This is a genomic window from Pseudomonas sp. 43mfcvi1.1 (genome assembly GCF_900115935.1).
Classification (GTDB): domain Bacteria; phylum Pseudomonadota; class Gammaproteobacteria; order Pseudomonadales; family Pseudomonadaceae; genus Aquipseudomonas; species Aquipseudomonas bijieensis.
The window spans coordinates 115,344-230,186 of record NZ_UETT01000002.1 but is presented as its reverse complement, the minus strand read 5'-3'; the positions used below and the strand labels follow the sequence as shown (position 1 = coordinate 230,186).

Here is a 114,843-nt window from a genome sequence, read left to right as displayed (position 1 = left end):
TGGCGGCATCAGCGACGGCGTCACGCAAATCGCCAGCGCTGCCGAACAGCTTTCGGCCGTCACCGAGCAGACCAGCGCCGGGGTCAACAGCCAGAAAGTGGAAACCGACCAGGTCGCCACCGCCATGCACGAAATGACCGCCACGGTGCAGGAAGTGGCGCGCAATGCCGAGGAAGCCTCCGAAGCGGCCGTCGCCGCTGACCAGCAGGCTCGCGATGGCGAAAAAGTGGTCGGCGAAGCCATTGCCCAGATCGAACGCCTGTCCAAGGAAGTCGGCAACTCTACCGAAGCGATGGGCCATCTCAAGCGCGAGAGCGACAAGATTGGCAGTGTGCTGGACGTGATCAAGTCGGTCGCCCAGCAAACCAACCTGCTGGCCCTCAACGCCGCCATCGAGGCCGCCCGCGCCGGCGAGGCCGGACGTGGTTTTGCGGTGGTGGCCGACGAGGTGCGTAGCCTGGCCCAGCGTACCCAGAAGTCCACTGAAGAGATCGAGGAACTGATCCTCGGCCTGCAATCGGGCACTGAACAGGTCGCGACCACCCTGGACAACAGCCGCAACCTGACCGATAGCAGCGTCGAATTGACCCGCCGCGCCGGTGGCTCGCTGGAAAACATCACCCGTACCGTCTCGGCAATCCAGTCGATGAACCAACAGATCGCTGCCGCCGCCGAGCAGCAGAGTGCCGTGGCCGAAGAGATCAACCGCAGCGTCGTGAACGTTCGCGATGTGTCCGAACAAACAGCTTCTTCCAGCGAAGAAACCGCCGCCTCCAGTGCCGAACTGGCACGGCTGGGGGTTCATTTGCAGACGCTGGTTGGACGCTTCAAGGTCTGACCCAAAAGAGCTGGCATAAGCCTGTGGCCAGGGCTTGCTCCCTCGCCACAGGAGTGCATTACGTATTTTCTACAGATCCTGCCAAAACCGCCGATACAACCCTGATAAAACCAATCAGCGCTACAAGGGAGTATCAGCATGTTCCGGTGGCTTGCCCAGGGTCTGGGAAACGTAGGCGTTAATCGCAAACTCGGCGCAGGCTTCGGCCTGGTGCTGTTCCTCACCTTGATGATTGCATTCACCGGCTGGTCCGGCCTGGGCAATGTCATCAGTCGGGGCGACAAACTGGGCTTCATTGCCAGTCTCAACGACTTGAGCAAAGACTTGAACCTGGCCAGCATCGACTACAACACCACGCGAGGCGAGAAAGGACCGCAAGCGGTCAACGACCTGCTGGGCAAGCTCGAAGAGGGCCTGAAGACTGCTCGGCTATTGATCGAACAACCGGCCGACGTCGCGCTGATCGATGCGCAACTGGCCGCCGTCGCCGAATACAAGGGCGCCTTCGCCCAGATGACCCGCGCCACCGTCAGCCGCGAAGATGCCCGCAGCAAACTCGGCGCCAGCGCCGACAACGCCGTGGCCCGCGTCGCCGAAGTTGAAAAATTGATGCTGCAAGCCGGCGACGTCACCCCGTTCAACAGCGTGGTCACCCTGAGCAAGGCCATCCAGCAAGCCCGCTACCAGGTTCGTGGCTACACCTACAGCGGCAAGAGCGAAGCCCAGCAACCGGCCCTCGATGCCATCGACACCGTCCTCAAACTGCTCGCGCGCCTGCCAGACCAATTGCCCCAGGAACACGCCGCCGACCTGCAGCAGGCCAGCGACTCGTTCAATCTCTATCGTGCGGCGGTAGCCCAGTTCCGCGACTCGCAAATCGACAACGCTGCGGCCCTCCAGCGCATGACCGAGCAAGGTCAAATACTGATCGACGCCAGCCAGAAGCTGACTGTGTCCCAGACAGCCGTGCGTGACCGCGACGCCGCCCAAGCCAAGACGGTCCTGATCGTAGCGGCCGCCCTGGCGCTGCTGTTTGGCGTGATCGCCGCCCTGTTCATCACCCGGCAGATCGTCGGACCGCTCGGCCAGACCTTGAAGGTTGCCGAACGCGTGGCCGCCGGTGACCTGACCCACAACCTCACCTCCGAACGCCGCGACGAACTGGGCCAGCTGCAACGCGCCATGCAAAGCATGACCGTGGGCCTGCGGCAGTTGATCGGTGGCATCAGCGAAGGCGTTACCCAGATCGCCAGCGCCGCCGAACAGCTCTCGGCCGTGACCGAACAGACCAGCGCCGGGGTCAACAGCCAAAAAGTGGAAACCGATCAGGTCGCCACCGCCATGCACGAAATGACCGCCACCGTGCAAGAAGTCGCACGCAACGCCGAGGAAGCTTCCGAGGCCGCCGTCGCTGCCGACCAGCAGGCCCGCGAGGGTGACAAAGTGGTTGGCGAGGCCATTGCCCAGATCGAACGCCTGGCTAAGGAAGTCGGCAACTCCACCGCCGCCATGGGCGACTTGAAGCGTGAAAGCGACAAGATCGGCAGCGTCCTGGACGTGATCAAGTCCGTGGCCCAGCAAACCAACCTGCTAGCCCTCAACGCCGCCATCGAGGCCGCCCGCGCCGGTGAAGCGGGACGTGGTTTTGCGGTGGTGGCCGATGAAGTCCGCAGCCTGGCCCAGCGTACCCAGAAGTCCACCGAAGAAATCGCAGAACTGATTGTCGGCCTGCAAAGCGGCACCGAACAAGTCGCGACCATCATGGACAACAGCCGCAGCCTGACCGACAGCAGCGTCGAACTGACCCGCCGCGCCGGGGGTTCGTTGGAGAACATTACTCGTACGGTTTCGGCGATCCAATCGATGAACCAGCAGATCGCGGCGGCGGCGGAGCAGCAGAGTGCGGTGGCTGAGGAGATCAACCGTAGCGTGCTGAATGTGCGTGATGTGTCGGAGCAGACAGCGTCGTCCAGTGAGAAGACTGCCGCTTCGAGTGCTGAGCTGGCGCGCTTGGGGGTTCATTTGCAGACGTTGGTGGGGCGGTTCAGGGTCTAGCAGGCCTACGCAAAACCTGTGGCGAGGGAGCTTGCTCCCGCTTGAGTGCGCAGCGCTCACAATATTGCAGGGAGCAGCGGCTGCGCCATCTTGAGTTGGTGGTCTGTGGGTATAGGTATTCTTGGGTGTATATCCGTTATTTAGGTAACGGCTACTTAGGGTTCCGCCCTTACGGCGGCTCACTTTTGAAAAGCCCGGAAGCCGGCCCAGTCAAAAGTAAGCAAAACGCTCCTGCCCCACCACTCGGCACCTCGCCTAGGCTCGGTGTGCCCTCACTCCGGCATTGCTCCGTGGGCCGCCGCGAAGGGCCATCCATGGCCCAGCGCGGCTAACCCGGCATCCATGCCGGGTTGCCCACTGCGCAATGCCTGCGTTCGGCCAGCGTGGTTAACGGGGCGCCCGAGATCAACGTCCACCGCGAGGCGGCCTGATAGCCGACCTAGCTCTTGGTAAAACCGCGTTCCTCCTGTGGGAGCGGGCTTGTTCGCAAAGACCATGTCACAGCCAATGAAGATATCGAATGTGTTGGCCTCTCACCGTTGATCTTCAGCGGGCACAACATTCATGTACACCGCAAAGCCATTGTGGGAGCGAGCCTGCTCGCGAAGGCGGTGCTACAGTGGATGAAGATGTCGGATGTGGTGGCCTCATCGCGAGCAGGCTCGCTCCCACAGGGGAGTGCGGTCACCCAGAACCAGGTCGGCTCTCAGGCCGCCTCGCGGTGGACGTTGATCTCGGCGCCCCGTTAACCACGATGGCCGAACGCAGGCATTGTGGAGTGGGCATCCCGGCATGGATGCCGGGATAGCCGCGCTGGGCCATGGATGGCCCTTCGCGGCGGGCCCACGGAGCAATGCCGGAGTGAGGGCATGCCGAGCCTAAGCGAGGCACCGAGTGGTGGGGCAGGAGCGTTTTGCTTACTTTTGACTGGGCCGGCTTCCGGGCTTCTCAAAAGTGAGCCGCTGTAAGAGCGGAACCGTCAGCAGCCGTTACCTAAATAACGGATATACACACAAAAATCCCCCTCCCACAATCCGTCATCCCAAGGCTACGGCGCCTTGCGCCATTGCCTACAACTACGCCAGAATCCGCCGGCTTGTACGCCTTAGGCCTGGGCTTTAACGTTTGCAGGTCGCTGTCAGTTCAGCGATCGGGTTTAGCAGCCTGAACAATCCTAGACGTACGCTCTCCACATGCGTGAGCAGGCTTCAGCGCCTGCACATCTATGTCATGGCGGTTGTGCGTGGGAGACCTTCGGGTCTGCCGGGTTCTAGGGTCCCGGTCTGCTAACCCGCGTACAGTCGCCACCCTTCTCGTTTAGCAGCGATATCTGGCGGCTCCATTACCCTAGGAGCGTCAACCATGTACAAGGTCACACCCAACCCACCAGAACCCGAAACCGATCCCAAGAAACTCCAGGAAGCCACCGATCGCGCGCTCGATTACTACCTGAACCCCAAGCAGCCCAAACCAGAAAACGAACAACCATCGGGCCAGCTTTTCACCGTCCTGGACCACATCGACACCGAAACCCTACTGGCCAACCTCAGCGAAACCCTGGCCTCAGCCGATGCCATGACCAACGACCTCGCATTCGACCTGGAAGGTTCACGACGCCATATTGCTCTGGGCATCCAACAACTGATCGAACTGAGCGGCCTGTTGGCAAACCGAGTGCTGGACAGAATCAATGCACAACCCTGACCTCGCCACGGCGAACTAAAACAGCCCCCAACAAAAAGCCCCGCTTCCTTTCAGAAGCGGGGCTTTTTGCGTATCAAGCCACTTGCGATTGTACGCTCACCGGCTGTAGCGGCAGCAGCGGTGCATGGGGATCGGCCTTGACCGATTCACGCCAGGCCGCCAGCCACTCGGGATGCGCCTCGCTCCAAACCTGCTCGTGCAGGCGGGACAAGGCCACCGGGTCGCTCAGCAGTGCCAGTCGCTCAGCGTTGCTGAGACCGGCAGGACCGGCCTTCAAGGCGTGACGAACACGTTCGACCCGCAGCCATTCAATCGGCTCGGCCTGACCATGCCGCGAGGTCGCCAGCGCATACGCCAAGGCATTCTGTTGTGGATCGACCACTGCCCGGATGAAGCCGTCGTTCAGCGCGTGCCAACGGTTTTCATGGGTGTACTGGTCCGTCGACAGCAGTTCCTGCGGCGGTGCGTATTCCTCAGGGATCAGGAACAGGCTCTCATCACGGGACTTCAAGCCCAGGCCCACGCGACTGGAGATCACCGACACCGGGATCGACAGCATCAGCGAACCGACGATCGGCACCAGCCACCACAGGAAGCTCGGGTTCAGCCAGATAACCAGCAAGGCCCAGAAGAAGCCCAGCAGGGTCTGCGGACCGTGGCGCTTGACCGCTTCGCTCCAGGGCGTGGAGTCGTCGTCACGTTGTGGCGAGTTCCAGGTCGCGGCCCAGCCCAGGAACGCGGCGAGCACGAAGCGGGTGTGGAAAATCATCCGCACCGGCGCCAGCAACATGGAGAACAACATCTCCAGCAGCATCGACAGCGTCACCTTGAACTTGCCACCGAACTCCTTCGCACCCTTGGCCCAGATCAGCACGATGCTCAGCAGCTTGGGCAGGAACAGCAGCACGATGGTCGTCGAGAACAAGGCGATGGCCTTGTCCGGATGCCATTGCGGCCACAGCGGATAAAGCTGGCGTGGTTCGAGGAAGTATTGCGGTTCCATCAGGGTGTTCACCGCCAGCAGCGCAGTGGAGAGCACCAGGAAGAAGAACCACAGCGGCGCCGACAGGTAGGACATCACGCCCGTCAGGAACACCGCACGGTGCACCGGGTGCATGCCCTTGACCAGGAACAGCCTGAAGTTCATCAGGTTGCCGTGGCACCAGCGACGGTCACGCTTGAGTTCGTCCAGCAGGTTCGGCGGCAGCTCTTCGTAGCTACCCGGCAGGTCATAGGCAATCCACACGCCCCAGCCGGCACGGCGCATCAGCGCGGCTTCGACGAAGTCGTGGGACAGGATCGCACCGGCGAACGCGCCTTTACCGGGCAACGGCGCCAGGGCGCAGTGCTCGATGAACGGTTTCATGCGGATGATCGCGTTGTGGCCCCAGTAGTGGGATTCGCCCAACTGCCAGAAGTGCAGGCCGGCGGTGAACAGCGGACCGTACACCCGGGTGGCGAACTGCTGCATGCGCGCATACAGCGTGTCCATGCCCGAGGCACGTGGCGCTGTCTGGATGATGCCAGCGTCCGGCGTGGCTTCCATCAGGCGCACTAGGCTGGTCAGGCACGTGCCGCTCATGACGCTGTCGGCGTCGAGTACGACCATGTACTTGTAGTCGCTGCCCCAACGACGGCAGAAGTCGTCGAGGTTGCCACTCTTGCGCTTCACGCGACGGCGACGGCGGCGATAGAAGATCTTGCCGAAGCCGCCGGCTTCACGGCAGACGTCCAGCCAGGCCTGTTGTTCGGCGACGCAGATGTCGGTTTCGTTACTGTCGCTGAGGACGAAGAAGTCGAAGCGATCCAGGTCACCAGTGGCGGCCACCGACTCGAACGTCGCGCGCAAACCGGCAAATACCCGTGGCACGTCTTCGTTGCAGATCGGCATTACCAGCGCGGTGCGGGCGTCCTTGGGAATCGGCTCATTGCCGGCGCTGGCACCAGAGATCCGGTACTTGTCGTGGCCGGTGAGCAATTCGAGGAAGCCCATCAGCGCCGTCCAGAAACCTGCCGACACCCAGCAGAACAGGATCCCGAACAGAATCAGGATGCTGGTTTGCAGCGCATAAGGCAGCACTTGCGTGGCGGTCTGCGATAGCGGTTGGTGCAGGACTTCGTCCAGGTCCACCAGCGACCAGCCCTGGTACGGCATGATGCCTTTCATGTACCAGCCGGCGACGATGGTCTGGCCGAGCATCAATATCAGCAGGATGTAGCGACGGGTCGAACCCACGGTGCGCCAGCGTGCATGAGGCAGCACGCGCTCATCCTTGGGCGGCTTCGGCGGGTTGGTACGACCGGTCAGGCGCCGCCAGGCGCGCACCAGGATATTGGTGCGCCACGGCTCCGGCACGACCTTGGTCCGACGGATCGGCGGCGTCGCCTTGAGGCACACCCGACCACTGGCGTCGAGCCCGAGCATTTCGGCTTCTTCGAGCTCTTCGGCGGTGCTCAGGGTCAGTCGGCGGCCTACCGAGGCTTGCGCCGCCTCGGCGGGCGCGTCGAAGGTCGAAGACGACAGGCGTTCATGCAATTCGCTGAAGGACTTGCAGCCCGCCAGTTCGGCGCGCTGCTCGTCGGTCATGGGCAAATGGGCCAGGTACTCGCTGAGTGTCTCTGGCTGTACTGGAGTATTACTCATCGGCTGGCAACTGATAGCTCCAGGTCTCGGTCAGGACTTGTTCAGTCGGTTCCGGTTCCTGCGGGGTTGGGGTCGGTTCAACAGCAGCATCCGCCGCCTTGACGGCTTTGGCTTCGTCTTTCGCTTTTTCTATCGCGAGTTCTTTTTCGGTCTGCTGGCGGGCGACTTTGTCGGCCTTGGCCAGGGTCGTGGTCACGGAGTGCGAAGCGGCCGGGGCTTCGACAGGCGTCAATGGACGCACCAGCGCCGCACGCATTTCGGTGGCCTGTTTCGAGTCCTTGATCTTCAACCGCAAGGTCAGGCGCCAGCCCTTGGTTTCCGGGTTGTAGCGCACGCTATTCTCGACGATCTCGCCGTTTTCGCCGACGCTCACCTGGCTACGCACATCGGCGTCTTCCGGCAAGGCTTGCAAGGACGGGCCTTCGAAATCCACCAGGTAGGCCACGCTGCCATCCGGCTGACGGATCAGGTTGGATTGCTTCACGTCACCGGTGGAACGCAGGGTCTGCTTGACCCAGGCACTGTCCGGCGAGTGCAGGCTGGCTTCGTCGAGGGTCCAGTGCAGGCGGTAGCTGAAGTCCAGCGGCTGGCCTGGCTCAGGCAGTTTTTCCGGGCTCCAGAAGGCAACGATATTGTCGTTGGTTTCGTCGGCGGTCGGAATCTCTACCAGGTCGACGGTGCCCTTGCCCCAATCGCCTTTCGGTTCGATCCAGGCACTTGGGCGCTTGTCGTAGCGGTCGTCCAGGTCTTCGTAGTGGCTGAAGTCACGACCCCGTTGCAGCAGACCGAAACCGCGCGGGTTTTCCACCGAGAAGTTGCTCACGGCCAAGTGCTTGGGATTGTTCAGCGGGCGCCAGATCCACTCGCCATTGCCGGCATGGATCGACAGGCCGCTGGAATCATGCAGCTCGCGACGATAGTTCAGCACTTTGGACGGCTGGTTGGCGCCGAACAGATACATGCTGGTCAACGGGGCCACACCCAGCTTGGTCACGCGGTCACGTAGGAACATGCGCGATTTCACATCGACCACGGTGTCAGTGCCCGGACGCACGGTCAGGCGATAGGCACCGGTAGCCCGTGGCGAATCCAGCAGGGCGAAAATCACCAAGTGCTTGTCGGTCGGTTTCGGACGTTGGATCCAGAATTCGCGAAAGCGCGGGAACTCCTCGCCCGATGGCAGCGCGGTGTCGATGGCCATGCCACGTGCGGACAGACCGTAGGTCTGGCCTTTGCCGATGACGCGGAAATAACTCGCGCCCAGCATGGTCATGATCTCGTCCTGCTTGTCAGCCTTGTTGATCGGGTACAACACGCGGAAACCCGCGTAACCCAGCTGCTCAGTGGCCTTCGGATCGAATGTCACATCGGCGAAGTCGAAGCGCGACGGGTCGTACTTGATCTCCTCGACGGTCGTCGCGGTGATTTCGTTGATCTTCACCGGCGTGTCGAAATGCATGCCCTGGTGATAGAAGGAAAGCCTGAACGGCGTCTTCTGGTCGGCCCATTCGGCTTTTTCGGTGCGGAAACGGATTTTTTGATAGTCAGCGAATTTCATCTCGCGGAATTCGTTCGGCAGATTGCTGCGCGGGGCTTCGAATTTTTGCCCGGCCAGTTCTTGAGCCTTCGCCGATACATCATCCAGGCTGAATGCCCACAGTTGGCCCGCGCCAAACAGGCACAACAGGGCCGAGCCCGCTACCAGAGCGTTTCTAAACCGTTTGGCAGTCATTTTTGGTGCATTACAGGGACTAACAATCACGAGCAACCCTCGCCGAAAACAGATCAAAAAACCAACGGCCAGATAAAGTATCCACACGGTATCGGCATTGAAAAACCGATCCTGCAGACCACTCTTGCCAAGTTGGCGAGCATTGTTCCGACTCCGGTGGGAGAAAATGATTCCCCAAACGGACCAGGACAAGTCTCTACCTAAGTCAAATGGACCAGCGAACGCTGGTCCCCCGTAGCGCGCGATTATCTAGTAGCCCGCGTGACAACGCATCAGGGATAGCAAAGTATTTATCGAGAAAACTCCCCGTTTAGCCTCGAAACAGATCCGAAAAGATGTTTCAAACGCTTTCAGGCCTGTAACAGGAAGGTTACCGGGCCATCATTGACCAAATGCACTTGCATGTCGGCGCCGAATCTACCTGATGCCACAGTGCCATGCACCTGTTTCGCCCGGGTTAGCAAATAGTTGAACAACTCTTCTCCCAGGGCCGGAGGCGCGGCGGTCGAAAAACTCGGGCGCAAACCGCTTTTGGTGTCTGCCGCCAAGGTGAACTGCGACACCAGCAGCAACCCGCCACCGACATCCGCCAGGGACAGGTTCATCTTGCCGTCGGCGTCGCTGAACACTCGGTAGTTAAGCAGCTTATGCAGGAGCTTGTCGGCGCTGGCCCGGGTATCCCCGGGCTCGACGGCCACCAACACCAGCAAACCCTGGTCCACCGCTCCGACGATCTCGCCTGATACTTCGACCCGTGCGCCGCGAACTCGTTGCAACAGCCCCTTCATGCTTCTTCAGGCGGCAGGTCAAGCAAGCGCCGGGCCATTTGCGCCGCGGCGCGCACCAGGGCGTCGGTGATCCCTGGCTCCGAAGCGGCGTGGCCAGCGTCGCGAATCACCTGCAGTTCGCTGTTGGGCCAGTTCTGGTGCAGCTCCCAGGCATTGTCCAACGGGCAGATGACGTCGTAGCGGCCATGCACGATGACGCCCGGCAAATGGGCGATCTTGCCCATGTCGCGAATCAACTGGTTAGGCTCGAGGAAGGCATTGTTGGTGAAGTAGTGGCATTCGATCCGGGCGATCGACAGAGCCCGCTGCGGCTCGGAGAAGCGATCGACCACCAGCGGATTCGGACGCAGGGTCGCGGTGCGGCCCTCCCAGGTGGACCAGGCCTTGGCCGCGTGCATCTGGGCGATCTGGTCGTTGCCGGTCAGGCGCTTGTGGAAGGCGCTGAGCAGGTCGTCGCGCTCGTCCAATGGGATCGGTGCAATGTAATCCTGCCAGTAGTCGGGAAACAGGCGACTGGCGCCAGCCTGATAGAACCACTCGATTTCCTGCGGACGGCAGAGAAAGATCCCACGCAGGATCAGGCCATGCACCCGCTCCGGGTGGGTCTGGGCATAGGCCAGGGCCAGGGTCGAGCCCCAGGAGCCGCCAAACAGCACCCATTTTTCGATGCCCAGGTGCTTGCGGATACGCTCCAGGTCTTCGACCAGATCCCAGGTGGTGTTGTTCTCTAGGCTCGCGTGGGGGGTGGACCGACCGCAGCCGCGCTGGTCGAAGGTGACGATGCGGTACAGGTTCGGATCGAAGTAGCGGCGGCTCTGTGCATCGCAGCCAGCACCCGGGCCGCCGTGAATGAACACCACGGGCAGGCCTTCCGGGGAACCGCTTTCATCGACGTAGAGCGTGTGGGTGTCATCGACAGCCAGATCGTGCCGGGCATGGGGTTTGATCTGCGGGTACAAAGTCTGCATTGAGCGCTCCGTAAGGGGTCGAGTCATCCCTGTGGGGACTTCTATTTAGTCTGCCGTCCGGCATCATAAACCCGAATTACCTTAATGAGCATGCCCCCTGCGCAGTCAAAGCGTGTCAGCCAGGTACGCCAGCAGCGTGCGATACATCTGATCGACCTCCGGCACCAGACTCCGACCGCGCAGGCAACCATGGACCAACCCTTCGCCGACATACAACACGGCATCCACCCCTGCGGCGTTCAGCCGCTCGCTGTAAAGGACGCCATCGTCACGCAGCGGGTCCCACTGCGCCACGACGATCAACGCCGGCGGCAGCCCGCTCAGGTCATCGGCGAGCAATGGCATGGCGCCGGGCGACGGTGCGAGGCCGCCCAGGTAAAGCGCGTGATAGCTGTCCAGGTCGCGGCTGCTCAACAGCGGCGCATTGGCATGTTCGCGGCGCGACGGCAGAGGCGCCGGACCAGCGAGCGCCGGGTAGATCAACACCTGGGAACGGGGCAACGGTTGCCCGGCATCGCGCAAGGCCAGGCATAACGCAGCGGCGAGATTGCCTCCGGCACTGTCACCGGCCACCAGTCGGCGACGCGGGTCGATGGCAAAGGGGGCGGCTGCCAGATGGCGCCACACGGCGAGGCAATCGTCCAAGCCTGCCGGAAACGGATGCTCTGGCGCCAGCCGATAATCCACGGCCACCACCAACGCGCCCAGGGCGGCAGCCAGTTCCATACAGATGAAGTCATGGGAGTCCAGGTCTCCCACCACCCAACCACCGCCGTGCAAATAGAGGATGCACGGCCAGCCTGCGGGCGGCGCTGCACGCCGTGGGTGATAAGCACGTACGCCCACACCGGCCCACTCGAAATCCTCGATGGCCAGCGTTGGCGGATATGGCGGGGTGAACGCCCGGCACATCTGGCTGTAGGCCTGGCGCGAACCGGCGAGGCTGTCGTCCGGGCTGGAGAAGCTCAGGGTTTTGTCGATGAAGGCGGACATCTGTTCAGAGAGTGGATATGAGGCCATGAAGAACACCACCTATTGAAATGTGGGAGCAAGGCTTGCCCGCGATGGCAGCGGTACATCCAATAGTTATGTCGACTGATACATCGCTATCGCGGGCAAGCCTTGCTCCCACAGATGAATCACCCCGCCACAGCCAGGTAGGTCAATTCTTGAGACTGGCCTGCACCGCCGCCACGCCATCCTTGCCATCGAAGCTGGTGACACCGGCCAGCCAGCGCTGAAGATCCTCGGGATGGTCACGCAGCCATTGCCGGGCGACGTCCTGGGGTGTCTTGCGCTCCATGATCGGCACCATCAACTGGCTTTCCTGGGCGGCGGTGAAGGTCAGGTTCTCCAGCAGGTGATTCACATTCGGGCAGCGTTGGGCGTAGTCCGGCGCAGTCACGGTGGAGACGGTCGCCGCGCCCTCGTTCGGGCCGTAGACGTCCTCACTGCCGGTCAGGTAGGTGATGTTCATGTTGATGTTCATCGGGTGCGGGGTCCAGCCGACGAAGACCACGAACTCCTTGCGATTCACCGCCCGTTGCACCGCGGCCAGCATGCCCGCCTCGCCGGATTCGATCAGCTTGAAGTCCTTGAGGCCGAAGTGGTTGGTTTCGATCATGGTCTTGATGGTGGTGTTGGCTCCACTGCCCGGCTCGATGCCGTAGATCTTGCCACCCAACTGATCCTTGAACCGGGCGATGTCGGCAAAGGTCTTGAGCCCCGCCGCCGCCACATAGTCGGGCACGGCCAGGGTGGCTTGGGCATCGGCCAGGCTCGGTTTGTCCAACACCTTCACCTGGTTGGCCGCCAGGAACGGGGCGATGTTCTTGTCCATCGCCGGTTTCCAGTAGCCCAGGAAGATATCGAGGCGCTTGTCGCGGATGCCGGCGAAGATGATCTGTTGCACCGCGCTGGTCTGCTTGCTTTCGTAGCCCAGGCCCGTGAGCAGTACATCGGCCATGCCGCTGGTGGCGATCACGTCGGTCCAGTTGACCACGCCCATGCGCACGGCCTGGCACGACGCCGGCTCGGCGGCCATGGCCCCGCCGCTCAGGATGGCGGTACCGCAGAGGATCGACAGACAGCGTTTGAACAGTCTTTTCATCGGGAAGGTCTCGTGCGGCAGCGATTATTGTAGGTCGGTGTCTTGGTGCACCGTGACCGGAACATTACGCAGCGTCGAGGGGCTGAAGATGAACTGTGGCGACGCGGTTTTGCACGGTGGCGACCGTTCCCCTCCGAGGTTCAAGGACAACACAACCCTGTGGCGAGGGGATCTGTGGGAGCAAGGCTTGCCCGCGATGAAGACACCGCGGTTCCCCTGAAACCGAGGCGCCTGTATCGCGAGCAAGCTTTGCTCCCACAGATGACTCCCCTCGCCACAGAGGAATCGCGCAGGTGTTTATTTTTTGTAAGCCTGCTGCCCCCACGCCAGCAAACCTTCCAGCAATTGCTTGAGCACCACCTGGGTCGGTTCCGCCAAGTCCGCGCGGTAGTTGAACGGTTCGAACTCTTCCATGTAGGTGCTCTGGCACAGCTCCAGTTGCACCGCGTGGATGTCTTCGGTCGGGTTGCCATAGTACCGGGTGATGTGTCCGCCCTTGAATCGCCCGTTGAGCACATGAGTGAATTGATCGTGGCGGGCACAGATGGCTTCGAGCTGGCTGGCCAGGGTCGGGTCGCAACTGACGCCGTTGAACGTGCCAAGGTTGAAATCCGGCAGTTTGCCGTCGAACAGGTGCGGGATCACCGAGCGGATCGAATGGGCATCGAACAGCAAGGCATAGCCGAATTCGGCCTTGAGCCGCGCCAGTTCCTGCCGCAGCGCCTGGTGATAAGGCATCCAGACCTGTTGCAGATAAGTCGCCCGCTCCTCGGCCGACGGCTCCAAGCCTTCGCGAAACAATGGCACGCCATCGAACAACGTCGCCGGGTACAAACCGGTGGTGGCGCCAACGTACATCGGCTTGTCATCGGAGGGTCGGTTCAGGTCGATGACGAACCGCGAGTACTCCGCGGCCAGGGTGCTGGCGCCCAGCTCGGCGGCAAATTCGTAGAGCCTTGGGATGTGCCAGTCGGTATCCGGCAGGCTTTGCGCCTCGGGGATCAACCCGGCCTGTACCGCCGGGGTCAGGCGCAGGCCGGCGTGGGGCATGCTGATCAACAGCGGCACGCGCCCTTGCTTGAAATTCAGGACCTTCTCCACAACCGTTCTCCTCAATCGATTTCAACGCCGTGACGCACGACGCGCTTTTCCAGATCGCCACCAAGCCAGTACGCCAGGTCGGCCGGGCGGTCGATATGCCAGGCGACAAAATCCGCCGCCTTGCCGGCTTCCAGCGAACCGTGGGTGTCCGCCATGCCCAAGGCCTGGGCGGCATGAATGGTCACCCCGGCCAGGGCTTCTTCCGGGGTCATGCGAAAACAGGTGCAGGCCATGTTCAACATCAAGCGCAGCGACAGCGCCGGCGAGGTGCCGGGGTTGAGGTCGCTGGCCACGGCGATCTTCACGCCGTGCTTGCGCAGGGCGTCCATGGGCGGCAGCTGGGTTTCGCGCAGGAAATAAAACGCCCCCGGCAGCAGCACCGCCACCGTGCCGGCCTCGGCCATGGCCTTGGCATCGTCTTCGGTCATGAACTCCAGGTGATCGGCCGACAGCGCCTGGTAACGCGCCGCCAGGCTTGAACCGTGCAGGGACGACAATTGCTCGGCGTGCAGCTTCACTGGCAGCCCCAGTTGCTGCGCTGCGATAAACACCCGCTCGACTTGCGCTGGGGAAAACGCCAGGTATTCGCAGAAGGCATCCACCGCATCCACCAAGCCTTCGGCTGCCAGGGCCGGCAGCATCTCGGTGCAGATGTGCTCGATGTAATCATCGGCGCGATCTTTGTATTCCGGTGGCAAGGCGTGGGCCGCCAGACAGGTGCTGCGCACGCTGACCGGCAGTTCGGCACCGAGACGGCGGATGACCCGCAAGATCTTGCGTTCGCTGGCCAGGTCCAGGCCGTAGCCGGATTTGATTTCCACCGTGGTCACGCCGTCGCGCATCAAGCTTTGCAGGCGCTTGGCGGCACTGGCGAACAACTCTTCTTCGCTGGCGGCGCGAGTGGCGCGCACGGTGCTGGCGATGCCACCGCCGGCCGCCGCGATTTCGGCGTAGCTGACACCTTGCAGGCGCTGTTCGAATTCACCACTGCGGTTGCCACCAAACACTGTGTGGGTGTGGCAGTCGATCAGCCCCGGGGTGACCCAGGCGCCCTTGAGATCGTTGACCGCCGGGTAGTCACCCGTCGGCAATTCGGCACGCGGGCCGATCCATTGGATGTGCCCGCCCTGGGTGACGATGGCGGCGTCTTCGATGATCGAGTAGACGCCCTGGGCCATGGTCGCGGCGTGGCAGTTTTGCCAGAGGGTTTTCATCCCGAGTTTCCTCGTCTCATTCAAAATCGATTCGCAAGCAGGCTCGCTCCCACAAGGATTGCGCTGAACCTTGTGGGAGCGAGCCTGCTCGCGATGAGGCCCTTACAGGCTCGGCAGCAATTGCGCCGTGACCAGTTCATTCAGGCAACGACTGGCCAACAACTCGCTCGCCGCGTTGATGTCCGGCGCAAAGAACCGGTCCTTCTCATAAAACGGCACTTCTGCGCGCAACAGGCTGCGAGCCTGTTCCAGCTTCGCCGAGGTCTTCAAACCACCGCGCAGGTCCAACCCCTGGCAAGCCGCCAGCCATTCCACCGCGAGAATCCCGCGAGTGTTCTCGGCCATTTCCCACAGGCGCTTGCCAGCGGCCGGGGCCATGGAGACGTGGTCTTCCTGGTTGGCCGAGGTCGGCAGGCTGTCTACCGAATGAGGATGGGACAGCGCCTTGTTTTCACTGGCCAGGGCGGCAGCGGTGACCTGGGCGATCATGAAGCCCGAGTTCACCCCACCATTGGCCACCAGGAACGGCGGCAGTTGCGACATGTGCTTGTCCATCATCAACGAAATACGCCGCTCGCTCAGGGAGCCGATTTCGGCGATCGCCAAGGCCATGTTGTCGGCAGCCATCGCCACCGGTTCGGCGTGGAAGTTGCCACCGGAAATCACGTCACCCTCGGCGGCGAACACCAGCGGGTTGTCCGACACCGCGTTGGCCTCGATCACCAGCACTTCGGCGGCCTGGCGGAACTGGGTCAGGCAGGCGCCCATCACTTGCGGCTGACAGCGCAGGGAGTAGGGGTCCTGGACCTTGTCGCAGTTCTGGTGCGAATCGGAGACTTCGCTACGTTCGCCCAACAGGTCGCGGTAGGCAGCGGCGGCATCGATCTGGCCTTTCTGGCCGCGGGCGGCATGGATGCGCGCGTCGAATGGCGACCGCGAGCCGAGTACCGCTTCCACCGTCAAGCTACCCAGGGCCAGGGCACCGGCGAACAGGTCTTCGCCTTCGAACAGGCCACGCAGGGCAAACGCGGTGGACACCTGAGTGCCGTTGAGCAGCGCCAGGCCTTCTTTCGCCGCCAGGGTCAGCGGCGCAAGGCCGGCCACTTTCAGCGCTTCGACAGCCGGCAGCCATTCGCCCTTGTAGCGGGCCTTACCCTCGCCCAGCAACACCAGGGACATGTGGGCCAGTGGTGCCAGGTCGCCGGAAGCGCCGACCGAGCCTTTCAGCGGAATGTGCGGATAGACCTCGGCATTGATCAGCGCAATCAGCGCATCGATCACCTGCCGGCGGATCCCGGAAAAGCCCCGGCTGAGGCTGTTGACCTTGAGCACCATGACCAGCCGAACCAATGCATCGCTGATCGGCTCGCCCACCCCGGCGGCATGGGACAGCACCAGGGAGCGCTGCAGGTTTTCCAGGTCTTCGCTGGCGATGCGGGTCGAGGCCAGCAAGCCGAAACCGGTGTTGATGCCGTAGGCGGTGCGGTTCTCGGCCAGGATCTGTTCAACGCAGGCGACACTGGCTTCGATCTGCGCCGACGCGCTGGCGTCGAGGCTCAGGGTCACGGGTTGCTGATAGATGTCACGCAATTGAGCCAGGCTCAATTGGCCGGGAATCAGGTTTAAGGCAGTCATGTATTGCTCCTTTTGAGAGTTTTGTTTTCACCCGCCAGTCGCTCCGGAATGTTCCGTTATCCGTCACCCTCGCCTTTTGGGCGATGGGTGCCTTGGCACGCTGGCGGTTTTTGATCAGTTCAAATTCGGTAAAGCGTTGTGCAGCACGGCTGGATCTTTAAGCAGCGCGGCGGCGCTGGCGATGTCCGGCGCCAGCCAGCGGTCCTGGTCGTAGGCCGGGACATGCTCGCGCAGCAGTTTCCACGCAACGTCGGTGCCGGCACCGAAGCGTTGCGTCTTGAGAAATTCAAAGGCCTGGGCCGCCAGCAGGTATTCGATGGCGAGGATCTGCGTGCAGTTTTCCAACGCCCGATGCAGCTTCAGGGCGGCGTTGGTGCCCATGCTCAAGTGATCCTCTTGCAGCCCTGAAGTGACGAAGTTGTCGAGCACCGCCGGTTGCGCCAGTTGCTTGTTCTCGGCGCACAGCGACGCGGCGACGTATTGCACGATCATCATCCCCGAATTCACCCCGGGGTTGGCCACCAGGAATGCCGGCAGGCCGCTGACATGGGGGTTGATCAAACGGTCGAGGCGGCGCTCGGCGATGGAGCCGATTTCGGCCATGGCAATCGCCAGCAGATCCGCCGCCAACGCCACCGACTGGCCGTGGGGGTTGGCCTGGGACATGACGCGGAAGTTTTCCGGCGTGCCCAGCAGCAGCGGGTTATCGGTGGTGGCGTTGAGTTCGGTTTCGATCTGTTTACGGGCATGCTCCAACTGATCGCGAGCGGCTCCGTGCACTTGGGGAATCGAGCGGATACTCAAGGCGTCCTGGGTGCGAATGCCCAGGCTCGCGGCGATGACTTCGCTGCCGTCGAGCAAGGCCCGCAAGTTGCCCCCGACTTGCTGCATGCCCGGATGCGGCTTGAGGGCGATGATCTCGGCATCGAACGCTGCGATCTGCCCGCGCTGGGCCTCGAAGCTCATGGCACCGATCACATCGGCCCATTGCAGCAGGCGCGTCGCATCGGCGAGAGCCAGGCAGCTCAGACCGGTCATGCACGGTGTGCCGTTGACCAGGCACAAACCGTCCTTGGCCCCCAGTTGCACCGGTTGCAGGCCTTCGGCAGCCAGGGCCTGTTGCGCCGGGACTGTTTGCCCGCGATAGCTGACATTGCCCACGCCCAGCAGCGCGATGCTGATGTGGGCCATGTGGGTCAGGTAGCCCACCGAACCTTGGGAGGGCACTTGCGGTGTGATGCCACGATTGAGCAACGCCAGCAGCGCTTCGACCACCCGACGATGAATGCCGGACTTGCCCTGGCTGTAGTTGAGGATGGCGGCGCAGAGAATCGCCCGGGTCTGCTCATCGGAAAGCGGCGCGCCGACACCACAGGCATGGCTGAGCAGGGTGTTGCGTGACAGTTGGCTGAGTTGTTCGTCCTTGAGCGAGACATTGCACAAGGCTCCCAGGCCGGTGTTGACGCCGTAGGCACGCTCACCGCTTTCGACGATGCGCTGGACAATGGCCTGGGCATTGTCGATCCGTGCCCAGGCCTGGGCCGACAGCTCGAGCACAGCGCCGAAGCGGGCGACGGCGACCACGTCCTGCCAGCGCAACGGAGCGCCGGTGATTACGATTTTTTCAGCCTGGGACATCTTCAACCTCGTGCGCATATAAGTTGCCAAAAAATTTGTGGCGAGGGGCGGACATCTGTGGGAGCAAGGCTTGCCCGCGATAAAAACAACGCGGTCTCTCTGGAACCGAGGCGCCTGTATCGCGAGCAAGCTTTGCTCCCACAGATAAATCCCCTCGCCACAACTGCGTCCTACCTCAAACCACCGCCGCACGCCGCTGCACGAACCGATCGACATACTCATCCGCCGGCGAGTGCAGGATCTCCCGGGGCGTGCCGACCTGAATCAGCTTGCCGTCCTTGAGGATCGCGATGCGGTTGCCGATGCGCACGGCCTCGTCGAGGTCGTGGGTGATGAACACGATGGTCTTGTGCAGGGTCTTTTGCAGCTCCAGCAACTGGTCCTGCATTTCCGCGCGGATCAGCGGGTCGAGGGCGCTGAAGGCTTCGTCCATCAGGATGATGTCGGTGTCCGCCGCCAAGGCACGGGCCAGGCCCACGCGCTGGCGCATGCCGCCTGAGAGCTGGTGCGGGTACTTGTTCTCATAGCCCTTCAGGCCCACGGTGTTGATCCAGTGCAGCGCTCGCTCAGCGCACACCTGCTTGCTCTCGCCGCGCACTTTCAAGCCGTAGGCGACGTTGTCCAGCACGCTCTTGTGGGGCAGCAGGCCGAAGCTCTGGAACACCATACTGATCTTGTGCCGGCGAAACTCGCGCAGGGCGTCCATGTCCAGTTGCAGGATGTCTTCACCGTCTACCAGGATCGCCCCACTGGTAGGATCGATCAGCCGGTTGAAGTGCCGCACCAACGTGGACTTGCCGGAGCCGGACAGGCCCATGATCACGAAGATCTCACCGGTGCCGATACTCAGCGATAAGTCGTTCACGCCGACCACGCAACCGGTTTCGGCCAGTACCTGGTCCTTGGTCTTGTTCTGGCGGATCAGCTCCAGGGCTTCCTTGGAGCGATTGCCGAAAATCTTGAAGACGTTCTTGACTTCGATCTTGCTGATGGCTGCGTTGCTCATTTGCTCACCTCGTGCCGAGGACGACCATAGGCCTGGGTAATGCGGTCGATGACCACGGCGAGAATCACGATGGCCAGCCCCGCTTCGAGGCCGCGTCCGACGTTGAGGGTCTGGATGCCCACCAGCACGTCTTCACCCAGGCCTCGGGCGCCGATCATCGAAGCGATGACGACCATCGACAGGGCCATCATGGTGGTCTGGTTGATCCCGGCCATGATGCTCGGCAGGGCCAGGGGCAGTTGCACGCCGAACAGCTGTTGCCAGCGATTGGCGCCAAACGCGTTGATGGCTTCCATCACTTCGCCGTCCACTTGGCGAATGCCCAGGTCGGTCAGGCGAATCAATGGCGGCGCGGCATAGATCACCGTGGCGAAAATCGCCGGGACCTTGCCCAGGCCGAACAGCATCAACACCGGAATCAGGTACACGAAGCTCGGCATGGTCTGCATGATGTCCAGCAGCGGCATCAGCACCGAACGCAGGCGATTGCTGCGCGCCGAGAGGATGCCCAGCGGGATGCCGATCAACACCGAGATCAGCGTCGCCACCAGCATCAGGGCGAGGGTCTGCATCAGTTTGTCCCACAGGCCCACCGCCCCCACCAGGAACAACAGGCCGACGATGACCGCCGTGGCCACGACCTTGCGGGTGGCGTGCCAGGCAACGCCGCCGACGATGGCCAGCATCAGCCACCAGGGCGCCATGCGCAGCAGGCCTTCGAGGTTGACGATGGCCCACAGCAGGGTGTCGGAGATGTGCCGGAACACATCGCCATAGTTGGTCACCAGGGAGTCAACCCAACCGTTGACCCAGTCGGCGATGGAGAAGGTAAAGCTTTCGGGAAACATAAGAGACTCTCGATCAAGTGGATGCGGTGAACGTCCCGGCCAGCCCTACGACTGGCCGGGGGTATTCGACCTACAGAGCCGCGTCGATTTTCTTGGCAGCGTCTTCGCTTACCCAGGCGTGCCAGACTTCAGGATGTTCCTTCAGGAAGATCTTCGCCAGTTTTGGCGACTCGATCCGCTCCTTGGCCATGCGTCCGAGGTTCTGGTTCAGGATGTCGATGGGCAGGTTGACCTTTTCCAGCACGGCCACCAGTTCCGGTGCTTCGTCATGGAAGGTCTTGGACAGGCCGACCTTGATGCTCACGCTCTTATCCACGCCCGGTTTTTCTTCCAGTTTCACCAGATCCACCTGGCCCATCAGCGGCGTTGGCGACCAGTAGTAGAACAGGATCGGTTCGCCACGCTTGTAGCTCGACAGCACGGCCGCATCCAGGGCCGGGCCAGTGCCGGGGCGGAAGTTGGTGTAGGTTTTTTCCAGGCCATAGCTTTTCAGCATTTCGCTGTTGTCCAGCTCACAGGTCCAGCCGGCCGGGCAGTTGTAGAAACGGCCCTTGGACGGTTCTTCCGGATCCTTGAACACGGCGGCGTACTGCCCCAGGTCGGCGATGTTCTTCAGGCCTGGCGCCTTGGCTTCGAGCTTGCGCTTGGCATCGCCTTCCACCACGTAGCGCGGCACGTACCAACCTTCGATGGCGCCTACGACCGGGGCACCGACACCGACCACTTTGCCGGCCTTCTCGGCCTTGTTCCAGACTTCGCTGCGGCCGACCCACTCTTCGGCAAACACCTGGATGTCGTTGCTGCTCAGGGCGTTTTCCATGGTGATGGAGTTGCCTGGCAGGCTGTCGGTCTTGCAGTCGTAGCCTTTTTCCAGCACCACTTGCAGGACGTCGGTCAGCAGCATGCCACTTTCCCAGTTCAGGCCGGCGAACTTCACCGGTTTGCCCGACTCGCACCAACCCGCCGCTTGCGTGGCGCCGGCACTGGCCAGCAGGCCCATGGAAAGCAATGTGGTCAGCAGGGTCTTGTTCGATTTCATTGTGTGACGCTCCTAATCAGTGAATTGGCTTACGGCAGTCAAGAGGCATCCAGCCCTGTCAACGTCCCATCAGACCGCTTGAACGCGGCCCGCCCTGCTCGGTTGTGCGTCAACCGTGTCCTGCTCGACCGGCAGGATCAATTGATCGGGTACAGCGCTGTGCCACTTCTTGGCGGCGAGGTAATACAGCACCGCCGGGACCACCAGACCGATGATCCAGGAAATATCCACACCCCCCATCGCTCCCACCAGCGGACCGGTATAGAACTTGGTGGCAATGAACGGCAATTGAATCAGTACACCTACCGCATAGATGCTGATACCGAGGGCGTTCCAGCGACCGTAGCGACCGTTCGGGTCAGCCAGTGCCGGCACGTCATAGCGCTCGCGAGTGATGCAGTAGTAGTCCACCAGGTTGATCGCGCTCCACGGCGTAAAGAACGCCAGCAAGAACAGGATGAAGGACTTGAACGCACCGAGGAACGAGTGCTGGCCGAGCAGCGCGATCAGGGTCGCGGCGCCGACGATGACCAGCACGAAGACCAGGCGTTGCAAGCGTGTGACGTGCAGGTGGCCACGAAAACCGCTGATGATGGTGGCAATGCACATGAAGCTGCCGTAGGAGTTCAGCGTGGAGATGGTGACCTTGCCGAACGCGATGCTGAAGTACAGCAGCGCAGCGGTGGCGCCGGTCCCGCCCAGGCCAACGATGTAGGCCACTTCGTGACCTGCGAACTGCCCGTTGGCCGAGGCGGCGGCAAATACGCCGAGGATCATCGCCACCTGTGCGCCGATGACTGAACCGGCGCCTGCGGCAAAAAAGGTTTTCACCGAGGACGTCTTGCTCGGCAGGTAACGCGAATAGTCCGCCACGTAGGGGCCGAAGGCGATCTGCCAGGATGCCGCAAGCGACACCGCCAGCAGGAAGCTGCTCCAGCTGAAATGGCGGATTTGCAGGAGTGCGCCAACGTCTGTCTGGCTCATCAGGCGAGCGAACAGGTAAACAAAGGCAATCACGCCAAGGATGCTGGCGACACGGCCAATGAAGTGAATCACCCGATAACCGAGCACCGTGACCAGCACGATGACACTGGCGAAAATGAGGATGCCGACACTGTCGCTGACGCCGAACAACTGGCCCAGCGCCTGGCCGGAAAGCACGGTTCCGGTTGCGGTGAAACCCAGGTACATCAGGCACACCAGCACGATCGGGATGGCCGCGCCGTAGACACCGAACTGCACCCGGCTGGAGATCATCTGCGGCAGGCCAAGCTTGGGTCCTTGTGCGGCATGCAACGCCATCACGCCACCGCCGAGCAGTTGGCCGATCAGCAAACCGATCAACGACCAGAACACGTCACCGCCCAGCACCACCGCCAATGCGCCGGTGACAATGGCAGTGATTTGCAGGTTAGCCCCCATCCAGAGAGTGAACTGGCTCAACAACCGACCGTGCCGCTCCGCTTCCGGGATGTAGTCGATCGAACGTTTCTCGATCAACGGCTTGCTGCTTGCGCGTGTGCTACTGACAGCCATGGTTCAACCTCTGGTGGATTGTTCTGGAATTCATTGGCGCTGCAATTTCCATGTGGGAGCGAGCCTGCTCGCGATTGCGATCTATCAGCCGACACCTGAATTGAATGTGCTGACGTCATCGCGAGCAGGCTCGCTCCTACAGGGGAATTTGCATTATTTGCCGGTGATCATCGGCAGGTTCAGCCCCTGTTCTTTCGCGCAGTCGATAGCGATCTGGTAACCGGCATCGGCATGGCGCATCACCCCGGTACCCGGGTCGTTATGCAGCACACGAGCAATGCGCTCGGCCGCTTCGTCGGTACCGTCGCAGACGATCACCATGCCCGAATGCTGGGAGAAGCCCATGCCGACGCCGCCACCGTGGTGCAGCGAAACCCAGGTCGCGCCGCTGGCGGTGTTGAGCAAGGCGTTGAGCAGCGGCCAGTCGGAGACCGCGTCGGAACCGTCCTGCATGGATTCGGTTTCACGGTTGGGGCTGGCCACGGAACCGGAGTCCAGGTGGTCGCGACCAATCACGATAGGGGCCGACAATTCGCCGCTGCGCACCATTTCGTTGAAGGCCAGGCCCAACTTGGCGCGCTGGCCCAGGCCAACCCAGCAGATACGTGCCGGCAAGCCCTGGAAGCTGATGCGCTCGCGGGCCATGTCCAGCCAGTTGTGCAGGTGGGCATCGTCGGGGATCAGTTCCTTGACCTTGGCGTCGGTCTTGTAGATGTCCTGCGGGTCACCCGACAGCGCGGCCCAACGGAACGGGCCGATGCCACGGCAGAACAGCGGACGGATGTAGGCCGGGACGAAGCCTGGGAAATCGAAGGCATTTTCGACGCCTTCTTCCTGGGCCATCTGGCGGATGTTGTTGCCGTAGTCGAAGGTCGGCACGCCCATTTTCTGGAAGGCCAGCATGGCTTTGACGTGGACGGCCATCGATTGCTTGGCGGCCTTCACCACGGCGGCGGGTTCGGTCTTGGCGCGGGCGCGGTATTCGTCCCAGGTCCACCCGGCCGGCAGGTAGCCGTTGAGTGGGTCGTGGGCGCTGGTCTGGTCGGTGACCATGTCCGGGCGCACGCCACGACGGACCATTTCCGGCAGGATTTCAGCGGCGTTCCCACACAGCGCGATGGAAATCGCCTTGCCTTCGGCGGTGTACTTCTCGATACGGGCCAGGGCGTCGTCGAGGTCTTTGGCCTGCTCGTCGACGTAACGGGTCTTGAGGCGGAAATCGATGCTGACCTGCTGGCATTCGATGTTCAGCGAGCACGCACCGGCCAGGGTCGCGGCCAATGGTTGTGCGCCGCCCATGCCGCCCAGGCCGGCGGTGAGGACCCAGCGGCCCTTGAGGTTGGAGTCGTAGTGCTGGCGACCGGCCTCGACGAAGGTTTCGTAGGTGCCCTGGACGATGCCCTGGCTGCCGATGTAGATCCAGCTGCCGGCAGTCATCTGGCCGTACATGGCCAGGCCCTTGGCGTCGAGTTCGTTGAAGTGTTCCCAACTGGCCCAGTGCGGCACCAGGTTGGAGTTGGCGATCAGGACGCGAGGCGCATTGCTGTGGGTCTTGAACACGCCCACCGGCTTGCCGGATTGCACCAGCAGGGTTTCGTCGTCGTTCAGGTTGGTCAGGCTTTCGACGATCTTGTCGTAGCACTCCCAGTTGCGCGCCGCGCGGCCGATGCCACCGTAGACCACCAGTTCCTTGGGGTTCTCGGCCACTTCCGGGTCGAGGTTGTTCATCAACATACGCAGCGGCGCTTCAGTCAGCCAGCTCTTGGCGGTCAGCGTGTTACCGCGAGGCGCGCGGATTTCAACGTCACGGTATTTTTCGGGTTTGCGGGTAGCGTCGGTCACAGCAAAAACTCCTCAGCGATCAATCCAGACCAGCCCGGGCAGTGGGCAGCGATTTCTACGAACGTTGCGTTGAATATTCGATGACTCATACGCATACGTCTTTACTTGTATGTACAAGCATATGCAATCAAGCGGCCAACTTGTTGGAGGCGGTGTTCAGGAACGGTCGGGGAATTGGCTGAAAGCCTTGTGACTTAAGGGCTGCTGAGCTGCATGAAATTTTTTAAGAGGGTTTTCGAGGGGAAAATCGGCGAGGCACAAAAGCGTGGTATTGCGCCACGCTGGGGCATTCGGTAACAAGTTGGTGCGTACAGAAACAGCAGGCTGGTACCTTGTGGCGAGGGGATTTATCTGTGGGAGCAAGGCTTGCCCGCGACGCAGGCGACTCGATTTTCTGGCAGACCGCATCGCCTGCATCGCGGGCAAGCCTTGCTCCCACAGGGTACTCAAGAAGCTGAAATTAGTGGGCCGTCAACTCGATCACGCAGCACTGGCCGTGGCTGGAGATGTCCAGCAGCCCGGTGTTACCGCTCAATTGCAGGCAGTCGTAGAGGCCCAGGTTGATGGCGGACTCGCCAATCTTGATCGCCAATCCCGGGGCCGCGCTGAACACCAGCACCGTCCCTGCCTCGCTGAAAAACCGCTGTTGCCCCCCCATCCACTGCAACCGCGCGCGGTAACGCTGCGGTGCATAGATCAGGTTGAAGTCACGGATCGGTCCACCCAGCAACGTGCAAAAGACATGACTTTCGCCGCTGAACGCAAAGGGGTCCAGCGGATGCAATGGCCGCGTAACCTGGCCATCGACGTTCAGTGTCATGCCGTCACCCTGCAAGACGCTGATGATCCGCTCGTAACCGGTGAATGTAGAAAAACCGCCCGACTCAGCGATATCGGCAATCGACAGACGCCAACCAAAACCCTCCAGGCCGGTTCCGGCATCGCGAGTGATTTCCTCGGTGCTGCCGCCGCCGTTTTTCCATGGCATGCGTGGATAATCCGCAGCGCGTAAAACCTTCAAGTCACTCATTTATGAAACCGTCCTTCCAGACTATGACGCGAGCCCGGGTGGATCAGGCGTGCGGCGGTCACCGGCTGGCGTCCGGACCAGGTACGACGGCGGATCAACAGGCACGGCTCGCCCCTTTCGATCTGCAGCAGCTTGCATTCGCTCGGCTCGGCCAGGATCGCCTCGACCACATGCTCGCCCTCGGTCAGCGGTGCGACCTGGTTCAGATAGGCGTAGGGCGTTTGTACGGTGAAATCCTGCTTGAGGTAGTCCGGCGCCACCAATGCGTTGACGAAACGGTCCTCGATTTGCACGGGAATGTCGTTCTCGAAATGCACGATCAGCGAATGGAAGACCTTCTGGCCTTCACGCATGTCCAGGGCCAGCGCACGCTCGGAACCGGCCGCCTCTTCTTCGAGGGTGATGACCTTGCAGGTGTGGCGATGACCACGGGAGGCGATTTCGTCGGCGATGTTATGCACTTCGAACAGCGCGGACTGGCTCTTGGGCTCGGCCACGAACGTGCCGACGCCCTGCATGCGCACCAACAGGCCATCAGCGGTCATTTCCCGCAGGGCACGGTTGATGGTCATGCGGCTGAAACCCAACTGGCTGACCAGTTCGCTTTCCGACGGCACACGGTAGTGCGGCGGCCAGTTTCCACTGTCGATCTGCTGGGTGATCATCTGTTTGACGCGGGCGTACAAGGGCGCCGGACTGTCACCCATGTTTGCGGCCAGCGGCGGTTTGGCAGGCGGAGTCGGCACGGCGGTTCCCTGTTCTGCGGATAAGGTTGCTAGCTTGCCGGAGTTTACCGGCCAGGCAAACGTCTGTATATGTATATACAAATTACGCACAATGAGGTTGAACCATGTCCGCCTTCTTTGCCGAACGCGCGCTGCTGCCTAATGGATGGGCCAATGATGTACGTCTTGAGGTCGACGCCGAGGGCGTGCTGACCCATATCCAGGCCGGCTCCCATGCAGACGGTGCCGAACGGCTGGGTGGTCCGCTGTTGCCGGGCATGCCGAACCTGCACTCCCACGCCTTCCAACGGGCCATGGCCGGGCTGGCGGAAGTGGCCGGCAATCCCAACGACAGTTTCTGGACCTGGCGCGACTTGATGTATCGCCTCGTCGGAAAAATCAGCCCCGATCAACTCGGCATCATCGCCCGCCAGCTGTACATCGAAATGCTCAAGGCCGGCTACACCTCGGTCGCCGAATTCCACTATGTGCACCACGACACCGACGGCACGCCCTACGCCGACCCGGCGGAGCTGGCCTTGCGCGTCAGCCACGCCGCCAGCGCCGCCGGCATAGGCCTGACGCTGCTGCCGGTGCTCTACAGTCATTCCGGTTTTGGTGGCCAGGCGCCCAATGATGGGCAGCGTCGGTTCATCAACAGCAGCGAAAACTACCTGAAGCTTCAGTCACGCTTGCAGCCGGTCCTGGCCGGACAACCGTCCCAGACCCTGGGTTTGTGCTTCCACTCGTTGCGCGCCGTGACACCCGGGCAGATCCAGGATGTGCTGGCCGCCAGCGACCGTGAGTGCCCGGTGCATATCCACATAGCCGAGCAGCAGAAGGAAGTCGACGACTGCCTGAGCTGGAGCGGCGCCCGCCCGCTGCAATGGCTGTACGAAAACACCGAAGTCGACCAACGCTGGTGCCTGGTCCACGCCACCCATGCCAACGCCGAGGAAGTCAGCCTCATGGCCAAGAGTCGGGCGATTGCCGGCCTGTGCCTGACCACCGAAGCCAACCTGGGGGACGGGATTTTCCCCGCCGTGGATTTCCTCGCCCAGGGTGGGCGCCTGGGTATCGGTTCCGACAGTCATGTGTCGTTGAGCGTGGTGGAAGAACTGCGCTGGCTGGAATACGGCCAGCGCCTGCGGGACCAACGGCGTAACCGTTTGTATCGCGCGGATCAGCCGATGGTCGGCCGCACGCTGTTTGACGCGGCGCTGGAAGGCGGTGCCCAGGCCCTGGGGCAACCGGTGGGCGCCCTGGCAATCGGCAAGCGCGCCGACTGGCTGGTGCTCGATGGCAACGACCCGTACCTGGCCACGGCCCAGGGCGACGGGATCCTCAATCGCTGGCTGTTTGCCGGCGGGGATCGTCAGGTGCGCGATGTGATGGTCGGCGGCCAATGGGTCGTGCGCGATGGGCGTCATGCCGGCGAAGAGGAAAGCGCCCGGGCGTTTACCCAGGTGCTGCGCGAACTGCTGGGCTAACGCGGATAAAAATGTGGGAGCGGGCTTGCTCGCGAATGCGGTGTGACAGCCGACATCTATGTGTCTGATACACCGTATTCGCGAGCAAGCCCGCTCCCACATTGTGGTCCCAGGCGTCGATCAATCCGAAGTCTTGGCCATCTGCCGATCCGACGCTCGCCAGATCAACCGTGTCGTGTCGTAGCCCTGCTGGCGCGCGATGCTCAGCAGTTCCTCGCGCACGACGCTATTGACGGTCGGCGTACGGGACAGCAGCCACATGTAGCGACGGCTCGGGTCGCCAACGATAGCGGTCTTATAGTCATCGCTGACGTACAACACCCAGTATTGCCCTTTCGCCACGCCCGGCACGATCCGCGAAAACCAGTTGTCGAATTCGACCCAGAGCTTGTCGGTCTTGCCCGGCACCTGGGGCGTGGCAGTGCCCCTGGCTTCTTCCCACTGCCAGTCCGAGGTCAGGCAGCGATTGAGCACACCCATGTTGCCGTCTGGCTTGAGGGTGTAGTGAGCTTCCGATTGCGCGCAATTGCGCTGGAAATACATGGGCAGGCGGGCCAACTCATACCAGGTCCCTTGGTAACGCTTGAGATTGACGCTGTTGACCGTCTTGGGTGCCAACGGATCTTCGCCAGAAGTGGCACAGCCAGCCAAAACCAGGCCAGCCAAAAGCACAAAAACTAACCGCATCATTATTTTTCTCCCGTGGGCCCATGGCCCCGGTTTACTTCAGGCCTTGGCCGGAAAACATCAACACTTTGTCACCGGCGTACTGCACGCTGATAAAGCTTTTCTGGTCGCCCCAGGTGCAGCTGGACATGCCGAGCGCGCCTGAACAATCGGTCGGTTTCCCCAGCAACGTTTCGACTTCGGACTTGGGCATGCCAGCCGACAGTTTCGAGTAGTTTTCCTGGTTGACCTTGCTGCATGCGGTCAACACGACGCACATAAACAGCAGGGCGATAGATCGCAGCGACATGGTGTAACTCCTGAAGCGGAAGGGAGGTGGCAGGGTGCCAACCTGATCCTTAGAAGAGAAAACCCCTATCTGGTTCCCTGACGCCCCCAGTATTTATTGGCTGTACAGAGGTGTTTCATCGGTGAATCAATCGATTTGTGACAGCGTCGTACCTTTCGTCGGGATTGGGCCCTTGACGCCTGATGGGCCGGGCTTTTGCGCCGATAAAAAGTAACGGCGCAAAATCCTGCGTTATGGCAAATTGACAGCCCGTCCTGACTCATCCCCCCGCGGTAGTGTTATTAATGACCAGAAACATGAAATTCAGCCATAAAATCCTGTTGGCTGCCGCCCTTGTGGTGGCCATTGCTTTCGCCTGTTTCATCCTGTTCAACGACTATCGTCAACGCCAGAGCCTGCACGCCAGCACCGAGACTTCCATGCAGGAACTCGGCAGCCTGACCAGCCGTAACATCCAGACGTGGGTCGAAGGTCGCATCCAGTTGCTGCAATCGCTGGCCCAGCAGATCGCCGTGGACGGCAGCGGCGCCGACAGCCTCAAGCGCGCCGTGGGCTTGCCGGCCTACACCAGCAACTTCCAGCTCAGCTATTTTGGCGGCACCGACGGTGTGATGTTCTCGGTACCGGCCGGCAATCGCGCCGCCGATTACGACCCCCGTGCCCGTGGCTGGTACAAGGCCGCCAACAGCGCACAACAAACCATCGTCACCGAACCCTATATCGCCGCTTCGTCGGGCAAGCTGGTGATCACCGTCGCCACTCCGGTGCAGCACCAGAACCAGATGATCGGCGTGGCCGGTGCGGACATCGACCTGTCCAGCATCAGCGCCATCATCAACTCGCTGAACTTCGGCGGCCACGGCCACGCGTTCATCGTCAGCGCCGACGGCAAGATCCTGATCCACCCCGACAGCAAGCGCGTGCTCAAGACCCTGGCCGAGGCCTACCCCAACGGCGCGCCGCAAATCAGCCCCGGCGTGAAAGAAGTCGACCTCGACGGCAAGACCCAGTTCATCTCCTTCACCCACGTCAACGGCGTGCCGGGCGCCGACTGGTACGTGGCGCTGGTGCTCGACAAGGACACCGCGCTGGCGATGCTCAGCGAGTTCCGTACTTCGGCACTGATCGCCATGGTCATTGCCGTGGTGTTCATCATCGCCCTGCTTGGCATGTTGATCCGCGTGCTGATGCAACCGCTGCTGACCATGGGCCGCGCGATGCATGACATCGCCGAGGGCGAAGGCGACCTGACCCGGCGCCTGATCATCCACGGCCACGATGAATTCGGCGCCCTGGGGACTTCGTTCAACCGCTTTGTCGAGCGTATCCATACCTCGATCCGCGAAGTGGCCTCGGCCACCGGCCAAGTCAACGAAGTCGCCCTGCGTGTGGTCAGTGCGTCCAACTCGTCGATGTTCAACTCCGACCAGCAGGCTTCGCGCACCAGCAGCGTCGCCGCGGCCATCAACCAACTCGGTGCCGCCGCCCAGGAGATCGCCCAGAACGCCGCCCTCGCCTCGCAGCACTCCAGCGATGCCCGCAGCCTGGCCGAAGACGGCCAGCAAGTGGTGGATAAAACCATCGCCGCCATGCAGCAGTTGTCAGCCAAGATCAGCGATTCGTGCGGCAACATCGAAACCCTGAACAGCAACACGGTGAACATCGGCCAGATCCTGGAGGTGATCACCAGCATTTCCCAGCAGACCAACCTGCTCGCCCTGAACGCCGCCATCGAAGCCGCCCGGGCTGGTGAAGCCGGACGCGGCTTCGCGGTGGTCGCCGATGAAGTGCGCAACCTGGCCCACCGGACCCAGGACTCGGCGCAGCAAGTGCAGAAGATGATCGAGGAACTGCAAGTCGGCGCCCGGGAAGCGGTGCTGACCATGACCGACAGCCAGCGCCAGAGCGAAAGCAGCGTCGGCATCGCCAACCAGGCCGGCGAACGCCTGGGCAGCGTGACCCAGCGCATCGGTGAAATCGACGGCATGAACCAGTCCGTGGCCACCGCCACCGAAGAACAGACCGCCGTGGTGGAGTCGATCAATGTCGACATCACCGAGATCAACACCTTGAACCAGGAAGGCGTGGAAAACCTGCAGGCTACCTTGCGCGCCTGTGCCGACCTTGAACAGCAGGCGGCGCGGTTGAAGCAGTTGGTGGGGAGTTTCCGGATCTAACGCTCTCAAGGGCCCCATCGCGAGCAGGCTCGCTCCCACAGTTGACCGAGTTCCTTCAGGGAAACACGATCGACTGTGGGAGCGGCTTGCTCGCGAAAGCGGCATCAGCCTTACAGAAAAAATCAGAACCTGGACCCAGGCCTGTTCAAGAACTCGATTTCATCAGCCGTAGACTCGCGCCCCAACACCGCATTGCGATGAGGAAAGCGTCCAAACCGGGCAATGATCTTCTGATGCCGTTCGGCATAATCCAGGTTGTCTTCAAACACCGCCCGCTGCGCCTCAGGCTGCTCCCGCACCAGATCGATAAACCGTGACACGGCTTCGTTCTGCACTGCGAGGTTTTCGCAGTGTTCCAGTACCAAGTAGATGAACACGCGCTGGATCGGCTTGAGTTGCCGGTCAAAACCCGCCGCCAGGCCCTGGGCCACCAGCGCTTGGGCACGCAGGTCACCGGAAAAAGCCTTGGGAGTGTCGCGAAAGATCATTCGCGGGAGCTGATCGAGTAGCAGCACCAGGGCCAGCCAACCTTCCGGGCGTTGCGCCCAGTCGGTCAATCCACCGGCCAGTGCCTGCTCGACCAGATCGCCGAAGCGCTCACGCGCCTGGCGATCATGACCTTTGCCAAACCACAGCTTGCCCTTGTCAGCCGATATTTCGTCTGGCGTGTCGGCTGAGCCAAACCACCAATCGAGCAACGACTGCCAGGGCTCGGCCATGCCTTATTCCTTGTGGTAGGCCGTGACGCGGGCGACTTCTTCCTTCGAACCGAGGAACACCGCCACACGCTCGTGCAGGCCTTCAGGCTGGATGTCGAGGATACGCTGGTGACCGTCGGTGGAAGCGCCACCCGCCTGCTCCACCAGGAACGACATCGGGTTGGCTTCGTACATCAGGCGCAGCTTGCCCGGCTTGGACGGCTCACGGCTGTCGCGCGGGTACATGAACAGACCGCCACGGGTCAGGATCCGGTGCACATCGGCAACCATCGCGGCAACCCAACGCATGTTGTAGTTCTTCTTCAGCGGGCCTTCCTCGCCTGCCAGCAACTCTTCAACGTAGCGTTTTACCGGAGCTTCCCAGTGACGCTGGTTGGACATGTTGATGGCGAATTCCTGGGTGGTTTCAGGAATGGTGATGTCTTCGTGGGTCAGGACGAAGCTGCCCATCTCGCGGTCCAGGGTGAAACCCTTGACGCCGTCGCCCAGGGTCAGCACCAGCATGGTCTGCGGGCCGTAGATGGCATAACCGGCGGCGACCTGCTGGGTGCCTGGTTGCAGGAAGGCCTTTTCATTCAGGGCTTCGTTCTGGCTCAGGTATTCGTTCGGGCAACGCAGTACCGAGAAGATGGTGCCGACCGGGGCGTTGATGTCGATGTTCGACGAACCGTCCAGTGGGTCGAACACCAGCAGGTAGGCACCCTTGGGGTATTTGCCCGGGATCTGGTAGGCATTGTCCATTTCCTCGGACGCCATGCCGGCCAGGTGACCGCCCCATTCGTTGGCTTCGAGCAGGATTTCGTTGGACAGCACGTCGAGCTTCTTCTGCACTTCGCCCTGTACGTTTTCAGTGCCCATGCTGCCCAGGACACCACCCAGCGCGCCTTTGGAAACGGCGTGGCTGATCTCCTTGCACGCACGCGCCACCACTTCGATCAAAAAGCGCAGATCGGCAGGGGTGTTGTTGCTGCGGGTCTGCTCAATCAAATAGCGACTCAAGGTAACGCGGGACATGGACGGCTCCGAAGAATAGGGGGCGGAAAAACCAGCGCAGTTTAGCGCGAGTCGGGACTTAATTCCTCCTATGAGACGGGATATGGAGGATTGAGTTCACGGGCTGGCGCCTCGCTTGGGTATTTCTGTTGATTGAGAGGACGCTATCGCGAGCAGGCTCGCTCCCACATTTGATCTTCTGCGGACACAATTTTGTATACGACATAAATCCAGTGTGGGAGCGCAGCACCTCAGTTTTTGACCGGCGGCTTGCGCAGCAGGCTGAACGCCATCGCCGCCAAGAACAGCACGCTGATCAACAGCACTGCCCACAAGCCGATTTTCTTCCAGTTGGTCTCGACCGTTGCAGGCGCGGTTGCCGTGGCCGCAGCCGGGGTCGACGTGGCCACGCCGTTCACCGTCGCCGTACCCAGCGTCGCCAGGCGCGACGGCTTGTAGTCAGGCACAAGGGTGGTCAATGGCAGGCTGGCCGCTTTGACTGTCGCACTGCCCAGCGCCAGGCTATAAGGCCCCTCGCCGCGCGCCAGGAACACCACCTGGGTCGGGCGTACGGCAAAGCGCAGGGCCGGAGCTTCGGTTCCCAGGCCGCCGCCGCGCTCGTCCACGGTCAGTTTCAATTGCTGCACGGTCTGACCAGACAGTTGCAATTGGTTTTGCAGCACATCCTGGCCATTCTGGGTCAGGCGATAGAGCAAGCCACTGCCCAGCGATTGCCACGGATGGCTGCTTTCTCGACGCCCGGCCAGGGTCACCGGCGCCAGGCTGTTGGCCTGGCTCAGCTCGACCTGCACCTGCTCGATGTTCAGCCCCATGGGCAACTGCCAGGTGTACTCACCGGCCTTCGCGGTGCTGCCGGCCAACGGCTGCGACCACACCAGTGGCAACGGCAAACTTTCGCGGCTGGCGCTTTGCAGTTGGGCCGAGGTCAGCACCGGCGCGGAGGATGGCGAATCCCACAGCAACCGCAGGTAACGCGCCGGCTGCCCCGGCAAGCTCACTTCATGTTGTTCGACCCGCTCATCGGCAAAGGTCAGGCGTGCCACCTGGCCTTCGCCCCACGACTGCCAATGCTGCAAGTCGTCACTGGCTTCGATGGTGAACCGCTGGAAACCGTCCCGCTCACTGGTCCAGTCGAGGATCAGTTGCTGCAATGGCGCCTTGATCGCGCTGGCATCCAACAGCCAACCACGCAGTTCCTCCTCCCCCGCTTCGAGGCGGCTGGAGGGTTGGACTTCCACCAGGGTGCCGTTGGCGTTCGATTGCACCCGCACACTGGGCGCACGCTCGTTGTCATCGGCGGCGTTGTACAGCGGGAACCATTTCACGTCGGTGAGGGTACGGTTTTCCCGGCTCTGGGCCGACTCGCGCAGCAACGCGTAGGCCTGGGCCTGGCCGGCCGCATTGAAGACCCGCAGGTCGCTCAGGTCGGTCTGCCGCGCTTGCAACTGAACGTCCAGTGGCAACGGCAGGCGATACCACGGCCCTTCGCCGCTCAAGGCCAAGGGCACCTGATGGGCGAAATCCGCCGGTTGCTCCTGGGCCGTAGCCGACAATGCCACCCACAACCCAACCACACCCAGTCCGATGCGACTCAACTTGCGACTCAAGACGACACTCCCTCACTGACAGGCATCGGCGGCTCGGCCGGCGAGGCCGTTTCCGGGCGCTTGGGCGGCAGCGGCGCGAAATAGCCCACCACCAGCAACAACACGCCCACGCCGATAAACGACACGATCCGCGCCAGACCGCCACGGTTACTCAACTCGACAAAGAACAACTTGGCCACGACCACGGCGATCAACGCCGCGCCGATCAGCCACACCTCTCGACGGTGACGCAGGTGCCCACCGATCATCAGGCCCAGGGCGATCAAGGTCCAGACGATGGACAGCCCGGCTTGCACGAACATGGATTCAAGCAGCGCATCGAGCTCGAACGGCACGCCCATCCACTGGTGGGCACTGCGCATCACCAAGGCAGTGAAGAACGCGAACAGCGACACACCAGCGATCAACTGGGCGATGTGTCCGACGCGGTTCCAACGATTCGTCGATTGCGCCACGGCGTTGCGGGCCCACACATAGACACCGAACAAGGCGAACAGCAGGCCCAGCTCCAAGGGATTGAGCAACGGCACGTAAGGCAGTGGCTCTGCGGTTCCATCGCTGAAGGTGTTGGTCAGCCAGAACCAACCGAGCATCAACAGCGCCATGGGCGCCGCCGCATAGACCCGGTATTCGCGCGACTGGGCCGAGATCGGCCATGGCCAGGCACGCGGCGCGGCCATCAACACCAGGTACAGGCTCGGCAGGATCGCCCAACCCAGCCAGCGCCAAGCGTTGTACTGCTCGGACAGCAACAGCAGGCCGTAACGCAACTCCAGCATCAACACCGCCATCAGCAACCAGCAACCGAGCACATGGGCCGTGCTGCGCGCCCGGGCCGGCAGCATCGCCGCCAGGCGCTTGAGAGAGAAAAAGTGCACGGCAAATACCGCCAGCCAGGCCAACCAGCCGAAATCCGCGGCAGGGTGATAGTAGCCGTGCCCCGTCGCCACCAGCACGCAACCCGCCGCCGGAATCAACAAGGTGCACAGCAGCCCCAGCGCCGGCCATTTCAAACGCAGCGCCAAGACGGTCCACACCGCCACACTGATCGCCGCGACCAGCAGCAACAAGCTACCTTGCAGGTTCGCCGGGGCGAAGCGCAGCACTTCGCTGACCCACGCCAGCGCCCACCAACCGGCACCCCAGATCAGCAGCAACTCGGACAGACGCTGCAAGCCCAAGGCTTGCAACTCCTGCGCCGCGTGGGCCCGTTGCAGTCGCCACGCCCCCACCAGCGCTGCCAGCCCCAACACCAGCGGCGTCCAGAAGCCGCTGTGGGCCAAGGGCCGCAGATCCTCGGCGCTGAGCGGCCCCAACAGCGTCGGCCCTGCCGTCAGAAACGCCGCACCGCCCAGCAGTTGCAGCAGCAGGCCGAAGACAAAGCTCACGCGTTGTTTCAGGTACAGGCTCAGCCAGATGATCAACAGGCCGCTGGCCGCCCACACGCCACTCGCCGTTTGCCATGGCAGCACGAACAGCACCGCTAGATTGATCAGCACCAGTCCTGCCAGCAACACCACTGAGAGGCCGCGCAGCAACCGGACATCGTTGCGCACCATATCGTCGCGTGCCGCCAGCAACATGCCGCCAATCAACGCCAGGCCGATCAGCGAGGCGCTGAGCAAACCGCTCCAGCCCGCGCTGAACACCGCCGCCGAATCACCTTCGGCGCCTTGCAAGCGCACCAGGAACAACGCGCCACCGAGCAATTGCACCGCAAATGCAGTGAACAGGAAGCTGCGCGATTGCAGGCGCAGGCCGACAAACAGCGTCGCCAATCCGGCCAGGGCCCAAGCGATGGCGGTGCCGTGAGTGAGGAAGAACAGCGGTGCCAGCAGATAGAGGAAACTCAGCCCCAGCACCGCCAGCACTGGCAGGCCCCGGCGCTCCCAGGCTGCACAGTGTTCAGGCGCAGCCTTGAGCAGTTGGTAGAACGTGAACAGCAAGGCGCCGCCGAGCATCAATGCCCCCAGTGGTGAACCATCGAGCAGGCTGCCGTCGCCGTTGCGCAACTCGCTGACAAACGCCAGTGCCGAGCCCAATTGCAGCAACAAGGCAAACGCTCGGGCCAAGGGTCGTTGCTGGCGCAGGCCCAGCCAGAAAATCCCTGCGCCCTCCACGGCCCAGGCCGCCGAGGTCCAACGCGCGTCAAGCCCCAAGGGAATCGCCAGGCTGGCAAAAATCACTCCCAGGGCCAGGCAGGTTTCGGCCAGCAGCAAGGCGCGCCCGCCCATCAGCACGCGGGCCAGGCCCATGTAGATCATGCCCAGGGCCAGAGCGCTGAACGCGGCGGCGAATTCCAAATGCTGCACCAAGGCGAACTGCAAACCGAAACCCACCAGCGGCGGTGCGAACAACATCGTGCCGTCGACGTAATCACCCTTGCGCGCCGACCAGCGCAGCAATGCGTCGCGGCTGCCGTCCTCTGGGGCATCGCTCATTTCCAACAGTTTGCGACGGGTGAACAGCAAGCCGATCGCCAGGTAAATGAGGAAGAACAGAATCAGGAACGGCTCGGTGCTCCAGAGCAGTTCCGGCGTGTAAGAACGCAGGCCCCAGGCGAATCCAATGCCGAAGGTGCCGACGAAGCCGATCAGGTTCAGCAGGCGCCAGGCCTTGAACCAGGCTATCGCGAGGATGCCGGCATTAAGCAGGATGAAATAGCTGAACAGGGCAACGTGGTTACCGCTGCCGGTAGACGTCAGGATCGGTGCGGCAAACCCGCCCAGCGCCGCAGCCGCAGCCAGGCCCAGGGCGTTCTGGGTAATTGCCAGGATCGCCGAGAACACGGTAACTGCCACCAGCAACCCCAAGGCCGCCTTGGAATCGAGCAACGGATGCAGGCGCATGGCGGCGAACACCGTCAGGTACAGCACGGCGATCCCGGTGCCCTGGAGCATCAACGCATAACTACTGTTGCGTTGACGCAACCACCAGCCCAGGCCCAGCAGGCCCAACGCGCTGGCCGCGACGCCGGCGTAACGCAGTTCGATCGGCACCACCATGCCTTCGGTGGCGTAGCGCAACAGGAACGCCAGGCCGAGGAACAGCAGCACCACGCCGACCCGCAGCACCGTGTTGCCGCCGAACAGCCAGTTGCGCGCGCCGATAATGGCGCGGTCGAACAAGTTAGGACCACGCGGCGCCGTCGGTTGCGCAACCATCGGTTCCAGAGGCAGAGGGGCAAAGTCGCGCTGGGCACGCCGACTGGAGGTCTCTGGCGCGGGCTTCCAAACGTCATCGGGCAACGGCTGGCTGGCCTGGGTGGCCATCGAGGGAACGGGCTCGAGGTCTGGCGGCAATTCCCAGATGAGCTCTGGCTCGGTGCGCGTCTCGGGTTTCGCGGTCTGGGGTACGACAACCTCGGGTGCTGGGGCCGGATCACTCGATTCGGCCACCTTGCCGCGTTCGAGAACCGCCAGACGGGCTTGCAGCGTGAGCAAGCTCTGCTGGGCCTCTTGCAACAAGACCTGTTGCTTGGTCGCCTGGAGACCCAGGCGGCCCAGTCGAAACGATTGGGCAATGCCAAGCCCCACCAGCGCGCCTATCAGCGCATCGGCGAACGACTCGTCCACCACCCAGCCGAGTGCCAGGCCCAACAGCGTCAAGATCCATTGCATGGTCGATATCCCTAAGCGGCCCGTTGCGGGCGTAACCGGGGTGATGCGGTGCCTGGATCAGTCTAGTGGAAAGCCCCAAACCCTGTGGGAGCGAGCCTGCTCGCGATAGCGGTCTTCACATCCAACATTGATGTTGGTTGACAGACCGCTATCGCGAGCAGGCTCGCTCCCACATTGGACACTTTTGACTGAGCGACAACACCGCAGCCCGGCGAAACTGGCGCTTAGTATATCGACGAAGCCCAACCGCCGTTGGGCTTCGCTCACATTTCTTACAGCAAATGCTATTCCAGGGCTTTCCAGATGTCGGTGGCGTACTCACGGATGGTCCGATCCGAGGAGAACCAGCCCATGCGCGCAGTGTTGAGCACCGCCGAACGCCACCATTGCTTGGAATCATGCCAACGTTCTTCGACCTTGGCCTGGGCGTCCCAGTAGGCGTCGAAATCGGCGCAGACCAGGAAACGGTCGTAATTGATCAATGAGTCCACCAGCCCGGCGTAGCGCATCGGATCATCCGGCGAGAACACCCCGCCGCGAATCGCCTGCAACACATCATTGAGCCGATGGGAGGCGGCGATGTCCGGCTCGGCGCTGAATTCACCATTGCGCTTGCGGGCTTCCACCTGCTCAGCCGTCAAGCCGAAGATGAACATGTGCTCACCACCGACGCGCTCATGCATTTCCACGTTGGCGCCGTCCATGGTGCCGATAGTCAACGCACCGTTGAGACCGAACTTCATGTTGCTGGTGCCCGACGCTTCGAAACCGGCGGTGGAGATCTGCTCCGACAAATCCGCCGCAGGAATGATGCTCTCGGCCAGGCTGACGTTGTAGTTGGGCAGGAACACCACTTTGAGCAAGCCACGCACGGTTGGGTCATTGTTGACCACTCGGGCGATGTCGTTGGTCAGCTTGATGATCAGCTTGGCCTGGTGGTAACTGGCGGCGGCCTTGCCGGCGAAGATTTTCACTCGCGGCACCCAGTCCACTTCCGGTTCGGCGCGGATCGCCTGGTACAGCGCCACGGTGTGCATCAGGTTGAGCAACTGGCGTTTGTACTCGTGGATCCGCTTGACCTGCACGTCGAACATCGCCGCCGGGTTCACGGCAATCCCCAACCGCTCGTGGATCAGGTAAGCCAGGGCTTTCTTGCTATGCAGACGCTGCTCGGCGAACTGTTTACGAAACGCCGGTTTATCGGCAAACGGCTCCAGTTCGATCAGACGCTGCTCGGGGTTGTCCAGCACGCTCGGGCCGAGGGCATCGACCATCATCGAGGTCAGTTCGGCGTTGGCCTGGAACAACCAGCGGCGGAAGGTGATGCCGTTGGTCTTGTTGTTGATCCGATCCGGATAGAGCTTGTGCAGCTCGGAGAACACCGTGCTGCGCATCAGTTGGGTATGCAGGCCGGACACGCCGTTGACGCTGTGGGAACCGAGGAACGCCAGGTTGCCCATGCGCACCCGGCGACCGTTGTCTTCTTCGATCAGCGACACCGAGCGCAGCACATCGAAATCGTGCACGCCCTTGGCCCGCAGCGAATCGATGTGCTGGGCATTGATCAGATAAATGATCTGCATGTGCCGGGGCAGCATGCGCTCCATCAGCCCTACCGGCCAGGTTTCCAGGGCTTCGGGCAGCAGCGTGTGGTTCGTGTAGGACAGCGTGTCCTGGGTGATCTGCCAGGCAGCGTCCCAGGCTACGTCGTAGACGTCCACCAGTTGCCGCATCAGTTCGGCCACGGCGATCGACGGGTGGGTGTCGTTGAGCTGGATCGCCGCGTGATCGCCCAGGGTCAGCACCGAGGTGTGCATGTTGCGATGGCGGCGCAGCAAGTCCTGCAGCGAGGCGGCAACGAAGAAGTACTCCTGGCGCAGGCGCAGCTCCTGGCCGGCCTCGGTGCTGTCGGCCGGGTACAGCACACGGGAAATACTTTCCGCCCGGGCCACCTCCGCTACCGCGCCCAGATGGTCGCCGGCGTTGAAGCGCTCCAGGTGCAGGTCTTCCACCGCCCGGGCGCGCCACAGGCGCAAGGTATTGACGCTGGCACCGCGCCAGCCCACCACTGGCGTGTCATAGGCAATGGCCCGCACGGTTTCCGCCGGGGACCAGACTTGCCGGGTCTTGCCGGCGTCGTCGGTGACGGTCTCTACACTGCCGCCAAAGCCGATCGGGTAGACCACCTCTGGCCGCTCGAACTCCCACGGGTTACCGAAATCCAGCCAATGCTCGGTCTGCTCCTGCTGCCAGCCATCGACGATCGCCTGGCGGAACAAGCCGTGCTCATAACGAATGCCGTAGCCGTGGCCGGCGATGCCCAGGGTCGACATGCTTTCCATGAAACACGCCGCCAGACGGCCAAGGCCGCCGTTGCCCAGTGCCGCATCCGGTTCGAGCAGGCGAATGCGCTCCAGGTCCACGCCCAGCTCAGTCAGGGCCTCACGCGCAGTGTCCAGCAGGCCGAGGTTGCTCAGGCTGTCGTAGAGCAAGCGGCCAATGAGGAATTCCAGGGAGAGGTAATAGACGCGCTTCTGGCCCTTGCGATAGATCTGCCGCGTATGGTCCATCCAGTGTTCGACCATATGGTCGCGGGCAGCAAGGGCAATGGCTTCGAACCAGTCGTGATCAAACGCATGATCCGGGTCCTTGCCGACGGCATAAGTGAGCTTGGTCAAAACGGCGTCGCGAAATGCAGCGACTTCAGCTTCGCGAACAAGTGGTTCTTGAGTCATTGATGAGACCTCGAACGAGCATGGAATTGTCTGAGCCTAGTCGGTCTGACAGACGGCACAGGCTCTGGTTCGGTGGTTTTTCCCTGTGACGGAGAATCGTCGCCAGGGAATTGCCGGATGAGCGAATGAATGCAGGGGCCGTGCCGGTCCGGGAGCGGTTTGGCCGGGATGAAAAAAAACTGGCGGATGGTCGTTCAAAATTTCACCAGTCCCGGTATGATCGCGCGCCCTGATGCATGCTGGTAAACCGTGATGATGAAGCCCAACCTGATCGCCGCCGCGGAGATCGACCGACTCGATACCTGGGCCAAGTACTCCGCCCCGATGTGCGGTTCCTGCGTGTCGAGCTGCTGCACGCTGCCGGTGGAGGTCAAGATCAAGGACCTGATCCGCATCGGCATCGTCGATGAGTTCGAACTGGGCGACCCGCCGAAAAACATCGCCAAGCGCCTGCAAAAGGAAGGGATCGTCGAGCGCTACAACCAGAAGTCGGAAATCTTCACGCTCCAGCGCATGAGCAACAACGATTGCCTTTATCTGGACCGCAAGAGCCGCTTGTGCACCATTTATGAAAAGCGCCCGGACACTTGCCGCAACCATCCGCGGGTCGGGCCACGGCCGGGCTATTGTGCCTACAAGCCCAAGGAAGTGGAGCGCGAGCGTAATCCGCGGACGTTGGACAAGTTCTGATCCATAGAAGGTTCAGCGGTGCCTGGACCACTGTCATCGCGAGCAGGCTCGCTCCCACACTGGATTTGTATCGGACACAAAAAAGCGGTGGTCGCTGCAGATCAACTGTGGGAGCGAGCCTGCTCGCGATGAGGCCTCAACAGGCGCCACATCACTTCCAGGCATAAAAAAACGCCCCCGATCTCGCGACCGGGGGCGTTTTTCATTCAGCCTGGGCTAAATCAGTTCTTGGCTTTCTTGGCAGCGCGGGTACGCTCGCTTTCATCCAGGATCTTCTTACGCAGGCGGATCGACTTCGGCGTCACTTCACACAATTCATCGTCCTGGATGAATTCCAGGGCCTGTTCCAGGGTGAAGCGAACAGGTGGAACCAGGGCGATGGTTTCGTCTTTGCCCGAAGCACGCATGTTGTCGAGCTTCTTGCCCTTGGTAGGGTTAACGCCCAGGTCGTTGTCACGGCTGTTCAGACCAACGATCTGGCCGCCGTAGATTTCCTGGCCGTGCTCGACGAACAGCTTGCCACGCGCCTGGAGGGTTTCCAGGGAGTAGGTCAGCGCCTTGCCGGTTTCAACCGAAACCAGAACGCCGTTCTGACGGCCAGACATGTCGCCAGACTTCATCACGTCGTAACGGTCGAAGATCGAGGTCAGGATGCCAGCACCGTTGGTCAGGGTCAGGAATTGGTTACGGAAACCGATCAGACCGCGAGCAGGGATGTTGTATTCCAGACGTACACGGCCTTTGCCATCCGGCACCATGTTGGTCAGGTCGCCCTTACGCAGGCCCATCTCTTCCATCACCTTGCCCTGGGATTCTTCCGGCAGGTCGATGGTGACGTTTTCGAACGGTTCGTGCTTCACGCCGTCAACCAGACGGATGATCACTTCCGGACGGCCTACAGCCATTTCGAAGCCTTCGCGACGCATGGTTTCGATCAGAACCGAGAGGTGCAGTTCGCCACGGCCGGAGACCTTGAACTTATCGGCCGAGTCGCCTTCTTCAACGCGCAGTGCAACGTTGTAGAGCAGTTCTTTGTCCAGGCGTTCCTTGATGTTACGGGACGTCACGAACTTGCCTTCTTTACCGCAAAATGGCGAGTCGTTGACCTGGAAGGTCATGGAAACGGTCGGCTCGTCGACGGTCAACGGCTTCATCGCTTCAACGGTGTCCGGGTGGCACAGGGTGTCGGAGATGAACAGCGAGTCCATGCCGCTGATGCAGACGATGTCGCCGGCAGCCGCTTCTTCAACGTCTACACGGTGCAGACCGTGGTGACCCATCAGCTTCAGGATACGACCATTGCGGCGCTTGCCGTCGGCACCGATAGCCACGACCGGGGTGTTCGGCTTGACGCGACCACGAGCGATACGGCCAACACCGATAACACCCAGGAAGCTGTTGTAGTCCAGTGCCGAGATTTGCATCTGGAACGGACCGTCACGGTCGACTTTCGGTGCGGGTACGTTGTCGACGATCGACTGGTACAGCGGGGTCATGTCTTCAGCCATTTCGGTATGGTCCAGACCGGCAATACCGTTCAGGGCCGAGGCGTAGACGACTTTGAAGTCCAGCTGTTCTTCGGTGGCGCCCAGGTTGTCGAACAGGTCGAAGATCTGGTCCAGGACCCAGTCCGGACGCGCGCCTGGACGGTCAACCTTGTTGATGCACACGATCGGACGCAGGCCGGCTTCGAAAGCCTTTTTGGTCACGAAACGGGTTTGCGGCATAGGGCCGTCCTGGGCGTCGACCAGCAGCAGCACGGAGTCGACCATCGACATCACGCGCTCTACTTCACCACCGAAGTCGGCGTGGCCCGGGGTGTCCACGATGTTGATGTGGTAGCCATTCCAGTTGATGGCGGTGTTTTTCGCCAGGATGGTAATACCGCGCTCTTTTTCCTGGTCGTTGGAGTCCATCACGCGCTCGTCGTTGAGCTCGTTGCGCTCCAGGGTGCCGGATTGACGCAAGAGTTTGTCTACCAGGGTGGTCTTACCATGGTCAACGTGAGCAATGATGGCGATGTTGCGTAGATTTTCGATCACTTGTGTATCTCGATCAGAGGATTCGGTGTGCTGACAGGTCGTGGCAGCGATTTACGTTGAGTCCGACAAAGCCGTTACAGCCTGTCGGCGGCGTCGGGGGGCCGGTGACGCAGGCCACAGGCAAACAGCCCCGGGCACTTAGCTCGGTCGATAAACGCGCACATTGGCATGCCCCTCACTGAGCAAATGGTGGGCATGCAGGCGACTCATCACGCCTTTGTCGCAATACAACAGGTACTGGCGAGTAGGGTCCAGTTCCTTGAAACGCGCGTTCACTGCATAGAACGGCATCGTTTTTACCTCGATGCCGGCGACACTCAGCGGGTCGTCTTCAGCGTCGTCCGGATGACGGATGTCGATGATGATCTGACCGGCCAGCGCTTCGCCGACTTCTTCAATCTGTATGTCCTGGCCCAATTCGTCGATGACGCGATCGATCGGTACCAGCCTGGCGTTTTCGAGCGCCCGCTCGAGTATCGCCATGTCGAATTCTTTCTCTTCGTGCTCGACCCGCCCGCGCTTGGCCGCCGTCTTCGGGTTGACCGAGATGACGCCGCAGTACTCCGGCATGTGTCGGGCAAACTCGGCGGTGCCAATGGCATTGGCCTGGTCGATGATGTCCTGCTTGTGGCTGGCAATCAGCGGCCGCAGGACCAGCTTCTCGGTCACGCAGTCGATCACCGACAGGTTCGGCAACGTCTGGCTCGACACCTGGGAGATCGCCTCGCCGGTCACCAGCGCGTCGATGTGCAGGCGGTCGGCAATTCGTGAAGCGGCGCGCAACATCATACGCTTCAAAATGACGCCCATATGACTGTTATCGACTTTGCCGAGAATCTCGCCCAGGACTTCCTCGAACGGCACACTCACAAATAACACGCGTTGGGAGCTGCCGTACTTCTTCCAGATGAAGTGCGCCACTTCCATCACGCCCAGTTCATGGGCGCGCCCGCCGAGGTTGAAGAAGCAGAAATGGCTCATCAGGCCGCGACGCATGATCTGGTAGGCCGCCACCGTGGAGTCGAAACCACCGGACATCAGCACCAGGGTCTGCTCCAGCGAGCCCAGCGGATAACCGCCGATGCTGTTGTGCTGGCTGTGGATCACGAACAGCCGCTGGTCGCGAATTTCAATGCGCACTTCGATCTGTGGGTCTTTCAACGAAATACCGGCCGCACCGCACTGTCGGCGCAACTGGCTGCCGACGTACTTTTCCACATCCATCGAACTGAATGGGTGCTTGCCGGCACGCTTGCAACGCACCGAAAAGATCTTGCCGGCCAGGGCATCACCATAATGAAGCATGCACTTGGCAAGGATGTCGTCGAAATCCCCCAGCGGGTACTCATCGACTTGCAGGAAATGCGCGATGCCCGGCATGCAGCTCAGGCGCTCGGTCATTTCCTTCAGGACCTTGGGTTCGCTGACACGGGTTTCCAGCTCGAGGTTGTCCCACACGCCGTTCACCACCACGGCCGGGTCCAGGTCTCGGAGCACGGCGCGGATGTTCTTGGCCAACTGGCGGATGAAACGCATCCGTACCGGGCGGCTCTTGATGGTGATCTCGGGGAAGACTTTTACGATTAGTTTCATGAAAACAGCGCGCGAACGGCCAGCCGAAAAAGGGGGGCGCGGATTATAGCGGAAATTGCTCAAGGTTTAACCAGTTAATGTGCAGATCGTTTTGCATGCACCAAAACAGGTCATTATCGATTGACGACGCCACATTGCAGTGCGTTATTGTCTGACAATCCGCGATTAAGGCCCTCAAAAGCGTGGATTTGGTGCAAAAAACCCATGCTGGGGCACTGGCATGCAATTTGCTCCCTTGTGAGGCAGGTTGCCTTGGCAGAGTATTCGCGCCGGCATCACCCATATCTAAGGGCACTCCACTACCCGCCCGAAGCCACCCGGAGGACATATGTCGAAGTCGGTTCAACTCATCAAAGATCATGACGTCAAGTGGATTGATCTGCGCTTCACTGACACCAAAGGTACTCAACATCACGTGACCATGCCGGCCCGTGATGCGCTGGACGACGAATTCTTTGAAATCGGGAAAATGTTCGACGGCTCCTCCATCTCCGGCTGGAAAGGCATCGAAGCCTCCGACATGATCCTGATGCCGGACGACGAAACCGCCGTCCTGGACCCGTTCACCGAAGAGCCGACCCTGATCCTGGTCTGCGACATCATCGAACCTTCGACCATGCAAGGCTATGACCGCGACCCACGCGCCATCGCCCACCGCGCCGAGGAATACCTGAAGTCCACCGGTATCGGCGACACCGCTTTCTTCGGTCCTGAGCCTGAGTTCTTCATCTTCGACTCGGTCAAGTTCAAGTCCGACATCTCCGGCTCCATGTTCAAGATCTTCTCCGAACAAGGTTCGTGGATGTCCGACCAGGACGTGGAAGGCGGTAACAAAGGCCACCGTCCAGGTATCAAGGGCGGCTACTTCCCGGTTCCACCGTTCGACCACGACCACGAGATCCGTACCTCCATGTGCAACGCACTGGAAGAGATGGGCCAGACCGTCGAAGTTCACCACCACGAAGTGGCGACTGCCGGCCAGAACGAAATCGGCGTGAAGTTCAACACGCTGGTCAAGAAGGCTGACGAAGTCCAGACCCTGAAGTACTGCGTGCACAACGTTGCCGATGCCTATGGCCGCACCGCGACCTTCATGCCGAAGCCTCTGTACGGCGACAACGGTTCGGGCATGCACGTTCACATGTCGATCTCCAAGGACGGCAAGAACACCTTCGCAGGCGAAGGTTATGCCGGTCTGTCGGACACCGCCCTGTACTTCATCGGCGGTATCATCAAGCACGGTAAGGCCCTGAACGGCTTCACCAACCCGTCGACCAACTCCTACAAGCGTCTGGTACCAGGCTTCGAAGCCCCGGTCATGCTGGCCTACTCGGCTCGCAACCGCTCCGCCTCGATCCGTATTCCTTACGTGAACAGCCCGAAAGCCCGCCGTATCGAAGCTCGCTTCCCGGATCCGGCTGCCAACCCATACCTGGCCTTCGCTGCACTGATGATGGCCGGCCTGGACGGTATCCAGAACAAGATCCACCCTGGCGATGCCGCTGACAAAAACCTGTATGACCTGCCGCCTGAAGAGGCCAAGGAAATCCCACAGGTTTGCGGTAGCCTGAAAGAAGCCCTGGAAGAGCTGGACAAGGGCCGTGCGTTCCTGACCAAGGGCGGCGTATTCAGCGATGACTTCATCGACGCTTACATCGCACTGAAAAGCGAAGAAGAAATCAAGGTTCGCACCTTCGTACACCCACTGGAATATGAGCTGTACTACAGCTGCTGATCCAGTAAGCGCCGCCACGCACGGCGTGAATAAAGAGAGGCCTCCTTCGGGAGGCCTTTTTTATGGGCGCAGGTTGCGTGCATGATGCCTCCCCGCCCCCTCCATAGAAGACGAGACTGCCCATGACTTTGCGCTTCAAGCTCTGCCTTGCCCTGTCTGCCGCGCTGTTGGCCGGCACCGCCGAAGCCGCCTCCACTCCCGCTCCTGACGCCCTTACCCCGCTGCTTAACGCCATTGGCGAACGCCTGGCCCTCGCCGATGATGTGGCGTTGAGCAAATGGGACAGCCATAAACCGGTAGAAGACCGTCAGCGCGAGAGGGAAGTGATTGCCGCTGCCGTTGCCCAGGCGCCGGCCTACAAGCTGAGTGGCGAAACCGTGGAAGCGTTTTTCGCAGCCCAGATAGAAGCCAACAAAATGGTGCAGTACATCGATTTGTCCGACTGGGCCCTGGAAGGCAAGGCCCCGGACCTTCCGCGCCCGGACCTGGTGGGACAGATCCGCCCGCAACTCGACCGACTGCAAAAGCGGCTGCTGCAACAACTGGCCGACTTCGCCCCCTACCGCACCGACCCGCAGTGCCCGCAATGGCTGGCCCGAGCTACCCACCACAACAAGCAGCACCCGATACACCGGCTGGCCCTGATCCGGGCAACCGGAGAACTGTGCCTCTCCCCAAAATCCTGAGCCCCCCCTTCCCCTGTGGGAGCGAGCGTCGGCCATAAAGGCTGTGAACACCACAGATCCAATGTGGGAGCGGGCTTGCTCGCGAAGGGGCCGCCACATCCAACATCTCAGCGACTGACACACCGCTTTCGCGAGCAAGCCCGCTCCCACAAGGGGTGCGATACAACAACTTGGGCCATCCGCGTCGCCTGGCCTATGCTGCACCTATCACTTTTCGTTTTCGGTCGATTTTCATGGGTCGTGGTTTTTCAATCATCCTGTTGTTGCTGGCTCTGCCAGCCGCCGCGCAGATCTACAAGTACACCGATGCCGAGGGCAACACCGCCTACAGCAACCAGCCGCCCCAAGGCGTACCGGCTCAGACGGTGGAATTACCGCCGCTCAACAGCATCGAACGCCAATCCCCGGCCAGCCCGGGCGCACCACCAGCCTCCGCGAACAGCGACGAGCCACGCAATGCCTACGAGATACTGGAACTGACGGACATTCCCACCGACGAGGCCCTGCGCGCCAACAACGGCACCTTCACTGTTGGCGTACAGGCTCAACCGCGATTGCGCAGCCCGCATCTGTTCCGGCTGCTACTGGACGGGCACCCCTACGGCCAGCCGACCAACGTGCCACGCCTGCAATTGGTGAATATCGACCGGGGCGAGCACAGCCTGGCGGTCCAGGTGATTGATGGGGAAACCCTCGTGCAACAAAGCGAAACCGTCACCTTCACCGTGCAGCGGGTGCACCGGCCATGATCCGCCGGTTGCTGGCGCTGGGCCTGTTGCTGATCGCTCAGTCAGGCGCGGCCCAGGTCTACACCTACATCGATGCCCAGGGCAATCGCGTGTTCACCGATCAACCGCGCCCCGGCAATGCGAAGAAAGTCCAACTGCCACCCAGCAATCGGATGCCGGCGCCGCCTTCAGGAACGTCCGCGGCGCCTACGGCCGAAGCGCGGCCCGAGCCGCTGTTTCATTACGAAATGCTCCGCCTGCTGATACCCGAGCCGGACGCGACGATACGTAGCACCGCAGGCGAGCTGATCGTCAGCGTCACCAGCGAACCCGGCCTGCAAAAAGGCCACCGCTACCGCCTGCTGCTCGACGGCCAGCCCACGGGCGCACCAGGGCCGAGCCCGGTGTTTGCCTTGAGTAACATCGACCGAGGCACCCATCATCTGGCGGTAGAGATCCTCGATGAGCAAGACCGTATCGTCGAACGCACCGCCAATCAGCCCTTCCATATGCAACGCATGTCCCTGGCGCAGAAGCGTCGCATCAACCCCTGCGCCACGACCGATTACGGTCAACGTCCCGAGTGCCCCCTGGCCGAAAAGCCCGAAGAAGAAAAAAGCAGCATCCTGCCGTTCTTTTAACGCCGCTCAGGTTGGCGCACTATCTTGGTGCAATACATTGCACGCTACCCAGATTCCAAACCCATTTTGGTTCGAAAGTACCCGAAAAAGCTGGCAGAACGCCACGCAACCGGGCGAAAAACACCCTTTTGAGGCTCTAAACGCTTCTTTTCGGAGCCTTGGTTTGGTTTTTGCATTTTCCTTGTAACAGCGCATTAATCGCGCGCGCAATTTGGGACCGGCCCCGAGTTGCTACGCTCCAAAAGAGGTCCTGATGACCATTAGCGACGCACTACACCGCTTGCTGCTCGACAACCTCACCACCGCAACCATTCTGCTCGACGCCGAATTGCGCCTCGAGTACATGAACCCGGCGGCGGAGATGCTCCTGGCCGTCAGCGGCCAGCGCAGCCACGGGCAGTTCATCAGCGAGTTATTCACCGAATCCGCCGAGGCGCTCAACTCCCTGCGCCAGGCAGTGGAACAGGCCCATCCGTTCACCAAGCGCGAGGCGATGCTCACCGCGCTGACCGGCCAGACCCTTACAGTGGATTATGCGGTCACGCCGATCCTGAACAACGGCGCCACCTTGCTGCTGCTGGAAGTCCACCCCCGTGATCGCCTGCTGCGCATCACCAAGGAAGAGGCCCAGCTATCCAAGCAGGAAACCAGCAAGATGCTGGTGCGTGGCCTGGCCCATGAGATCAAGAACCCCCTCGGCGGGATTCGTGGCGCGGCACAGTTGCTCGCCCGTGAACTGCCGGAAGAAAGCCTCAAGGACTACACCAACGTCATCATCGAGGAAGCCGACCGTCTGCGAAACCTGGTGGACCGCATGCTCGGCTCGAACAAGCTGCCATCGTTGGCGATGTGCAACGTCCATGAAGTGCTGGAGCGCGTCAGCAGCCTGGTAGAAGCGGAAAGCCAGGGTTGCATCACCTTGGTGCGCGACTATGACCCGAGCATTCCCGATGTCCTGATCGACCGCGAGCAGATGATCCAGGCCGTACTGAATATCGTGCGCAACGCGATGCAAGCCATCAGCAGCCAGAACGAACTGCGCCTGGGCCGTATCAGCCTGCGCACCAGGGCCATGCGCCAGTTCACCATCGGCCACGTGCGCCATCGCCTGGTGACCAAGATCGAGATCATCGACAACGGTCCGGGCATCCCTGCCGAGCTGCAGGAAACCATTTTCTTCCCCATGGTCAGCGGCCGCCCGGACGGTACCGGGCTGGGCCTGGCCATCACCCAGAACATCATCAGTCAGCATCAGGGCTTGATCGAGTGTGAAAGCCACCCCGGCCACACCACCTTCTCGATCTTCCTGCCACTGGAACAAGGAGCCACATCGACATGAGCCGTAGTGAAACCGTGTGGATCGTCGATGACGACCGTTCTATCCGTTGGGTCCTGGAAAAAGCCTTGCAACAGGAAGGCATGACCACCCAGAGCTTCGACAGCGCCGATGGGGTGATGAGTCGCCTGGCGCGTCAGCAACCGGACGTCATCATCTCCGACATCCGCATGCCTGGCGCCAGCGGCCTGGATCTGTTGGCGCGGATTCGCGAGCAGCATCCGCGGCTACCGGTGATCATCATGACCGCCCATTCCGACCTGGACAGCGCCGTGGCGTCCTACCAGGGCGGGGCCTTCGAATACCTGCCCAAGCCATTCGACGTCGATGAAGCGGTGTCGCTGGTCAAGCGCGCCAATCAACACGCCCAGGAACAACAAGGCATGGAAGAGGTGCCGGCCCTGGCCCGCACCCCGGAAATCATCGGCGAAGCGCCGGCGATGCAGGAAGTGTTTCGCGCGATCGGGCGCTTGAGCCATTCCAACATCACCGTGCTGATCAACGGCGAATCCGGCACCGGTAAAGAACTGGTGGCTCACGCCCTGCACCGCCACAGTCCACGGGCGGCGTCGCCGTTCATCGCGTTGAACATGGCGGCGATTCCCAAGGACCTGATGGAGTCCGAGCTGTTCGGCCACGAAAAAGGTGCGTTCACTGGCGCGGCCAACCTGCGGCGCGGGCGCTTCGAGCAAGCCGACGGCGGCACATTGTTCCTCGATGAGATCGGCGACATGCCGGCCGACACCCAGACGCGCTTGCTGCGTGTACTGGCGGACGGCGAGTTCTATCGGGTGGGCGGGCATACGCCGGTCAAGGTCGATGTGCGCATCATCGCCGCGACCCACCAGAACCTGGAAACCCTGGTTCACGCCGGCAAGTTCCGCGAAGACTTGTTCCACCGCCTGAACGTGATCCGCATTCATATCCCGCGCCTGGCGGATCGTCGCGAAGACATCCCGACCCTGGCCCGGCACTTCCTCAGCCGCGCGGCCCAGGAGCTGGCGGTGGAGCCCAAGCTGCTCAAGGGCGAAACCGAGGAATACCTCAAGAACCTGCCGTGGCCCGGTAACGTGCGCCAGCTGGAGAATACCTGCCGCTGGATCACGGTGATGGCTTCGGGTCGCGAAGTGCACATCAGCGACCTGCCGCCGGAGCTGTTGAGCCTGCCACAGGACTCGGCCCCAGTGACCAACTGGGAACAAGCCTTGCGCCAGTGGGCCGACCAGGCCCTGTCCCGCGGCCAGTCGAGCCTGCTGGACAGCGCCGTGCCGAGTTTCGAGCGGATCATGATCGAAACCGCCCTCAAGCACACCGCCGGTCGCCGTCGCGATGCTGCCGTGCTGCTGGGCTGGGGCCGCAATACCTTGACCCGCAAGATCAAGGAATTGGGGATGAAGGTCGATGGTGGGGATGATGATGACGGGGATGAGGGCTGATCGGCCTGTAACCCTTCGCTGAATTTGAAGGCCCAATCGCGAGCAGGCTCGCTCCCACAATGGATTTTCGGTGTTCGCGATATTTGTGAGCACCACCAAACCCTGTGGGAGCGAGCCTGCTCGCGATGCTTTTTAAGGGTGCCATGCACCGCACCAATGCACCATGAACCGCAATTGCGCATGCCTTATGAGCAGGAGCCACTCGATCCTCCTCGGAAAAACCAGCTCAAATAAAAGCCAAAGCCCCGGAATACGGGGCTTCGCGCACCATCAGCAGTTTTTTTGTGACAAGCCATTAAAAACTGGCACGACCCCTGCAGTAACTCAATCACTACCCAGTTTCGGGGACCTTGGTACAGGCAGGCCGGGGATTCCCCACTTTTATACCGGGCTCATCGAGCCCACTGTTTTGGGGGCCTTGATACAGGCAGGTCAAGGTTTCCCTTCTTTACACCCAGGGCTATGCGCCGAGCGCCAGCCCTCCCGTTTTGGGGACCTTGGTACAGGCAGGCCGGGGATTCCCTCTTTTATTGCTCCTGGAGACGGATCTCCAACCGCCAGCGGTCATCCACCTCGCTGCCGGTCCACTCTCCCCGCAATGGACGCGCCGCCACCAGTGTCAGCAACAATCCCTTGTCACTCAATCGCACTCGCCAGTTCACGTCCTTGCCATTGAGCTTCAACTGACCGCTCTGCGGTCGACCTTCTGCTTCGAACAACAGCGCTACCGAGCCGTCGATGACTTCCCCGTGTAGCTTGGGTTCGTTGTTGAACCAGACCACCACCCCACCGTCAGCCATCTCGACCTGCTGCAATACGCTCGGTTCGGGCGTGGTCAGGCGTCCGATCATCAGTCCGACCATCATGCCGAAAATCGCCAACGAGCCCATCACCCGAGGCATTAGCTTCGAACGTTCATCGGTTTGCGGCGTAGAATGCCGCTCATCTTTGTCTGCGGAGCCGTGCATGTTTCACGTCATCCTTTTTCAACCGGAAATTCCGCCGAATACCGGCAACGTCATCAGGCTGTGCGCCAACAGCGGCTGCCACCTGCATTTGATCGAACCGCTGGGCTTCGAGATGGACGACAAGCGCCTGCGCCGAGCCGGCCTCGACTACCACGAGTATGCCACTTTGCAGCGTCACGCCGACCTTGCCAGTTGTCTGGAAAGCCTCGGGCATCCACGCCTGTTCGCCTTTACCACCAAGGGTTCGCGGCCATTCCATGACGCCAGCTTCGTCGCCGGTGATGCGTTCCTGTTCGGCCCGGAAAGCCGTGGCTTGCCAGCCGAGGTGCTGGACGCCCTGCCCGCCGACCAACGCCTGCGCCTGCCGATGCGCGAAGGCTGCCGCAGCCTGAACCTGTCCAATACCGTGGCGGTGGCGGTTTACGAGGCGTGGCGGCAGAACGGTTTCGCCTGAGCCCTTGCTGTCAGCCAGAAACACCTGTGGGAGCGAGCCTGTGGGAGCTGAGCTTGCTCGCGATGAGGTCGACACGGTTCAACTGCAAAACCGCGTCATCGTTCATCGCGAGCAAGCTCAGCTCCCACAGGGCTCGCTCCCACAGGTTTTATGCTCGGCTGACGGACGCTAGCCCGCCCTGCCGCTTACTGAACGGTCGCGCCGCCTTCTTGCTGCATGCGTTGCAGCTCTTGGGCGTACAGGGCGTCGAAGTTCACCGGAGCCAGCATCAGGGCCGGGAACGAACCACGGGTCACCAGGCTGTCCAGGGTTTCGCGAGCGTACGGGAACAGGATGTTCGGACAGAACGCGCCCAGGGTGTGGCTCATCGAAGCGGCATCCAGGTTCTTGATCAGGAAGATCCCGGCCTGCTGCACTTCGGCGATGAACGCCACTTCGTCGCCGTTCTTCACGGTCACCGACAGGGTCAGCACCACTTCGTGGAAGTCTTCTTCCAGGGCTTTCTGGCGGGTGTTCAGGTCCAGGCCTACGCTCGGTTCCCACTGCTGGCGAAAAATCGCCGGGCTTTTCGGGGCTTCGAAGGACAGGTCACGGACATAAATGCGCTGCAAGGAGAATTGCGGTGCGGCTTCTTCTTCGCTGGCAGCTGTGTTCTGTTGGTCAGTCATCGCAGATCCTTCTTACTTTCAGGTTCTATTAATGGAAAATCAGGCCTTGAGCATCGCATCGAGCTTGCCGGCGCGCTCCAGGGCATACAGGTCATCACAACCGCCCACGTGGGTGCTGCCGATCCAGATCTGCGGCACGGAGGTGCGCCCGGCTTTCTGGGTCATTTCGGCGCGCAGTTGCGGCTTGCCGTCGACCTTGATCTCTTCGAAAGCCACGCCTTTGTTCTGGAGCAGGAACTTGGCTCGGGAGCAATAGGGGCAGTAATCGCTGGAATAGACAACGACGTGGGTCATCTCACTTCACCAGCGGCAGATTGTCGGCTTTCCAGCTCGCCACACCACCGGACAGCTTGGCGGCGGTGAAACCGGACTTCATCAGCTCGCGAGCATGGGTACCGGCGTGCTGGCCTTGGGCATCCACCAGGATCAGCGTCTTGGCCTTGTGTTTTTCCAGTTCGCCGATACGGGCGATCAGTTTGTCCTGGGGAATGTTCACCGCCCCGACAATGTGGCCTGCGGCGTAATCCTTGCTCGGACGGATGTCCACCACCACGCCGGCATCCTTGTTGACCAGCGCGGTCAGCTCGCCGGTGCTCAGGCTGCGACCGCCGCCCTGCATCGTGTGGGCAACCAGCAGCGCCAGCAGCACGACGAAGATACCGACGAGAATGTAGTGGTTAGTGGCAAATTGAATCAGGTGAGCAACCATCGAAGGAGGTTCCAGGGCGTTAAAATGTCGGCCAGTATACACAGCACGCAAGGCCGGCCAAACCCCGCCCGGCGGTGACGCCGTCGGAACTTACCTTTAAACTGCCCGTCCCTTTTCCATCGTCTTCTTTTAACCAGCCACGAGTGGATTCCATGACTACCACGCCTAAACCTTTGGTCCTGATGATTCTCGACGGCTTCGGTCACAGTGACAGCCACGAATCCAACGCCGTGTATTCGGCCAGGAAGCCTGTGCTGGACCGCTTGTGGGCTACCGTGCCCAACGGCCTGATCTCCGGCAGCGGCATGGACGTCGGCCTGCCGGACGGGCAGATGGGCAACTCCGAAGTCGGCCACATGAACCTCGGCGCAGGCCGCGTGGTGTACCAGGACTTCACCCGCGTGACCAAATCGATCCGCGACGGCGAGTTCTTCGAAAACCCGACCATCTGCGCCGCCGTGGACAAAGCCGTGGCCGCCGGCAAGGCCGTGCACTTCATGGGCCTGCTGTCCGACGGTGGCGTGCACAGCCACCAGGACCACCTGATCGCCATGGCCGAACTGGCCTTCAAGCGCGGTGCCGAGAAAATCTACCTGCACGCCTTTCTCGATGGCCGTGACACCCCGCCGAAAAGCGCCGCCTCGTCCATCGAGCTGCTGGATGCGACGTTCCAGGCCCTCGGCAAGGGGCGCATCGCCAGCCTCATCGGCCGCTACTACGCCATGGACCGTGACAACCGTTGGGACCGCGTGGCCCAGGCCTATAACCTGATCGTCGACGGCAGTGCCGAATTCAACGCCACCACCGCCCAGGAAGGCCTGCAAGCGGCCTACGAGCGCGGCGAAAGCGACGAATTCGTCAAAGCCACCACCATCGGCGAGCCGGTGAAGGTTGAAGACGGCGACGCCGTGGTGTTCATGAACTTCCGTGCCGACCGCGCCCGCGAGCTGACCCGCGTGTTTGTCGAAGACGGCTTCAAGGAGTTCGAGCGCGCTCGCCAGCCAAAACTGGCCGGTTTCGTCATGCTGACTCAATACGCTGCCAGCATCCCCGCGCCGTCGGCCTTCGCCGCTGGCAGCCTGGAAAACGTGCTGGGCGACTACCTGGCGAAGAACGGCAAGACCCAGCTGCGCATCGCCGAGACCGAAAAGTACGCCCACGTGACGTTCTTTTTCTCCGGCGGCCGTGAAGAACCCTTCCCGGGCGAAGAACGCATCCTGATCCCTTCGCCGAAAGTCGCGACCTACGACCTGCAGCCGGAGATGAGCGCGCCGGAAGTGACCGACCGCATCGTCGACGCCATTGAAAACCAGCGTTACGACGTGATCGTGGTCAACTACGCCAACGGCGACATGGTCGGCCACAGCGGCGTGTTCGACGCGGCAGTCAAGGCCGTGGAATGCCTGGACACCTGCGTTGGCCGTATCGTCGAGGCCCTGGAAAAGGTCGGCGGCGAAGCGTTGATCACGGCTGACCACGGCAACGTCGAGCAGATGTCCGACGAATCCACCGGCCAGGCCCACACCGCCCACACCACCGAGCCGGTGCCGTTCATCTATGTCGGCAAGCGCGACTTCAAGGTTCGCGATGGCGGCGTACTGGCTGACGTGGCACCGACCATGCTGATGTTGTTGGGCATGGAGAAGCCGGCGGAGATGACCGGGACGTCGATCCTGGTCTGATTCAACACAAATCCCCCTGTGGGAGCGGGCTTGCTCGCGAATGCGGTCTGCCAGTAGACATTTATGTGTCTGGTCTACCGCATTCGCGAGCAAGCCTGCTCCCACATTGGTTTTTGGTGTTTTTTGGGCCAGTTATCACACAGTCCCAAATGGGCGTTTTTTTTGCAGCGTGGGGCGGGCATACTAGGCCGTCCCTTTCCCTGGTGTCGCCCGCCTCTATGCTTCGCGTCCTGATAGCCCTCGTTCTGACCTGCCTGCTCCAACCGGCCTTTGCCGACGAGCGCGCGCAAACCCAACAGCAGTTGGAAGCCACGCGCCAGGACATTGCCGAGCTGAAAAAGCTGTTGGGCAAGTTGCAGGAAGAGAAATCCAGCGTGCAGAAAGACCTGCGCGGCACCGAGACCGAGATGGGCAAGCTGGAGAAGCAGGTCGACGCCCTGCAAAAAGAGCTGAAGAAAAGCGAATCCGAGCTGCAGCGGCTCGATGGAGAGAAAAAAAAACTCCAGAGCGCGCGCACTGAACAGCAAAAGCTGATCGCCATCCAGGCCCGGGCGGCCTACCAGAACGGTCGCCAGGAATATCTCAAGCTGCTGCTCAACCAGCAGAACCCCGAGAAATTCGCTCGCACCCTCACTTATTACGATTACCTGAGCCAGGCCCGCCTGGAACAGCTCAAGAGCTTCAACGAAACCCTGCGCCAGCTGGCCAATGTCGAAAAAGACATCGAGCTGCAGCAGGCCCAATTGCTGGTGCAAAAGAGCAGCCTCGACACCCAGCGCGAAGAACTCGAGAAAGTTCGCAAGGAGCGCCAGGTGGCCCTGGCCAAGCTCAATGACGACGTGAAGGCTCGCGACAGCAAACTCAAAGCCCGCGAGCAGGACCAGGCCGAACTGGCCAACGTATTGAAAACCATCGAGGAAACCCTGGCCCGCCAAGCCCGAGAGGCGGAAGAGGCGCGCCAGAAAGCGCTGATCGCCCAGCAGGAAGCCGAAAAAAAGCGTTTGCGTGAGGCCCAGGCCGAAGCGGACTCCGGCGACGCTCCGCGCAAACCGGTCAAATCCAGTCCTGGCGCGCTGGTTTCCAGTGATGGCGAAACCTTCGGCGGCGCTTTTGCTTCAGCCCGAGGCAAACTTCCATGGCCGGTCAATGGTCGATTGCTTGCACGCTTCGGTGAAACCCGTGGCGACGATACTCGCACCAAGTGGGATGGGGTGATGATCAGCGCTTCGGCGGGCAGCCAGGTGCATGCTGTTCATGGCGGGCGCGTGGTATTCGCCGACTGGCTGCGTGGTGCCGGCCTGCTGGTGATCCTGGATCACGGCAACGGTTATTTGAGCCTGTACGGCCACAACCAGACGCTGCTCAAGTCGGCGGGGGATGTGGTCAAGGCCGGTGAGTCCATCTCCACGGTCGGTAACAGTGGCGGGCAGGATACGCCAGCACTGTATTTCGCTATTCGTCAGCAGGGTCGCCCCAGTGACCCGGCCCAATGGTGTCGTGCGCAAGGATAAGCGCGCCCATCCTATTAAGGAGTTCGTTCGACATGCTGCATTTGTCCCGCCTTACCTCGCTGGCCCTGGCGATCGCCCTGGTGATCGGTGCGCCCCTGGCTTTTGCCGCCGACCCGGCCCCGTTGGCGCCAGCCAGCACGGCCGCGACCACCAAGGCCCCGCTGCCGCTGGACGAACTGCGCACCTTTGCCGAGGTCATGGACCGGATCAAGGCCGCCTATGTGGAACCGGTGGATGACAAGGTGCTGCTGGAGAACGCCATCAAAGGCATGCTCAGCAACCTTGACCCGCATTCGGCCTACCTGGGGCCAGAAGACTTTGCCGAGCTGCAGGAAAGCACCAGCGGCGAGTTCGGTGGCCTGGGTATCGAGGTCGGCAGCGAAGACGGCTTCGTCAAGGTGGTCTCGCCGATTGACGACACCCCTGCATCCAAGGCCGGCATCCAGGCCGGAGACTTCATCGTCAAGATCAATGGCCAGCCGACCCGCGGCCAGAGCATGACCGAAGCCGTGGACAAGATGCGCGGCAAGATCGGCCAGAAGATCACCCTGACCCTGGTGCGCGATGGCGGCACGCCGTTCGACGTGACCCTGACCCGTGCGGTCATCCAGGTCAAGAGCGTGAAGAGCCAGTTGCTGGAGTCGGGCTACGGTTACATCCGCATCACCCAGTTCCAGGTCAAGACCGGCGAAGAAGTCGCCAAGGCCCTGGCCAAGATGCGCAAGGACAACGGCAAGAAACTCAACGGCCTGGTCCTGGACCTGCGCAACAACCCCGGCGGCGTACTGCAATCGGCGGTGGAAGTGGTCGATCACTTCATCACCAAGGGCCTGATCGTCTACACCAAGGGCCGTATCGCCAATTCCGAGCTGCGCTTCTCGGCCACCGGCAACGACTTGAGCGAAGCCGTGCCACTGGTAGTGCTGATCAACGGCGGCAGCGCCTCGGCCTCGGAAATCGTCGCCGGCGCCCTGCAGGACCAGAAGCGTGGCGTGGTCATGGGCACCACCAGTTTCGGCAAGGGCTCGGTGCAGACCGTGTTGCCACTGAACAACGACCGCGCCCTGAAGATCACCACCGCGCTGTACTTCACGCCCAACGGCCGCTCCATCCAGGCCCAGGGCATCGTCCCGGACATCGAGGTGCGCAAGGCCAAGATCACCAACGAGCAGGACAGCGAATACTTCAAGGAAGCCGACCTGCAAGGTCACCTGGGCAATGGCAACGGTGGCGCCGACAAGCCGACCGGCTCCGGCGCCAAGGCCAAGCCAATGCCCCAGGATGACGACTATCAGTTGGCCCAGGCCCTGAGCCTGCTCAAAGGATTGAACATCACGTCCGGCCGCTGAGATGGGCCTGCGTTTCACCTTCGTCCTGCTGTGCCTGCTGGCAGGGGCCGTTAATGCGGCTCCCGCCACATCCTCCTTGCCGCACAAGGCGTACCTGAGCCTGATCATCGACGACCTGGGGCAAAACCTGCCTCGGGATCGCCGGGTACTGGCCCTCCCCGGCCCCGTCACCGCCGCGATCATGCCGGACACACCCCACGCAGCCGAATTCGCCCGCGAGGCCCATCGAGCCGGCAAACTGGTCATGCTGCACATGCCCATGGATCCAGCCACAGGGCCGTTCGCCTGGCATCCGGAACTGCCCATCGAAGAACTCGGCAAACGCCTGGACGCCGCATTCGCCGCCGTGCCCTACACCAGCGGGATCAACAACCACATGGGCAGCCGCATGACTGCCCAACCCCAGGCCATGGCGTGGTTGATGGCGAATTTGCAACAGCGCCACAAGTTTTTCGTCGACAGCCGCACCAGCGCCCAGACTGTCGCCGCCGCCGAGGCGCAGAAGATTGGCCTCGCCAGTGTCTCGCGGGATGTGTTCCTGGATGACGAGCGTACCGAAGCCGCCATTGCCCACCAGCTTCAGGTGGCCATTGAACTCGCCCGTCGGCAGGGTTCGGCAGTAATGATTGGGCATCCCTACCCGCAGACCCTCGCAGTGCTCGAACGCGAACTACCTCGGCTCAAGGCCGAGGGCATCGAATGGATCGACATCAAGTCGATGATCAGCCTGCGCAGTAATCGCGCGATGGTCGGGCATGGGAAAGATGGGGTTTATCGGTAGCGGCTGAGCGCCATCTCAAACCGCGACACCGCCATCGCGAGCAGGCTCGCTCCCACAGATTTCCGGGCGCCTACAGAAGTCAGTTCCACCGCCAAGCCTGTGGGAGCGAACCTGCCCGCGATGCGGTGGTACGGTCGGGTACAGCGCTCAGAGATACCGCGCCAGGATCGCATCCACCGCACCTTCCTTACGCAGCTGGTCCAGGGCCGCTTGCAGCCGGGCAACCACGTCGTCAGGCACGTTTTTATTCAACGCCAGGTACAGCTCGGCACTGTTGAATCGCAGTACGGTCTTGAGGTCGTTCACCCCTTCCTGGCGCGCCAGGTAACGCCCGGCAGGATCTCCGGTGGCCCACAGGTCGATCTGGCCGCTCAGCAGTTTTCTGGCGTTGTCCTGATCGCGCAATACCACAATCGGCTTCAGGCCCTGCTTGGCCAATGTCTCGGCAATCGCGTCGCCCTTGTAGGCGCCAATCCTGTATTGGCGCGCCTGTTCCAGCGAGTCGAGGGCGATCTTGCTGTCAGCCTTGGCGAGCATGATCCAATCATCCGGGCCGATGGGGCCGACCCATTTGAAAAGCTTTTCGCGCTCCGGCAATCGCGCCATGACAAACACGCCATAGCCAGGGTTTTCCAAGGCGAGTTTGTAGATTCGCTCCCAAGGGAAACGTAGCGTCAGGCTATAGGAGATGTCGGCGCGCTTGAATATTTCGCGGACGATGTCCACGGCAATGCCGTTGATGTTCTCGTCCTGGGCGAAGTTCTTGCCGTTCTTGGCCATGTTGTACGGCGGGAAGTTTTCCGTCAGCAATACCAATGACGTATCGGCGGCGCGGGCGGTACCTGCAAGTAGCAACGTGACGCCGGCAAAGGCAAGAACGAGACGTTTGAGCATGTCGGGCTACCGCAATCCATGGTGTGCCCAAGAGTGCCTTGGGCCCGCCATGGTGTCCAGCGATCAGCGAATGCAGATACCGCGATGCGCCATATAGGCCTTGGCTTCCGGCACGGTGTATTCGCCGAAGTGGAAGATGCTCGCCGCCAGTACTGCACTGGCGTGGCCTTCGAGGATGCCATCAGCCAGGTGTTGCAGGTTGCCGACGCCGCCGGAGGCGATGACCGGGATGCCCAGGGCATCGCTGATGGCGCGGGTGACTCCGAGGTCGAAGCCGTTTTTCATGCCGTCCTGGTCCATGCTGGTCAGCAGGATTTCACCGGCACCCAGGCCTTCCATCTTCTTCGCCCATTCAACGGCGTCGAGGCCCGTGGGTTTACGACCGCCGTGGGTGAAGATTTCCCAGCGCGGGGTTTCGCCCGGGCCGGAGACCTTCTTGGCATCGATGGCCACGACGATGCATTGCGAGCCGAAGTGCTGGGCCGCTTCGCCAACGAATTCCGGGTTGAACACCGCCGCGGTGTTGATGGACACCTTGTCCGCACCGGCGTTGAGCAGGTTGCGGATGTCCTGCACGGTGCGCACGCCACCGCCCACGGTCAGCGGGATGAACACCTGGCTGGCCATGCGCTCGACAGTGTGCAAGGTGGTATCGCGGCCATCGACGCTGGCCGTGATGTCGAGGAAGGTAATCTCGTCCGCACCCTGTTCGTCGTAGCGACGGGCGATTTCCACCGGGTCGCCGGCGTCACGGATGTTCTCGAACTTCACGCCCTTGACCACCCGACCGTTGTCCACGTCCAGGCAAGGGATGATGCGTTTGGCCAGCGCCATGGTGAGTCCTCAGCCTTTGTAGGAATCGCAGAAGGCCTGGGCCTCGGCGACGTCCAGGGTGCCTTCGTAGATCGCGCGACCGGTGATCGCGCCGATGATGCCCGGCGCCTTGGCGTCGAGCAGCGCCTTGATGTCGCCCAGGTTATGGATACCGCCGGAAGCGATCACCGGGATCTTCGTGGCGGCGGCCAGGGCGGCGGTGAACGGGACGTTGCAGCCCTGCATCATGCCGTCTTTGGCGATGTCGGTATAAACGATGGCGGACACGCCGTCAGCCTCGAAACGCTTGGCCAGGTCGATCACCTGCACGGTGCTGACTTCAGCCCAACCGTCGGTGGCGACGAAGCCGTCTTTTGCGTCCAGGCCAACGATCACCTTGCCCGGGAAGGCGCGGCAGGCTTCGGCGACAAACTCAGGCTCCTTGACGGCCTTGGTGCCGATGATCACGTAGCTCACGCCAGCCTTGACGTAGTGTTCGATGGTTTCCAGCGAACGAATGCCGCCGCCGATCTGGATCGGCAGGTTCGGGTAGCGCTTGGCGATGGCCGTGACCACTTCACCGTTCACCGGCTGCCCTTCGAAAGCGCCGTTCAGGTCAACCAGATGCAGGCGACGGCAGCCGCCCTCCACCCACTTGGCGGCCATGCTCACCGGGTCATCGGAGAACACCGTGGAGTCTTCCATGCGGCCCTGACGCAGACGTACGCATGCGCCGTCCTTGAGATCGATAGCGGGGATAATCAGCATCTGGCAAACCTTCAAATACGAATATTCAGCTTGGCTCGAAAATCAATTCTTCTCGAGCGCCCACAAGTCGCTTTCAATGCTTTCGAACCTTTCTTTAAGGTGCGTCTGCACATCGAAAATCGCCCTGTTGTAATAGTGCGGTGCAATTTCGCGGGTAAACAGGTCAAGAATTTCCGCCGCTTCGAACGAACCCAGGTCCAGTTCGAAACGCTCCTCCATGAACCGCTGGATCTTGCGGTTCGCTTCACCCTCCTGCTCGGGCGTGAGGGTGAGGATCGGCGGTTTCTTGCGGGCCATTACCAGCGCCCGTCCCACGCGGCGAAGTTCTGCAGCAGTTGCAGGCCATGGGTATGGCTCTTCTCCGGGTGGAACTGCACGGCGAAGCGCGAACCATCGGCCAGGGCCGCGGCGAAATCGACGCCATAGTGACCGCTGCCCACTACCTGCCGCGCATTGCCGGCCGCGATGTAGTAGCTGTGCACGAAGTAGAAGCGCGCCAGGTCCGGAATGTTGTGCCACAGCGGGTGATCCACTGTCTGCTTCACTTCGTTCCAGCCCATGTGCGGGACTTTCAGGTGTTCGCCGTCTTCATGCAGGCCCTTGCCAAAAAACTTCACCTGGCCTGGGAACATGTTGATGCAATCGACACCGTCGTTCTCTTCGCTGCGTTCGAGCAGGGCTTGCATGCCCACGCAAATGCCGAGGAACGGACGGTCCTGGCTGACTTCGTGCACCAGCTTGTCGAAGCCCAGGCGACGAATCTCGGCCATGCAATCGCGAATCGCACCGACGCCGGGGAAAACCACCCGGTCGGCTTCGCGAATCACATCGGCATCGCTGGTGATCAGCACCTTGCCGGCCCCCACGTGCTCGAGGGCCTTGGCCACCGAGTGCAGGTTGCCCATGCCATAGTCGATAACCGCGACCGTCTGCATTACAGCACGCCCTTGGTGGAAGGCATCTGGCCGGCCATGCGGTCATCGAGCTCCACGGCCATGCGCAGCGCGCGGCCGAAAGCCTTGAACACGGTTTCGATCTGGTGGTGGGTGTTGTGCCCGCGCAGGTTGTCGATGTGCAGGGTCACGTTGGCGTGGTTGACGAAGCCCTGGAAGAATTCCTGGAACAGGTCAACGTCGAAGCCGCCGACGGTGGCACGGGTATACGGCACATGCATCTGCAGGCCCGGGCGGCCGGAGAAGTCGATGACCACACGCGACAGCGCTTCATCGAGCGGCACGTAGGCATGGCCGTAGCGACGGATGCCCTTCTTGTCGCCGATGGCCTTGGTAAAGGCCTGGCCCAGGGTGATACCGACGTCTTCCACCGTATGGTGGTCGTCGATATGCAGGTCGCCCTTGCTGACGATGTCCAGGTCGATCAGCCCGTGACGGGCGATCTGGTCCAGCATGTGCTCAAGAAAAGGCACGCCGATATCAAACCGGGCCTTTCCGGTGCCATCCAGGTTGATCGAGGCTTTGATCTGGGTTTCCAGAGTGTCGCGCTCGACAGACGCCTTACGTTCGGCCATCACCAGCTCCGCAAAATCATTGGGCGAAAAAGGCAGCCATTATAGGGGCGCGAGCGGCAAACAGAAACACGGGAGGTGATATCCCTGACGGGTTGTCGGCGATAGACATGTCCATACAAGCTTTCGCCTACACACAAAACAAATGTGGGAGCGAGCCTGCTCGCGATAGCGGTGCATCAGAAGACAATGATGTCGACTGACACGCCCTCATCGCGAGCAGGCTCGCTCCCACATGGGTTGCCCTTACCCAATGGGTCAGGGCAACGGTCTTAGCGGAACAACACCGCCGTCTTCTGCAGGGTCACCCACACACCCCACGCCAACGGAATGCCCACCACCAGCCAGGCAGCGACCGCCAGGGGCTTGGTGCCTGGCGCGGCTTTCCACTCCAGCGAAGTGGTGCTGTCTGCGCCCTTGTCATGGCCCAGCGCCTGTTCGGCGGCCAGTTCGGCGTCGGTCATGAAGTACTTGTCGGCAACCGGACGGACCAGCAGGTTGCACAGGAAGCCCAGCACCAACAGACCGGAGAGGATGTACAAGGTGATGTCATAGGCCGCGGCGCGTTCAACGCCGATGCTCAGTTGATATTCACGCAGGTAGTTCACCAGCACCGGACCCAGCACGCCCGCCGCAGCCCATGCGGTCAACAGGCGACCGTGGATCGCGCCGACCATTTGCGTACCGAACAGGTCCGCCAGGTAGGCCGGCACGGTGGCGAAACCGCCGCCGTACATCGACAGGATGATGCAGAACGCCGCCACGAACAGCGCGACGCTACCCAGGTGCCCCAGGTTCGGGATCAGCGCGTACAGGGCAAAGCCCAGGGCGAAGAACACGAAATAGGTGTTTTTACGACCCAGGTAATCCGAGAAGGATGCCCAGAAGAACCGACCACCAATGTTGAACAGGCTCAGCAGACCGGTGAAACCGGCGGCGATAGCCGCGATCTGACCCAGTTGCGTAGCGTCCAGCTGGCCGAACGGCAGGTCATTGCCGAGCAACTTGCCGCCGAACACTTCCTGCAGCAGTGGCGAAGCCATACCGAGGATGCCGATACCGGCGGATACGTTCAGGCACAGCACCAGCCAGACCAGGCGGAACTGCGGGGTTTTCCAGGCAACGTTCACGTGAACGTGGCGATGGGTGATCATCGCGTTCGCGGCTTTCTTCGGTGCCGGGGTCCAGCCTTCAGGCTTCCAGCCAGTCGGCGGAACGCGGTACGACAAGGCGCCACCGATCATGAACACGAAGTAGATCGCGGCCATGACCAGAAAGCTCTGCCATACGCCCACGCCAGTCGGCGAGGCGAAATGGCTCATCAGCGCTGCGGCCAGCGGTGCACCGACCATCGCACCACCGCCGAAGCCCATGATCGCCATGCCGGTGGCCATGCCACGCTTGTCCGGGAACCACTTGATCAGGGTCGATACCGGGGAGATGTAGCCCAGGCCCAGACCGATACCACCGATCACCCCGGAACCGACCCACATCAGCCAGATCTGGTGGGTATAGATGCCCAACGCGGAAATCAGCAGGCCACCGCACCAGCACAATGCCGAGACAACACCGGCCTTGCGCGGCCCGGCGTGTTCCAGCCAGCCGCCCCAGATGGCTGCCGAGCAACCCAGGAAGATGAAGAACAGGGTGTAGATCCAGCCGAGCATCGAGATCGGCCAGTCACATTGGGACGAAAAGACTTGCGAGATGAAGCTCATGTCCGGTGCACAGGCCACAGGCTTGGAGATACCCAAGGCTTTGGACAGTGGCAACCAGAACACCGAAAAGCCGTAGGCCATGCCGATGCACAGGTGAATGGCCAGTGCGGCCGGTGGAACCAGCCACCGGTTGAAACCGGGCTTGGCGATGATGCGTTCCTTGGAGAGGAACGCTGGCTGGTCGGCGATGCCGCCCGCCGTGATGCTCGTGCTCATTGTGTATCCCCCAGTTATTGGAATGGTTCGCCAGCCACGCATCACCCTCAGCCTTCATTGCACGCAGGCATGGCTGTATTTTCTGGTGAAGCTCCATAGTGTGCGACATCAAGTCGCAGAAGGGCGGACGAACGGGCAAAGGTTACCATTTGCTCGCGGCAGAAAAACCAAAGTGATATCACCTTTTTCGTGCCATCTGTCTTATCGCACACTTGCTCGCTTTCTGTAGGGGACTAACGATTTATTTTTTCAGGAGTTGAGCCCCCTCTCTGTGGCGAAGGGATTTAGCGAAACGTCGCACCAGCCCGCTTGGGTGCACGAAGTGGCCTCGAAACCAAACGCTTCGATCCATCAGGTTGTGATTGTCTTTGCTGATATCAGTGTTGCTTCGCAACCCTGCGGGGATAAATCCCCTCGCCACAGGTCTATGTTCGGCAGCCTGGCAGGAGAACGATCCTCCAACGCGCCACCAACTCAGGGCGTTATACTCCCGGCTAAATTTTGAACTCAACCTACAAGGATTCGCCCATGAAAGCGTTCGGCAAAATCCTGGGTCTGGTACTTCTCGGGCTGTTGCTGATCATTGTGGCCCTGGGCTTTGCCCTGACCCACCTGTTCGATCCCAACGACTACAAAGAAGAGATCCGCCAGATAGCCCGCGACAAGGCCCACATCGAGCTGACCCTCAATGGCGACATCGGCTGGAGCCTGTTTCCATGGCTGGGCCTTGAGTTGCACGACGCCAGCGTCGCGACCTTGGCCAGTCCTACCCAACCTTTCGCCGACCTGCAGATGCTCGGTCTTTCGGTTCGGGTGATACCGCTGCTGCGCCGGGAAGTACAAATGAGCGATGTGCGGGTCGAAGGCCTGAACCTGCGGCTCAACCGTGACAAGAACGGTCACGGCAACTGGGAAGACATCGGCAAGGTGCCAGCCTCCACGACGACGGCGAACGCCCCGGCACCGGTGCCGACCGAGCAACCGACTTCGCCCGCCAGCACCCCGGCGGAAAAACCTGCCCAGCCAACCCGCCTGGACATCGACAGCCTGACCGTGAACAACGCCCGCGTCGAATACACCGACGAGCGGACCGGCAAGCTGTTCACGGCCGAGAGCATCCAACTGAGCACCGGCCCGGTCCACGACTCCACCAATATCCCGGTCACCCTGACCGCCTTCCTGTCCAGCAATCAGCCAGCCGTACGTGTACGCACCGAAGTGACGGGTGAACTGCGCTTCGAACGCGCCCTGCAACGCTACAAGTTCGAGGACCTGAAACTGTCCGGCGAAGCCACGGGCGATCCCTTGCAGGGCAAAACCCTGAACTTCGCCGCCCAAGGCCAACTGTTCCTGGACAAGGCGGCAAACGTCGCCGAGTGGACCGGTATCAAACTGTCGCTCAATCAACTGCGCGCCCTGGGTGAACTGAAAGTCAACGACCTCGACAAGACCCCGCAATTGAATGGCGGTGTGTCGATCGCCCAGTTCGATCTGGCGAAGTTCGTCGACAGCGTCGGCCAGACACTCCCGGCCATGGCCGAAGGCAGCCTGAGCAAGGTCGAACTGGTCAGCCGCATTGCCGGCACGCCGACCAGCGTCGAACTCAACAACATCAACCTGAAGATCGATGACAGCAGCTTCAACGGTCGCATCGCCGTGGAAGACTTTGCCAAACAGGCCTTGCGCGTGCAGCTCAAGGCCGACACGTTCAACGTCGACCGTTACCTGCCGCCAAAGTCCGCCGAAGCCGACAGTTCCAAGGCCGCCCGCGAGGCCGAAGTCAGCAACACCGAGGTCAGCGCCATGGCCGGTGCCGGCAGCACACCGCTGCCGAGCTCTCCGACTCAGGGGGCCTGGAGTAATGATCGGCTGTTCCCGGTGGAACGCCTGAGCAAGCTGGACCTCGATGCCGACCTGACCTTCGGGCAACTGACCCTCGATAAACTGCCGATCCAGAACGCTGCACTCAAGGCCACCGGCCTGGGCGGCCTGCTGACCCTGGAGAACCTGCGCGGCGATCTGTACAGCGGCAACTTCGAAACCAAGGGCACCCTGGACGTGCGCCAACCTACGCCACAGTTGAGCCTGCAAACACGCATCAACCGGGTCCCTGCCGAGAAGATCATCGAAAGCCAAGGCAAGAATCCGCCGGTCAAAGGCCTGGTCACCGTCAACAGTGCGATCACCGCCAGCGGTAATAGCCAGAAGGCCCTGATCGACAGTCTCAACGGCAACGCCGGGTTCGTCATCAACGATGGCGTACTGCTCAATGCCAACCTCGAACAGCAATTGTGCAAAGGCATCGCCACCCTCAATCGCAAGACCCTCAGCGGCGAACCGCGGGGCAAGGACACGCCGTTCCAGCAACTCAACGGCAATCTCACCTTCAATAATGGCGTTGCCAACAACCCGGACCTGAAAGTCCGCATCCCCGGCATGACCGTCAATGGCAACGGCGATATCGACCTGCGGGTGTTGGGCATGGATTACCGCGTCGGCGTCATCGTCGAGGGCGACAAGAGCGACATGCCCGACCCGGCCTGCCAGGTCAACGAACGCTACGTCGACGTTGAATGGCCATTGCGCTGCCGTGGCCCACTGGAGCTCGGGGCGAAGGCCTGCCGCCTGGACAACGACGGGCTGGGCAAGGTCGCGGCGAAACTGGCCGGCGACCGGCTCGGCGACAAGATCGATGAGAAGCTCGGCGACAAGGTCAGTCCGGAGCTGAAAGACGCACTCAAGGGGCTGTTCAAGCGATGAGAGCCGAGCAGTTTTCCACCGCCGTCCTGGACTGGTTCGACCGCCACGGGCGCCATGATCTGCCCTGGCAGCAGGACATCACGCCCTATCGGGTGTGGGTCTCGGAAATCATGTTGCAGCAGACCCAGGTCAGTACCGTGCTCAACTACTTCGACCGGTTCATGGCCGCGCTGCCCACCGTCCAAGCCCTGGCCGCCGCGCCGGAGGACGAAGTGCTGCACCTGTGGACCGGGCTGGGCTATTACACCCGCGCGCGCAATTTGCAGAAAACCGCGAAAATCGTTGTCGACCAATACGGTGGGGAGTTTCCCCGGGACGTGGAAAAACTCACCGAGTTGCCGGGCATCGGCCTGTCCACCGCTGGCGCCATCGCCAGTATCAGCATGGGCCTGCGGGCACCGATCCTCGATGGCAACGTCAAACGGGTGCTGGCGCGTTTCACCGCCCAGGAAGGCTATCCGGGCGAGCCCAAGGTAGCGAAACAGCTGTGGGCCACCGCCGAGCGCTTCACGCCACAGGACCGCGTCAACGCCTACACCCAGGCGATGATGGACCTGGGCGCCACCCTTTGTACCCGCAGCAAGCCCAGTTGCCTGCTCTGCCCGCTGAAGCAAGGCTGCGAAGCCCACATGCTGGGCCTGGAAACCCGCTACCCCATTCCCAAGCCACGCAAGGAAGTGCCCAAGAAGCGTACCTTGATGCCAATGTTGGCCAACCACGAGGGCGCGATCCTGCTTTACCGCCGCCCTTCCACAGGGCTGTGGGGCGGGCTGTGGAGCCTGCCGGAACTCGACGATCTCGACGACCTGCAACACCTGGCCCTGCAACACTCGCTGGAATTGGGTAGCCAACAGCAAATGCCAGGCCTGGTGCACACCTTCAGCCACTTCCAGTTGGCGATCGATCCCTGGCTGGTCCGGGTCCGGGAAACCGGCCATCACGTGGCCGAGGCCGACTGGCTCTGGTATAACCTCGCCACCCCGCCGCGCCTGGGCCTTGCCGCCCCGGTCAAAACCTTGCTCGAACGCGCGGCCGCCGTAATGAACGCAGGAGAGTTGCAATGACCCGCACCATCATGTGCCGCAAGTATAAAGAAGAACTCGAAGGCCTGGAGCGCGCGCCGTTCCCGGGAGCCAAGGGCCAGGACATCTTTGACCACGTCTCGGCCAAGGCCTGGGCCGACTGGCAGAAACACCAGACCCTGCTGATCAATGAAAAACGCCTGAACATGATGAACGCTGAAGATCGCAAATACCTTCAAGGCGAGATGGACAAGTACTTTTCCGGTGAAGATTACGCCAAGGCCGAAGGCTACGTGCCGCCGTCCGAATAAGCTGTTCAGCGCGGGGGTGGATCGTAAGCGACGGTAATAATTAAATATTTTTTGATAACGTGCTTGACGCCCCCCCGAAAAACCCGTTTAATGCGCCCCGTTGCCCAGATAGCTCAGTCGGTAGAGCAGGGGATTGAAAATCCCCGTGTCGGCGGTTCGATTCCGTCTCTGGGCACCAAATACCGAAAACCCCGATCAAGAAATTGATCGGGGTTTTTTATTGCCTGGGATTTTCTTCCTGTGCATTGTCGACTCAGCTACATTCGTCCGCTCCCCTCCAGCAAGCGAGTCGACATGGACATCACCGGTATCCCCTTCGGCACCACCGATTGGTCCACCATCGAACCCACCGAGCACAAAGGCGTCACCGGAACTGCCTATTGGCGCACGCGGCAATTCGGGGATATTCGGGTACGCATGGTGGAGTACACCGCCGGGTATCTGGCCGACCATTGGTGCACCAAGGGTCACATCCTGTTTTGCCTCAAGGGCGAGCTCCATACTGAGCTCGAAGACGGTCGGCAATTTTTGCTCAAGCCCGGCATGAGCTATCAAGTCGCCGACCAGGCCGAGCCTCATCGATCCTCCACTTCATCGGGGGCGACGCTCTTCATAGTGGATTGAGATTCGAAGCGTGCGCGTTGAAGCTGTAGGACAGATGGCCTTATCCATCAGGAATCCGACCATGTCATCGGCGAACAAACAGCACAAGCGCAGCCAGCGCGCCAAGGCGAAAGCCAAGCAGAACCGCACTCAGCGTGCTGCTGCGCCAAACGATTTCCTGGACCCGAACGACGAGCGCATCGATCTGGAAACCGTGGACCTGACGGAGCTGTTCCAACTCATGAGTGCCGCCGAAAAGATCAGCCAGAAGGCGATGTGCGAAGCGTTCCTGGCCCATCCCCTGCTGGCGCTGGTGCTGGAGCAGGAAGGAGAGGAAGAAGCGACCGACTTCATCTTTACCGCACTGATCGAATACCGCCGTCTGACCACGGGCGTGGATGAGCAGACCGCGCTGGATTGGGTGGAAAGCAAGCAATTCCAGGCCGATTATGTGGCTGCATCCCAGGCGCTGACGCAAGGCCAGGACTGACTGTCTGGCCGGGGCCGCGGTGGATGACGCCCTGCGGGGATAGTTCCTACAAACCGGGGTCAACCAAGACGGGGCGGCGTCATCCCCGTCCTGCATCAATCCGCTATTTTTCCTCCCAAGCAATCAGCCCCGTCCGGCATCATCGAAACGCCGCCCGGAGCATCCTTGCGGTCCGCCCCTTCTCAATGGCTGGACACTGCGATGACGCCACTGCTGCCCCAAGATGACCCACAGCTCGCCCCCTTGATCAACGAACTCGGCGAGTTGATTCGCCAGGCACGCCAGAAGGTCCTGCGAGCCGTCGATACGCTCCAGGTACAAACCTGCTGGCAGATCGGCCGGCATATCATCGAGTTCGAACAGGGTGGCGCCGAACGGGCGGCTTACGGGGCACGGTTGTTGCCATCGCTGGCTAAAGTGCTGACGGCACGGTTCGGGAAGGGATTCGATGCCTCGAATCTGCGCTACATGCGACTTTTTTATCAAGCATTTCCAATGTGTGACGCACTGCGTCACGAATTGAGTTGGACCCACTATCGAGTATTGCTGCGTGTCGAAAATACTCCTGCACGCCATTGGTATATGAACGAAGCCGCAACGCAAAACTGGTCCACCCGCGCCCTGGAACGCCAGATCGGCAGTTTCTATTACGAACGCCTGCTGGCAAGCCGCGACAGGCCGGCGGTGGAGCAGGAAGCCACCACCCATATCAAGGAGATGAACCTCGGCCCCCGGGATATCGTCAGGGATCCGGTGGTCCTGGAATTCCTCGGCCTGCCCAATGCCGGCGCGCTACTGGAAACGGAACTGGAGCAGGCCTTGATCGACCAGCTACAGGGTTTCCTTCTCGAACTGGGCAAGGGCTTCGCCTTCATCGCCCGTCAGCAACGCATCAGCACCGAAAGCAAAGACTTCTACCTCGACCTGGTCTTCTATAACTACCTGCTCAAGTGCTTCGTGATCGTCGACCTCAAGCGTGGCGAACTGAGCCATCAGGACATTGGGCAGATGGACATGTACGTGCGCCTCTACGACGAGCTGAAACGCGGTCCTGATGACAAACCCACCGTCGGCATCATTCTCTGTTCCCGGAAAGACGAATCAGTGGTGCGTTACTCCGTATTGCAAGGCAATGAACAACTGTTCGCCAGCCAATACCAGCTGGTGCTCCCCACGGAAGAAGAGCTGCGCAAAGAGCTGGATCGCGAGCGAGCGCGACTCGAGGAGGGGCAATCGGGCACAACGGCTTGAAGAAATGAGAGCCGATCTGATGGACGCGCACTCAAAAAACCCATGTAAGATTGGTGCGCTTTTTTTCCAGCAACGCGTCAATCAAAGAGCGTCATCCTGCATGTCATCGGCCCCGCCCCACCCTTCTCTGATTCAGGCATTGCGGACCGAAACCGCTGAACTGCACGTCGCCCTGGAAAAACGCCTGCCGTTTTTCTCGCAACAGCTGGACCTGGATCTGTACCGACGCCTGATGGCGGCTTACTACGGTTTTTATCAGCCGCTGGAGCAACAGCTTCATGTGCTGGCGCTGATTCCAACCGGGCTGGACCAATCCCTGCGCATCAAACTGCCGGTATTGCGAGCCGACCTCAAGGCACTGGGCCTGGATGAAGCCGCTATCGAGGCATTGCCCACCTGCCAGGCGCTGCCACGAATCGACTCCCGAGCCGCCGCCCTCGGCGTTTCCTACGTGCTGGAAGGTGCGACCCTCGGCGGGCAGATCCTGCGGCGCAGGGTTGCCGAGCAGCTCGGCCTTGATGCCTCCAGCGGCGCGGCCTTTCTCAATGTGTATGGCGAACTCACCGGTCGACGCTGGAAGGATTTCCTTCAATACCTGGACGACAGGAACCTTGGCGAGGCCCAGGTGTTCGAAGTCACACGCGCCGCCAAGGCGACGTTCTCTCATTTTGAACACTGGCTGGACAGCCAAAAGGTACTGTTATGACCCCGGAAAACCAGGAAGCCTTCGACGAACTGCTGGCCAATTGCGCAGACGAACCGATTCGCTTTCCTGGGGCCATCCAGCCTCACGGCGTGTTGTTGATGCTGTCCGAGCCCGATTTCGTGATCCGTCAGGTCAGCGCCAACGCGTTGCAGTTGATGGGGCAAGATCCCCACAGGCTGTTGGGCCAGACACTCGACGCACTGCTGGGGCTGGAACAGGCCGAGGCGATCCTCATCGCCTGTCGCGCCGCCCCGGAAAGCGACAGCGTGCCCGTGGCCATTGTCGTGAACCAGCAGCGTTTTGATGCCCTGGTACATCGCCACCAGGGCGCCCTGATCGTCGAACTGGAACAGCACCTGAGCGACTATCGCCCCGAAGGCGTCAGCGGCGAGGCGAACATGGGGCGTATGCTGCAACGTCTGCAAAGTGCGAAAACCCTTCAGGCACTGTACGAAATCAGCGTGCGGGAAATCCAGGCCATGACCGGTTACGACCGGGTGCTGATCTACCGCTTTGAGGAAGAAGGCCACGGCCAGGTGATTGCCGAGGCCAGCGCGCCGTCGATGGAACTCTACAAAGGCCTGTTTTTCCCGGCGTCGGATATTCCCGAACAGGCCCGCGAGCTGTATCGCACCAACTGGCTGCGGATCATTCCCAATGCCGACTACGCGCCGGTACCGCTGGTCCCGGAACTGCGGCCCGACACCCAGGCGCCGCTGGACCTGAGTTTTGCCACGTTGCGCAGCGTCTCGCCGATCCACCGCCAATACATGAAAAACATGGGCGTGCTGTCCTCCATGAGCATCTCGCTGATGGAAGGCGAGCGCCTGTGGGGGCTGATCAGTTGCGGCAATCGCCAACCGCTGCTTGTTCCCCATGAAATGCGCATGGCCTGCCAGACCATCGGCCAGGTGCTGTCGTTGCAGATCAGCGCCATGCAGGCCCTGGAGCTGACCCGGCAGAGGGACGCCAAGCTGGAAGACCTCAAGGTCCTCGCCGCGGTCATGGCCGAGTCCAGCGATAACGTGTTCGACGGCCTGTCCAATGAGCCACAACGCCTCATGGACCTGACCGGGGCCAGCGGCGTCGCGATTTTCGAAGACAACAAGCTGCACCGCCACGGCCAATGCCCGGAACCGGAGCAGATCCGCGAGCTGCACAAATGGATTCTGGAAACCGACAAGCCGGTGTTCTCCCACCACAACCTGAGCAGCGTCTTCGCGCCTGCCCAGGCTTATCAGGACGTAGCGAGCGGGGTGCTGGCGATCCACCTGCCCAAGCCGGTGGAAAACGGTGTGCTGTGGTTCCGTCCCGAGGTGAAGCAAACCCTGCAATGGAGCGGTGACCCGCAAAAGCCCCTGGACCTGGAAAACAGCGAGACCGGCCTGCGCCTGCGACCCCGGACGTCTTTCGAGATCTGGAAAGTCGAAATGGCCGGCATCAGCACCAAATGGACCCATGGCGAACTGTTCGCCGCCAACGACCTGCGACGCTCGGCCCTGGAAAACGACCTGGCCCGCCAGGTACGCAAGGAGCGCCAAGCCGTGCAGGCGCGCGACGAACTGGTGGCCGTGGTGTCCCATGACCTGCGCAGCCCGATGACGGTCATTTCCATGCTCTGCGGCATGATGCAAAAGGCCTTCAGCTCCGACGGCTCCCACAGTTCCAAGCGAATTTCTTCCGCCATCGACACCATGCAACAGGCCACCAGCCGCATGAACACGCTGCTGGAAGACCTGCTCGACACCTCGCGCATCGACGCCGGACGCTACACCATCAATCCCCAGCCGATGGATGTCAGTCAGATCTTCGACGACGCCTGCTCGCTGCTGACGCCGCTGGCCACTGCCAAGGCCATCGACATGTCCTTCCATGCCGAACCCAACCTGAGGATCAGCGCCGATCCCGAGCGGTTGTTCCAGGTGCTGTCCAACCTGATTGGCAATGCCATCAAGTTCACGCCACAACAGGGCTCCGTGGGCATCAGCGCGATGTCTGTTGGCAACGAGATAGTATTCAGCGTGCGCGACACCGGTGAAGGTATTGCGCCAGAACAGCTGCCTCATGTTTTCGAGCGCTACTGGACGACCAAGGAAGGCAACCCCAACGGCACCGGATTGGGGTTGTACATTTCCAAGGGGATTGTCCTGGCCCATGGCGGTAAACTGCACGCCGAAAGCCAGCCAGGCCAGGGCAGCGAATTTCGCTTTACCGTGCCAAAAATCGACTGAACCGGGCGCCGCCCCCTAATGAATTGGAAACCGAAGCCCAATGGCCTCACTGAACAAACAGCAGAAACGCGCCAAGCGCGCCAAAGACAAAGCCAAGCAGATCCGCATGACCGGGCGCAAATCGATCCCGATGTATGGCGACCCGGCACACGCCACCGCCCAACCACCGGTCTACGTGCTGGAACTGTTCGCCAAGCTGCGCGAAGCCGAGGCCGTCAGCCGCAGTGAAATGCTCGATACGCTGCTCACGTCCCTGAGCGTAATGATCATCGAACGCCCAGGCCTGCTCGACCTGAAAAACGCCGAAAACGAAAGCATGGCAGCCACCAACCTGGCCGCCGACATGCTGGTGGACTACCGCATGTGGGTCGATGACATGGATCGCGAGACGGCCCAGCGCTGGCTCAGCACCCCGGAGTTCATCGAGGATTTCAGCCAAGCGCTGGACCGTTATCGCCAGTCCATGGAAGAGCCCGCCAGCGAGTAAGCCGGCTGGCTATTCGTCACCGTTCCAATGGAACACCAGGCTGCGTGGGGCGCCACTGCCTACCTGGGCGGTGTCGTGCCGCGCCTCGCCGTTGCGCGTCGCCACCACCGTGTATTTGCCCGGCGGCAACTGCACGTAAACCAGCGGTCCCGCGTCATCCAGCGTCAGCAGCGTTTGCCCCGACGCGTTCTGGACGGTGACATCCACATCCGGGATGTATTTGTTTTCCACGCCAATCGCGAATGTCATGTGCAGGTTATAGCCCTGGGCCTGGCCGATGGCGTGGGCTTCATCCTCGCCGATACCGCCGGATAGATAGGTGATGCCGTTCTGCTGTAACGGTTGGACTTGCACGCCTGCGCTGTCTATTGGAGCCAGGTTGGTGGCGTTGGGCGTGATGGGAAATAGCAGTGCACCGATGGCGATAAGACAGTAAAGGAACTTCATGGCGGCAACTCCTGGTTCTGGGAAAGCCATCTCATTTGATGGATTCAGGACCATTCCGGTTTAGATCGATTGGAAGTTGGGCCGACTGCGGATTGGAATAGCACGCTCATCCGGTTAACCCTTCCAACCCCCGCCCAAAGCTGGCACCATCGCGCCTTTTTTTACGCGACTCCCCGGACTTTTCACCGGTAAACAAGGTTCAAACGGCCGTTCGGTTGTTGATGGCGCGACAGACTGCTGTGCCGATGCGACAACCTGCCGCACATCACCGGTTTACCGCCCGTAGCGCTGTTGGCTGCCATTCGGACGCATGCTAGCTTGGCCGCCTCGCCAAGGAAGGCCGCCAACAGCAAGGGAGCACACATCATGAGGACCGCACATGGCCCAGGCCACGCCCGCGCTTGAAATCCGCAACCTGCACAAACGCTACGGACAGCTGGAGGTGCTCAAGGGCGTCTCGCTGACCGCCCGCGACGGCGATGTGATCTCGATCCTGGGTTCCTCCGGATCCGGCAAGTCCACGTTCCTGCGCTGCATCAACCTGCTGGAAAACCCCAACCAGGGCCAAATTCTGGTGGCCGGTGAAGAACTCAAGCTCAAGGCAGCGAAAAACGGTGAACTGGTGGCCGCCGACGGCAAGCAGATCAACCGCATGCGCAGCGAGATCGGGTTTGTGTTTCAAAACTTTAACCTTTGGCCGCACATGAGCGTGCTCGATAACATCATCGAAGCCCCGCGCCGAGTGCTTGGCCAAAGCAAGGCCGAAGCCGTCGAAGTTGCCGAAGCCCTGCTGGCCAAGGTCGGCATCGCCGACAAGCGCCATGCCTACCCGGCCGAACTGTCCGGCGGCCAGCAGCAACGCGCCGCCATCGCCCGCACCTTGGCCATGCAGCCCAAGGTGATCCTGTTCGACGAACCCACTTCCGCCCTTGACCCGGAAATGGTCCAGGAAGTACTTAGTGTGATCCGCGCCTTGGCCGAAGAGGGCCGCACCATGCTGTTGGTGACCCACGAAATGGGGTTCGCCCGTCAGGTTTCCAGCGAAGTCGTGTTCCTTCATCAAGGCCTGGTCGAAGAGCAAGGATCGCCACAGCAGGTCTTCGAGAACCCGCTTTCGGCGCGCTGCAAACAATTCATGTCCAGCAACCGCTAACGGAGCAGTACACATGCAGACCTACAAGAAATTCCTCCTGGCCGCAGCGGCCAGCCTGGTTTTCTCGGCCAGCGCCATGGCGGCCGACAAACTGAAGATGGGCATCGAGGCGGCCTATCCGCCGTTCAACAACAAGGACGCCAGCGGCCAGGTCGTGGGGTTCGATAAAGACATCGGCGACGCCCTGTGCGCCAAGATGAAAGTTGAGTGCGAAGTAATCACTTCCGACTGGGACGGCATCATCCCGGCCCTGAACGCCAAGAAGTTCGACTTCCTGATTTCTTCACTGTCAGTCAACGAAGAACGCAAGCAGGCCGTGGACTTCACCGACCCGTACTACTCCAACAAACTGCAATTCATCGCACCGAAAAACGTCGATTTCAAAATCGATAAAGCGTCTCTCCAAGGTAAGGTCATCGGGGCACAGCGCTCCACGCTCGCCGGCACCTGGATGGAAGACAACATGGAAGGCGTCGAGCTGAAACTCTACGACACCCAGGAAAACGCCTACCTGGACCTGACCTCCGGCCGTCTCGACGGGATCCTGGCAGACAAATACGTGAACTACGACTGGCTGAAAACCGACGCTGGCCGTGCTTACGAATTCAAAGGTGACCCGGTGGTAGAGGGCGACAAGATCGCCATCGCCGTGCGCAAGGGCGATCCACTGCGTGACCGACTGAACGCAGCACTGAAAGAAATTGTTGCTGACGGCACCTATAAAAAGATCAACGACAAGTACTTCCCGTTCAGCATCTATTGATGCCGACGCGCCTGGCCGACGCTGCTCCTGGCAGCGCCGGCCCTTAGCAAAGCCTGCCGCGATATGAATTCTTACCCATGATGATCGATCTCTACGGATTCGGCCCGGCGCTCGCCGCTGGCGCGCTGATGACCGTCAAGTTGGCGCTCACGGCCCTCTGCCTGGGGCTGGTGCTCGGCTTGCTCGGTGCCCTGGCCAAGACCTCGCCATACAAGCCGCTGCAATGGCTTGGTGGCACTTATTCAACACTGGTTCGCGGCATCCCGGAATTACTCTGGGTGCTATTGATCTATTTCGGCACCGTTAACCTGATGCGTGCCTTGGGTGAGTACTTCGGCAATCCCGACCTTGCCCTCAACGCCTTCGCCGCCGGGGTCATTGCCCTAGGCCTGTGCTTTGGCGCCTACGCCACGGAAGTGTTTCGCGGCGCGATCCTGGCGATTCCCAAGGGCCACCGCGAGGCCGGCGTCGCCCTGGGCCTGTCGAAGTGGCGGATCTTCACCCGGTTGATCATGCCGCAGATGTGGCGCATCGCCCTGCCCGGCCTGGGCAACCTGTTCATGATCCTGATGAAGGACACCGCGCTGGTCTCGGTGATCGGCCTGGAAGAAATCATGCGTCATGCGCAAATCGGCGTGACCGTGTCCAAGCAACCGTTCACCTTCTATATGGTCGCAGCCTTCATGTACCTGGGCCTGACGGTGTTCGCCATGATCGGCATGCACTTGCTGGAACGACGCGCCGCCCGTGGCTTTACCAGGAGCACCCAATGAACTGGGACGTCATCATCAAGTGGCTGCCGAAGCTGGCCCAGGGCGCCACGTTGACCCTGGAGCTGGTAGCCATCGCCGTCATCGCCGGACTGCTGCTGGCGATTCCACTGGGCATCGCCCGCTCTTCGCGCCTGTGGTACGTACGGGCGTTGCCCTACGCCTACATCTTCTTTTTCCGTGGCACGCCGCTGTTGGTCCAGCTGTTTTTGGTCTACTACGGCCTGGCACAGTTCGATGCCGTGCGTAGCAGCGCGCTGTGGCCGTACCTGCGGGATCCGTTCTGGTGCGCCACGGTCACCATGACCCTGCACACCGCCGCCTACATCGCCGAAATCCTGCGCGGCGCCATCCAGGCCATCCCAAAGGGCGAGATCGAAGCCGCGCGGGCCCTGGGCATGTCCCGACCCAAGGCGTTGTTCTACATCATGCTGCCCCGTGCTGCGCGCATCGGCCTGCCGGCCTACAGCAACGAAGTGATCCTGATGCTCAAGGCCAGCGCCCTGGCGAGTACCGTGACCCTGCTGGAACTCACCGGCATGGCCCGCACCATCATTGCCCGGACCTACCTGCCGGTGGAGATTTTTTTCGCCGCCGGCATGTTCTATCTGCTGATGTCCTTTTTCCTGGTGCAAGGCTTCAAGCAGCTGGAGCGCTGGTTGCGCGTCGATGCCTGCCAGGGGCGCTGACAGCAGCGGCGTGCTGACGGGCGAGGCATTGCTCGCCCGCTTCACGGCGCTGGACGCTTTTCTCACGGCGCACCAAGTGCTGTGGAAGCCGCGTCCGTTCACCTATCTGCAACTGCCTTGGGAAACGTCCCACCCGGAATTGGCCCGATGGCTACGCCAGCGTTCGCTGGAAGCTGCGGAAAACGACCATCATCAGCCGTGGTTGATGGAAGGCGCACCAGCGCCCTTCCCGGAATTGGCCGCAATCTCCCGCGCATTGAGCGCTGTCGCAGAATTGCCCGCCAGCACGCTCGAAGCGCCAAGCCATCGCCTGAACGTCGACGTGCCCGGGCGCAAATGGCAGCAGATCGAAGCCTTCGCCAGCCGTCTGCACTTCACCACCCAGCCGACCCACTGGCTGGATTGGTGCGCCGGCAAAGGCCATCTCGGTCGACGCCTGCTGCACGACAAACAGCAACTGACCTGCCTGGAATACGACCCTGCACTGGTCGCCAGCGGCCAACAACTGAGCCTGCGCCATCGCCTGCCCGCCACGCACCTGCAACAAGACGTGCTAGCGGCGGACGCCACCCAGGCGCTCCACCCCGAACACACCCCCGTGGCCCTGCACGCCTGCGGAGACCTGCATGTTCGCTTGATGCACCTGGCCAGCGCCGTTGGCTGTGCACAACTGGCTATCGCGCCGTGCTGTTACAACCGCATCAACACCGAACGCTATCAAGCGCTATCCGACGCCGCCAAGGGCTCTGCCCTACAGCTGTCGCTCGACGATCTCAGCCTGCCCCTGAGCGAAACCGTCACCGCTGGCGCGCGCGTCAGAAGACAACGGGACCACTCCATGGCCTGGCGCCTGGGCTTCGATTTGCTGCAACGGCAAATCAGAGGGTGCGACGACTATCTGCCCACGCCGTCACTGCCCACCGTTTGGTTGGAAAAGTCCTTCGCCCAATACTGCATCGATCTGGCATCTCTGAAAGACTTATCCATAGTCGGCACGCCTGATTGGGCCGCCTTGGAAGCAGCGGGCCATCAGCGCTTGGCCGAAGTGCGCAATCTGGAGTTGCTGCGAGGCCTGTTCCGGCGACCACTGGAGCTTTGGCTGGTGCTGGACCGAGCGCTTTTCCTTACCCAAGAAGGCTACGACGTGCGCCTTGGCACCTTCTGCGATACGCCGCTGACGCCACGCAATCTGATGTTGTTGGCAGAACGTTACGACGCCGAAACAGCCTGTGGATAACTCTGTTGATGAAATAAACCTGGATCCAAGAAATCCGCGATTTCCTGACCGAATCAAGGCTGGTCATTTTTTGTTCACATGGATAAAAAACCGTGAAAACAGGCATTTGCGACGAAACGCGAAAGCGGTCACAAAATCGCAAGATGCCCTTCGCCTCCACCTGCCCGTTGTGCATAAGCGCCCAAGCAAAACGACATAACCGCCGAATTCAGTGCTGCCCCGCGCCAGTAATTGCGTCCACCGCGCCCGTGCTATACAACAGCCCAACGTATCGTGATTGACACAATGCCGACACACTCAAGGACTGGCCGTGACGTTCATTTCCTACGCACAAAACTTCGAAGACATACGCCTGTGGCGCGCCCTTCAATCGGTGGAAAACGGCTTTTACCTCGACGTCGGCGCCAACCATCCGACAGATGATTCGGTCACCCGAGCGTTTTACGACCGCGGCTGGCGCGGCATCAATATCGAACCGGTGCCGGCCTACTATGATGCCCTCTGCCAACAACGCCCCCACGACATCAACCTGCAATGCGTGGCCGGCGAAAACGCCGAAAGCCTGACCTTCTACACCATCGCCGACACCGGCTTATCCACAGTGGAAGCCAGCGTCGCCCAGCAACACCGCGACGCCGGCATGGACGTGCGCAACCAGACCGTCCAGTCCCGCACACTGGCCTCCATCTGCGAGCAATACGCCCAGGACCGCCCCATCCACTTCCTGAAAATCGACGTCGAAGGCCACGAAGAAACCGTGCTGCGCGGCATGGACTTCAGCCGCTGGCGCCCCTGGATCATCCTCATCGAAACCCCATGGGCCCGCGACCAGACCTGGGAAAACCTGGTGACCGACGCCGGCTACCAATCCATCCTGTTCGACGGCATCAACACTTACTACCTCGCCGAAGAACACCTGGCCCTCAAGCCCGCCTTCGACATCCCCCCGTGCAACCTCGACGGCTTCCAACTCTGCAAAGGCCACAAATTCAGCCACCCCCTGAGCGACACCGACCAACAACTCAGCGCCGCCCTGCAACGCGCCGAACAGGCCGAAGCCCAGCTCCACGCCATCCAAAACAGCCGCACCTGGCGAGCCCTGAACAAACTGCGCACGCTGCTGCACCGCGCCTAAGCCGGACCTGCGCAAAAATAGTCAGAATTCAGGGGTTTACAGAACGCACCCAATCGCTATAATCGTCGCCCACACGCCGGTATAGCTCAGTTGGTAGAGCAACTGACTTGTAATCAGTAGGTCCCGGGTTCGACTCCTGGTGCCGGCACCATACAAGGTTCCATAGAAGGCTTTCAAAATCTCTGGAACCCCCGAAAAACCCGCCTTCTGGCGGGTTTTTTCGTTTTGGGGTTCCATCGGTTTCCGTCAGAAACTGGTGGATTCCAACCGTTTTAAGGGTAGAGTTTGGGATACAGGTCACTTCGATAAAAGGGAGTACCCTTATGTCGCGCACCACAGCTCCGCTCTCCGACGCAGCTTGCCGCTTGGCAAAACCTACAGACAGCGCCTACAAGCTTTTCGACGGCAATGGCCTCTACCTCCTAGTCCAGCCCAATGGCCGCAAAGGCTGGCGGCTCCGCTACGTCAAACCTGACGGACGCGAAGGACTGACCTCGTTCGGCAACTACCCCGTCATTGGCCTCGCCGATGCGCGCAACAAGCGCCTGGAGGTCAAGCGGATGCTGGCGAAAGGCATCGACCCCATATAGACCAAACACCAAGCCAAGACGCAGGCCGCAATCAAAGGCCGAACCTTTGAAAGCGCCGCACTGGACTGGCACAAAGCGATGTCTGCCAAATGATGCCAAGACCGTCCTGAGCCGTCTCAAAACCCATGTCTTCCCGCTGATCGGCGCTCGCTCTATTGTCGATCTGGACACCCATGACCTGATGCAACCTCTGGAAGCGATCCAGAAACGCGGCACGATTGACGTCGCTTTAAGGGTACAAAACTACCTGCAAAGCATCATGCGCGAGGCGAAACGTGCTCGACAGATCGCGGCAAACCCTGCCTCCGACCTTGAAGGTTTGATCAAAGCTCCGAGGGTGATTCACCGCCCTGCTTTACCCTTATCGCGTCTGCCTGAATTGCAGGAACGTATCGACACCTACAAAGGCCGCGCACTTACCCGGCTGACGGTCATGCTCTCGCTGCATGTGTTCGTACGCTCCAGCGAACTGCGATTCGCCCGCTGGAGCGAATTCGACCTTAAACGCGGCACCTGGGAGATACCGGACACTCGACCCGCGTTGGACGGAGTACCTTTTTCAACAAGGGGTACGAAGATGGCCGGGGACATCCACCTTGTGCCCTTATCGCCGCAAGCCGTGGCCCTGCTTGAACAGATCCACGCCCTCACCGGCGAATTCGACCTGGTGTTTGCAGGCGATGCCAAGCCCTGGAAACCCATGTCTGAAAACACAGTGAACAGCGCGCTCAGAAAGATGGGCTACGACACCAAAGCCGAAATTTGCGGGCATGGGTTTCGGTCGATGGCTTGTAGCGCGCTGATTGAATCAGGACTGTGGTCCGAGACCGCTATTGAAAGGCAGATGAGCCACAAGGAACGCAATAACGTCCGCGCCGCATACATCCACAAGGCCGAGTTCATTGAAGAGCGCAAGCTGATCATGAACTGGTGGAGCCGGTATCTGGAGGCCAACCGGCAGGAGCATGTCACTCCACACGAATTCGCCAACCAGACCGGAGCGAACGTCACTCGCCTAAAAGCAAAACGTGGCGCAACCGAGTAAGCGCTCGGTCTTCAAATCTCAGTGATCCGCTTGTCCACGCGGGTCCATCCAAGCAGGGCTGCAAAGCCGCCCTGTTTGGATGGACCTCACTTAAAAAATCTAAAGCCCACGCAACTGTCTGTGGAAAACCACTGATTTCCATTAGTGGATAATTTCATCCACAGCCGCAGAACTCCCGAAAATTCGAGCCTTGACCCGAATTCTCCACAGGCGTAGAAAAGGTCGGGCAAAGCGCTGTCGCTGACAGCAACCCAGGTAGCCAGAACCTTTGAGGCTACGCCACACGGTGGTGGTTCTCCCAAAGTGCGATTAGCGTCTGGCGGCTCGCACGGTCACAACGATGTGATGGATGCCTACTTTTACCAGTGTGCCCACTGCGGCAACTGACCCCCCCTTTCCTAGCTGCCCTGCAGCGACCTATCCGCTTGGCCATTTCCTTGCGCCAACCTGCGCCCGTCTCTTTCTCCCGGAAAGAGACGGGCGCTCCTACCGCTGCTGCAGCCCAACTCGTACAAGGCTTTGCGGCATTCCCCCTCGTGACAATCGGCGTGACAAACACCGATGTCACCAGCAATAGCGCTGCCGATGATGGTGCCGCAGACCAGGGAATGGACTGCACCTGACTGACAGTCAGGCATGCCCCGGTCATCACATCGCTGCCTTCACCCGGCTCAGGATCTCGCGGCGCTGGTCTCGTCAGCCAATGCTGCCTCCACCCGCCCACCGGTATCGGTGCTCAGGAGGCCAGATCATGATATGCCCTCGCTCCCGGTCGTACGGAGCCGCCAGTCCCGCGTAGAGGACATTCCCCACAGGTCGCAGGGGCCTTGATCCCTGATAACACTCAACATTCTTGGCGGGATGACGTGGGGACTACTCTAGATATAATTGCTAAAGGCTATCTCTAATAGCGTTGATTGAACGTCACGGTGAATTTGTGATGGGCAGCTGTGCCGTCCCGAGAACACTGTCCCCGTGACTGTTAATTTTCGCAATCAATTCAGTCGGACCCACTGCAGGCTGGAAAATGGATATGAGGTCCGGCCAAGCTGGCTGGCCAGTGGTCAACCCTGGTCTTGATACGAAGGTCCGCCAACCCACCTTGGAAATCCTTATATTTCAAATAGTTAATTAAATTAGTGACTTTTTTGAGATGACACTCGACGCCTTGAGTGCAAGGAAACTACTTCCTTCCACAACCTCATAAAACAACAGCATGCGAAGACGCCACCATAATTTTTAAGTCGACAGGCCGAGTTACCAATTAGTCATTACCGTCACAGGCTACCGCTACCATTGGTCGGTGTGCTGACTAAACATGGGTTGTCAAAGCTAGCAGATTGAAGCAATATCAATGAATAAAGGCTAATAGCCACTACCTTAAGTTTAGGGAAGAAGCGATGCCAGGGAAAAAATATCGCCACCTCAATATTTTCTTGAAAAAACCCGAAGTCACCTACAGTGGCTTTGCTGATCTTCTCGCTGCGGACAAAGACGTAGTGGCATATGAGACCGCCTCAAGCCTTGACCTTAATGGCGTGTTATACGTAAAGCGTGCAACTGAAAAAAAGCCAAATTGGTCAGATATAGCTGACGAAATTGCTGGACAAACCGTTACGGATATCGGTAACAAATCCAGTTCAGCGGTTCTGTTCATAAGGGTTGATAATGATGTATTTGCAATAGCTTTCGGTTATGGCAGACACTTAATAGATCTATCATTTTTTGTCCAAGATTTTGGACTTAAAACAGCACTAAATACTCTTGATCATGAAAGCCTTCGAAGTGTTGACATACATACCCTTGACGATCAGCCTGTGCAGAAAAAGTCACAAGCCACGCGAGATTCTGAAATAAGTGTTTTTGGCATCGATATTTCTAAAGACATTTTGCGAGCGGTCACAGGCACTCCAAAAATTGGCGTCGAATTTAAGAATATATCGGGTGGTGACGCTATGTTTTCTTTCGGTATAGAAATGGAGATAGACGATCTAACCGATATAGCCAGGACGCTGAAAGCTCAATATCAAAAAAATGACTACAAAGCTAACTTCCTGTGGGTTGACAACGTCAGAAAACTCAAGGAAAAGTCTCGAATAGATCATTTCGATGCTATTCTATTGGCAGCCATTAAAGCTCGCGACTCAAATATAGTTTTAACTTTGCCCGAAATTGAAAAGTGGGATTCAATCGCGGGGTTCAGCTTTACACGCACAAAATCCAATCAAACGCCTACAATTTCCACTGACCTATACTTGGCTAATATCGACGCCACTAAGGTCTCTATCGAATCAATTAAACGGGACCAGCTACACATTTTTGACATACACGAGAATGAGTTTAGCCACTCGATTTACAAATGCATATACTACGAAGTCTCTGAAGCAAACAAAACCACCATAATTTTTGGTGGCACATGGTATGAAATTGACAACTCGTTCATGGGAAGAACAAATGCAAGCTTGGCGCAGATCGCCGTTTCACCTCTTCGATTCCCGCAAATACATACATGGGAAGAAAGCAATAAATCCAAAATCGAAGCAGAGGGCGACTATAACATCAGAGCGGCTCAAGCGCATAGCTATTACTTACTAGATAAAAGACTTATTAAAAGTAACAAATCAACAAGCTCCGTTGAGCTATGCGACCTGCTTACATCAGCAAAACAGTTTATCCATGTAAAGCATCGAAAAGGTGGTTCAGCCGGATTGAGTCATCTTTTTGCTCAAGGCAGTGTCGCTGCAGAAATATTGCTCGGAGACCGTGACTTTAGAAAATCAGCCAGAAAAGTTCTTGGCACGTTCGGCAATGCCGCTCGAGACCTCGTACCAATTGATAATTTTAAGAGTTCGGATTACGAGGTAGTATTTTTAATACTTGGAGATGAGCCAACCACGGTAAAAGATAACTTACCTTTTTTTAGCAAGGTAAATTTAGTGCGCGCCTACGACAATCTTTCTCAGCGTGGTTATACCGTATCTATTTCAGCCGCATCAAAAATAGAAAGACCTCGGGCTAACCCATAACTTATAAGTAAGACTTTGCACCTCATCAATGTTAATTAGGATAGCTTTAGAAAATGTAGTAAAAGTGCAGCAAAAGGGACAGATCTATTTTTCGGCGCTGGTTGATGTGCCATTAAATAAATCTGCCCCCTTTTTCCGTCCTTTAAAAATGCAGAATCAATTCACCATAGCAAGTAGAAGATACCACTTTACAATCTAAGGATTTTACGAGACATAGGGATGGGGACTTGTACTCATTCCCCAAAAGGAGCCTACGTGATACACGAAGTAAAATTTGAAACAGCAAGTCAGTTTTTTGATTTCATCTCCCCATGGGGAGATGACCCCATGCTAGATGGGTTTATTTTTAGAGGACACTCCAAGGAATCCTATGAACTAACGCCTACCGCATTGAGATTACAAACAAACTCGCAGCTGTGGAGCATGTCAGGACTTGGCAGACCGGAGGACCAATGGGATTGGCAGAGCTGGCAGATTAAAGCAGAGTATCATTTATTACGCGCATTTTATAGACTTGCTGACCAGAGAGGACTTGATGTTCCAGCCTCTATCAGAGTCCGGCAAAACTTAGCTCAAGAGTTCGATACTGTTGACTTAATTGGGCACCATCAGCAAGATGTTTGGCTACCACCAGACCTACATGAGACTGCTGCACTGGCCCAGCACTATGGAGTACCGACAAGGCTTCTGGACTGGACTTACGATATCTACGTCTCTGCTTACTTCGCATTCAGAGGTGCCATTGGGCTTGACGGAAACCTTGCAATATGGGCGTTAAACAAAGAATATCTATCTTTTCTGAAGCCTACCGTGAACAGGGTAAACGTTGAATTCATTACCCCTCACTACTCTCAAAACCCAAACCTAAATGCACAGAAAGGTTTGTTCACTTTGTGGCCTATCGTCAGAGACTCGACTCTTAACGAAGTACAAAGAATGTCTACGGGTGCGGGAGCTTTGCTTACGGACAGACGACCATTAGATAAACTGATATTCGAGAACTTTGAAGAAGAGGCAGGCTTCCCTATTTTCAAGAAATTCATAATACCCTGCTCAGAGGCCAAGGCCGCCTGCAAAATATTGGATAAGCTTGGGTATGACTCTTCAAGAATATTTCCTGGATATGATGGGGTAGCGGCACAGCTAACTGAGCGCCATAAGTACTCATAAATTATGAGCACCCCGACTGAGTTCGGTTTTTTTTGACGGCCTGTCTTGCCCATAGGCCCCAGGGGATAGTTTTAGGGATAAATCATCATCACGACTAAAATTAAAACCATCTAAATCATATACTTATGCGGCCATTCGACTCCTGGTGCCGCACCATGCAAAACAAAGCCCTCGCAGAAATGCGAGGGCTTTGTTTTGCATGGGATGTTCATTTTTCGCTCACACCCTGAAAAGCCTGGGAACGAGCTTGCTCGCGAGCACACAATCTCTAACCCCGCCAGCATCGCGCCACGATTGTGACCTCCCCAATCGCCCGCTACTCTCCAACTGTCGCTGCCAATTCAGCGACCGGGCCTGAGAACCCGAGTAAGATGCAGGCGCTACAGCGCCCGAACCACGTTTTGCGGCGTTTTTTTATGTCCGTATTCCGTGCAATGGCGGCTGTGCGTGGGAGACCTTCGGGTCTGCCGGGTTCCTGTATCTCCGGTTTCTCAGCCTGCGCACAGCTGCCACCCATTCGCCTGAGAACGAACGTGGCAGCTCTCATTTGATATGGGAGTTTATCGATGCACGCCATGGATCTGCTGCAATCTCGCTTTATCGCTTTGCTAGTCACCGCCCGCCGCCAATTGGTAAAAGGAGGTGCGCAATGACCCATCCCAAAGACCTCAAAACCCCAGGCCTAACCCCCTTCTCCTACCACGCCGACCGCCCGCTATTCCGCGTCAACAGCGGCATCCCCATTAGCGAAGCCCTGTCCCATGCCTCCGACCTGCTCCACGTCGCCAAGGTCCTGGCCGAGGACGCGGCGATGATTCGCGGTACGGATCGGTATGCCTGGGCGTCGTGTTATTTGCAGGATATGAGCAAGGCCGTCATCGATGATGTGGTGAAGGTGCTGGAGGCGCCGGGGAGTAATCCTGCTTAAGAGCTACTGGTGCAATGCTGCTCACTGAGCGGGGCAGCATTGGGCTGTAATCTGTACTTACGACGTGCGAACGGGGGCAGGTTAAAGAAAGGCTGCTTCGCAGCCCAGCGGGAGCACGCTCCCTCGCCACGGGGGTTACGGAGTAGTTCCGGGGCAGACCACGATGACAGGCTGCAATGAGTAGACAGGCACTAAATTAATCTGCCCCGTTTTCCGTCTATAAATTGTCAGGAGGTCAAACCACCTGTAAATCACGTAGGGCTTCAGGATGCTGAGTCGCGACTCTCAACAACGTCTGCGCAGCTCCTGTTGGTTGACGACGCCCCTGTTCCCAGTCTTGCAGAGTGCGCAAACTGACTCCGAGCAATTTGGCGAATGCATTTTGAGAGACCCCCACTTTGGCTCGCGCTTGGGCGGCAGCCGATAAAGGTACTTCTGTTATACGAGCCGCCTTGCCAGCTTTCATTTGACGTACAGAATCCAACAAGTCTTGCTGGAACTGCTCCAGTTCATTGACCATTGCGGATTTCCTCCTTCAGTTGCTTGAGGAAGGCTGCGGGTAAATTGTCGAATTTCGCCTTGGTGTAGGCGATCAGCAACCAAATAGAGCCTTCGGCAAGCGTGTTGTAATAAATGACACGTGTGCCACCTCGTTTGCCCATTCCGCTACGGGACCAACGGACCTTTCGCAAACCTCCGCTGCCAGGAACGACATCACCGATCAGCGGATTGGCCGCCAGCCAAGTAATGAACTCCTGACGTTCGCCATCGTCCCAGATGGACTGCGCATAACGTTTGAAAATTTCAGTTTCGATAATCGTGTACATGTGTCGGACTATACGGCCTTGCCGTATAGTCCGACAAGACGCGTTTGTCTGATGGGAGCCTTCCTAGCTGTACGTCCATCGTCTCTCCACGACTTTGCGCTCACTCCAGCGGGAGCAAGCCCCTCGCCACGAGCTTGCAGCGAATTCATCAAATCATTCCCCCCGCCGATAGCCTCAGATAAGAGCATCGCCTGACCCAAGGCTCGGCCGGCACTCGACTACACTTTCCCAGAATTCCTCCGCTCCAGGAGCAGTAAGCGATGAAGATCCGCACCAAGGTCATAGGCTCGGGGTTGGTCAGTCTTTCTTTTGCGCTGTTGCTTGGCGGTATCGGGCTGTGGGGTTATCACTCCATGACCGAGGCCCTGGTGCAGAACGAGACCAGTATTTCGGCCATGCGCAAGCACATGGAGGCGGACATGATGCATGACGCCATTCGGGCCGATGTGTTGGCCGCTTTGCTGGTGACACAGGGGGATGCCCAGGCGGCCAAGGAGGTGACGGAGGCATTCGATGAGCATACGCAGCGCATGCGCAAGGTCATCGCCGAAAACGCCGAGGCCAAGTTGCCGGCGGATGTCGCCAAGGCGATTGCCGAGCTCAAGCCACAAGTCGAAACCTACATCGACAAAGCCAAGCAAATCATTGGCAAGGCACTCAGTGGTGCCCAGGACGGCCATGCGCTGCGGGCGGAGTTCGACGGGGCGTTTTCGGCTCTGGAAGAGCGCAACGAGGCGGTGAGCGAGCTGATCGAAAACCAGGCGCAGACATCCCGCGAGCATCAGGACGGCAGCATTCAAAGCTCGGAGCGCTGGCTGATCGCGACCTTGCTGGCCACTTGCGTGGCGCTGGCGCTGTTGTCGTGGAGCCTGCTCAAGGCCGTGCTCACACCGCTGAACAAGATCATCCTCAACACCCAGGCAATTTCCCAGGGGGATTTGCAGCGCTCGATGGGCGCGCAAAGCAAGGATGAGCTGGGTCAGTTGCAAGGTGTGATCGAGCAGATGCAGACCAATCTGCGGCAGATGATCGCCACGATTCGCGGCCAGAGCGATGAGTTACACGGCACCTCCCGCAATCTGGGCGATACGGCGCGGCAGATCGTGTCCAGTGCCGATCAACAGGCCCAGAGCGCGACCAGCATGGCGGCCAGCATGGAGCAGATGATGGCGAACATCAGCCAGATCCATCAGCACGCCGACAGCGCCCGGACGATTTCGGCGCAGTCCGAACAACTGGCGAGCAGCGGTGGCCAGGTGATTCTCGGGGTGGTGGAAGGCATGAACCGGATCGCCGAGGTGGTCAACCAGTCGTCCAGCAAGATCACGGCGCTGGATGCATCGTCCGAGGACATTCATTCCATCATCCAGGTGATCAAGAGCATCGCCGAACAGACCAATCTGCTGGCCCTCAACGCCGCCATCGAAGCCGCCCGCGCCGGTGAGGCGGGCCGTGGTTTCGCGGTGGTGGCCGATGAAGTACGTAACCTGGCGGCGCGCACGACCCAGTCGACCCAGGAAATCACCGCGATGATCGAGCGCATCCAGTCCAGCGCCCGGGATGCGGTGGCGAACATGCAGGCTTGCGTCAGCCGCGTGGACGAAGGCGTCAACCTGGCCCAGCAGGCCGGGGTGTCCATCAGCGAAATCCGCACTGGCGCCCGGCATGCCGCCGAAGTGGTAGAGGAAATTTCCCAGACCATTGCCGAGCAATCCAAGGCCAGTGACGAGATGGCCCAGCGGGTGGAGTCGATTGCCGAGCAGTCCCGCGAGAACACCCGCTCGATTCACACCCTGACGCAAACGGCGGATCAATTGAACAATGCGGCGGGATCGATGCAGGCTTCGGTGCAGCAGTTCAAGATTTGATCAATCGCCACTTTATGGCGAGGGAGCTTGCTTCCACGGGGCTGCACAGCAGCCTCTGGTTTCAATAATCGCCAATTATTGAAAATTATGGCTGGGCAATAATTATTGCCCAGCCATAAAATACCCTAAAAGCCCTGGCTCACACCTGACTCACCTCAAACACAAACGAAATCTCCCGCTTCTGGGCGCTCCAGACGTACCGAATATGCTTGCCCTGCACCGGAATCGATACCGCCGGTGGGCGAAACGCCGCCACGCATTCGTGGCCGGGCAGGCGCACGCTGTTGTACAGCAGCCCCCACGACAAGGTTTCCCGCAGTTGCCGGGCGAACACTTGGGACGGGCCGTAGGCAGTAGGGTCCGGGTCGTGAAGGTGGGGGTAGTCGTGGCGGATGTCGTGCAAGGGTTTGACGACCTTGTTGACGTAGGTGCGCATGGTCAACTCCAGGTCTGGCTCGTTGGTCGCGCCGAGGAATCGTGCCTGGTGGTAGCAGGTTTCAGCGATGGCGGCTTCCTGGCTGCTGGCGGCGTAGTAGACACCGAAGGTGCCGTCGCTGAAGCGGCTGCTTTTGCCGATGTGGGTAAACGCCGCCATCACCGGCGAGGAACCGGGCCCCGAAACGCGGTCCTCGGGGCGGACCCGGGACAGCACGCCAGCCTGTTCCATCAGCCGGTCATTGGTCAGCGCCTCCAGAGCGTAGGCCGTGGGCAGGTCTTCAGGGTCGAGTACGTCTTCAAACAGCGAAATCGGTGGGAAGCTGCTGTTGACGATCCGATAGGCCCGTTTCCATTGCGGGTCCGCCAAGGGTGGCATCATCAACCGCGCACTCCGTCGAGATATCGCCGCACATCGGCGATGTCCACCACCCGCCCGGTCAGCATGTAGGACAGCGCCGACTGGCCGTTGAACGGTGCCGCGGTATTCGGGCTGCTGACCCACTGATAGGCTCGGTCCCGGCTATTGCTGAAGATGATGCTCAGCGCCTTGTGAATCCCCATGAGGTAAGAGATACGCTCCAGCGTATCGCGAGGCAGCTTCACGTTTTCCGGCAACTGTTTGTATTTGTAGAAGGTCGTGTTTCCCACCTTGCCCAGCAATATGCGCTGCTGCTCGACACTGCAGCCCCAGAGCTCCATGAGGTTGAAGAAAAACTTCAACGCGACTCGACCCGCACCCGGGGAGTCCAGTTGTTGCTGTGCATTGAGGTTGATGGAGGGAGTCGCCATGGGTCTAGGCTCCTTTGTCGCGGGGTGGTGCTTAGAGGATAGTACAGATATGGATTATTTTTAAGTTTTTATTCGCAAGTGAATTAAAGCGTTCCCCGCCGACCGATCCTGCCAGCATCGACTGGGCAAAATCCCTAAATCCCGCATAAGCTCCAACCATCGCCTGCCGGCGCTTTTCGGCACAAAATCGCGACAAGCGTGGCAAGGTGCATGATGATAGCCAGCATGCACTGCCTGGCCCGGACCAGGTGCACAACAATAGCGAGCCCACTTAAGCAGAGGGCATTACCTCATGGATAGCAGAACCCTACGCAACCTCATGCGCATCGTGCAGACCGGCTCCTTGTCGGCAGCGGCCGAACATTCGTGCCTCACGGTGCAGGCGTTGGCGGCGCAGTTGAACAAGGTCGAGGAACAGTTCGGTTTCCGGTTGTTCCGGCGCTCGAACAAAGGCCTGACCTTGACGAGCCAGGGCTCGGAACTGACCCCCTTCATGGATCAGGTGCTGGTTGCCACCCGACAGTTGGAGGAGAAAGTCGCGGCGCTCAAGACACCGCGACAGCGCACGCTCAGAGTGGCACTCAATACCACCCTGCCAGCGGAATTCAACCGGCGGATGATCGACCGGTTGATCGCTGTGTTTCCCCAGTATCAGCTGGAATTCAGCTATGCCGAGTCGATGGAGAACCTGAGCAAGCTCAGGAATGAAGATTTTGACCTGGCGATCCTGATCGGGCAGCAACAGGGCGGTTTTTCCAGCATCACCATGCCGGATGTGCAGGTGCAGGTGGTCGGCGCCCATTGCGGCGACGAAGACGACTCCCTTGGCTTGCTCGGTGACAAGTTTCAGGTGCGTCCGGCAGAAGAATGCCCGTATTCCCAAAGCTTCCTGCGTTTTCTCGACGCAGGCCTGGGTGAGTACGGGTCGAGCCAGCGAATGGTGTACTCCTGCAGTGAAACACTGACGTTGTCGTTGATCACCCAGCTCGACGGCCTGGGGCTGGTGTCCCGGGAAGCGGCGCTGCGCAATGGCTTGGCGATTTTCCCGGACTTCGAGGATTTCCTTGAAGTCCGCCTGGCGGTGAACAATCCGGAGTTGTCGGGCCAGGCGCTGCACGATGTGGTGGACCTGACGCTACAGGAACGAACCGAGCGCGATGTACGCCGCCGTGCCCACCGCCACGCTGAGAAACAGGTTGCGGCTGAAATACGCACATAACAACGTCGGAATCGCTGCATAAAACTCAGGGCGGTCGAGTTGTATCTGCTGATCCTTGATCAACAAGGGGGTCAGGCTGATGGCAGCGACGATCGCCACTGGCAGGTATTCCAAGGCTCGGGCAACGAAGGGCGGCCAGTGCTCGGTATTGACCTGCAATGGCAAGGCGCGTGGCAGGAAAGTCACGGCCATCATCAGGGCCACGACCAGGATCAGGAACGTTTGGTCAGGCATACGCCCACCCCGCAGCCAACGAACGTGGCGATGAAGACGTTGAACGGCGAGCTGCCCAGCAGGCTCAGCCCCCCCATGCAGACGACAGCCGCCAGGGCAGCGATCAGTTTGTTGCGGGTGTTACACAACGAAACCAGCACGTAGAGCATCATCGCGGTCAGGGCATAGTCGAGCTTGTACTTGATGAGGTGCGCCGCGTACTGCGCGCAAACGGCCCCCAGCAAGCCGCCGAGCACCCAGGAGGTGTGGCAGAACAGGTTGAAGCCGACCAGGTAGCGCACGCTGACCGGTGCCCCACTGCCAAGCTTGACGCTATGGAACGCGAACGACTCGTCCGTCAGCCCAGCCGCGTAACACCAGCGCTCGAAACGGCTGAGCCCCAATGCACGCAGGGCCTTGGCCATGTAGACCGACATCAACATGTGCCGGGCATTGATCAGGAACGTGGTAAGCACGATGGTGGTCAGCGACGCACCGCTGGAAATCAACGCCAGCGCGGCGAATTGCGAAGCGCCCGCGTAAACGAACAGGCACATCGCTACTGGCAACCACAGGGGCAGCCCGGCGTTGACCGCCATCAGACCGAACACAAACGAAACCGTGAAATAACCCGCTACCACCGGACTGGCTTCAGCGAAGGTACGCGAGGCTTGTGGTTCGACCGCCAGCGGCTGGCTGGAAGTCTTGTTCATAAATCCCTCTCGAAGGTGATTTCACCCCGAGGCTCACAGAACCCCTGGGCAGCCCAGAAGCGCTTGCCGGCCAGATTAGCATCGTCGACGAAAAGGAACATGCGCAGCACGCCGACCCGTTTCATGTCGGCCGAGGCCGCCTCCACCAGGCGCTGGCCCAGGCCTCGGGTACGATGTGCCGGACTGACGGCCAGGTGATTGATCGTGCCGCGGGTGCCGAGCATGCCCCCAATCACAGCACCGACCACTTCACCACTGGCATCGACCGCCAGGTAGGCGGTGGTGGTGTCCTGCAACAACACCCCCCGCAAAAATCGAGCATCCTGCCATTCGCAGAACGACACTTCGTTGAATCCGCGAAAAAACTGCTCCAGTCGTTCCGCGTCCCTGACCTGGGCCCGGCGCAACAGGACCTGCTGCACCGAATCGTCCATGGGTTCGAGCCGTTCAGCGAACAATGTCGAAAGCGGTCCCGGGCCGCGAGAAGGAAATGGCCAGGATTTGCCGGAACGCCATTTCATGGGCGTGAACATTGCGGGCCGGCGTCACGTAATGGCGCATATCGCGATCGAGGAAGAACGTGGTGTCGAGGATGTCCTCGTAGGTAATCGCCGCCAACTGTTCTTCCTGGGCGGTGTACAAACGGCTTTCGGCGCCCGCCACATTATGGCGGCCCCAGAAGTGCACGCCGCTGAACGGATACCCGTCGCAGTGGATTCCTTCGGGTGTGATTTCCAGCTGTTTACCTGGCTTGATCTCGATGCGGATCTGGTGGATCTGGCACTGCCAGATTTCATCGTGCAGTTCCTGCGGCAGGACGTTCTTGTAGACCTCGAAGTCCGTGTCGATCAGGCTGCGCATCACCGGCGAGTTGATCACTTCGTTGGAAAAGTCCTGGAAGTGCCGCTCCAGGCCGCCGACATAGCTGTTGTTAGCCTTGGACTGGATGTAGGCCCGGTGTTCGAGCTGCGTGAGCTCACGAGTCGTCGGGTTGTATTCGAAGTCGCTGTAGCGGCGAAAACGCATGCCTGACTCGGCCTGGCCGTAGTAGCTGTCGGGTTCCATGTTTTCCCAGCTTTTGGTCAGCCGGACAAAATCGCCGAAATGACCGTAGAGGTTGAAGTCCCCACCGCGAACGTTGACGTATTTGTCACGTCTTAGCGCTTCGCCCACTTCCCTGTTCAGAACGATCATTTTTCATAGGTCTCCACTGCATTGAGCGGCCTAATCTAGTAGGTGCAGGATTTACGTCCATGAGAAAGTATTTGAGGCACTTCAAGCCGTGCTTGAAACGGCGGTTGAAGTTTCATTAGTACGACTTTTCCTCGGGGAAACGCGCGTTTTTTGCGACTTTTCTGGCGTCAAAAGGTAAAAAACCCCCGAGTTGACGTCGGGGGTTTCTATCAGGCGCTTGTCACGCAATCAGGCATCAGAAGACATTGATCGGGTAATCCACGAACACTCGCAGCTCGTTGCCGCTGACGTTGTACTCGCTCGACTTCTGCGACACACGCAGCACGGAACTGCGCAACCTGACGCTCAAGTCCTTGGCCGGACCACCTTGGACCACGTACTTGAACTGGTTGAAGATCTCGCGCTCGGTGCCGCCTTCGCTGGTGGAGGTGGTGATGTTATCGCCACGCACGTAAGCGACGTTATAGGTCAGGCCCGGTACGCCGAAGGTGGTGAAATCCAGGCCATAGCCCAACTGCCAGCTGCGCTCGTCTTCAGCGTTGAAGTCGGACCAGTAGGAGTTGGCCAGGTAGATCGTGTTACCACCATCACCCACGCGATTCTGCCCGCGCTGATAACCGCCGTAGGCGTAACCCAGGTTGCTGTCGCCGGTGCTGCGCTGGTGGGCGAGGGTGAAGCTGTGCGGGCCCGTGGCGAAGGTGGCAGCCAGGCTCCAGATCTTGTTGTCGTCGCCGGTGACGTTGTTTTCGCGAACGTAGCTGTTGTCCAGCTTGGTGCGATAACCGTTGAAGTCCAGGGTCAGGGACTGATCCTTGGCCAGCGGGAACACATAGTTGGCGTTCACGTATTGCTTCTTCAATACGTCCTCGACATCCGAGGCGTAGAGCGAAGCCTTGAACTGCTCGGTGAACTGATAGCTGCCGCCCAATACGTTGATCGACTTCAGGCCACCGCTGTCACGGCCTTCGGCGCTCTTGCGCGATTCGGCGGTAAAACGGCCGGCATTCAGTTCCAGGCCTTTGATCTCCTTGGAAGTGATCAGCGTGCCGGTGTAGCTTTCCGGCAGCAGGCGCGAATTGTCATAGCTCAGCACCGGCAGGGCCGGCATCTGGTCACCGTAGGCCAGCACGGTATTGGAGACGCGGAACTTGACCGCTGCACCGAACTTGGAGAGGTCATCGGCGGCGTTGCCGCTGTCGCCTTGCTTGAAGAAGTCGATGCCTTGGGCACCGCTACGCCCCTTGCCGCCGTCCAGACGCAACGCGTACAGGCCGAAGGCATCTACACCCACGCCCACCGTGCCCTGGGTGAAACCGGACGAGAAGGTACCGATGGCCGCCTGGCCCCACTCGGCCTTGTCCTCGTTGCCATCTTTGTAGTCGCGATTGATATAAGCGTTGCGCAACAGCACTTTCAAGCTGCTGTCTTCAACGAACCCCTTGGACTCAGCCTGGTCATTGGCCATGGCGTGTGTCGTGCTCAAGATCCCCAGTGCGATCAAACTAATGCGCTTGTTCAACATGATTATTTTCCTTGTACGGGTTGATACGCACTGCGGCGGGCAGCCGAAATGGCGCTTTTTGCGCTCTTTTTCGGACTCTTGCTCCTGAAATAATGAAAAGGCCCGCCCACGAGTGATCGTGTCGGGCCTTTTTATTATTTAAGAGTCATGGCTGTTAGCCACAGGCGTGGGCGAATCCTAGTCGCGCGCTCAACGGTGTGTCAATTTCGTGAATCGTCTGTAATTAGGCGAAAAACGTCTAAGAACGATCAGAACGAACAGCCGTCCAGACCGCACGCCGCGGACGGTGTGGAGGGCTGCGCCGGTAGGGTTTGCGCCAGCCATTGGGCGAATGCCTCGGGCTTGCCGAGCCAGGGGCCGATGTCGATCAGCGTGAACTGACCGTCCTGCTCCAAGGCCAAGGTTGGGAAACCCTGGCCACCGACCTGGGCCAGCAAGGTGCGACTGGCCTTGATGTGCCCTTGCACATCAACCGTGCTGAACGCGGCCAGGAACGCCTGGGCCGGCAGGCCAACGGATTGAGCGAGCTCCAGCAGAACGGCTTCGTCAGCGATGCGCCGACCTTCGACGTAGTGTGCGGTTTGCAGGCGCCCGAGCAATTCCAGGCCATGGCCGCCGAGTTGTTCGGCGGCGAGGATGGCGGCGGTCGGTGGCGTCGAATCGAACACGGCACTGTGGTCTCGCAGCAAACCTTCGAAATAGGCCTCGCCAAATGGCTGCCCGGAATATTCGGCGATGCGCCGGTCGTGGGGCATCACGTAATTGCGCAGCTGCGGCGAGACCTGTTGGCGATTGGCACCGGTCATCATGCCGCCACCATGGACGATCACCGGCAGCACCGCCCGGGCGGCCTGCACCAGCGGTTTGGCGCCGTAGCACCAGCCACACAGCGGGTCGTAGATGTAATGAAGGGTGGTCATGGGAACTCCGCTAGCCATGTAGATTGGTTGGCGGCAGGTTAATCCCGTGGGCGTTGCAGAAAAACGCCGGAATGGCTTTCAGTGTGTTTCGTGGATCGGTCGAATCCCCCGCCTGAATGAACTCTGATCCTGTGGGATTTTGTGTGAGCTCGAAAACCAGCGGACACAAAAAAAGCGCTGCCATCCCGGCCAGCGCTTTTTATCAATCCGTCGAATTCTATCCTTGCATCACATCCCACAACGCTTCCAGCTCCGCCTCGCTGAACAGGCCAGCGGGGTAGCGTTCAACGATCACCCGGCGCGGATCAGGTTCTCTGATCTGACGCGTTCCGTTGGACTTCAACCACTGCGCCAAGGCTTGAAGCGACTCACCATTAACGGCCAAGGGATGGCATGTGCGCTCGCTTATCATATTCATTCCAGCGCCCTCTCCTGGTTGATGAGCGGCCAATTTATCCAAGGTTTATGACAAAACAACGCAGTCCCGCTCCCCGAAACTGCCGAGATGCTGATACAAGAGCTATGCCAATGTATCCCCGACAACCATAAAACAGACACAAAAAAAACCGCGACCCAATCGGGCCGCGGGCTTGCCAGGATGGATCCAAAAACGCCGACCTAGAGCGGGCGCCATTGATATCACCAAGCTGTTACATCGCCACTCATTTTGTGCGCGGCGCGGGTTGCTGTTGGGTAAGGCAATGGATATTGCCGCCCCCCAGTAACAGTTCACGCCCAGGCACCATGACCACTTCGTGCTCCGGGAACAGGCTCTGCAGGATGTCTTTGGCCGGGCCATCGAGCGGATCGTCAAAACTTGGCGCAATGATGCCGCCGTTGACGATCAGGAAGTTCACATAGGAGCCGGCCAGCCGCACAGTTGGGTTGCGCTCCTGGGAACCTTCCACTGCGTCCACGCCTGCACATTCCTCTTCGGTGGCATACAACGGCCCCGGAATCGGCATTTTGTGCACTGTGAACGGGCGTCCCTTGGCGTCAGTGCTGTTTTGCAGCACGTTTATCGCCGCGTGGCAGCGAGTGTAGTTCGGGTCTTGCGGGTCGTCGGTCCAGGCAAGCAGCACTTCACCAGGCCGCACGTAACAGCAAAAGTTATCCACATGGCCGTCGGTTTCGTCGTTGAACAGGCCATCCGGCAGCCAGATGACCTTGTCCACCGCCAACTGCGCACTGAGCACCGCCTCGATAGCTTCACGGCTCAAGTGCGGGTTGCGATTGCGGTTGAGCAGGCATTCCTCGGTGGTGATCAGGGTACCTTCGCCATCCACGTGGATCGATCCGCCCTCGAGCACAAAACCTTCGGTGCGGTAGCGCGGGCTGCGTTCGATCTCGAGAATCTTGCCAGCCACTTGCGAATCACGGTTCCATGGCGCGTACAGGCCACCGTCGAAACCGCCCCAGGCATTAAAGTCCCAGTCGACGCCACGCACCTCGCCGCTGTCATTGATCACGAACGTAGGGCCCGTGTCACGGACCCAGGCGTCGTCGCTGGACATTTCCACCAGGCGGATATTCGGCACGTCGAGACGCGCCCGGGCATTTTCGTATTGGGCCGCGGACACCGCGACGGTCACCGGTTCAAAACGGGCGATGGCCTTGGCGACCGCCACGTGGGCAGCCTGCGCGGGCTTGCCACCCAGACGCCAGTTGTCCGGGCGCTCGGGCCAGACCATCCAGACCTGGGTCTGAGCCGCCCATTCGGCAGGCATGTGAAAACCATCCGCGCGGGGAGTGCTGTGCAACGTTGTCATGGGTCATCTCCTGGGCGATGGGCAATGCGACTTTATAGACGATAAATATCGACTAATAAAGTCTAAAAATCTAATAACCACCAGATAAAAGCTAAAAACATCGACAAAAATCGATTTAAAAACGCTAAACCCCTGTGCGAGCGAGCTTGCTCGCGATAGCGGGAAGCCAGCCATTAATGTTGGCTTGGACACCGTCATCGCGAGCAAGCTCGCTCCCACAGGGGAACACAGCTTCGCAGCTTGGCGTTCCAGATCGATTACAGCCCCTCGTTCAATACCTTCGCCAGCATATCGACGAAGAAATCCACGCTCTGGCGCGTGGTGACCATCGGTGGCTTGATCTTGAGGATGTTCAGGTAATCGCCGGTCGGTTGCATGAAGATCCCCAACGCTCGCAGGCGGTTGCACAACGCCGTGGTTTCTTCAGTGGCCGGCTCCAATGTGGCGCGATCGCGGATCAGTTCCACGCCCAGGTAGAACCCGGAGCCATGCACCGCGCCAACCAACGGATAGCGGTCGATCAAGGCCTCCAGCCGAGCCTTGAAATGCCCGCCAACCACGCGGGCGTTTTCCCAGAGGTTTTCCTCTTCCATGACATCCAGCACCGCCATGCCGATCTGGCAGCTGACCGGGCTGCCACCGGCCGACGAAAAGAAATACCCCTCGGCCTCCAGCGCCTCGGCGATTTCCCGGCGGGTGATGACCGCGCCCAGCGGCTGGCCGTTGCCCATGCCCTTGGCCATGGTGATGATGTCCGGGACCACGCCTTGCTCTTCGAAGCCCCAGAAAAACTCACCCATGCGCCCATAACCGACCTGTACCTCGTCGGCGATGCAGACCCCACCGCGCTCGCGCACCATCGCGTAGACCTGCTTCAGGTAACCGGCCGGCAGTGCGATCCCGCCGGCATTGCCGTACACCGGTTCGCAGATGAAACCGGCGAGCTGGCGCTTGCTCTCGGCGATTTTCGCCAGGTTGTGTTCGACGCTGCGCACGTAGTCCGGCGCACTATCGGGGCCACGGAATTGGCCGCGATAGGTGTTCGGTGCGGTCACCGGGTGCACCCAGTCCGGGCGGCTGCTCAGGGCCTGGGGGTTGTCGGCGATGGAGGTCGAGACCGCATCGGCCGCCACCGACCAGCCGTGGTAGGCCTCCAACACGCTGAGCATGTCCCGTCCGCCGCTGTAGGCCCAGGCCAGGCGGATCGCCAGGTCGTTGGCCTCGGTGCCGCTGTTGACCAGGAACACCCGGTCCATGTTGGACGGTGACAACGCCAGCAGGCGCTCGGAAAAATCGGCGATCGCCGCATAGTGGAAACGCGAGTTGGTATTGAGCAGCGACCACTGCCGGGCAGCCACTGCCGCCATGCGTGGATGGCCGTGGCCCAGCACGGCGACGTTGTTGAGCATGTCCAGGTACGAGCGGCCCTGCATGTCGATCAGGTGGTTGCGCCAGCCACGCTCGATACGCGGCGGGTCGACGTAGTAGTGCTTCTGCGAACGGGCAAAGCTCGCATCGCGACGGGCCAGCAGCGCCTCGGGGTCGATCTCCGGCTCAGCATCGCAAGCCAGCCCCAGCAGCACCGCCGGCGAAGGGCAAAGCGCTTGCCAGGCCAGGGCACGGGAGGGCGTGCAGAACAGCGGCGGATTCACCTGCCCCCCTCTGCACAACTGGACCCGCAACGGCCCCGTCACTTCGCCCAGCACCTGCCCCTTGACCAGCGCCGCGCCGGAATGCAGCGGCGACGTCACACCCCATAGCCGCACGCTCAGCTGGGCACTGTCCAGTTGCAACAAGCCCTCGGCGCTCTTGTGCACGACCCCGGCGAACGGCGATTCGAGCGGTGTACCCCGAGGCACACTCAACTCCACGTGCAGTGGATAAGTATCGGGCTCGACGGCGCTGTCCGGTCGGGTGCGGGATAACCGGTACTGTCCGTAGCGGCTGGCGGCCAGACCGTGGACGCCAGCGGCTTCGCTCAACAGACGCTGGTCGATCCCCGGTTGTTCCCAATTGCCGGCCTCGAAATGCGGGCTCAGCACACCCAGGTCTATCAAGGCGAACTCACGCCCTACCAGGGTCGGCAACAGCGGCGCAAAGCCCTCGCTGGCAATGGCCGGGAGGCTGTGGCCGACGGCGGTGAGAATCGCCGCTTCCATCAATTCGAGGGGCACCGAGTGGGCGACCTGGAAAATCTCCCACTCATGGGCCAGGTTGTCGCGGCTGTATTGGTTATTTGGGTCGATGGAAACCTGCTGTTCACCACTGAGCACCAGCACCGCGGCGCGCGCCACGATCAGCGGCCACAGCGCCAACAGCTCCTGGTGTTGCAGGGGGTTGGCCGCGTGGTAGGCCTTGATCGCCGGCAAGATGAACAACGGATCGCCGTCGGCGTGATGCAGCAGGGCCGCGCATGTCACCGACAAGTCAGTGATGCGCCAGGTACGGACCAGGTCGCCAAAATCAATGACGCCCTGCAATTGCCACTGGCGCTGGGCATCGCGCTGCCAGACCACGTTGTCATCGGTGATGTCCATGTGGATCGCCTGCACCGGCAGGCTGGCCTTGAGCGGCTGCAAGCGTCGCTCGGCCTGTTGTGCAACCTCGGCGACCAGATGGCGCCGTTGTTCATCCTCAATGACAGGCAACAGGTACTCGACCAGAGCCGGGGCGTGGCGCGCGTCCCATTGCAGGGTGCGCTCCAGGCCAGGGTGGTCGAATGTCGCCAGGGCCAGGTCCATTTCCGCGCACAGGCGGCCCAGGCCGGTCACCAGTTCGGGCGTCAAGTGCTTGAGCTGCGTGAGGGACTGGCCATCGATGTACTCCAGCAGTCGCATGTGAACCGCTTGGCCGTCGACGTCCAAGGTCAGCAGGTCCTGCCCGTTGCTGGCGGTAATCACTCGCGGCACTTTCACCGCAGCGTGTCCGGCCAACTGCTTGAGGGCGGCGTGCTGGGCCTGGATTTCCGGGACAGCGTAGTCGCCGTGGCAAATTTTCAACACAAAGCGCCCGCGGTCGCTGTCGACGCGGTAGTTGAGGTCCTGGTTGCTGCCAAGGGGTCGCAGGTCGCCGCTGAGTCCGTAATTCGAGCGCAACAGCACCAGCGCTTGCTCGGCGCTGATCTGTGGGCTTGGCAAACTGGCACGGTGAACCAACGTAGCGAATGGCATACAAGGACCCCTGAAGTGGTTTTGTTCGGATGCCTATCTCGCCACTGAGTCGGGGGATAAGCAACCCCTCCTGTTCAAAAATATGCACAGTCTTCCTGAAACGCCGTGTTGGGAGGGCGTGTCCATGGGATATTCGCTTGCACCGCTCCCGCCATGCCGACAAGCTATGCTCTTGTGCTTTGTCGTCCAACGGAAAAAGGCTTAACCGGATGCGCATTTTCATCACTGGCGGTGCTGGCTTCATCGGCTCGGCGCTCATACGGCACTTGATTCTCGATACCGAGCACCAGGTCCTGAACTTCGACAAGCTGACCTACGCTGGCAATCTCGAATCGCTGAGCAGCATCGATCACGACAGCCGTTACGAATTCGTCCAGGCCGACATTGTCGATCAAGCGACTGTCAGTGCGGTGCTCGCGCGATTCAAGCCTGACGCCATCATGCACCTGGCGGCCGAGTCCCATGTAGACCGCTCCATCGATGGCCCGGCGGACTTCATCCAGACCAATATCGTGGGCACCTACAGCCTGCTGGAAGCCACTCGCGCTTATTGGCAGGCCCTGGCCGAGCCGCAGAAGCGCGCGTTTCGCTTCCACCACATCTCCACCGACGAAGTGTATGGCGACTTGCACGGTGTGGATGACCTGTTTACCGAAACCACCGCCTATGCCCCCAGCTCACCGTATTCGGCGAGCAAGGCGGCGTCCGACCACCTGGTCCGCGCCTGGCAACGTACCTACGGCTTGCCCGTGCTGCTGACCAACTGTTCGAACAACTATGGTCCGTTTCACTTCCCCGAGAAGCTGATCCCACTGGTAATTCTCAACGCACTGGCCGGTAAGCCGTTGCCGGTCTACGGCAACGGCCAGCAAGTACGCGACTGGCTGTTCGTCGAAGACCATGCCCGCGCGCTGCTCAAGGTCGTCACCCAAGGCACGGTCGGCGAGACGTACAACATTGGCGGGCACAACGAGCAGAAAAACATCGACGTGGTACGCAGCATCTGCGCGCTGCTCGAAGAACTGGCGCCACGCAAACCCGAAGGCGTCGAGCACTACGCCGACCTGATCAGCTTCGTCCAGGATCGCCCCGGCCACGACCTGCGCTACGCCATCGACGCGAGCAAGATCGAACGGGAACTGGGCTGGACACCTCGGGAAACCTTCGAGACCGGTCTGCGCAAGACCGTGCAGTGGTACCTCGAAAACCTGCTGTGGTGCCAGCGTGTCCAGGACGGCAGCTATCAGGGCGAGCGCCTGGGCTCGCTCGACAACAAGGATGCAATTGCATGATGAAAGGCATTGTTCTGGCCGGCGGTTCCGGCACACGCTTGCACCCGATTACCCTCGGGGTTTCCAAACAGCTACTGCCGATTTATGACAAGCCGATGATCTATTACCCGATCTCGGTGTTGATGCTCGCGGGCATCAAGGACATCCTGATCATTTCCACCCCTCAGGATCTGCCGCAATACCGCAACCTGTTGGGTGACGGCCATCAGTTTGGCGTGCAATTCAGCTATGCCGAGCAGCCGTCGCCCGATGGCTTGGCCCAGGCATTCCTGATTGGCGAGCAGTTCATTGGCGGCGACTCGGTGTGCCTGATCCTGGGCGACAACATTTTCCACGGTCAGTATTTCGGCGAGCAATTGCAGACGGCCATCAACCGGCCAAGTGGCGCGACGGTGTTCGGCTACTGGGTCAAGGACCCTGAGCGTTTTGGCGTGATCGACTTCGACTCGCAAGGGCGGGCGATGTCCATCGAGGAAAAACCCACCGCGCCTAAATCCAGCTACGCGGTGACCGGCCTGTATTTCTACGACAACGACGTGATCGAGATCGCCAAGGCCATCAAGCCATCCAAACGCGGCGAACTGGAAATCACCGACGTCAACAATGCCTACCTGCAACGCGGCGACCTGCATGTCGAGCGCTTCGGCCGTGGCTTCGCCTGGCTGGATACCGGCACCCACGACAGCCTGCTGGAAGCCTCGCAGTACGTGCAAACCATCGAACATCGCCAAGGCCTGAAAGTGGCGTGCCTGGAAGAAATTGCCTACCAGCAAGGTTGGGTCAGCCGCGAGCACATCCTTGAGCGCGCCCAGTATTTTGGCAAGACCGGCTACGGCCAGTACCTGTTCAAGATCGCAGGAGAAACACGTTGAACGTCATCGCTACCCGTTTGCCGGATGTCCTGATCATCGAGCCGAAAGTCTTCGGTGACGATCGGGGTTTTTTCTACGAAAGCTTCAACGCCCGGGCGTTTGCCGAGGCGACTGGCTCTACCCTGCAATTCGTCCAGGACAACCATTCACGCTCTACCCGGGGCGTGCTGCGGGGCCTGCACTACCAGATCGAACAGGCCCAGGGAAAACTCGTGCGCGTCACTGCCGGGGAGGTGTTGGATATCGCGGTGGACATTCGCCGCAGCTCGCCGACCTTCGGTCAGTGGGTCAGCGTACGCCTGTCGGCGCAGAACCATCGGCAGATGTGGGTCCCGCCAGGGTTCGCCCACGGCTTCGTCGTGCTGAGCGAGTCGGCGGACTTCCTCTACAAGACCACTGATTACTACGCGCCCTCCGCCGAACGTTGCATTCGCTGGGACGACCCGCAACTGGCCATCGACTGGGAGCTCGAAGGTGCACCGGTCCTCTCGGCCAAGGACCAGAACGGCAAGACCTTGCACGAGGCAGACCTGTTTCCATGAGTGCTCCCTTGCGCATCTTGATCATCGGCCAGCATGGCCAGGTTTCCCGGGCACTGCAATCGCGCCTGTCCGGCATGGGCGAGTTGCTCGTACGCGGCAGCGACCAGTTCGATCTGGCGCAACCGGATTCCCTGCGTACGCCCATCGAGGCCCTGCGGCCCGGCCTGATCATCAACGCCGCCGCCCACACGGCCGTCGATCAGGCCGAGAGCGAACCGGAACGGGCGTTCGCCATCAATGCCATGGCCCCGGGTATCCTGGCCCAGGCGGCGGTCGGGCTGGGCATCCCGTTGATTCATTACTCCACCGACTACGTCTTCGATGGTCTCAAGCCCGCCCCCTACACCGAGGACGACACGCCCAATCCGCTGAGTGTCTACGGACGCAGCAAACTGGCCGGCGAAAATGCCATCCGCCAGGCCGGCGGCCTGCACCTGATCCTGCGCACCAGTTGGGTGTACTCCACCGAAGGCCGCAATTTCCTGTTGACCATGCAGCGCCTGTTGCAGGAAAAACCGCAGCTGCGGGTGGTGGCCGATCAGATTGGCGCACCGACCTGGGCGGGCACCATCGCCGACAGCACCGCCCAACTGATCGAGCGCTGGCAAGCCGGCCGACCCGGCGCGTGGGGCACCTATCACCTGACAGCTCAGGGCGAGACGTCCTGGTTCGGTTTCGCCCAGGCCATCGGCGAAAACCTGCTCGAACGACACAAACCGTGCGCACTGCTTGAGCCCATTGCGTCGAGCGCCTATCCGACTCCCGCCCCTCGGCCGCTGAACTCGCGCCTGGATTGCACGCGCCTGTTCAGGGAATGGGGAGTGAGCCAGCCGGACTGGCGAAGCGCGTTGCAACGGTGCCTTGCCGGACAAGCCTAGTGCTGCCTTACAAATAGTATTTGCGAGGCAACTAGGCATAATACGCCTGTCACCACAGGCGCCCGATGCTCATGAATTCCACCCTTCCCCGCAGACCCCGTTGGCGCAGCCTGGCCTTGCTCGCGATGTGCCTGGCGCCGCTGCTGTGGCCATTGGAGCACTTGGCCGAACGTTATTACCGCAGCGAACTGGCCGGGCAGAACCGCCAGACCCTGGACCTCTATGTCGCCAACCTGTTGGGCACCCTGCACCGTTATGAGATGCTGCCACAGATTCTCGGCGACCTGCCGGCCTTGCGCGCCGCCTTGTCGGCACCGGACGATGGCGTGACCCAAGGCAATGCCAACCAGCTGCTGAAAAACATCAGCGTCCAGACCGGTGCCGAAGTCATGTACCTGATGGACCCTTCCGGCAAGACCCTGGCCGCATCGAACTGGGACAAACACGACAGTTTCGTCGGACGCAATTTCTCCTTCCGGCCATACTTCATCGAAGCCATGGCCGGGCGCCTGGGCCGTTTCTTCGGTTTGGGCACCACCTCGGGCAAACGCGGTTACTTCTTTGCCGCTGCCGTGCGCGAGCGCGAAAAAGTCATCGGTGTGCTAGTGGTCAAGGTCGACCTGGATCACACCGAAAGCCTATGGGGCAAGACCCCCGAACAATTGCTGGTGACCGATCACAACGGCGTGGTCATCCTCACGTCGCGACAGGAATGGCGATTTCGCGCGACCCGGCCCCTCAATGACGACGAGCGCAAGGCCATCAGCGCGGTACAACCTTATCCGACCCGCGATCCCAAGCCGCTGAACCTGGACGCCAATGCCTGGCTGCCCCAGACCCAATCCATCGAGGAAACCGGCTGGAGCGTAAGCATTCTCGCCCCGCGCACGCTGATCGATCGGCCGGTGCGCACCGTGGTCGCCATCGGAGGCGCGGCGTTGCTGGTCTTGATGTTGTTGCTCGGGTTGATGATGCAGCGCAGGCGCCATTATCTGGATCGGATCGCCTTCGAAGCCAAGGCCCGCCACGAACTGGAGGGCCGGGTGGCCGAGCGTACCAGTGACCTGGAAGGGCTGAACCGGCGATTGAAGCAGGAAGTACTGGAGCGCGAGCAGGCCCAGCAGGAATTGGTCCGTGCCCAAGATGACCTGGTGCAAGCCGGCAAGCTGTCGGCCCTGGGCACCATGTCGGCGAGCATCAGCCACGAACTCAATCAACCGCTGGCAGCGATTCGCAGCTACGCGGAAAACGCCGAGATTCTGCTCGACCACCAACGCACCGAAGACGCCCGGGGCAACCTCAAGCTGATCAGCGAACTGACCGGGCGCATGGCCTCGATCATCGCCCACCTGCGCGCCTTTGCCCGCCGCGACCGTCATGCCCCGGAAAGCGTCGCCCTGCAACCGGCGCTGGACGATGCCCTGGCACTGCTCGCCAAACGCCGGCGCAGCATGGAAGTGGAACTGATCCGTGACCTGCCGGCCGCCACGCTGTGGGTCGAAGCCGGCGAAACCCGCCTGCGCCAGGTACTCGGCAATCTGCTGGCCAACGCCCTCGATGCGCTTACCGAAAAAGGCCCGCCACGCAAACTCTGGCTCAGCGCCCAAGCCACCGAAACCGGCGTCAACCTGTACATCCGCGATAACGGCCCAGGGTTTTGCATGGAAGCCCTGGGTCGCGCCGGCGAACCCTTCTATACCACCAAGACCCGCACCCAGGGCCTTGGCCTGGGGTTGGCGATCTGCGACACCCTGATGCGCGCCTTTGGCGGCGAACTGTCGTTCGCCAACCACAAGGAAGGCGGCGCCCTGATTACCCTGAAGCTGCGCGCCGGCGCCCCCGGGGTGAGCCTGCAACCGTCCGAGGACCGAAGTGTATGACCATCGATAACCGGATTGAGGTAGTGCTGATCGACGACGATCCCCATTTGCGTCAGGCCTTGAGCCAGACCCTCGACCTGGCCGGCCTGAAAATCCTGCCCCTGGCCGAAGCCAAGGGCGTGGCCGGGCAACTGCCCCGTGACTGGCCGGGTGTGGTAGTCAGTGATATTCGCATGCCGGGCATGGACGGCCTCGAACTACTGCACGAACTCCATGCCCAGGATCCTGAGCTGCCGGTGCTGCTGATCACCGGCCACGGTGACGTGCCACTGGCAGTACAGGCGATGCGCGCCGGGGCCTATGACTTTTTGGAAAAACCGTTCGCCAGCGATCATCTGCTCGACAGCGTTCGCCGGGCCCTGGCCCTGCGCCGATTGGTGCTGGACAACCGCAGCCTGCGCCTGGCCCTGAGCGATCGCCATGAACTCAGCGCTCGCCTGGTCGGCCAGTCGACACCGATGCTGCGCCTGCGCGAGCAGATCGGCGCACTGGCCGCCACCCGCGCCGACGTGCTGATCCTCGGTGAAACCGGCGCCGGCAAGGAAGTGGTCGCCCGTGCGTTGCACGACCTTTCATCCCGCCGCAACGGCCCCTTCGTCGCGATCAACGCCGGAGCCCTGGCCGAGTCGGTGGTGGAAAGCGAGCTGTTCGGCCACGAACCCGGCGCCTTTACCGGCGCGCAGAAACGCCGTATCGGCAAGTTCGAGTTCGCCAACGGTGGCACGCTGTTTCTCGATGAAATCGAAAGCATGAGCCTGGATGTCCAGGTCAAGTTGCTGCGTCTGCTGCAAGAACGCATGGTGGAGCGACTGGGGGGTAATCAACAGATCCCGCTGGATATCCGCGTCATCGCCGCGACCAAGGAAGACCTGCGCCAGGCCGCCGATCAGGGGCGTTTTCGCGCCGACCTGTATTACCGCCTGAACGTCGCGCCGCTGCGCATACCGCCGTTGCGCGAACGAGGGGAGGATGCGCTGATGCTGTTCCAGCACTTCGCCGACGAAGCCAGTGCTCGCCATGGCCTGCCGCCCCACGAATTGCTGCCGGCGCAACGGGCACTGCTGTTGCGCCACAGCTGGCCGGGCAATGTGCGCGAACTGCAAAACGCCGCCGAGCGCTTTGCCCTAGGCCTGGAACTGGCCTTGGACAACAGCGCGCCAGACGGCAGCCCCGGCGCACCGGTGGAGGTGGTCAGCGGCGGCCTGAGCGAGCAGGTGGAAAATTTCGAGAAAACCCTCATCGCCGCCGAACTGGCCCGCCCCCACAGCTCGGTGCGCAGCCTGGCCGAAGCCCTCGGCATCCCACGCAAGACCCTGCACGACAAGTTGCGCAAACACGGCCTGACCTTTGGCGACAGCGGCCACGGCTCGCCCGATGAATCCGATTGAATTTTCCTCGTCATCCTTTCAAGCAAGAGGCCCCGCAATGAACCGCGACAGCCGTTACCTGGAATCGATCCTGCACCACGACATCCCCTTGACCCGGGACATGGGCCTCAAGGTGCTTGATTGGCAGGCCCGGCAACTGCGCCTGTCCTTGCCGCTGGCGGCCAACGTCAACCACAAGAGCACCATGTTCGGTGGCAGCCTGTATTGCGGCGCGGTGCTGGGCGGCTGGGGTTGGTTGCACCTGGCCTTGCGCGAGGAAGGCATCGAAGACGGGCATATCGTGATCCAGGAAGGGCAGATCAGCTATCCACTGCCAGTGACCCGCGACGCGACCGTGGTCTGCGAAGCGCCTGAGGAAAAGCTCTGGAAACGCTTCCTCGCCACCTACCGGCGTTACGGACGGGCGCGACTGGCCTTGCAGACGCAGGTGATGAACAGCGGCAGCGAGGACGTGGCGGTGCAGTTTGAGGGGCAGTACGTGTTGCACCGCTGAAACAGGCGCATGACCCTGTGGCGTGGCACTTCTGTGTGGGAGCAAGCTTTACTCCCACAATCCTCTCTGCCACAAGGGATTGAGCCGGGCTCAGGAGCGAGCAAGCTCCAACAACTTCCCACGCCACGCCGCTTTCGCCGGCAATGCCAGGAACGACGCATTCAGCAGCGACTCACGCGGTGGGTAACAGAACGGTTCGCCGTTCAAGTCCAACACCTCGCCACCCGCTCCTTCCAATACCCCCTGGGCCGCGGCGGTGTCCCACTGGGACGTCGGCGCCAGCCGTGGATAGCAATCCGCCGCGCCTTCGGCCACCAGGCAGAACTTCAATGAGCTGCCGATGCTGGTCAGTTGCAATTCACCCAGGCTCCCACTCAAGCCATCCAACAGGCGCTCCTGCTCGGGGCTGGTGTGTCGCCGACTGGCGACCACAGTGAAAGCCTCGCCCGGCGCCAGGACATTACGCACCGCGATAGGCGAAGGCTCGCCGCCACGATCGCCACGCCAGGCACCCAGCCCTGCGCCGCCAACGTAAAAGCGCCCATTGGTGGGCATCGACACCACGCCGAACACCACGCGCCCCTGTTCCACCAACGCAATGTTGACGGTGAACTCCTCGCTGCCGGAAATGAATTCCTTGGTTCCATCCAGCGGGTCCACCAGCCACCAGCGTTGCCAGCTGGCACGCACGCTTTGGGCAATATCGGCGTCTTCTTCGGAGAGGATCGGAATATCCGGGGACAGCGCCAACAACCCGGCCACGATCACATCATGAGCGGCCATGTCTGCGGCGGTCACCGGCGACTCATCGGCCTTGTGGTTGACCTGCACGTTGGCGCGCCAGAACGGCAGGATCGCCTCACCGGCCTTGAGTGCCAGCTCGACCACAGGCGCCATCAACGGATGAGGGTAAGTCATGACAGGAACACTCCACGCTGGGCCAGCAGGTCACGGGCCAGGTACAAAGCCGCCAAGGCCCGGCCCTCCGTGAACTGCGGGTTCTGTGCCAGGGCCGACAGTTCATGCAGGTTGACCTTGTCCACACGCATCGGCTCGGGCTCATCGCCCTCCAGCCGCTCTTCATACAGGTCAGTTGCCAACACCACCTGGATTTTCTGGCTCATGTAACCAGGAGACAGCGACAACTCGGTCAGGTGTTCCAACTGTCGCGCACCGAAACCGGCCTCTTCCTTGAGTTCCCGCTCAGCCGCCGCCAATACGTCTTCACCCGGCTCGATCAAGCCCTTGGGCAGGGACAGTTCATAGGCGTCGGTCCCCCCGCAATACTCCTCCACCAACACCGCGTGGTCGGCGTCGAGCATCGCCACGATCATCACCGCGCCGTAACCCGCGCCCTTGCTCGCCAGACGTTCATAGGTGCGCTCCACACCGTTGGAAAACCGCAATTTCAGTTCCTCCACGCAAAACAGGCGGCTGGTGGTGACGATCCGGCGATCGAGTATGGTGGGTTTCTGGCGCATAAACGGCTCCCTGGGCGATAGCGGGCTACTATACCCGGCCTATTCTGATTGTTTGTGTCGGATATCCGATTACCGCTGGAGAAGTTTTATGGCTTTGCTGCCCTGGCATGAGATCGATACGGTTCTGCTGGACATGGACGGCACCCTGCTGGACCTGCATTACGACAACCATTTCTGGCTCGAACACCTGCCCCAGCGCTACGCCGAGTTGCATGGCGTGAGCCGGGCGATGGCCGAGATGGAGCTGCAGCCATTGTTCGAGCGCAATGCCGGCCAGTTGCAATGGTATTGCCTGGACTTCTGGAGCAGCGAACTGAAACTGCCGGTGCGCGAACTGAAGTTGGAAACCGCGCACCTGATTGCCTTGCGCCCGGACGCCGATACCTTCCTGGCGGCGATCCAGCGCGCCGGCAAGCGCGTGGTGATGATCACCAACGCCCACCGCGATTCGTTGTCCCTGAAGCTGGAGCGCATCGAACTGGCTCCCTACTTCGAGCGCTTGATCAGTTCCCACGACTACGGCTTCCCCAAGGAAAACCCGCAATTCTGGGACGCGCTGCAAGCCGACCTGAATTTCGACCCGGCCCGCAGCCTGTTCATCGACGATACCCTGCCAGTATTGCGCAGCGCCCGGGACTTCGGCGTGGCGCACTTGCTGGCCGTCAGCGAGCCGGATAGCCGCAAGGGGCCGAAGGATACGGGGGAGTTCGAAGCGCTGGGGGATTACCGGGATTTGATCGCCGGCCTCTGACAGGACCAGTGTGGCGAGGGAGCTTGCTCCCGCTCGGCTGCGCAGCAGACGCATTGGGGTCGCTTCGCAACCCAGCGGGAGCAAGCTCCCTCGCCACAGGGGCCCGGTTATTCAGGGATACGCAACACCTGCCCCGGATAGATCCTGTCCGGGTGCGACAGCATCGGCTTGTTGGCCTCGAAGATCTTGTTGTACTTGTTCGCGTCGCCGTACTCGGCCTTGGAGATGGCACTGAGTGTGTCGCCCTTCTTCACGGTCACGAAACGCGCGGCTTTTGCCACCGGACCGGTCACCGTGATCTGGTCGTCAACACTGCCGACACCGGCGATGTTGCCCACCGCTAGCAGGATCTTTTCTTTCTCTTCCTGGCTCGCGACTTCACCGGTGACGATGACCTTGTCGCCCTCGATCGTCGCCTGAACGTTCGGATTGCCCAGGCCGACCTTTTCAATGTGCTGTTTCAGTTGTTCGCTGGCATTGGCATTGCCAGGGGTCAGCAGATCGATCAGCTTTTCACCTGCTTCTTTCACGAAGCTAAAGATACTCATGGCACACGCTCCTTGGGTTTAAGTGTCCAGACGCCAAAGACTAGACCAGGCGAGCCGAACCCGGTTCCCAGCCGACCAATGACCCCACCCCCCACAAGCGCTAGAATCCGACTCTTCCTGCGCCTTGGAGCGAAGATGGACATCAAGCAGCTGAAATTTCTTATTGCGCTGGACGAAACCCGCCATTTCGGCCAGGCCGCCGCTCGCTGCCACATCACCCAGCCGACCCTGTCGATGCGCCTGCGCAGCCTTGAAGAGGAACTCGACCTGCCGCTGGTCAACCGCGGCCAACGCTTTGAAGGCTTTACCGCGCCGGGAGAACGGGTGCTGGCCTGGGCGCGCACGGTACTGGCAGCCTATGACGGGCTGCAGGCCGAAGCGGCGGCCTGCCGTGGCAACCTGGTGGGTACGCTGCGCCTGGGCGTGGTGCCGTTGTCGGACTTCGACCCGCTGGCAATGATGCAGCGCTTGCACGCCGAGCACCCCAACCTGCGTTTCGAATTGTCGTCCCTGAGCTCCGAACGCATCCTTGAACAGCTGGCGAACAACCGTATCGACCTGGGTATTTCCTACCTGGAACGCCTGGACAACGAACGCTTCGAGGCCCTGCCCTTCAGCCACACCCGCATGGGCCTGCTCTATGACCAGCGCTTTTTCTTTTTCGGCGAACAACCGCTTAGCTGGGAAGCGCTGATCGAACTCCCCCTGGGCATGCTCACCAGCGGCATGCATTTTCGCCAATCCATCGACCATAACTTCCACAGCCGGGGCCTCACGCCACAACCGCTGTTGCAAACCGACGCAGTGCATCAATTGTTACAAGCTGTGCACGGCGGGTTGTGTTGTGCGGTGATGCCCTTGGACAGCGGCCTGAACGTCCTGACCGAAGACTTGCGCATCCAGCCCATCGAAAGCGCGCAGACGTTGGTCCCGCTGGGTCTGATCATGCGCCGCGCCGCCCCACGCTCGGCCTTGGCCGAAGCGTGTTTTGCCCTCTATCAGAAATCAGTAACGACTTCTTGATCGACGTCATCTATTGAGAGATCAGTAATAGCGATTAGACGTGGCAGATTGCCGCATTTAGTCTTAACACTATTCCTACTCTCAGTGATGCCTATGAACGACAAGCCTCCGGTCAGTCCAGCGCCTGCGATGGAAACATCCGCGCCGGTCGCCAGCCAGAGCTATCGCTACTGCACTCTGGACCGCTCCCAATCGGACAGCACCGCGCTGGCCGAGGAAGTGGCGCTGGCGATTGCCTATAACGGCATCAGCCAGGCGGTCATGCTGGTCACCCCCACCGACCTTGAAGACTTCATCGTCGGCTTCAGCCTCGGCAGCGGCATCATCGAAGACGCATCGGACATCTATGACCTGCAACTGAGTGGCGCGGGTGCCGCGCACCATGCCCAGGTGACCATCGCCAACCGCGCCTTCTGGAACCTCAAGCAGCAACGCCGGCAGTTGGCGGGCACCAGTGGCTGCGGGCTGTGCGGCGTGGAAGCGGTGGAGCAGGCATTGCCAAACC

At 60.6% G+C, this 114,843-nt stretch carries 101 protein-coding genes, 2 tRNA genes and 1 pseudogene (2 of these 104 running past the window's edge); 50 read left to right on the top strand and 54 right to left on the bottom strand.

Annotated elements, in window-relative coordinates; all coding sequences use genetic code 11:
• From DTP52_RS31515 to DTP52_RS04385, 3 genes are all read left to right on the top strand, one after another.
• Positions 1–838, top strand: partial view of a methyl-accepting chemotaxis protein gene (locus DTP52_RS31515; protein WP_371925583.1) — the 3' portion only. The gene continues 56 nt to the left of window position 1, outside the view; 838 of the gene's 894 nt are visible here — the last part of the coding sequence; its start codon lies off the left edge, out of view; its stop codon occupies positions 836–838.
• Between the two features lie 138 nt (positions 839–976).
• Positions 977–2,893 (top strand): methyl-accepting chemotaxis protein, encoded by a 1,917-nt coding sequence (locus DTP52_RS04395; RefSeq protein ID WP_109752016.1) that lies wholly within the window; start codon positions 977–979, stop codon positions 2,891–2,893.
• 1,362 nt (positions 2,894–4,255) lie between these two features.
• Complete coding sequence (locus DTP52_RS04385; protein ID WP_109752015.1) at positions 4,256–4,597, top strand: DUF6124 family protein; 342 nt, start codon at positions 4,256–4,258, stop codon at positions 4,595–4,597.
• A 73-nt stretch (positions 4,598–4,670) separates the two neighbouring features.
• Here the strand turns inward: DTP52_RS04385 and mdoH are convergent, their stop codons facing one another.
• The 17 genes from mdoH to hutC all read right to left on the bottom strand — a co-directional run bounded on the left by mdoH (position 4,671) and on the right by hutC (position 26,435).
• Positions 4,671–7,241: a glucans biosynthesis glucosyltransferase MdoH gene (gene mdoH, locus DTP52_RS04380; protein ID WP_109752014.1), complete on the bottom strand. Its 2,571-nt coding sequence runs from the start codon at positions 7,239–7,241 to the stop codon at positions 4,671–4,673.
• The gene (locus tag DTP52_RS04375) at positions 7,234–9,003 is read right to left on the bottom strand and encodes a glucan biosynthesis protein G (protein ID WP_109752357.1); all 1,770 of its coding nucleotides are present in this window, start codon (positions 9,001–9,003) and stop codon (positions 7,234–7,236) included. The genes mdoH and DTP52_RS04375 overlap by 8 nt, the downstream gene beginning before the upstream one ends.
• 320 nt (positions 9,004–9,323) lie before the next feature.
• Positions 9,324–9,761, bottom strand: coding sequence for a D-aminoacyl-tRNA deacylase (dtd, locus tag DTP52_RS04370; protein ID WP_109752013.1), 438 nt, complete (start codon positions 9,759–9,761; stop codon positions 9,324–9,326).
• Entirely contained in the window at positions 9,758–10,729 is a 972-nt protein-coding gene (gene pip / locus DTP52_RS04365; protein ID WP_003196909.1) for a prolyl aminopeptidase, read from the bottom strand. Before pip ends, dtd begins: the two co-directional genes overlap by 4 nt.
• A 105-nt stretch (positions 10,730–10,834) precedes the next feature.
• Positions 10,835–11,749 carry an alpha/beta hydrolase gene (locus DTP52_RS04360; RefSeq protein WP_109752012.1) on the bottom strand — a complete coding sequence of 305 codons (915 nt, stop codon included), beginning with the start codon at positions 11,747–11,749 and terminating at the stop codon, positions 10,835–10,837.
• A 142-nt stretch (positions 11,750–11,891) separates the two neighbouring features.
• Positions 11,892–12,839, bottom strand: a complete 948-nt coding sequence (locus DTP52_RS04355) for a choline ABC transporter substrate-binding protein (protein WP_109752011.1) — start codon at positions 12,837–12,839, stop codon at positions 11,892–11,894.
• A 297-nt stretch (positions 12,840–13,136) separates the two neighbouring features.
• A complete protein-coding gene (gene hutG, locus DTP52_RS04345) occupies positions 13,137–13,940 on the bottom strand; it encodes an N-formylglutamate deformylase (protein WP_109752010.1) in 804 nt (267 codons plus the stop codon).
• 11 nt (positions 13,941–13,951) lie between these two features.
• Positions 13,952–15,154 (bottom strand): imidazolonepropionase, encoded by a 1,203-nt coding sequence (gene hutI / locus DTP52_RS04340; protein ID WP_109752009.1) that lies wholly within the window; start codon positions 15,152–15,154, stop codon positions 13,952–13,954.
• 102 nt (positions 15,155–15,256) lie between these two features.
• Entirely contained in the window at positions 15,257–16,789 is a 1,533-nt protein-coding gene (gene hutH, locus DTP52_RS04335; RefSeq protein WP_109752008.1) for a histidine ammonia-lyase, read from the bottom strand.
• A gap of 114 nt (positions 16,790–16,903) precedes the next feature.
• Positions 16,904–18,427: a histidine ammonia-lyase gene (gene hutH / locus DTP52_RS04330; protein WP_109752007.1), complete on the bottom strand. Its 1,524-nt coding sequence runs from the start codon at positions 18,425–18,427 to the stop codon at positions 16,904–16,906.
• Between the two features lie 175 nt (positions 18,428–18,602).
• Positions 18,603–19,433, bottom strand: coding sequence for a glycine betaine/L-proline ABC transporter ATP-binding protein (locus tag DTP52_RS04320; RefSeq protein WP_050586211.1), 831 nt, complete (start codon positions 19,431–19,433; stop codon positions 18,603–18,605).
• Positions 19,430–20,281: a proline/glycine betaine ABC transporter permease gene (locus DTP52_RS04315; RefSeq protein WP_109752006.1), complete on the bottom strand. Its 852-nt coding sequence runs from the start codon at positions 20,279–20,281 to the stop codon at positions 19,430–19,432. Before DTP52_RS04315 ends, DTP52_RS04320 begins: the two co-directional genes overlap by 4 nt.
• A 70-nt stretch (positions 20,282–20,351) precedes the next feature.
• Complete coding sequence (locus DTP52_RS04310) at positions 20,352–21,320, bottom strand: ABC transporter substrate-binding protein (protein ID WP_014336129.1); 969 nt, start codon at positions 21,318–21,320, stop codon at positions 20,352–20,354.
• Positions 21,321–21,389: 69 nt separating this feature from the next.
• Positions 21,390–22,856 carry a cytosine permease gene (locus tag DTP52_RS04305; RefSeq protein WP_109752005.1) on the bottom strand — a complete coding sequence of 489 codons (1,467 nt, stop codon included), beginning with the start codon at positions 22,854–22,856 and terminating at the stop codon, positions 21,390–21,392.
• A gap of 153 nt (positions 22,857–23,009) precedes the next feature.
• Complete coding sequence (gene hutU / locus DTP52_RS04300) at positions 23,010–24,698, bottom strand: urocanate hydratase (RefSeq protein ID WP_039592729.1); 1,689 nt, start codon at positions 24,696–24,698, stop codon at positions 23,010–23,012.
• A gap of 460 nt (positions 24,699–25,158) precedes the next feature.
• Entirely contained in the window at positions 25,159–25,728 is a 570-nt protein-coding gene (locus DTP52_RS04290) for a HutD family protein (RefSeq protein ID WP_109752003.1), read from the bottom strand.
• On the bottom strand, positions 25,725–26,435 hold the full coding sequence (hutC, locus tag DTP52_RS04285; RefSeq protein WP_170845945.1) for a histidine utilization repressor: 711 nt from the start codon (positions 26,433–26,435) through the stop codon (positions 25,725–25,727). The genes DTP52_RS04290 and hutC overlap by 4 nt, the downstream gene beginning before the upstream one ends.
• A 143-nt stretch (positions 26,436–26,578) precedes the next feature.
• Between hutC and DTP52_RS04280 the strand changes: the two genes are divergently transcribed.
• A complete protein-coding gene (locus DTP52_RS04280; RefSeq protein ID WP_109752002.1) occupies positions 26,579–27,943 on the top strand; it encodes a formimidoylglutamate deiminase in 1,365 nt (454 codons plus the stop codon).
• Positions 27,944–28,063: 120 nt separating this feature from the next.
• Here DTP52_RS04280 and DTP52_RS04275 read toward each other — a convergent pair whose 3' ends face one another.
• Complete coding sequence (locus DTP52_RS04275) at positions 28,064–28,633, bottom strand: lipocalin family protein (protein WP_109752001.1); 570 nt, start codon at positions 28,631–28,633, stop codon at positions 28,064–28,066.
• A 31-nt stretch (positions 28,634–28,664) separates the two neighbouring features.
• Entirely contained in the window at positions 28,665–28,919 is a 255-nt protein-coding gene (locus tag DTP52_RS04270; RefSeq protein WP_018608002.1) for a lipoprotein, read from the bottom strand.
• A gap of 284 nt (positions 28,920–29,203) precedes the next feature.
• On the opposite strand from DTP52_RS04270, the gene DTP52_RS04265 reads away from it, so the two are divergent.
• Positions 29,204–31,096 carry a methyl-accepting chemotaxis protein gene (locus DTP52_RS04265; RefSeq protein WP_204334266.1) on the top strand — a complete coding sequence of 631 codons (1,893 nt, stop codon included), beginning with the start codon at positions 29,204–29,206 and terminating at the stop codon, positions 31,094–31,096.
• 122 nt (positions 31,097–31,218) lie between these two features.
• On the opposite strand, the gene DTP52_RS04260 is transcribed toward DTP52_RS04265, so the two are convergent.
• The 5 genes from DTP52_RS04260 to DTP52_RS04240 all read right to left on the bottom strand — a co-directional run bounded on the left by DTP52_RS04260 (position 31,219) and on the right by DTP52_RS04240 (position 40,791).
• Positions 31,219–31,815, bottom strand: a complete 597-nt coding sequence (locus DTP52_RS04260; protein WP_109751999.1) for a DUF924 family protein — start codon at positions 31,813–31,815, stop codon at positions 31,219–31,221.
• A 3-nt stretch (positions 31,816–31,818) separates the two neighbouring features.
• Complete coding sequence (locus tag DTP52_RS04255) at positions 31,819–32,829, bottom strand: class 1 fructose-bisphosphatase (RefSeq protein WP_109751998.1); 1,011 nt, start codon at positions 32,827–32,829, stop codon at positions 31,819–31,821.
• A gap of 230 nt (positions 32,830–33,059) precedes the next feature.
• Entirely contained in the window at positions 33,060–34,436 is a 1,377-nt protein-coding gene (locus DTP52_RS04250; protein ID WP_109751997.1) for a DUF3999 domain-containing protein, read from the bottom strand.
• Positions 34,433–38,056, bottom strand: a complete 3,624-nt coding sequence (locus DTP52_RS04245) for a DUF2339 domain-containing protein (protein ID WP_109751996.1) — start codon at positions 38,054–38,056, stop codon at positions 34,433–34,435. Before DTP52_RS04245 ends, DTP52_RS04250 begins: the two co-directional genes overlap by 4 nt.
• Positions 38,057–38,340: 284 nt before the next feature.
• Complete coding sequence (locus DTP52_RS04240; RefSeq protein WP_109751995.1) at positions 38,341–40,791, bottom strand: glycogen/starch/alpha-glucan phosphorylase; 2,451 nt, start codon at positions 40,789–40,791, stop codon at positions 38,341–38,343.
• A gap of 252 nt (positions 40,792–41,043) precedes the next feature.
• Here DTP52_RS04240 and DTP52_RS04235 point away from each other — a divergent pair, with 252 nt between their 5' ends.
• Complete coding sequence (locus DTP52_RS04235; protein ID WP_003196865.1) at positions 41,044–41,481, top strand: YkgJ family cysteine cluster protein; 438 nt, start codon at positions 41,044–41,046, stop codon at positions 41,479–41,481.
• 221 nt (positions 41,482–41,702) lie between these two features.
• On the opposite strand, the gene typA is transcribed toward DTP52_RS04235, so the two are convergent.
• Positions 41,703–43,523, bottom strand: a complete 1,821-nt coding sequence (gene typA / locus DTP52_RS04230) for a translational GTPase TypA (RefSeq protein WP_053117555.1) — start codon at positions 43,521–43,523, stop codon at positions 41,703–41,705.
• 138 nt (positions 43,524–43,661) lie between these two features.
• Positions 43,662–45,116, bottom strand: coding sequence for a tRNA uracil 4-sulfurtransferase ThiI (gene thiI / locus DTP52_RS04225; RefSeq protein WP_109751994.1), 1,455 nt, complete (start codon positions 45,114–45,116; stop codon positions 43,662–43,664).
• Between the two features lie 328 nt (positions 45,117–45,444).
• Here thiI and glnA point away from each other — a divergent pair, with 328 nt between their 5' ends.
• From glnA to ntrC, 6 genes are all read left to right on the top strand, one after another.
• Complete coding sequence (gene glnA / locus DTP52_RS04215) at positions 45,445–46,851, top strand: type I glutamate--ammonia ligase (protein WP_003196860.1); 1,407 nt, start codon at positions 45,445–45,447, stop codon at positions 46,849–46,851.
• Positions 46,852–46,973: 122 nt separating this feature from the next.
• Positions 46,974–47,537: a chorismate mutase gene (locus DTP52_RS04210; protein WP_109751992.1), complete on the top strand. Its 564-nt coding sequence runs from the start codon at positions 46,974–46,976 to the stop codon at positions 47,535–47,537.
• A gap of 233 nt (positions 47,538–47,770) precedes the next feature.
• On the top strand, positions 47,771–48,286 hold the full coding sequence (locus DTP52_RS04205; protein WP_109752355.1) for a DUF4124 domain-containing protein: 516 nt from the start codon (positions 47,771–47,773) through the stop codon (positions 48,284–48,286).
• The gene (locus tag DTP52_RS04200) at positions 48,283–48,906 is read left to right on the top strand and encodes a DUF4124 domain-containing protein (RefSeq protein ID WP_109751991.1); all 624 of its coding nucleotides are present in this window, start codon (positions 48,283–48,285) and stop codon (positions 48,904–48,906) included. Before DTP52_RS04205 ends, DTP52_RS04200 begins: the two co-directional genes overlap by 4 nt.
• 253 nt (positions 48,907–49,159) lie before the next feature.
• On the top strand, positions 49,160–50,245 hold the full coding sequence (gene glnL / locus DTP52_RS04195) for a nitrogen regulation protein NR(II) (RefSeq protein ID WP_053117539.1): 1,086 nt from the start codon (positions 49,160–49,162) through the stop codon (positions 50,243–50,245).
• Positions 50,242–51,678 (top strand): nitrogen regulation protein NR(I), encoded by a 1,437-nt coding sequence (gene ntrC, locus DTP52_RS04190; RefSeq protein ID WP_109751990.1) that lies wholly within the window; start codon positions 50,242–50,244, stop codon positions 51,676–51,678. Before glnL ends, ntrC begins: the two co-directional genes overlap by 4 nt.
• A gap of 527 nt (positions 51,679–52,205) precedes the next feature.
• On the opposite strand, the gene DTP52_RS04185 is transcribed toward ntrC, so the two are convergent.
• Positions 52,206–52,646, bottom strand: a complete 441-nt coding sequence (locus DTP52_RS04185; RefSeq protein WP_109751989.1) for a hypothetical protein — start codon at positions 52,644–52,646, stop codon at positions 52,206–52,208.
• On the opposite strand from DTP52_RS04185, the gene trmL reads away from it, so the two are divergent.
• A complete protein-coding gene (trmL, locus tag DTP52_RS04180) occupies positions 52,645–53,100 on the top strand; it encodes a tRNA (uridine(34)/cytosine(34)/5-carboxymethylaminomethyluridine(34)-2'-O)-methyltransferase TrmL (protein ID WP_058546236.1) in 456 nt (151 codons plus the stop codon). The two genes, DTP52_RS04185 and trmL, sit on opposite strands and share 2 nt — an antisense overlap.
• Positions 53,101–53,285: 185 nt before the next feature.
• On the opposite strand, the gene secB is transcribed toward trmL, so the two are convergent.
• From secB to DTP52_RS04165, 3 genes are read right to left on the bottom strand one after another with little or no spacing between them, the layout of a single operon-like run.
• Positions 53,286–53,768, bottom strand: coding sequence for a protein-export chaperone SecB (gene secB, locus DTP52_RS04175; protein WP_109751988.1), 483 nt, complete (start codon positions 53,766–53,768; stop codon positions 53,286–53,288).
• Between the two features lie 39 nt (positions 53,769–53,807).
• Positions 53,808–54,062, bottom strand: a complete 255-nt coding sequence (grxC, locus tag DTP52_RS04170) for a glutaredoxin 3 (protein ID WP_109751987.1) — start codon at positions 54,060–54,062, stop codon at positions 53,808–53,810.
• 1 nt (position 54,063) lies between these two features.
• Complete coding sequence (locus DTP52_RS04165; protein ID WP_109751986.1) at positions 54,064–54,477, bottom strand: rhodanese-like domain-containing protein; 414 nt, start codon at positions 54,475–54,477, stop codon at positions 54,064–54,066.
• A gap of 152 nt (positions 54,478–54,629) precedes the next feature.
• On the opposite strand from DTP52_RS04165, the gene gpmI reads away from it, so the two are divergent.
• From gpmI to DTP52_RS04145, 4 genes are all read left to right on the top strand, one after another.
• Positions 54,630–56,159: a 2,3-bisphosphoglycerate-independent phosphoglycerate mutase gene (gene gpmI, locus DTP52_RS04160; protein WP_109751985.1), complete on the top strand. Its 1,530-nt coding sequence runs from the start codon at positions 54,630–54,632 to the stop codon at positions 56,157–56,159.
• A 218-nt stretch (positions 56,160–56,377) separates the two neighbouring features.
• Positions 56,378–57,670 carry a murein hydrolase activator EnvC gene (locus DTP52_RS04155; RefSeq protein ID WP_109751984.1) on the top strand — a complete coding sequence of 431 codons (1,293 nt, stop codon included), beginning with the start codon at positions 56,378–56,380 and terminating at the stop codon, positions 57,668–57,670.
• Between the two features lie 32 nt (positions 57,671–57,702).
• Positions 57,703–59,019, top strand: coding sequence for a S41 family peptidase (locus DTP52_RS04150; protein ID WP_109751983.1), 1,317 nt, complete (start codon positions 57,703–57,705; stop codon positions 59,017–59,019).
• A gap of 1 nt (position 59,020) precedes the next feature.
• The gene (locus DTP52_RS04145) at positions 59,021–59,800 is read left to right on the top strand and encodes a divergent polysaccharide deacetylase family protein (protein WP_109751982.1); all 780 of its coding nucleotides are present in this window, start codon (positions 59,021–59,023) and stop codon (positions 59,798–59,800) included.
• A 147-nt stretch (positions 59,801–59,947) separates the two neighbouring features.
• Here the strand turns inward: DTP52_RS04145 and DTP52_RS04140 are convergent, their stop codons facing one another.
• The 7 genes from DTP52_RS04140 to DTP52_RS04105 all read right to left on the bottom strand — a co-directional run bounded on the left by DTP52_RS04140 (position 59,948) and on the right by DTP52_RS04105 (position 65,734).
• Positions 59,948–60,694: an ABC transporter substrate-binding protein gene (locus tag DTP52_RS04140; protein ID WP_109751981.1), complete on the bottom strand. Its 747-nt coding sequence runs from the start codon at positions 60,692–60,694 to the stop codon at positions 59,948–59,950.
• A gap of 63 nt (positions 60,695–60,757) precedes the next feature.
• Positions 60,758–61,528 carry an imidazole glycerol phosphate synthase subunit HisF gene (hisF, locus tag DTP52_RS04135; protein WP_003196830.1) on the bottom strand — a complete coding sequence of 257 codons (771 nt, stop codon included), beginning with the start codon at positions 61,526–61,528 and terminating at the stop codon, positions 60,758–60,760.
• 9 nt (positions 61,529–61,537) lie between these two features.
• The gene (gene hisA / locus DTP52_RS04130; protein WP_060739613.1) at positions 61,538–62,275 is read right to left on the bottom strand and encodes a 1-(5-phosphoribosyl)-5-[(5-phosphoribosylamino)methylideneamino]imidazole-4-carboxamide isomerase; all 738 of its coding nucleotides are present in this window, start codon (positions 62,273–62,275) and stop codon (positions 61,538–61,540) included.
• Positions 62,276–62,317: 42 nt separating this feature from the next.
• The gene (locus tag DTP52_RS04125; RefSeq protein WP_109751980.1) at positions 62,318–62,572 is read right to left on the bottom strand and encodes a DUF2164 domain-containing protein; all 255 of its coding nucleotides are present in this window, start codon (positions 62,570–62,572) and stop codon (positions 62,318–62,320) included.
• Positions 62,572–63,210, bottom strand: coding sequence for an imidazole glycerol phosphate synthase subunit HisH (gene hisH, locus DTP52_RS04120; RefSeq protein WP_109751979.1), 639 nt, complete (start codon positions 63,208–63,210; stop codon positions 62,572–62,574). The genes DTP52_RS04125 and hisH overlap by 1 nt, the downstream gene beginning before the upstream one ends.
• Positions 63,210–63,803, bottom strand: a complete 594-nt coding sequence (hisB, locus tag DTP52_RS04115) for an imidazoleglycerol-phosphate dehydratase HisB (protein ID WP_003186751.1) — start codon at positions 63,801–63,803, stop codon at positions 63,210–63,212. Before hisB ends, hisH begins: the two co-directional genes overlap by 1 nt.
• Before the next feature lie 269 nt (positions 63,804–64,072).
• A complete protein-coding gene (locus DTP52_RS04105) occupies positions 64,073–65,734 on the bottom strand; it encodes an OFA family MFS transporter (protein ID WP_109751978.1) in 1,662 nt (553 codons plus the stop codon).
• Positions 65,735–66,262: 528 nt separating this feature from the next.
• Between DTP52_RS04105 and DTP52_RS04100 the strand changes: the two genes are divergently transcribed.
• The 10 genes from DTP52_RS04100 (at position 66,263) to DTP52_RS04055 (ending at position 75,595) form a co-directional block, all read left to right on the top strand.
• A complete protein-coding gene (locus DTP52_RS04100; RefSeq protein ID WP_109751977.1) occupies positions 66,263–68,494 on the top strand; it encodes an AsmA family protein in 2,232 nt (743 codons plus the stop codon).
• Positions 68,491–69,558 (top strand): A/G-specific adenine glycosylase, encoded by a 1,068-nt coding sequence (gene mutY / locus DTP52_RS04095; protein ID WP_109751976.1) that lies wholly within the window; start codon positions 68,491–68,493, stop codon positions 69,556–69,558. Before DTP52_RS04100 ends, mutY begins: the two co-directional genes overlap by 4 nt.
• Positions 69,555–69,827: an oxidative damage protection protein gene (locus DTP52_RS04090; RefSeq protein WP_109751975.1), complete on the top strand. Its 273-nt coding sequence runs from the start codon at positions 69,555–69,557 to the stop codon at positions 69,825–69,827. Before mutY ends, DTP52_RS04090 begins: the two co-directional genes overlap by 4 nt.
• A 102-nt stretch (positions 69,828–69,929) precedes the next feature.
• Positions 69,930–70,005, top strand: a tRNA-Phe gene (locus DTP52_RS04085).
• A gap of 116 nt (positions 70,006–70,121) precedes the next feature.
• Positions 70,122–70,451, top strand: a complete 330-nt coding sequence (locus DTP52_RS04080; protein ID WP_109751974.1) for a DHCW motif cupin fold protein — start codon at positions 70,122–70,124, stop codon at positions 70,449–70,451.
• A gap of 61 nt (positions 70,452–70,512) precedes the next feature.
• A complete protein-coding gene (locus tag DTP52_RS04075) occupies positions 70,513–70,920 on the top strand; it encodes a hypothetical protein (protein ID WP_109751973.1) in 408 nt (135 codons plus the stop codon).
• Positions 70,921–71,121: 201 nt separating this feature from the next.
• Positions 71,122–72,171, top strand: a complete 1,050-nt coding sequence (locus tag DTP52_RS04070; RefSeq protein ID WP_109751972.1) for a YhcG family protein — start codon at positions 71,122–71,124, stop codon at positions 72,169–72,171.
• Positions 72,172–72,271: 100 nt separating this feature from the next.
• Positions 72,272–72,877, top strand: a complete 606-nt coding sequence (locus tag DTP52_RS04065; RefSeq protein ID WP_109751971.1) for a biliverdin-producing heme oxygenase — start codon at positions 72,272–72,274, stop codon at positions 72,875–72,877.
• On the top strand, positions 72,874–75,108 hold the full coding sequence (locus DTP52_RS04060) for an ATP-binding protein (protein ID WP_109751970.1): 2,235 nt from the start codon (positions 72,874–72,876) through the stop codon (positions 75,106–75,108). Before DTP52_RS04065 ends, DTP52_RS04060 begins: the two co-directional genes overlap by 4 nt.
• Positions 75,109–75,148: 40 nt before the next feature.
• Complete coding sequence (locus tag DTP52_RS04055; protein WP_109751969.1) at positions 75,149–75,595, top strand: hypothetical protein; 447 nt, start codon at positions 75,149–75,151, stop codon at positions 75,593–75,595.
• 9 nt (positions 75,596–75,604) lie between these two features.
• On the opposite strand, the gene DTP52_RS04050 is transcribed toward DTP52_RS04055, so the two are convergent.
• A complete protein-coding gene (locus DTP52_RS04050) occupies positions 75,605–76,042 on the bottom strand; it encodes a carboxypeptidase regulatory-like domain-containing protein (protein WP_109751968.1) in 438 nt (145 codons plus the stop codon).
• A 379-nt stretch (positions 76,043–76,421) separates the two neighbouring features.
• On the opposite strand from DTP52_RS04050, the gene DTP52_RS04045 reads away from it, so the two are divergent.
• The 11 genes and pseudogenes from DTP52_RS04045 to DTP52_RS03990 all read left to right on the top strand — a co-directional run bounded on the left by DTP52_RS04045 (position 76,422) and on the right by DTP52_RS03990 (position 88,548).
• Complete coding sequence (locus DTP52_RS04045) at positions 76,422–77,195, top strand: ABC transporter ATP-binding protein (RefSeq protein ID WP_003196795.1); 774 nt, start codon at positions 76,422–76,424, stop codon at positions 77,193–77,195.
• 13 nt (positions 77,196–77,208) lie between these two features.
• Complete coding sequence (locus DTP52_RS04040; RefSeq protein WP_109751967.1) at positions 77,209–77,958, top strand: ABC transporter substrate-binding protein; 750 nt, start codon at positions 77,209–77,211, stop codon at positions 77,956–77,958.
• A gap of 77 nt (positions 77,959–78,035) precedes the next feature.
• Complete coding sequence (locus DTP52_RS04035; protein WP_109751966.1) at positions 78,036–78,731, top strand: ABC transporter permease; 696 nt, start codon at positions 78,036–78,038, stop codon at positions 78,729–78,731.
• A complete protein-coding gene (locus DTP52_RS04030; RefSeq protein ID WP_109751965.1) occupies positions 78,728–79,417 on the top strand; it encodes an ABC transporter permease in 690 nt (229 codons plus the stop codon). Before DTP52_RS04035 ends, DTP52_RS04030 begins: the two co-directional genes overlap by 4 nt.
• Positions 79,398–80,654 (top strand): methyltransferase, encoded by a 1,257-nt coding sequence (locus DTP52_RS04025; protein WP_109751964.1) that lies wholly within the window; start codon positions 79,398–79,400, stop codon positions 80,652–80,654. The genes DTP52_RS04030 and DTP52_RS04025 overlap by 20 nt, the downstream gene beginning before the upstream one ends.
• A 310-nt stretch (positions 80,655–80,964) precedes the next feature.
• On the top strand, positions 80,965–81,789 hold the full coding sequence (locus DTP52_RS04020; RefSeq protein WP_109751963.1) for an FkbM family methyltransferase: 825 nt from the start codon (positions 80,965–80,967) through the stop codon (positions 81,787–81,789).
• A 75-nt stretch (positions 81,790–81,864) separates the two neighbouring features.
• A tRNA-Thr gene (locus DTP52_RS04015) sits at positions 81,865–81,940 on the top strand.
• A 172-nt stretch (positions 81,941–82,112) separates the two neighbouring features.
• Positions 82,113–83,424, top strand: a pseudogene (locus tag DTP52_RS04010) (tyrosine-type recombinase/integrase).
• A gap of 1,400 nt (positions 83,425–84,824) precedes the next feature.
• On the top strand, positions 84,825–86,450 hold the full coding sequence (locus DTP52_RS04000; protein WP_109751962.1) for a TIGR04141 family sporadically distributed protein: 1,626 nt from the start codon (positions 84,825–84,827) through the stop codon (positions 86,448–86,450).
• 255 nt (positions 86,451–86,705) lie between these two features.
• Positions 86,706–87,620 carry an FRG domain-containing protein gene (locus DTP52_RS03995; RefSeq protein WP_158285162.1) on the top strand — a complete coding sequence of 305 codons (915 nt, stop codon included), beginning with the start codon at positions 86,706–86,708 and terminating at the stop codon, positions 87,618–87,620.
• A 649-nt stretch (positions 87,621–88,269) separates the two neighbouring features.
• The gene (locus DTP52_RS03990; RefSeq protein ID WP_109751961.1) at positions 88,270–88,548 is read left to right on the top strand and encodes a DUF3077 domain-containing protein; all 279 of its coding nucleotides are present in this window, start codon (positions 88,270–88,272) and stop codon (positions 88,546–88,548) included.
• 235 nt (positions 88,549–88,783) lie between these two features.
• On the opposite strand, the gene DTP52_RS03985 is transcribed toward DTP52_RS03990, so the two are convergent.
• Positions 88,784–89,068, bottom strand: a complete 285-nt coding sequence (locus tag DTP52_RS03985) for a DNA-binding transcriptional regulator (protein WP_178082461.1) — start codon at positions 89,066–89,068, stop codon at positions 88,784–88,786.
• Entirely contained in the window at positions 89,058–89,375 is a 318-nt protein-coding gene (locus DTP52_RS03980; RefSeq protein WP_109751960.1) for a transcriptional regulator, read from the bottom strand. The genes DTP52_RS03985 and DTP52_RS03980 overlap by 11 nt, the downstream gene beginning before the upstream one ends.
• A gap of 260 nt (positions 89,376–89,635) precedes the next feature.
• Between DTP52_RS03980 and DTP52_RS03975 the strand changes: the two genes are divergently transcribed.
• On the top strand, positions 89,636–91,243 hold the full coding sequence (locus DTP52_RS03975; protein WP_109751959.1) for a methyl-accepting chemotaxis protein: 1,608 nt from the start codon (positions 89,636–89,638) through the stop codon (positions 91,241–91,243).
• 139 nt (positions 91,244–91,382) lie between these two features.
• Here DTP52_RS03975 and DTP52_RS03970 read toward each other — a convergent pair whose 3' ends face one another.
• Together DTP52_RS03970 and DTP52_RS03965 are read right to left on the bottom strand one after the other, a co-directional pair.
• Entirely contained in the window at positions 91,383–92,060 is a 678-nt protein-coding gene (locus DTP52_RS03970) for an RES family NAD+ phosphorylase (RefSeq protein ID WP_109751958.1), read from the bottom strand.
• Positions 92,060–92,470, bottom strand: a complete 411-nt coding sequence (locus tag DTP52_RS03965; RefSeq protein WP_109751957.1) for an MbcA/ParS/Xre antitoxin family protein — start codon at positions 92,468–92,470, stop codon at positions 92,060–92,062. Before DTP52_RS03965 ends, DTP52_RS03970 begins: the two co-directional genes overlap by 1 nt.
• A 292-nt stretch (positions 92,471–92,762) precedes the next feature.
• Between DTP52_RS03965 and DTP52_RS03960 the strand changes: the two genes are divergently transcribed.
• Entirely contained in the window at positions 92,763–93,689 is a 927-nt protein-coding gene (locus DTP52_RS03960; protein ID WP_109751956.1) for a LysR family transcriptional regulator, read from the top strand.
• Here the strand turns inward: DTP52_RS03960 and DTP52_RS03955 are convergent.
• From DTP52_RS03955 to DTP52_RS03915, 9 genes are all read right to left on the bottom strand, one after another.
• Entirely contained in the window at positions 93,606–93,923 is a 318-nt protein-coding gene (locus tag DTP52_RS03955) for an AzlD domain-containing protein (RefSeq protein ID WP_109751955.1), read from the bottom strand. The two genes, DTP52_RS03960 and DTP52_RS03955, sit on opposite strands and share 84 nt — an antisense overlap.
• Positions 93,902–94,615 (bottom strand): AzlC family ABC transporter permease, encoded by a 714-nt coding sequence (locus DTP52_RS03950; RefSeq protein WP_109751954.1) that lies wholly within the window; start codon positions 94,613–94,615, stop codon positions 93,902–93,904. The genes DTP52_RS03955 and DTP52_RS03950 overlap by 22 nt, the downstream gene beginning before the upstream one ends.
• Positions 94,612–95,049: a GNAT family N-acetyltransferase gene (locus tag DTP52_RS03945; protein WP_176688789.1), complete on the bottom strand. Its 438-nt coding sequence runs from the start codon at positions 95,047–95,049 to the stop codon at positions 94,612–94,614. The genes DTP52_RS03950 and DTP52_RS03945 overlap by 4 nt, the downstream gene beginning before the upstream one ends.
• Before the next feature lie 13 nt (positions 95,050–95,062).
• Positions 95,063–95,809, bottom strand: coding sequence for a 2OG-Fe dioxygenase family protein (locus DTP52_RS03940; protein WP_109751953.1), 747 nt, complete (start codon positions 95,807–95,809; stop codon positions 95,063–95,065).
• A 235-nt stretch (positions 95,810–96,044) separates the two neighbouring features.
• Positions 96,045–97,331, bottom strand: coding sequence for an OprD family porin (locus DTP52_RS03935; RefSeq protein WP_109751952.1), 1,287 nt, complete (start codon positions 97,329–97,331; stop codon positions 96,045–96,047).
• A gap of 248 nt (positions 97,332–97,579) precedes the next feature.
• Positions 97,580–98,251, bottom strand: a complete 672-nt coding sequence (locus DTP52_RS03930) for a DsbA family protein (RefSeq protein ID WP_109751951.1) — start codon at positions 98,249–98,251, stop codon at positions 97,580–97,582.
• A 217-nt stretch (positions 98,252–98,468) separates the two neighbouring features.
• Complete coding sequence (locus DTP52_RS03925; RefSeq protein WP_109751950.1) at positions 98,469–98,669, bottom strand: hypothetical protein; 201 nt, start codon at positions 98,667–98,669, stop codon at positions 98,469–98,471.
• A gap of 244 nt (positions 98,670–98,913) precedes the next feature.
• Entirely contained in the window at positions 98,914–100,020 is a 1,107-nt protein-coding gene (aguA, locus tag DTP52_RS03920) for an agmatine deiminase (RefSeq protein ID WP_109751949.1), read from the bottom strand.
• 257 nt (positions 100,021–100,277) lie between these two features.
• The gene (locus tag DTP52_RS03915; RefSeq protein ID WP_109751948.1) at positions 100,278–103,190 is read right to left on the bottom strand and encodes an aminotransferase; all 2,913 of its coding nucleotides are present in this window, start codon (positions 103,188–103,190) and stop codon (positions 100,278–100,280) included.
• A 209-nt stretch (positions 103,191–103,399) separates the two neighbouring features.
• Between DTP52_RS03915 and rfbB the strand changes: the two genes are divergently transcribed.
• From rfbB to DTP52_RS03880, 7 genes are all read left to right on the top strand, one after another.
• The gene (gene rfbB / locus DTP52_RS03910) at positions 103,400–104,482 is read left to right on the top strand and encodes a dTDP-glucose 4,6-dehydratase (protein WP_109751947.1); all 1,083 of its coding nucleotides are present in this window, start codon (positions 103,400–103,402) and stop codon (positions 104,480–104,482) included.
• A complete protein-coding gene (gene rfbA / locus DTP52_RS03905; RefSeq protein ID WP_109751946.1) occupies positions 104,479–105,354 on the top strand; it encodes a glucose-1-phosphate thymidylyltransferase RfbA in 876 nt (291 codons plus the stop codon). The genes rfbB and rfbA overlap by 4 nt, the downstream gene beginning before the upstream one ends.
• Complete coding sequence (rfbC, locus tag DTP52_RS03900; protein ID WP_109751945.1) at positions 105,351–105,896, top strand: dTDP-4-dehydrorhamnose 3,5-epimerase; 546 nt, start codon at positions 105,351–105,353, stop codon at positions 105,894–105,896. The genes rfbA and rfbC overlap by 4 nt, the downstream gene beginning before the upstream one ends.
• A complete protein-coding gene (gene rfbD, locus DTP52_RS03895) occupies positions 105,893–106,774 on the top strand; it encodes a dTDP-4-dehydrorhamnose reductase (RefSeq protein WP_109751944.1) in 882 nt (293 codons plus the stop codon). The genes rfbC and rfbD overlap by 4 nt, the downstream gene beginning before the upstream one ends.
• A gap of 71 nt (positions 106,775–106,845) precedes the next feature.
• Entirely contained in the window at positions 106,846–108,654 is a 1,809-nt protein-coding gene (locus DTP52_RS03890) for an ATP-binding protein (RefSeq protein WP_109751943.1), read from the top strand.
• Entirely contained in the window at positions 108,651–110,042 is a 1,392-nt protein-coding gene (locus DTP52_RS03885; RefSeq protein WP_109751942.1) for a sigma-54 dependent transcriptional regulator, read from the top strand. Before DTP52_RS03890 ends, DTP52_RS03885 begins: the two co-directional genes overlap by 4 nt.
• A gap of 37 nt (positions 110,043–110,079) precedes the next feature.
• Complete coding sequence (locus DTP52_RS03880; RefSeq protein ID WP_109751941.1) at positions 110,080–110,535, top strand: YiiD C-terminal domain-containing protein; 456 nt, start codon at positions 110,080–110,082, stop codon at positions 110,533–110,535.
• Between the two features lie 90 nt (positions 110,536–110,625).
• Here the strand turns inward: DTP52_RS03880 and cysQ are convergent, their stop codons facing one another.
• Both cysQ and nudE read right to left on the bottom strand, forming a co-directional pair.
• A complete protein-coding gene (cysQ, locus tag DTP52_RS03875) occupies positions 110,626–111,453 on the bottom strand; it encodes a 3'(2'),5'-bisphosphate nucleotidase CysQ (protein WP_109751940.1) in 828 nt (275 codons plus the stop codon).
• Entirely contained in the window at positions 111,450–112,016 is a 567-nt protein-coding gene (gene nudE, locus DTP52_RS03870) for an ADP compounds hydrolase NudE (RefSeq protein ID WP_109751939.1), read from the bottom strand. The genes cysQ and nudE overlap by 4 nt, the downstream gene beginning before the upstream one ends.
• 88 nt (positions 112,017–112,104) lie before the next feature.
• On the opposite strand from nudE, the gene yrfG reads away from it, so the two are divergent.
• Positions 112,105–112,767: a GMP/IMP nucleotidase gene (gene yrfG / locus DTP52_RS03865; RefSeq protein WP_109751938.1), complete on the top strand. Its 663-nt coding sequence runs from the start codon at positions 112,105–112,107 to the stop codon at positions 112,765–112,767.
• Between the two features lie 107 nt (positions 112,768–112,874).
• Here yrfG and lysM read toward each other — a convergent pair whose 3' ends face one another.
• Complete coding sequence (gene lysM, locus DTP52_RS03855; protein ID WP_109751936.1) at positions 112,875–113,315, bottom strand: peptidoglycan-binding protein LysM; 441 nt, start codon at positions 113,313–113,315, stop codon at positions 112,875–112,877.
• Positions 113,316–113,450: 135 nt separating this feature from the next.
• On the opposite strand from lysM, the gene DTP52_RS03850 reads away from it, so the two are divergent.
• Both DTP52_RS03850 and fdhD read left to right on the top strand, forming a co-directional pair.
• Positions 113,451–114,338: a LysR family transcriptional regulator gene (locus DTP52_RS03850; RefSeq protein ID WP_109751935.1), complete on the top strand. Its 888-nt coding sequence runs from the start codon at positions 113,451–113,453 to the stop codon at positions 114,336–114,338.
• 93 nt (positions 114,339–114,431) lie between these two features.
• Positions 114,432–114,843, top strand: partial view of a formate dehydrogenase accessory sulfurtransferase FdhD gene (fdhD, locus tag DTP52_RS03845; RefSeq protein ID WP_109751934.1) — the start only. It continues 428 nt past the right edge of the window; 412 of the gene's 840 nt are visible here — the first part of the coding sequence; its start codon is at positions 114,432–114,434; its stop codon lies beyond the right edge, outside the window.

What these genes read in the sequence shown, in the direction of transcription:
- DTP52_RS04255 (WP_109751998.1), bottom strand. Translation starts at nt 32,829, where the DNA reads ATGTCCCGCGTTACCTTGAGTCGCTATTTGATTGAGCAGACCCGCAGC.
- secB (WP_109751988.1), bottom strand. Translation starts at nt 53,768, where the DNA reads ATGACTGACCAACAGAACACAGCTGCCAGCGAAGAAGAAGCCGCACCG.
- yrfG (WP_109751938.1), top strand. Translation starts at nt 112,105, where the DNA reads ATGGCTTTGCTGCCCTGGCATGAGATCGATACGGTTCTGCTGGACATG.
- mdoH (WP_109752014.1), bottom strand. Translation starts at nt 7,241, where the DNA reads ATGAGTAATACTCCAGTACAGCCAGAGACACTCAGCGAGTACCTGGCC.
- DTP52_RS04185 (WP_109751989.1), bottom strand. Translation starts at nt 52,646, where the DNA reads ATGCACGGCTCCGCAGACAAAGATGAGCGGCATTCTACGCCGCAAACC.
- DTP52_RS03880 (WP_109751941.1), top strand. Translation starts at nt 110,080, where the DNA reads ATGAACCGCGACAGCCGTTACCTGGAATCGATCCTGCACCACGACATC.
- DTP52_RS03960 (WP_109751956.1), top strand. Translation starts at nt 92,763, where the DNA reads ATGGATAGCAGAACCCTACGCAACCTCATGCGCATCGTGCAGACCGGC.
- nudE (WP_109751939.1), bottom strand. Translation starts at nt 112,016, where the DNA reads ATGCGCCAGAAACCCACCATACTCGATCGCCGGATCGTCACCACCAGC.
- DTP52_RS04070 (WP_109751972.1), top strand. Translation starts at nt 71,122, where the DNA reads ATGACGCCACTGCTGCCCCAAGATGACCCACAGCTCGCCCCCTTGATC.
- DTP52_RS04315 (WP_109752006.1), bottom strand. Translation starts at nt 20,281, where the DNA reads ATGTTTCCCGAAAGCTTTACCTTCTCCATCGCCGACTGGGTCAACGGT.
- hutH (WP_109752008.1), bottom strand. Translation starts at nt 16,789, where the DNA reads ATGACTGCCTTAAACCTGATTCCCGGCCAATTGAGCCTGGCTCAATTG.
- hisB (WP_003186751.1), bottom strand. Translation starts at nt 63,803, where the DNA reads ATGGCCGAACGTAAGGCGTCTGTCGAGCGCGACACTCTGGAAACCCAG.
- hisH (WP_109751979.1), bottom strand. Translation starts at nt 63,210, where the DNA reads ATGCAGACGGTCGCGGTTATCGACTATGGCATGGGCAACCTGCACTCG.
- DTP52_RS03890 (WP_109751943.1), top strand. Translation starts at nt 106,846, where the DNA reads ATGAATTCCACCCTTCCCCGCAGACCCCGTTGGCGCAGCCTGGCCTTG.
- grxC (WP_109751987.1), bottom strand. Translation starts at nt 54,062, where the DNA reads ATGACCCACGTCGTTGTCTATTCCAGCGATTACTGCCCCTATTGCTCC.
- trmL (WP_058546236.1), top strand. Translation starts at nt 52,645, where the DNA reads ATGTTTCACGTCATCCTTTTTCAACCGGAAATTCCGCCGAATACCGGC.
- DTP52_RS04240 (WP_109751995.1), bottom strand. Translation starts at nt 40,791, where the DNA reads ATGACTCAAGAACCACTTGTTCGCGAAGCTGAAGTCGCTGCATTTCGC.
- lysM (WP_109751936.1), bottom strand. Translation starts at nt 113,315, where the DNA reads ATGAGTATCTTTAGCTTCGTGAAAGAAGCAGGTGAAAAGCTGATCGAT.
- hisF (WP_003196830.1), bottom strand. Translation starts at nt 61,528, where the DNA reads ATGGCGCTGGCCAAACGCATCATCCCTTGCCTGGACGTGGACAACGGT.
- DTP52_RS04055 (WP_109751969.1), top strand. Translation starts at nt 75,149, where the DNA reads ATGGCCTCACTGAACAAACAGCAGAAACGCGCCAAGCGCGCCAAAGAC.
- ntrC (WP_109751990.1), top strand. Translation starts at nt 50,242, where the DNA reads ATGAGCCGTAGTGAAACCGTGTGGATCGTCGATGACGACCGTTCTATC.
- DTP52_RS03915 (WP_109751948.1), bottom strand. Translation starts at nt 103,190, where the DNA reads ATGCCATTCGCTACGTTGGTTCACCGTGCCAGTTTGCCAAGCCCACAG.
- rfbA (WP_109751946.1), top strand. Translation starts at nt 104,479, where the DNA reads ATGATGAAAGGCATTGTTCTGGCCGGCGGTTCCGGCACACGCTTGCAC.
- DTP52_RS04165 (WP_109751986.1), bottom strand. Translation starts at nt 54,477, where the DNA reads ATGGTTGCTCACCTGATTCAATTTGCCACTAACCACTACATTCTCGTC.
- DTP52_RS04355 (WP_109752011.1), bottom strand. Translation starts at nt 12,839, where the DNA reads ATGAAAAGACTGTTCAAACGCTGTCTGTCGATCCTCTGCGGTACCGCC.
- DTP52_RS03980 (WP_109751960.1), bottom strand. Translation starts at nt 89,375, where the DNA reads ATGTACACGATTATCGAAACTGAAATTTTCAAACGTTATGCGCAGTCC.
- DTP52_RS03930 (WP_109751951.1), bottom strand. Translation starts at nt 98,251, where the DNA reads ATGACCACCCTTCATTACATCTACGACCCGCTGTGTGGCTGGTGCTAC.
- DTP52_RS04290 (WP_109752003.1), bottom strand. Translation starts at nt 25,728, where the DNA reads ATGAGTGACTTGAAGGTTTTACGCGCTGCGGATTATCCACGCATGCCA.
- hisA (WP_060739613.1), bottom strand. Translation starts at nt 62,275, where the DNA reads ATGCTGATTATCCCCGCTATCGATCTCAAGGACGGCGCATGCGTACGT.
- DTP52_RS04100 (WP_109751977.1), top strand. Translation starts at nt 66,263, where the DNA reads ATGAAAGCGTTCGGCAAAATCCTGGGTCTGGTACTTCTCGGGCTGTTG.
- DTP52_RS04150 (WP_109751983.1), top strand. Translation starts at nt 57,703, where the DNA reads ATGCTGCATTTGTCCCGCCTTACCTCGCTGGCCCTGGCGATCGCCCTG.
- DTP52_RS04035 (WP_109751966.1), top strand. Translation starts at nt 78,036, where the DNA reads ATGATGATCGATCTCTACGGATTCGGCCCGGCGCTCGCCGCTGGCGCG.
- DTP52_RS04200 (WP_109751991.1), top strand. Translation starts at nt 48,283, where the DNA reads ATGATCCGCCGGTTGCTGGCGCTGGGCCTGTTGCTGATCGCTCAGTCA.
- DTP52_RS03945 (WP_176688789.1), bottom strand. Translation starts at nt 95,049, where the DNA reads ATGGACGATTCGGTGCAGCAGGTCCTGTTGCGCCGGGCCCAGGTCAGG.
- DTP52_RS04210 (WP_109751992.1), top strand. Translation starts at nt 46,974, where the DNA reads ATGACTTTGCGCTTCAAGCTCTGCCTTGCCCTGTCTGCCGCGCTGTTG.
- aguA (WP_109751949.1), bottom strand. Translation starts at nt 100,020, where the DNA reads ATGACAACGTTGCACAGCACTCCCCGCGCGGATGGTTTTCACATGCCT.
- hutI (WP_109752009.1), bottom strand. Translation starts at nt 15,154, where the DNA reads ATGAAAACCCTCTGGCAAAACTGCCACGCCGCGACCATGGCCCAGGGC.
- cysQ (WP_109751940.1), bottom strand. Translation starts at nt 111,453, where the DNA reads ATGACTTACCCTCATCCGTTGATGGCGCCTGTGGTCGAGCTGGCACTC.
- DTP52_RS03885 (WP_109751942.1), top strand. Translation starts at nt 108,651, where the DNA reads ATGACCATCGATAACCGGATTGAGGTAGTGCTGATCGACGACGATCCC.
- DTP52_RS03950 (WP_109751954.1), bottom strand. Translation starts at nt 94,615, where the DNA reads ATGAACAAGACTTCCAGCCAGCCGCTGGCGGTCGAACCACAAGCCTCG.
- DTP52_RS03970 (WP_109751958.1), bottom strand. Translation starts at nt 92,060, where the DNA reads ATGATGCCACCCTTGGCGGACCCGCAATGGAAACGGGCCTATCGGATC.
- DTP52_RS04385 (WP_109752015.1), top strand. Translation starts at nt 4,256, where the DNA reads ATGTACAAGGTCACACCCAACCCACCAGAACCCGAAACCGATCCCAAG.
- DTP52_RS04270 (WP_018608002.1), bottom strand. Translation starts at nt 28,919, where the DNA reads ATGTCGCTGCGATCTATCGCCCTGCTGTTTATGTGCGTCGTGTTGACC.
- DTP52_RS04265 (WP_204334266.1), top strand. Translation starts at nt 29,204, where the DNA reads ATGACCAGAAACATGAAATTCAGCCATAAAATCCTGTTGGCTGCCGCC.
- DTP52_RS04090 (WP_109751975.1), top strand. Translation starts at nt 69,555, where the DNA reads ATGACCCGCACCATCATGTGCCGCAAGTATAAAGAAGAACTCGAAGGC.
- hutC (WP_170845945.1), bottom strand. Translation starts at nt 26,435, where the DNA reads ATGGGTGACAGTCCGGCGCCCTTGTACGCCCGCGTCAAACAGATGATC.
- DTP52_RS03850 (WP_109751935.1), top strand. Translation starts at nt 113,451, where the DNA reads ATGGACATCAAGCAGCTGAAATTTCTTATTGCGCTGGACGAAACCCGC.
- DTP52_RS04065 (WP_109751971.1), top strand. Translation starts at nt 72,272, where the DNA reads ATGTCATCGGCCCCGCCCCACCCTTCTCTGATTCAGGCATTGCGGACC.
- glnA (WP_003196860.1), top strand. Translation starts at nt 45,445, where the DNA reads ATGTCGAAGTCGGTTCAACTCATCAAAGATCATGACGTCAAGTGGATT.
- DTP52_RS04030 (WP_109751965.1), top strand. Translation starts at nt 78,728, where the DNA reads ATGAACTGGGACGTCATCATCAAGTGGCTGCCGAAGCTGGCCCAGGGC.
- DTP52_RS04125 (WP_109751980.1), bottom strand. Translation starts at nt 62,572, where the DNA reads ATGGCCCGCAAGAAACCGCCGATCCTCACCCTCACGCCCGAGCAGGAG.
- DTP52_RS04025 (WP_109751964.1), top strand. Translation starts at nt 79,398, where the DNA reads ATGCCTGCCAGGGGCGCTGACAGCAGCGGCGTGCTGACGGGCGAGGCA.
- DTP52_RS03935 (WP_109751952.1), bottom strand. Translation starts at nt 97,331, where the DNA reads ATGTTGAACAAGCGCATTAGTTTGATCGCACTGGGGATCTTGAGCACG.
- DTP52_RS04235 (WP_003196865.1), top strand. Translation starts at nt 41,044, where the DNA reads ATGATGAAGCCCAACCTGATCGCCGCCGCGGAGATCGACCGACTCGAT.
- DTP52_RS04395 (WP_109752016.1), top strand. Translation starts at nt 977, where the DNA reads ATGTTCCGGTGGCTTGCCCAGGGTCTGGGAAACGTAGGCGTTAATCGC.
- hutH (WP_109752007.1), bottom strand. Translation starts at nt 18,427, where the DNA reads ATGTCCCAGGCTGAAAAAATCGTAATCACCGGCGCTCCGTTGCGCTGG.
- dtd (WP_109752013.1), bottom strand. Translation starts at nt 9,761, where the DNA reads ATGAAGGGGCTGTTGCAACGAGTTCGCGGCGCACGGGTCGAAGTATCA.
- DTP52_RS03975 (WP_109751959.1), top strand. Translation starts at nt 89,636, where the DNA reads ATGAAGATCCGCACCAAGGTCATAGGCTCGGGGTTGGTCAGTCTTTCT.
- DTP52_RS04145 (WP_109751982.1), top strand. Translation starts at nt 59,021, where the DNA reads ATGGGCCTGCGTTTCACCTTCGTCCTGCTGTGCCTGCTGGCAGGGGCC.
- DTP52_RS04060 (WP_109751970.1), top strand. Translation starts at nt 72,874, where the DNA reads ATGACCCCGGAAAACCAGGAAGCCTTCGACGAACTGCTGGCCAATTGC.
- DTP52_RS04280 (WP_109752002.1), top strand. Translation starts at nt 26,579, where the DNA reads ATGTCCGCCTTCTTTGCCGAACGCGCGCTGCTGCCTAATGGATGGGCC.
- DTP52_RS04080 (WP_109751974.1), top strand. Translation starts at nt 70,122, where the DNA reads ATGGACATCACCGGTATCCCCTTCGGCACCACCGATTGGTCCACCATC.
- pip (WP_003196909.1), bottom strand. Translation starts at nt 10,729, where the DNA reads ATGCAGACTTTGTACCCGCAGATCAAACCCCATGCCCGGCACGATCTG.
- DTP52_RS03965 (WP_109751957.1), bottom strand. Translation starts at nt 92,470, where the DNA reads ATGGCGACTCCCTCCATCAACCTCAATGCACAGCAACAACTGGACTCC.
- DTP52_RS03940 (WP_109751953.1), bottom strand. Translation starts at nt 95,809, where the DNA reads ATGATCGTTCTGAACAGGGAAGTGGGCGAAGCGCTAAGACGTGACAAA.
- gpmI (WP_109751985.1), top strand. Translation starts at nt 54,630, where the DNA reads ATGACTACCACGCCTAAACCTTTGGTCCTGATGATTCTCGACGGCTTC.
- DTP52_RS04155 (WP_109751984.1), top strand. Translation starts at nt 56,378, where the DNA reads ATGCTTCGCGTCCTGATAGCCCTCGTTCTGACCTGCCTGCTCCAACCG.
- DTP52_RS04045 (WP_003196795.1), top strand. Translation starts at nt 76,422, where the DNA reads ATGGCCCAGGCCACGCCCGCGCTTGAAATCCGCAACCTGCACAAACGC.
- glnL (WP_053117539.1), top strand. Translation starts at nt 49,160, where the DNA reads ATGACCATTAGCGACGCACTACACCGCTTGCTGCTCGACAACCTCACC.
- DTP52_RS04305 (WP_109752005.1), bottom strand. Translation starts at nt 22,856, where the DNA reads ATGGCTGTCAGTAGCACACGCGCAAGCAGCAAGCCGTTGATCGAGAAA.
- DTP52_RS04275 (WP_109752001.1), bottom strand. Translation starts at nt 28,633, where the DNA reads ATGATGCGGTTAGTTTTTGTGCTTTTGGCTGGCCTGGTTTTGGCTGGC.
- DTP52_RS04105 (WP_109751978.1), bottom strand. Translation starts at nt 65,734, where the DNA reads ATGAGCACGAGCATCACGGCGGGCGGCATCGCCGACCAGCCAGCGTTC.
- DTP52_RS04000 (WP_109751962.1), top strand. Translation starts at nt 84,825, where the DNA reads ATGCCAGGGAAAAAATATCGCCACCTCAATATTTTCTTGAAAAAACCC.
- DTP52_RS04360 (WP_109752012.1), bottom strand. Translation starts at nt 11,749, where the DNA reads ATGGCCTCATATCCACTCTCTGAACAGATGTCCGCCTTCATCGACAAA.
- rfbB (WP_109751947.1), top strand. Translation starts at nt 103,400, where the DNA reads ATGCGCATTTTCATCACTGGCGGTGCTGGCTTCATCGGCTCGGCGCTC.
- DTP52_RS04205 (WP_109752355.1), top strand. Translation starts at nt 47,771, where the DNA reads ATGGGTCGTGGTTTTTCAATCATCCTGTTGTTGCTGGCTCTGCCAGCC.
- DTP52_RS03925 (WP_109751950.1), bottom strand. Translation starts at nt 98,669, where the DNA reads ATGAATATGATAAGCGAGCGCACATGCCATCCCTTGGCCGTTAATGGT.
- mutY (WP_109751976.1), top strand. Translation starts at nt 68,491, where the DNA reads ATGAGAGCCGAGCAGTTTTCCACCGCCGTCCTGGACTGGTTCGACCGC.
- DTP52_RS04075 (WP_109751973.1), top strand. Translation starts at nt 70,513, where the DNA reads ATGTCATCGGCGAACAAACAGCACAAGCGCAGCCAGCGCGCCAAGGCG.
- DTP52_RS04320 (WP_050586211.1), bottom strand. Translation starts at nt 19,433, where the DNA reads ATGAGCAACGCAGCCATCAGCAAGATCGAAGTCAAGAACGTCTTCAAG.
- DTP52_RS03985 (WP_178082461.1), bottom strand. Translation starts at nt 89,068, where the DNA reads ATGGTCAATGAACTGGAGCAGTTCCAGCAAGACTTGTTGGATTCTGTA.
- DTP52_RS04245 (WP_109751996.1), bottom strand. Translation starts at nt 38,056, where the DNA reads ATGCAATGGATCTTGACGCTGTTGGGCCTGGCACTCGGCTGGGTGGTG.
- DTP52_RS04140 (WP_109751981.1), bottom strand. Translation starts at nt 60,694, where the DNA reads ATGCTCAAACGTCTCGTTCTTGCCTTTGCCGGCGTCACGTTGCTACTT.
- DTP52_RS03955 (WP_109751955.1), bottom strand. Translation starts at nt 93,923, where the DNA reads ATGCCTGACCAAACGTTCCTGATCCTGGTCGTGGCCCTGATGATGGCC.
- DTP52_RS04260 (WP_109751999.1), bottom strand. Translation starts at nt 31,815, where the DNA reads ATGGCCGAGCCCTGGCAGTCGTTGCTCGATTGGTGGTTTGGCTCAGCC.
- thiI (WP_109751994.1), bottom strand. Translation starts at nt 45,116, where the DNA reads ATGAAACTAATCGTAAAAGTCTTCCCCGAGATCACCATCAAGAGCCGC.
- DTP52_RS04050 (WP_109751968.1), bottom strand. Translation starts at nt 76,042, where the DNA reads ATGAAGTTCCTTTACTGTCTTATCGCCATCGGTGCACTGCTATTTCCC.
- DTP52_RS04040 (WP_109751967.1), top strand. Translation starts at nt 77,209, where the DNA reads ATGCAGACCTACAAGAAATTCCTCCTGGCCGCAGCGGCCAGCCTGGTT.
- DTP52_RS03990 (WP_109751961.1), top strand. Translation starts at nt 88,270, where the DNA reads ATGACCCATCCCAAAGACCTCAAAACCCCAGGCCTAACCCCCTTCTCC.
- rfbD (WP_109751944.1), top strand. Translation starts at nt 105,893, where the DNA reads ATGAGTGCTCCCTTGCGCATCTTGATCATCGGCCAGCATGGCCAGGTT.
- DTP52_RS04310 (WP_014336129.1), bottom strand. Translation starts at nt 21,320, where the DNA reads ATGAAATCGAACAAGACCCTGCTGACCACATTGCTTTCCATGGGCCTG.